Origin of the sequence: Streptomyces sp. NBC_01089 (assembly GCF_045162975.1) — a bacterium.
In the GTDB taxonomy this organism is placed as follows: domain Bacteria; phylum Actinomycetota; class Actinomycetes; order Streptomycetales; family Streptomycetaceae; genus Streptomyces.
In genome coordinates this window covers 7,489,544-7,601,273 of the sequence record NZ_CP108660.1, presented here as the reverse complement: position 1 = coordinate 7,601,273, position 111,730 = coordinate 7,489,544, and the positions used below count along the sequence as shown (strand labels likewise).

At 71.0% G+C, this 111,730-nt stretch carries 107 protein-coding genes and 1 riboswitch (2 of these 108 cut by a window edge); of the genes, 58 read left to right on the top strand and 49 right to left on the bottom strand.

The features are described 5' to 3' along the window. Window positions 1-1,264: the 3' portion of a choice-of-anchor P family protein gene (locus OG510_RS34205; protein ID WP_406141901.1), read on the top strand. The gene continues 722 nt to the left of window position 1, outside the view; the window shows 1,264 of its 1,986 coding nt (coding positions 723-1,986); the start codon falls outside the window, past its left edge; the stop codon is at window positions 1,262-1,264. A gap of 20 nt (window positions 1,265-1,284) precedes the next feature. Continuing rightward, window positions 1,285-1,614 carry a hypothetical protein gene (locus OG510_RS34200; protein WP_406141900.1) on the top strand — a complete coding sequence of 110 codons (330 nt, stop codon included), beginning with the start codon at window positions 1,285-1,287 and terminating at the stop codon, window positions 1,612-1,614. Window positions 1,615-1,715: 101 nt separating this feature from the next. On the opposite strand, the gene OG510_RS34195 is transcribed toward OG510_RS34200, so the two are convergent. The 4 genes from OG510_RS34195 to OG510_RS34180 all read right to left on the bottom strand — a co-directional run bounded on the left by OG510_RS34195 (window position 1,716) and on the right by OG510_RS34180 (window position 6,236). Next, the gene (locus OG510_RS34195) at window positions 1,716-3,080 is read right to left on the bottom strand and encodes an erythromycin esterase family protein (RefSeq protein WP_406141899.1); all 1,365 of its coding nucleotides are present in this window, start codon (window positions 3,078-3,080) and stop codon (window positions 1,716-1,718) included. Between the two features lie 126 nt (window positions 3,081-3,206). After that, the gene (locus tag OG510_RS34190) at window positions 3,207-4,262 is read right to left on the bottom strand and encodes a chitinase (protein ID WP_406141898.1); all 1,056 of its coding nucleotides are present in this window, start codon (window positions 4,260-4,262) and stop codon (window positions 3,207-3,209) included. A 161-nt stretch (window positions 4,263-4,423) separates the two neighbouring features. Next, window positions 4,424-5,548: a PP2C family protein-serine/threonine phosphatase gene (locus tag OG510_RS34185; RefSeq protein ID WP_406141897.1), complete on the bottom strand. Its 1,125-nt coding sequence runs from the start codon at window positions 5,546-5,548 to the stop codon at window positions 4,424-4,426. Between the two features lie 133 nt (window positions 5,549-5,681). After that, window positions 5,682-6,236 (bottom strand): YceI family protein, encoded by a 555-nt coding sequence (locus OG510_RS34180; protein ID WP_406141896.1) that lies wholly within the window; start codon window positions 6,234-6,236, stop codon window positions 5,682-5,684. A 209-nt stretch (window positions 6,237-6,445) separates the two neighbouring features. On the opposite strand from OG510_RS34180, the gene OG510_RS34175 reads away from it, so the two are divergent. Next, window positions 6,446-6,658, top strand: a complete 213-nt coding sequence (locus tag OG510_RS34175; RefSeq protein WP_203600189.1) for a hypothetical protein — start codon at window positions 6,446-6,448, stop codon at window positions 6,656-6,658. Between the two features lie 96 nt (window positions 6,659-6,754). Here the strand turns inward: OG510_RS34175 and OG510_RS34170 are convergent, their stop codons facing one another. Further along, the gene (locus OG510_RS34170) at window positions 6,755-7,447 is read right to left on the bottom strand and encodes a hypothetical protein (protein WP_406141895.1); all 693 of its coding nucleotides are present in this window, start codon (window positions 7,445-7,447) and stop codon (window positions 6,755-6,757) included. Window positions 7,448-7,750: 303 nt separating this feature from the next. On the opposite strand from OG510_RS34170, the gene OG510_RS34165 reads away from it, so the two are divergent. Both OG510_RS34165 and OG510_RS34160 read left to right on the top strand, forming a co-directional pair. After that, window positions 7,751-9,055, top strand: a complete 1,305-nt coding sequence (locus OG510_RS34165) for a mannosyltransferase family protein (protein ID WP_406141894.1) — start codon at window positions 7,751-7,753, stop codon at window positions 9,053-9,055. Window positions 9,056-9,157: 102 nt separating this feature from the next. Continuing rightward, on the top strand, window positions 9,158-9,865 hold the full coding sequence (locus tag OG510_RS34160; protein ID WP_406141893.1) for a DUF2470 domain-containing protein: 708 nt from the start codon (window positions 9,158-9,160) through the stop codon (window positions 9,863-9,865). Between the two features lie 28 nt (window positions 9,866-9,893). On the opposite strand, the gene OG510_RS34155 is transcribed toward OG510_RS34160, so the two are convergent. From OG510_RS34155 to OG510_RS34125, 7 genes are all read right to left on the bottom strand, one after another. After that, entirely contained in the window at window positions 9,894-10,532 is a 639-nt protein-coding gene (locus OG510_RS34155) for a DUF998 domain-containing protein (protein WP_406141892.1), read from the bottom strand. A 97-nt stretch (window positions 10,533-10,629) separates the two neighbouring features. Continuing rightward, window positions 10,630-12,354 carry a CocE/NonD family hydrolase gene (locus tag OG510_RS34150; protein ID WP_406141891.1) on the bottom strand — a complete coding sequence of 575 codons (1,725 nt, stop codon included), beginning with the start codon at window positions 12,352-12,354 and terminating at the stop codon, window positions 10,630-10,632. Continuing rightward, window positions 12,351-13,313 (bottom strand): MBL fold metallo-hydrolase, encoded by a 963-nt coding sequence (locus OG510_RS34145; protein ID WP_406141890.1) that lies wholly within the window; start codon window positions 13,311-13,313, stop codon window positions 12,351-12,353. Before OG510_RS34145 ends, OG510_RS34150 begins: the two co-directional genes overlap by 4 nt. A gap of 37 nt (window positions 13,314-13,350) precedes the next feature. Continuing rightward, window positions 13,351-14,274 carry an alpha/beta hydrolase gene (locus OG510_RS34140; RefSeq protein WP_406141889.1) on the bottom strand — a complete coding sequence of 308 codons (924 nt, stop codon included), beginning with the start codon at window positions 14,272-14,274 and terminating at the stop codon, window positions 13,351-13,353. Between the two features lie 4 nt (window positions 14,275-14,278). Continuing rightward, entirely contained in the window at window positions 14,279-15,394 is a 1,116-nt protein-coding gene (locus tag OG510_RS34135; protein WP_406141888.1) for an FAD-dependent oxidoreductase, read from the bottom strand. Window positions 15,395-15,453: 59 nt separating this feature from the next. Further along, on the bottom strand, window positions 15,454-16,410 hold the full coding sequence (locus tag OG510_RS34130; protein ID WP_406141887.1) for a phosphotriesterase: 957 nt from the start codon (window positions 16,408-16,410) through the stop codon (window positions 15,454-15,456). A 50-nt stretch (window positions 16,411-16,460) separates the two neighbouring features. Further along, entirely contained in the window at window positions 16,461-17,435 is a 975-nt protein-coding gene (locus OG510_RS34125) for a phosphotriesterase (protein WP_406141886.1), read from the bottom strand. Between the two features lie 213 nt (window positions 17,436-17,648). On the opposite strand from OG510_RS34125, the gene OG510_RS34120 reads away from it, so the two are divergent. The 4 genes from OG510_RS34120 to OG510_RS34105 are packed head-to-tail and all read left to right on the top strand — an operon-like array spanning window position 17,649 to window position 21,139. Continuing rightward, window positions 17,649-18,821 (top strand): cytochrome P450, encoded by a 1,173-nt coding sequence (locus OG510_RS34120; RefSeq protein ID WP_406141885.1) that lies wholly within the window; start codon window positions 17,649-17,651, stop codon window positions 18,819-18,821. After that, window positions 18,818-19,006: a ferredoxin gene (locus OG510_RS34115; RefSeq protein WP_406141884.1), complete on the top strand. Its 189-nt coding sequence runs from the start codon at window positions 18,818-18,820 to the stop codon at window positions 19,004-19,006. The genes OG510_RS34120 and OG510_RS34115 overlap by 4 nt, the downstream gene beginning before the upstream one ends. After that, window positions 19,003-20,205, top strand: a complete 1,203-nt coding sequence (locus tag OG510_RS34110; protein ID WP_406141883.1) for an NAD(P)/FAD-dependent oxidoreductase — start codon at window positions 19,003-19,005, stop codon at window positions 20,203-20,205. The genes OG510_RS34115 and OG510_RS34110 overlap by 4 nt, the downstream gene beginning before the upstream one ends. A gap of 10 nt (window positions 20,206-20,215) precedes the next feature. Then, window positions 20,216-21,139 carry a LysR family transcriptional regulator gene (locus OG510_RS34105; RefSeq protein WP_406141882.1) on the top strand — a complete coding sequence of 308 codons (924 nt, stop codon included), beginning with the start codon at window positions 20,216-20,218 and terminating at the stop codon, window positions 21,137-21,139. A 40-nt stretch (window positions 21,140-21,179) separates the two neighbouring features. Here OG510_RS34105 and OG510_RS34100 read toward each other — a convergent pair whose 3' ends face one another. From OG510_RS34100 to OG510_RS34080, 5 genes are all read right to left on the bottom strand, one after another. Next, a complete protein-coding gene (locus OG510_RS34100; RefSeq protein ID WP_406141881.1) occupies window positions 21,180-21,788 on the bottom strand; it encodes a TetR/AcrR family transcriptional regulator in 609 nt (202 codons plus the stop codon). A gap of 116 nt (window positions 21,789-21,904) precedes the next feature. Next, window positions 21,905-23,179: an FAD-dependent oxidoreductase gene (locus OG510_RS34095; protein ID WP_406141880.1), complete on the bottom strand. Its 1,275-nt coding sequence runs from the start codon at window positions 23,177-23,179 to the stop codon at window positions 21,905-21,907. A 132-nt stretch (window positions 23,180-23,311) separates the two neighbouring features. Further along, window positions 23,312-24,019 carry a maleylpyruvate isomerase family mycothiol-dependent enzyme gene (locus OG510_RS34090; RefSeq protein WP_406141879.1) on the bottom strand — a complete coding sequence of 236 codons (708 nt, stop codon included), beginning with the start codon at window positions 24,017-24,019 and terminating at the stop codon, window positions 23,312-23,314. Next, window positions 24,019-24,867: a fumarylacetoacetate hydrolase family protein gene (locus tag OG510_RS34085; protein WP_406141878.1), complete on the bottom strand. Its 849-nt coding sequence runs from the start codon at window positions 24,865-24,867 to the stop codon at window positions 24,019-24,021. The genes OG510_RS34090 and OG510_RS34085 overlap by 1 nt, the downstream gene beginning before the upstream one ends. Next, complete coding sequence (locus OG510_RS34080) at window positions 24,864-26,033, bottom strand: cupin domain-containing protein (RefSeq protein ID WP_406141877.1); 1,170 nt, start codon at window positions 26,031-26,033, stop codon at window positions 24,864-24,866. The genes OG510_RS34085 and OG510_RS34080 overlap by 4 nt, the downstream gene beginning before the upstream one ends. 139 nt (window positions 26,034-26,172) lie before the next feature. Between OG510_RS34080 and OG510_RS34075 the strand changes: the two genes are divergently transcribed. The 9 genes from OG510_RS34075 (at window position 26,173) to ligD (ending at window position 33,928) form a co-directional block, all read left to right on the top strand. Further along, window positions 26,173-26,949, top strand: a complete 777-nt coding sequence (locus OG510_RS34075; RefSeq protein ID WP_406141876.1) for an IclR family transcriptional regulator — start codon at window positions 26,173-26,175, stop codon at window positions 26,947-26,949. A 208-nt stretch (window positions 26,950-27,157) separates the two neighbouring features. Continuing rightward, window positions 27,158-28,738 carry an MFS transporter gene (locus tag OG510_RS34070; protein ID WP_406141875.1) on the top strand — a complete coding sequence of 527 codons (1,581 nt, stop codon included), beginning with the start codon at window positions 27,158-27,160 and terminating at the stop codon, window positions 28,736-28,738. A 50-nt stretch (window positions 28,739-28,788) separates the two neighbouring features. Further along, window positions 28,789-29,139 carry a DUF6479 family protein gene (locus OG510_RS34065; RefSeq protein ID WP_406141874.1) on the top strand — a complete coding sequence of 117 codons (351 nt, stop codon included), beginning with the start codon at window positions 28,789-28,791 and terminating at the stop codon, window positions 29,137-29,139. Window positions 29,140-29,363: 224 nt separating this feature from the next. After that, complete coding sequence (locus OG510_RS34060) at window positions 29,364-29,492, top strand: LPFR motif small protein (protein ID WP_406141873.1); 129 nt, start codon at window positions 29,364-29,366, stop codon at window positions 29,490-29,492. A 73-nt stretch (window positions 29,493-29,565) separates the two neighbouring features. After that, window positions 29,566-30,570: an acyl-CoA dehydrogenase gene (locus OG510_RS34055; RefSeq protein WP_406141872.1), complete on the top strand. Its 1,005-nt coding sequence runs from the start codon at window positions 29,566-29,568 to the stop codon at window positions 30,568-30,570. Next, window positions 30,567-31,331, top strand: a complete 765-nt coding sequence (locus OG510_RS34050) for a PIG-L deacetylase family protein (protein WP_406141871.1) — start codon at window positions 30,567-30,569, stop codon at window positions 31,329-31,331. Before OG510_RS34055 ends, OG510_RS34050 begins: the two co-directional genes overlap by 4 nt. Beyond that, the gene (locus OG510_RS34045; protein WP_406141870.1) at window positions 31,328-31,945 is read left to right on the top strand and encodes an SAM-dependent methyltransferase; all 618 of its coding nucleotides are present in this window, start codon (window positions 31,328-31,330) and stop codon (window positions 31,943-31,945) included. The genes OG510_RS34050 and OG510_RS34045 overlap by 4 nt, the downstream gene beginning before the upstream one ends. After that, the gene (locus tag OG510_RS34040; RefSeq protein ID WP_406141869.1) at window positions 31,942-32,718 is read left to right on the top strand and encodes a glycosyltransferase; all 777 of its coding nucleotides are present in this window, start codon (window positions 31,942-31,944) and stop codon (window positions 32,716-32,718) included. Before OG510_RS34045 ends, OG510_RS34040 begins: the two co-directional genes overlap by 4 nt. A 193-nt stretch (window positions 32,719-32,911) precedes the next feature. Continuing rightward, a complete protein-coding gene (gene ligD / locus OG510_RS34035) occupies window positions 32,912-33,928 on the top strand; it encodes a non-homologous end-joining DNA ligase (RefSeq protein WP_406141868.1) in 1,017 nt (338 codons plus the stop codon). 31 nt (window positions 33,929-33,959) lie between these two features. On the opposite strand, the gene OG510_RS34030 is transcribed toward ligD, so the two are convergent. The 7 genes from OG510_RS34030 to OG510_RS34000 form a co-directional block, all read right to left on the bottom strand. Further along, a complete protein-coding gene (locus OG510_RS34030; protein WP_406141867.1) occupies window positions 33,960-34,286 on the bottom strand; it encodes a plasmid stabilization protein in 327 nt (108 codons plus the stop codon). A gap of 164 nt (window positions 34,287-34,450) precedes the next feature. Next, window positions 34,451-35,239: a methyltransferase domain-containing protein gene (locus OG510_RS34025; RefSeq protein WP_406141866.1), complete on the bottom strand. Its 789-nt coding sequence runs from the start codon at window positions 35,237-35,239 to the stop codon at window positions 34,451-34,453. A 124-nt stretch (window positions 35,240-35,363) separates the two neighbouring features. After that, window positions 35,364-36,992 (bottom strand): ABC transporter ATP-binding protein, encoded by a 1,629-nt coding sequence (locus OG510_RS34020; RefSeq protein WP_406141865.1) that lies wholly within the window; start codon window positions 36,990-36,992, stop codon window positions 35,364-35,366. Beyond that, a complete protein-coding gene (locus OG510_RS34015; RefSeq protein WP_406141864.1) occupies window positions 36,992-37,933 on the bottom strand; it encodes an ABC transporter permease in 942 nt (313 codons plus the stop codon). Before OG510_RS34015 ends, OG510_RS34020 begins: the two co-directional genes overlap by 1 nt. Next, window positions 37,930-38,877 (bottom strand): ABC transporter permease, encoded by a 948-nt coding sequence (locus tag OG510_RS34010; RefSeq protein WP_406142697.1) that lies wholly within the window; start codon window positions 38,875-38,877, stop codon window positions 37,930-37,932. The genes OG510_RS34015 and OG510_RS34010 overlap by 4 nt, the downstream gene beginning before the upstream one ends. A gap of 2 nt (window positions 38,878-38,879) precedes the next feature. Beyond that, on the bottom strand, window positions 38,880-40,415 hold the full coding sequence (locus tag OG510_RS34005) for an ABC transporter substrate-binding protein (RefSeq protein WP_406141863.1): 1,536 nt from the start codon (window positions 40,413-40,415) through the stop codon (window positions 38,880-38,882). 135 nt (window positions 40,416-40,550) lie between these two features. Then, window positions 40,551-41,048 carry a potassium channel family protein gene (locus OG510_RS34000; RefSeq protein WP_406141862.1) on the bottom strand — a complete coding sequence of 166 codons (498 nt, stop codon included), beginning with the start codon at window positions 41,046-41,048 and terminating at the stop codon, window positions 40,551-40,553. 311 nt (window positions 41,049-41,359) lie between these two features. Between OG510_RS34000 and OG510_RS33995 the strand changes: the two genes are divergently transcribed. After that, complete coding sequence (locus OG510_RS33995; protein WP_406141861.1) at window positions 41,360-42,868, top strand: arabinofuranosidase catalytic domain-containing protein; 1,509 nt, start codon at window positions 41,360-41,362, stop codon at window positions 42,866-42,868. A gap of 84 nt (window positions 42,869-42,952) precedes the next feature. Here OG510_RS33995 and OG510_RS33990 read toward each other — a convergent pair whose 3' ends face one another. The 5 genes from OG510_RS33990 to OG510_RS33970 form a co-directional block, all read right to left on the bottom strand. Then, window positions 42,953-44,428: a glycoside hydrolase family 43 protein gene (locus OG510_RS33990; protein WP_406141860.1), complete on the bottom strand. Its 1,476-nt coding sequence runs from the start codon at window positions 44,426-44,428 to the stop codon at window positions 42,953-42,955. Window positions 44,429-44,695: 267 nt separating this feature from the next. Further along, window positions 44,696-45,346 (bottom strand): HAD family hydrolase, encoded by a 651-nt coding sequence (locus OG510_RS33985; RefSeq protein WP_406141859.1) that lies wholly within the window; start codon window positions 45,344-45,346, stop codon window positions 44,696-44,698. 38 nt (window positions 45,347-45,384) lie between these two features. Continuing rightward, a complete protein-coding gene (locus tag OG510_RS33980; RefSeq protein WP_406141858.1) occupies window positions 45,385-46,824 on the bottom strand; it encodes an amidase in 1,440 nt (479 codons plus the stop codon). A gap of 48 nt (window positions 46,825-46,872) precedes the next feature. Then, window positions 46,873-48,621: an MFS transporter gene (locus OG510_RS33975; protein WP_406142695.1), complete on the bottom strand. Its 1,749-nt coding sequence runs from the start codon at window positions 48,619-48,621 to the stop codon at window positions 46,873-46,875. Between the two features lie 256 nt (window positions 48,622-48,877). Beyond that, the gene (locus OG510_RS33970) at window positions 48,878-49,978 is read right to left on the bottom strand and encodes a saccharopine dehydrogenase NADP-binding domain-containing protein (RefSeq protein ID WP_406141857.1); all 1,101 of its coding nucleotides are present in this window, start codon (window positions 49,976-49,978) and stop codon (window positions 48,878-48,880) included. Window positions 49,979-50,124: 146 nt separating this feature from the next. On the opposite strand from OG510_RS33970, the gene OG510_RS33965 reads away from it, so the two are divergent. Beyond that, entirely contained in the window at window positions 50,125-50,712 is a 588-nt protein-coding gene (locus tag OG510_RS33965) for a TetR/AcrR family transcriptional regulator (protein ID WP_406141856.1), read from the top strand. Between the two features lie 101 nt (window positions 50,713-50,813). Beyond that, window positions 50,814-51,158, top strand: coding sequence for a hypothetical protein (locus OG510_RS33960; protein WP_406141855.1), 345 nt, complete (start codon window positions 50,814-50,816; stop codon window positions 51,156-51,158). Between the two features lie 158 nt (window positions 51,159-51,316). Here OG510_RS33960 and OG510_RS33955 read toward each other — a convergent pair whose 3' ends face one another. Together OG510_RS33955 and OG510_RS33950 are read right to left on the bottom strand one after the other, a co-directional pair. Then, window positions 51,317-52,519, bottom strand: a complete 1,203-nt coding sequence (locus tag OG510_RS33955) for a cytochrome P450 (RefSeq protein WP_406141854.1) — start codon at window positions 52,517-52,519, stop codon at window positions 51,317-51,319. Window positions 52,520-52,529: 10 nt separating this feature from the next. After that, a complete protein-coding gene (locus tag OG510_RS33950) occupies window positions 52,530-53,498 on the bottom strand; it encodes a GlxA family transcriptional regulator (RefSeq protein WP_406141853.1) in 969 nt (322 codons plus the stop codon). Between the two features lie 106 nt (window positions 53,499-53,604). Here OG510_RS33950 and OG510_RS33945 point away from each other — a divergent pair, with 106 nt between their 5' ends. From OG510_RS33945 to OG510_RS33930, 4 genes are all read left to right on the top strand, one after another. Next, window positions 53,605-54,294: an HD domain-containing protein gene (locus OG510_RS33945; RefSeq protein WP_406141852.1), complete on the top strand. Its 690-nt coding sequence runs from the start codon at window positions 53,605-53,607 to the stop codon at window positions 54,292-54,294. 49 nt (window positions 54,295-54,343) lie between these two features. Then, complete coding sequence (locus OG510_RS33940) at window positions 54,344-54,772, top strand: RidA family protein (protein WP_406141851.1); 429 nt, start codon at window positions 54,344-54,346, stop codon at window positions 54,770-54,772. A gap of 471 nt (window positions 54,773-55,243) precedes the next feature. After that, window positions 55,244-56,068 carry an SAM-dependent methyltransferase gene (locus OG510_RS33935; RefSeq protein ID WP_406141850.1) on the top strand — a complete coding sequence of 275 codons (825 nt, stop codon included), beginning with the start codon at window positions 55,244-55,246 and terminating at the stop codon, window positions 56,066-56,068. A gap of 782 nt (window positions 56,069-56,850) precedes the next feature. Next, a complete protein-coding gene (locus tag OG510_RS33930) occupies window positions 56,851-57,291 on the top strand; it encodes a hypothetical protein (RefSeq protein ID WP_406141849.1) in 441 nt (146 codons plus the stop codon). A 7-nt stretch (window positions 57,292-57,298) separates the two neighbouring features. Here OG510_RS33930 and OG510_RS33925 read toward each other — a convergent pair whose 3' ends face one another. After that, window positions 57,299-57,433 (bottom strand): hypothetical protein, encoded by a 135-nt coding sequence (locus OG510_RS33925; RefSeq protein WP_406141848.1) that lies wholly within the window; start codon window positions 57,431-57,433, stop codon window positions 57,299-57,301. Between the two features lie 300 nt (window positions 57,434-57,733). Between OG510_RS33925 and OG510_RS33920 the strand changes: the two genes are divergently transcribed. Further along, window positions 57,734-61,114 carry a GH92 family glycosyl hydrolase gene (locus tag OG510_RS33920; protein ID WP_406141847.1) on the top strand — a complete coding sequence of 1,127 codons (3,381 nt, stop codon included), beginning with the start codon at window positions 57,734-57,736 and terminating at the stop codon, window positions 61,112-61,114. 188 nt (window positions 61,115-61,302) lie between these two features. Here OG510_RS33920 and OG510_RS33915 read toward each other — a convergent pair whose 3' ends face one another. Beyond that, window positions 61,303-61,728, bottom strand: a complete 426-nt coding sequence (locus OG510_RS33915) for a secondary thiamine-phosphate synthase enzyme YjbQ (protein WP_406141846.1) — start codon at window positions 61,726-61,728, stop codon at window positions 61,303-61,305. A gap of 141 nt (window positions 61,729-61,869) precedes the next feature. Between OG510_RS33915 and OG510_RS33910 the strand changes: the two genes are divergently transcribed. Further along, on the top strand, window positions 61,870-63,006 hold the full coding sequence (locus tag OG510_RS33910) for an NAD(P)-binding domain-containing protein (RefSeq protein WP_406141845.1): 1,137 nt from the start codon (window positions 61,870-61,872) through the stop codon (window positions 63,004-63,006). Window positions 63,007-63,350: 344 nt separating this feature from the next. Here the strand turns inward: OG510_RS33910 and OG510_RS33905 are convergent, their stop codons facing one another. Further along, entirely contained in the window at window positions 63,351-65,189 is a 1,839-nt protein-coding gene (locus OG510_RS33905) for an ABC transporter ATP-binding protein (protein WP_406141844.1), read from the bottom strand. A gap of 159 nt (window positions 65,190-65,348) precedes the next feature. On the opposite strand from OG510_RS33905, the gene OG510_RS33900 reads away from it, so the two are divergent. The 3 genes from OG510_RS33900 (at window position 65,349) to OG510_RS33890 (ending at window position 69,678) form a co-directional block, all read left to right on the top strand. Beyond that, on the top strand, window positions 65,349-65,804 hold the full coding sequence (locus OG510_RS33900) for a MarR family winged helix-turn-helix transcriptional regulator (RefSeq protein ID WP_406141843.1): 456 nt from the start codon (window positions 65,349-65,351) through the stop codon (window positions 65,802-65,804). A gap of 128 nt (window positions 65,805-65,932) precedes the next feature. Further along, window positions 65,933-67,900, top strand: a complete 1,968-nt coding sequence (locus OG510_RS33895) for an ABC transporter transmembrane domain-containing protein (RefSeq protein ID WP_406141842.1) — start codon at window positions 65,933-65,935, stop codon at window positions 67,898-67,900. Then, the gene (locus OG510_RS33890; protein WP_406141841.1) at window positions 67,897-69,678 is read left to right on the top strand and encodes an ABC transporter ATP-binding protein; all 1,782 of its coding nucleotides are present in this window, start codon (window positions 67,897-67,899) and stop codon (window positions 69,676-69,678) included. Before OG510_RS33895 ends, OG510_RS33890 begins: the two co-directional genes overlap by 4 nt. 118 nt (window positions 69,679-69,796) lie before the next feature. Here the strand turns inward: OG510_RS33890 and OG510_RS33885 are convergent, their stop codons facing one another. Continuing rightward, window positions 69,797-70,591, bottom strand: coding sequence for a metal-dependent hydrolase (locus tag OG510_RS33885; RefSeq protein ID WP_406141840.1), 795 nt, complete (start codon window positions 70,589-70,591; stop codon window positions 69,797-69,799). A 132-nt stretch (window positions 70,592-70,723) separates the two neighbouring features. Here OG510_RS33885 and OG510_RS33880 point away from each other — a divergent pair, with 132 nt between their 5' ends. From OG510_RS33880 to OG510_RS33865, 4 genes are all read left to right on the top strand, one after another. Beyond that, window positions 70,724-73,246, top strand: coding sequence for a DEAD/DEAH box helicase (locus tag OG510_RS33880; protein ID WP_406141839.1), 2,523 nt, complete (start codon window positions 70,724-70,726; stop codon window positions 73,244-73,246). An 88-nt stretch (window positions 73,247-73,334) separates the two neighbouring features. Next, on the top strand, window positions 73,335-74,207 hold the full coding sequence (locus OG510_RS33875; protein WP_406141838.1) for an acyl-CoA thioesterase: 873 nt from the start codon (window positions 73,335-73,337) through the stop codon (window positions 74,205-74,207). Window positions 74,208-74,340: 133 nt separating this feature from the next. After that, complete coding sequence (locus OG510_RS33870) at window positions 74,341-75,489, top strand: D-alanyl-D-alanine carboxypeptidase family protein (RefSeq protein ID WP_406141837.1); 1,149 nt, start codon at window positions 74,341-74,343, stop codon at window positions 75,487-75,489. A 94-nt stretch (window positions 75,490-75,583) separates the two neighbouring features. Then, window positions 75,584-76,072 carry a glutathione peroxidase gene (locus OG510_RS33865; protein ID WP_406141836.1) on the top strand — a complete coding sequence of 163 codons (489 nt, stop codon included), beginning with the start codon at window positions 75,584-75,586 and terminating at the stop codon, window positions 76,070-76,072. A 118-nt stretch (window positions 76,073-76,190) separates the two neighbouring features. Here OG510_RS33865 and OG510_RS33860 read toward each other — a convergent pair whose 3' ends face one another. Beyond that, window positions 76,191-77,420, bottom strand: coding sequence for an acyl-CoA dehydrogenase family protein (locus tag OG510_RS33860; RefSeq protein ID WP_406141835.1), 1,230 nt, complete (start codon window positions 77,418-77,420; stop codon window positions 76,191-76,193). 243 nt (window positions 77,421-77,663) lie between these two features. Here OG510_RS33860 and OG510_RS33855 point away from each other — a divergent pair, with 243 nt between their 5' ends. Next, window positions 77,664-78,314: a TetR family transcriptional regulator gene (locus tag OG510_RS33855; RefSeq protein ID WP_164265140.1), complete on the top strand. Its 651-nt coding sequence runs from the start codon at window positions 77,664-77,666 to the stop codon at window positions 78,312-78,314. 358 nt (window positions 78,315-78,672) lie between these two features. Here the strand turns inward: OG510_RS33855 and OG510_RS33850 are convergent, their stop codons facing one another. After that, on the bottom strand, window positions 78,673-79,059 hold the full coding sequence (locus OG510_RS33850; protein WP_406141834.1) for a nuclear transport factor 2 family protein: 387 nt from the start codon (window positions 79,057-79,059) through the stop codon (window positions 78,673-78,675). A gap of 98 nt (window positions 79,060-79,157) precedes the next feature. On the opposite strand from OG510_RS33850, the gene OG510_RS33845 reads away from it, so the two are divergent. Then, window positions 79,158-79,736, top strand: coding sequence for a TetR/AcrR family transcriptional regulator (locus OG510_RS33845; RefSeq protein ID WP_406141833.1), 579 nt, complete (start codon window positions 79,158-79,160; stop codon window positions 79,734-79,736). Window positions 79,737-79,943: 207 nt separating this feature from the next. Here OG510_RS33845 and def read toward each other — a convergent pair whose 3' ends face one another. Next, the gene (gene def, locus OG510_RS33840) at window positions 79,944-80,483 is read right to left on the bottom strand and encodes a peptide deformylase (protein WP_406141832.1); all 540 of its coding nucleotides are present in this window, start codon (window positions 80,481-80,483) and stop codon (window positions 79,944-79,946) included. 115 nt (window positions 80,484-80,598) lie between these two features. Between def and OG510_RS33835 the strand changes: the two genes are divergently transcribed. From OG510_RS33835 to OG510_RS33815, 5 genes are all read left to right on the top strand, one after another. Continuing rightward, entirely contained in the window at window positions 80,599-81,837 is a 1,239-nt protein-coding gene (locus OG510_RS33835; RefSeq protein ID WP_266859407.1) for a MurT ligase domain-containing protein, read from the top strand. 17 nt (window positions 81,838-81,854) lie between these two features. Next, a complete protein-coding gene (locus tag OG510_RS33830) occupies window positions 81,855-82,583 on the top strand; it encodes a type 1 glutamine amidotransferase (protein ID WP_164265137.1) in 729 nt (242 codons plus the stop codon). A gap of 140 nt (window positions 82,584-82,723) precedes the next feature. After that, window positions 82,724-83,749, top strand: a complete 1,026-nt coding sequence (locus OG510_RS33825; RefSeq protein WP_164265136.1) for a 6-phosphofructokinase — start codon at window positions 82,724-82,726, stop codon at window positions 83,747-83,749. Window positions 83,750-83,854: 105 nt separating this feature from the next. Continuing rightward, window positions 83,855-84,823 (top strand): cytochrome c oxidase assembly protein, encoded by a 969-nt coding sequence (locus OG510_RS33820; RefSeq protein ID WP_406141831.1) that lies wholly within the window; start codon window positions 83,855-83,857, stop codon window positions 84,821-84,823. A 57-nt stretch (window positions 84,824-84,880) separates the two neighbouring features. Beyond that, window positions 84,881-85,042: a hypothetical protein gene (locus tag OG510_RS33815; protein WP_406141830.1), complete on the top strand. Its 162-nt coding sequence runs from the start codon at window positions 84,881-84,883 to the stop codon at window positions 85,040-85,042. Window positions 85,043-85,101: 59 nt separating this feature from the next. Here OG510_RS33815 and OG510_RS33810 read toward each other — a convergent pair whose 3' ends face one another. Beyond that, a complete protein-coding gene (locus tag OG510_RS33810; protein ID WP_406141829.1) occupies window positions 85,102-85,521 on the bottom strand; it encodes an SSI family serine proteinase inhibitor in 420 nt (139 codons plus the stop codon). 218 nt (window positions 85,522-85,739) lie between these two features. On the opposite strand from OG510_RS33810, the gene OG510_RS33805 reads away from it, so the two are divergent. Both OG510_RS33805 and OG510_RS33800 read left to right on the top strand, forming a co-directional pair. Beyond that, on the top strand, window positions 85,740-86,441 hold the full coding sequence (locus OG510_RS33805; RefSeq protein WP_406141828.1) for a lysophospholipid acyltransferase family protein: 702 nt from the start codon (window positions 85,740-85,742) through the stop codon (window positions 86,439-86,441). Window positions 86,442-86,506: 65 nt separating this feature from the next. Further along, window positions 86,507-87,544, top strand: coding sequence for an NAD-dependent epimerase/dehydratase family protein (locus OG510_RS33800; RefSeq protein ID WP_406141827.1), 1,038 nt, complete (start codon window positions 86,507-86,509; stop codon window positions 87,542-87,544). 25 nt (window positions 87,545-87,569) lie between these two features. Here OG510_RS33800 and OG510_RS33795 read toward each other — a convergent pair whose 3' ends face one another. Continuing rightward, window positions 87,570-89,081, bottom strand: coding sequence for an alpha/beta hydrolase (locus OG510_RS33795; protein WP_406142693.1), 1,512 nt, complete (start codon window positions 89,079-89,081; stop codon window positions 87,570-87,572). A gap of 693 nt (window positions 89,082-89,774) precedes the next feature. Then, a riboswitch (cyclic di-AMP (ydaO/yuaA leader) is annotated at window positions 89,775-89,992 on the top strand. Between the two features lie 3 nt (window positions 89,993-89,995). Here OG510_RS33795 and OG510_RS33790 point away from each other — a divergent pair. After that, window positions 89,996-90,469 carry a C40 family peptidase gene (locus OG510_RS33790; protein ID WP_406141826.1) on the top strand — a complete coding sequence of 158 codons (474 nt, stop codon included), beginning with the start codon at window positions 89,996-89,998 and terminating at the stop codon, window positions 90,467-90,469. 32 nt (window positions 90,470-90,501) lie between these two features. On the opposite strand, the gene OG510_RS33785 is transcribed toward OG510_RS33790, so the two are convergent. After that, window positions 90,502-90,933, bottom strand: coding sequence for an ATP-binding protein (locus tag OG510_RS33785; protein WP_164265131.1), 432 nt, complete (start codon window positions 90,931-90,933; stop codon window positions 90,502-90,504). Between the two features lie 233 nt (window positions 90,934-91,166). Here OG510_RS33785 and OG510_RS33780 point away from each other — a divergent pair, with 233 nt between their 5' ends. Together OG510_RS33780 and OG510_RS33775 are read left to right on the top strand one after the other, a co-directional pair. Next, a complete protein-coding gene (locus OG510_RS33780; protein WP_406141825.1) occupies window positions 91,167-92,024 on the top strand; it encodes a helix-turn-helix domain-containing protein in 858 nt (285 codons plus the stop codon). A gap of 9 nt (window positions 92,025-92,033) precedes the next feature. Beyond that, on the top strand, window positions 92,034-92,261 hold the full coding sequence (locus OG510_RS33775) for a DUF397 domain-containing protein (RefSeq protein ID WP_406141824.1): 228 nt from the start codon (window positions 92,034-92,036) through the stop codon (window positions 92,259-92,261). A gap of 38 nt (window positions 92,262-92,299) precedes the next feature. Here the strand turns inward: OG510_RS33775 and OG510_RS33770 are convergent, their stop codons facing one another. Next, window positions 92,300-93,457 (bottom strand): 8-amino-7-oxononanoate synthase, encoded by a 1,158-nt coding sequence (locus tag OG510_RS33770; protein ID WP_406141823.1) that lies wholly within the window; start codon window positions 93,455-93,457, stop codon window positions 92,300-92,302. Between the two features lie 143 nt (window positions 93,458-93,600). On the opposite strand from OG510_RS33770, the gene bioB reads away from it, so the two are divergent. The 4 genes from bioB to OG510_RS33750 all read left to right on the top strand — a co-directional run bounded on the left by bioB (window position 93,601) and on the right by OG510_RS33750 (window position 97,434). Then, the gene (gene bioB / locus OG510_RS33765) at window positions 93,601-94,662 is read left to right on the top strand and encodes a biotin synthase BioB (protein ID WP_164267857.1); all 1,062 of its coding nucleotides are present in this window, start codon (window positions 93,601-93,603) and stop codon (window positions 94,660-94,662) included. Next, a complete protein-coding gene (locus tag OG510_RS33760) occupies window positions 94,655-95,926 on the top strand; it encodes an adenosylmethionine--8-amino-7-oxononanoate transaminase (RefSeq protein WP_406141822.1) in 1,272 nt (423 codons plus the stop codon). Before bioB ends, OG510_RS33760 begins: the two co-directional genes overlap by 8 nt. A 1-nt stretch (window position 95,927) precedes the next feature. Further along, a complete protein-coding gene (bioD, locus tag OG510_RS33755; protein WP_406141821.1) occupies window positions 95,928-96,680 on the top strand; it encodes a dethiobiotin synthase in 753 nt (250 codons plus the stop codon). Window positions 96,681-96,750: 70 nt separating this feature from the next. Continuing rightward, entirely contained in the window at window positions 96,751-97,434 is a 684-nt protein-coding gene (locus OG510_RS33750; protein ID WP_406141820.1) for a class I SAM-dependent methyltransferase, read from the top strand. Window positions 97,435-97,582: 148 nt separating this feature from the next. Here the strand turns inward: OG510_RS33750 and OG510_RS33745 are convergent, their stop codons facing one another. Together OG510_RS33745 and OG510_RS33740 are read right to left on the bottom strand one after the other, a co-directional pair. Beyond that, window positions 97,583-97,954 (bottom strand): fic family toxin-antitoxin system, toxin component, encoded by a 372-nt coding sequence (locus OG510_RS33745; RefSeq protein ID WP_406141819.1) that lies wholly within the window; start codon window positions 97,952-97,954, stop codon window positions 97,583-97,585. Then, window positions 97,951-98,187 carry an antitoxin gene (locus OG510_RS33740; RefSeq protein WP_328375554.1) on the bottom strand — a complete coding sequence of 79 codons (237 nt, stop codon included), beginning with the start codon at window positions 98,185-98,187 and terminating at the stop codon, window positions 97,951-97,953. The genes OG510_RS33745 and OG510_RS33740 overlap by 4 nt, the downstream gene beginning before the upstream one ends. 91 nt (window positions 98,188-98,278) lie before the next feature. Between OG510_RS33740 and OG510_RS33735 the strand changes: the two genes are divergently transcribed. From OG510_RS33735 to OG510_RS33720, 4 genes are all read left to right on the top strand, one after another. After that, a complete protein-coding gene (locus OG510_RS33735; RefSeq protein ID WP_406141818.1) occupies window positions 98,279-98,698 on the top strand; it encodes a GNAT family N-acetyltransferase in 420 nt (139 codons plus the stop codon). Between the two features lie 200 nt (window positions 98,699-98,898). Beyond that, window positions 98,899-100,353: a hemolysin family protein gene (locus tag OG510_RS33730; RefSeq protein WP_406141817.1), complete on the top strand. Its 1,455-nt coding sequence runs from the start codon at window positions 98,899-98,901 to the stop codon at window positions 100,351-100,353. Then, on the top strand, window positions 100,350-101,387 hold the full coding sequence (locus OG510_RS33725) for a hemolysin family protein (protein WP_406141816.1): 1,038 nt from the start codon (window positions 100,350-100,352) through the stop codon (window positions 101,385-101,387). The genes OG510_RS33730 and OG510_RS33725 overlap by 4 nt, the downstream gene beginning before the upstream one ends. Before the next feature lie 58 nt (window positions 101,388-101,445). After that, the gene (locus tag OG510_RS33720) at window positions 101,446-102,369 is read left to right on the top strand and encodes an SGNH/GDSL hydrolase family protein (RefSeq protein ID WP_406141815.1); all 924 of its coding nucleotides are present in this window, start codon (window positions 101,446-101,448) and stop codon (window positions 102,367-102,369) included. Window positions 102,370-102,504: 135 nt separating this feature from the next. On the opposite strand, the gene OG510_RS33715 is transcribed toward OG510_RS33720, so the two are convergent. Further along, window positions 102,505-104,040: an ATP-dependent DNA ligase gene (locus OG510_RS33715; RefSeq protein ID WP_406141814.1), complete on the bottom strand. Its 1,536-nt coding sequence runs from the start codon at window positions 104,038-104,040 to the stop codon at window positions 102,505-102,507. Between the two features lie 239 nt (window positions 104,041-104,279). Next, window positions 104,280-104,906 (bottom strand): alpha-ketoglutarate-dependent dioxygenase AlkB, encoded by a 627-nt coding sequence (locus OG510_RS33710; RefSeq protein ID WP_406141813.1) that lies wholly within the window; start codon window positions 104,904-104,906, stop codon window positions 104,280-104,282. Window positions 104,907-105,023: 117 nt separating this feature from the next. On the opposite strand from OG510_RS33710, the gene purB reads away from it, so the two are divergent. Both purB and mug read left to right on the top strand, forming a co-directional pair. Then, window positions 105,024-106,457 (top strand): adenylosuccinate lyase, encoded by a 1,434-nt coding sequence (purB, locus tag OG510_RS33705; protein ID WP_406141812.1) that lies wholly within the window; start codon window positions 105,024-105,026, stop codon window positions 106,455-106,457. Window positions 106,458-106,476: 19 nt separating this feature from the next. Next, window positions 106,477-107,067, top strand: a complete 591-nt coding sequence (gene mug / locus OG510_RS33700) for a G/U mismatch-specific DNA glycosylase (RefSeq protein WP_406141811.1) — start codon at window positions 106,477-106,479, stop codon at window positions 107,065-107,067. A gap of 161 nt (window positions 107,068-107,228) precedes the next feature. Here mug and OG510_RS33695 read toward each other — a convergent pair whose 3' ends face one another. Then, on the bottom strand, window positions 107,229-107,663 hold the full coding sequence (locus OG510_RS33695) for a hypothetical protein (protein ID WP_406141810.1): 435 nt from the start codon (window positions 107,661-107,663) through the stop codon (window positions 107,229-107,231). Window positions 107,664-107,806: 143 nt separating this feature from the next. Between OG510_RS33695 and OG510_RS33690 the strand changes: the two genes are divergently transcribed. Beyond that, complete coding sequence (locus OG510_RS33690) at window positions 107,807-108,967, top strand: ROK family protein (RefSeq protein WP_406141808.1); 1,161 nt, start codon at window positions 107,807-107,809, stop codon at window positions 108,965-108,967. Between the two features lie 88 nt (window positions 108,968-109,055). Here OG510_RS33690 and OG510_RS33685 read toward each other — a convergent pair whose 3' ends face one another. Then, complete coding sequence (locus OG510_RS33685) at window positions 109,056-109,823, bottom strand: GntR family transcriptional regulator (RefSeq protein WP_406141806.1); 768 nt, start codon at window positions 109,821-109,823, stop codon at window positions 109,056-109,058. A gap of 269 nt (window positions 109,824-110,092) precedes the next feature. Continuing rightward, entirely contained in the window at window positions 110,093-110,977 is an 885-nt protein-coding gene (locus OG510_RS33680) for an RNA polymerase sigma-70 factor (RefSeq protein ID WP_406141805.1), read from the bottom strand. Window positions 110,978-111,183: 206 nt separating this feature from the next. Here OG510_RS33680 and OG510_RS33675 point away from each other — a divergent pair, with 206 nt between their 5' ends. Then, window positions 111,184-111,730 carry the 5' portion of an alpha/beta fold hydrolase gene (locus OG510_RS33675; protein ID WP_406141804.1) on the top strand. The gene runs 284 nt beyond the window's last position, so 547 of the gene's 831 nt are visible here — the first part of the coding sequence; its start codon is at window positions 111,184-111,186; its stop codon lies beyond the right edge, outside the window.

The following is a 111,730-nucleotide window of genomic DNA, read 5'->3' as shown; positions in this document are numbered from 1 at the left end:
CGGCCAACTGCACCAGCCCACCGGGTCGGTGACGGTCGCGGTGAGTTTCGCCGGAGACGACGGGTTCAAGGCATCGTCGGCCTCCTCCACGGTGGCGCCCACCTCACCCACGAAGCTGTCGTACACCGGCCCCACGCACGGCATCAACGGCAGCCCGCTGGAGCTGTCCGCCACGCTCGCCGACTACACGGGCAGCCCGGTCACCGGCCGGACCGTCCACTTCCGGATCGGCTCGGGCGACGCCGCCCAGTCCTGCGACGGCACGACGAGTACGAAGGGCGACGCCCACTGCACCGTCAACTCGCTCCGCCAGCCGTCCACTTCGGTCCCGGTCGCGGTGAGCTTCGCGGGCGACTCCGCGTACGAGGCGTCATCGGCGGCCGCCACGGTGGCGGTCCAGTCGCCGACGACACTCGAATACACCGGGCCCGCCCGTATCGCCAACGGCAAGGACGTCCGGCTCTCGGGCGAACTCGACGACTATCTGGGCGCCCCGGTCACCGGCAGGTCCGTGCACTTCGCCCTCGGTACGGGGTCCACCGCGCAGTCCTGCGACGCCACCACGGACAGCACGGGCACCGCCCGCTGCACCATCGGCGTGCAGGGCCAGCCGCTCGACGCGGCGGCGACCGTGCCGCTGCGGGCGTCGTTCGCCGGTGACGCCAACTACCTGAAGTCGAGCGCCGACGCCTCCCTGCTCCTCCAGTACTACACCGGCCGTGCCTTCGGCCTGTCGGCCCAGCTCGACCTGCCGCTCCTGCCGCCGGTCCACCTGCCCGCCCAGCCGGACACCGGCCAGGTGCGGACAGCGGACGCGACCAGCGTGACACCGCCCTGCACGGCCGCCGTGTCAGCGGTCGTCCTCGACGTCAAGGCGCTCTGCTCCGGCGTGCGGACCACGCTCGACCCGGGAACGGCCACCGCCACCACCCGGGTCGAATCGGCCTCGATCGGGCTCCCCGGAGTCCCCGTGATCGGCATCTCCGGGCTGAGCACCGAGGCGACCGCGCGCTGCGACGGCACGACGGGCAGCACCACGCTGACGGCGCTCACGATCGGCGGCGCGGCCGTCACCGTACCGACGGCGCCCAACAGCACGATCGGCCTGCCCGGCGGCAACCGGCTCGTGGTCAATGAGCAGACACCGGTCGCCGGGGCCGACCACGGACTCACGGTCAACGCCGTCCATCTCGTGGTCGCCGGGGGTCTCGGCGATATCGTCATCGGATCGAGCAGCAGCGCCGTCCACAACTGCGCCGAGTGAGAGCGGGAGGAAACGGGGCCATGGAGGCCGAGGAGACACGGGACGCCTACGTGCAGCGCTTCCGCGTCCTCGCGCACGGGGAAATCGCCGGACTCTTCGTGCCGGGAAGCGTCGCCGGCCTGACGGGCGGGCACCTGGAGCGCTTCGCGCTGGTGGAGAAGGGCGAGGAGGTACACGCCGAAACGGCCTTCTCCTACGGCGGCCTCCGCTTCCACTACGTCCGCCGGATCTGGCCCCCGGACTTCCCCCTGGAGATCAAGGTCTCGCTCTATGTCGAGCACTTGCGAGAACGCGTCCTGACCCGCCGCTACACAGCGGGAGCGGACGGCGGGACCACCGTCGACCTGTAGCGGAGCGGCGGGAGTTCACCACTCCGGCTCACACCGCTCCGGCTTCCACCCCTCCGGATCGAACCACTCCGGATCGAACCACTCCGGCGGATCCGGCCCCGTCACATCCCGGTGGGCCATGTCTCCTCCTCGCCGGTGCCGGGCGGCGCCCCGTGGAGCGGGGTGAGGGCCTGACTGCGGTCGAGGAAGACAAAGGCGTCGTAGCGTTCGCCGAGCACGGTGGGGACGTAGTTCCCCCGCCGTTCGGCATCCGGCCGGTAGGCCACTCCGATGGCGCGGTGGTCCCGCTCCTCGTCGAACCAGTCGGCCCCGGCGCGCAGTTCGTGGTGGACGCCCTCCGGGAAGACGAACAGGGCGGCGTCTCCGGGGAGTGCCCGGTGCAGCAGCTCCTCCACGCTGCCCGTACGCGCCGGAGGTACCCGGATCATGCCCGGGGGGTCCCCCCAGTGGCCGGCGGCGATCACCGTGCCGTCGTACGAGCCGAATCCGACCAGGACGACGCCTTCAGCGGCGTGCTCCTCGCGGACGAGCCGGCCGAGACTGACCAGTCCGGCCGCGGTCATGTCGGTGGCCCGTGCGTCGCCGACATGGGTGTTGTGCGCCCACACCACGGCCTTCGCATCGGGGCCGTGGTGTTCCATGAGCCGGTCGAGGGTGTCGGCCATGTGGTGGTCACGGATGTTCCAGGACTCGTTCCCCGCGTGCGGGCCGCCGCCCGCCATGGTCCGGTAGTAGCGTTCGGCGCCGGCCAGCACCTCGGCGTTCTGCCGTGCGTTGAACCGCGCGAAGCTGCCGCCGGGCGCCTCGGCCCCCTCCGTGAAGTGACGCATCCGCGTCAGCAGGGCGCGCACCTCCGGTTCGCACCCCGAGGGCGCGAACCGGGTGGCGCTCGCGTAGCACCGCGGGTCCTCGGCGTACGGCTCGAAGCAGCGGTGGGCGTCCAGCGCGCGCGGCAGCTCGGCCGGGGCGTGTGCGTCGAGGTAGCCGATGACCGCGTCCAGCGACTCCCACAGGGAGTAGACGTCGAGGCCGAAGAAGCCCACGGGTGAACTTCCCCGCGGCAGGCCGACGTTGTACGCGCGCAGCCACCGGGTGAAGCGGAGGACGTTGGTGTTGGCCCACATCCACGTCGGCCAGCGGGCGAACTCCATCAGTACGTCGAGCGGGTCGTCGGGGGCGTCAGGCGCCGCGGTGACCGAGCGGTGCACGGCCTGGCAGTCCGGCCAGTCGCCCTCCACCGCGACGAAGGAGAAGCCCTTCTCCTCGATGAGCCGGCGCGTCAGCGCCGCCCGCCACCGGTAGTAGTCGGTGCTGCCGTGGGACGCCTCCCCCAGCAGCACATACCGTGCGTCGCCGATCCGCTCCAGAAGCGGGTCGAAGGACTGGAGGCCGGTCAGGGGCCGTGCGCTCGCACGGACCGGGTCCGCCCGGGCCCGGGTCCTGGTGTCGGACAGCCTGGAGGCCATGGCCGTTCCCTTCCGCACAGACATCGTGCCGAGTACCACCCAGTCTGACGCCGCCCGGGACGCGGAGTCCAGCGCTCCGGACCCCGGGCAGGGCTCTGCGTACGGGCGGGCGGTCCCCGTCGGGCGTCAGCGGCCCTGGAGGGACTTGACGTTGTCGCCGAACGTCCAGTCCTTGGCGCCGTCCCAGTTGAGCGACCAGGTCATCAGCCCCTTGAGGCCGTCGCCGTAGGTGTTCCACGCCTGTGCGACCTGCGCGGTCGGCAGATAGCCGCCGCCCGCGCCGGGCTGGGCGGGCAGCCCGGGCACCTGCTTGTCGTAGGGGACCTTGACCGTGGTGCCCTGGACCGTGAGCCCCTTGTTCAGGCAGTCCGTCTGCGCGGTGAAGCCTTCGACCGTCCCGGCCTCGTACGAGTCGCCGGAGCAGCCGTACATGCTGCCGTTGTAGTACTGCATGTTCAGCCACCAGAGCCGGCCGTTGTCCGCGTACTTCTTCACGATGGGCAGATACGCGCCCCAGATCGAGCCGTAGGTGACGCTGCCGCCGGTGACGTATGCCGTCTCGGGGGCCATCGTCAGACCGAAGTTCGACGGCATCCGGGCGAGAATGCCGTCGATGATGCGGATGAGGTTGGACTGGGAGGCCGAGAGCTGGTTGATGTCGCCGCTGCCGCTCAGACCGGTCTCGATGTCGATGTCGATGCCGTCGAAGTTGTACTTCTGCAGGAGGGGCACCACGGTGTCGACGAAGCGGTCGGCGACCGCGGTGGAACTGAGGTCGATGCCCGCGGTCGCGCCGCCGATGGACATGAGCGTGGTGAGGCCGGAGGCTTTCGCCTGGCACATCTCGGCCGGGGTCGGGACCTTCACCGTCGAGTCCATCCCGTCCTCCCACAGGGCGGTGCCGTCCGAGCGGATGACCGGGAAGGCCGCGTTGATCACGTTGTAACCGTGGGCGGGGATACGGGAGTCGGTGATCGGGATCCAGCCGAGCGGCGGATGCACACCGTTGGCGGCCCCGTCCCAGTTCTCCCAGTACCCCTGGAGCACCTTGCCCGCGGGCTTCGACTTGACCGCGCAGGTGTCCGCGGCCTGCGCGGTGCCGGGCGCGGCGGCGACCAGCAGCTGAACGACGGCAGCCGTCGCGAGACCGGCTCCCAGAAGACGTGCCGTCCGACGGATCATGGCGTGTCCCTTCCTGGCCCGGCACACGGACGGGGCGTGCGGGTCACGCACCTGCCGCGAAGCCTGGGATGTCACGGACCTGTCAATTTAAAGTGGTCCAGACCTGCGGTCAATAGGTCTGGACCAAACCGTGTCAGCGGTACGGGCGGCAGCCCGGCAGCTCACCCCTCGGCCGGGAGCCGTTCGATGGCGACCATCGCCGCGTCGTCGCCCAGGCTGCCTCCGGCGTGGCGCAACAGGTCGGCGCAGAGGCGCTGGAGCAGCGCCTCGGGACCGCCGGTGCCCCAGGAGGCGATCCGGTCGGGCAGCGGATAGAACCGGCCCGCGGCGTCCCGGGCCTCGATGACCCCGTCGGTGTAGAGAAGCAGGACATCGCCCACGCCGAAGGTGAACGTCTCCGCGGCGAACACGCCGCCGATGAGCTGACCGAGTCCCAGGGGCGGGGCGGGCTCCCGCACCGCGAGCGTGTCCACCAGGCCCGCGCGCACGACCAGCGGCGGCGGGTGGCCCCGGCTCACCAGCCGGAGTTCCGGGCCCGCGTCCGGGATGTCCAGCACGGCCGCGGTGACGAAGGTTTCCCCGCTGTCCTCGCGGTCGCCCTCCGCGTCGAGCGGATCGCTCCGGTCGGAGGCGATACCGGCCTCCAGCTGGTCCACGGCTCGGGAGAGCTCCGGATCGCGGTGGGCCAGCGCCCGGAAGGCGCCGAGGACACCGGCGGCCTCGCCCATCGCGTCGAGCCCCTTGCCGCGTACATCACCGATGATCACGCGGGTGCCGGCCGCCGTGCGCGTGAGCGCGTACAGATCACCGCCGAGCTGCGCCTCCCGCTCAGCGGCCAGATAGACCGAGGCGATCCGCAGCGGCCCGGCCCGCTCGGGCAGCGGCCTCATCACCACGCGCTGCACCGCGCGGGCCACCCAGCGCAGATGCGTCATCTCGCGTTCGTGGCGCGCTCTCAGATACGCGAAGAAGGTGACGAAGACCGAGATCAGGAAGAGTGCGGCGAGCTGGTAGGTGTGGTTGAGGTCGGTGACGCTGGCCCGGGTGCCGGCCACGAACGCGTCGGCCGCGAGGGCGACCGCGCCGACGAACGCGGTGCTGCGGGGACCGGCGAACGACGCCGTCACGGCCGGCGCCGCCACCAGGAAGGGCCCGACATGCACGGCGGGCGGGGTCAGCAGGTCCACCACCGTCACCGCGGTGATCAGGGCGAACGGCACCACCATGAGCGCTTTCGGATGCCGTCGCGGCTCCTGGAGCGAGGACAGAAAGCGCAGCGAACTCATACCTCTGCCTACCTCACCGGGCCCGCGCCCGCGCTTCGGACGGACGGCGCACGCCCGGGACGGCCGGGGCCGGTGCGGCCCTGGAGCTGTGGCGGCCGGTGCTCGCCGGGGCCCGGACTCCCCCGGCCGCCGCTCAGCCCTGCTTGATCGCCGAGACGTCGAACTCCAGCACCACCCGGTCGCCGACGAGTACGCCGCCTCCTTCGAGTGCGGCGTTCCACGTCATGCCGTACTCCTTGCGGCTGATGGCGACCTCGCCCTCGAACCCCACCCGCTGGTTGCCGAAGGGGTCCTGGGCGGTGCCGGTGAACTCGAAGTCGATGCTGATCGGCTTGCTGGTGTCCTTGATCGTCAGGTCGCCGGACAGCCGGAAGCGGCTGTCGTCCAGCTGCTCGACCCCGGTCGACGTGAAGGTGATCCGCGGGTAGGCGGGGGCGTCGAGAAAGTCGTTGGTCCGCAGGTGGACGTCGCGCTGCTCATTGCCCGTGTCGATGCTCTCGGTCTTGATCGTGACCGCGACGCGTGACCTGGACGGGTCCGCACCGTCCAGCTGGAGCGTGCCGTCGAACTCGCCGAACGAGCCGCGGACCTTGGTGATCATCGCGTGCCTGGCCACGAACCCGATACGGGTGTGCGCCGGGTCGAGCGCGTAGGTACCGGTCAGGTCGGTGAGAGCGGGCATCGTCATGACGTACTCCAGGGGGTCGCGTGAGAAGGGCACCTCACGCTAGACAGACCGGACGGTACGGCGGCCGGGCCGCGCCCTCGTGCCCGCTCCGGTCACCCCGATGGGCCAAGGGGCGTGAAGCACCCGAATGCCCGCTTCCTGGCCCCTTCGACGGGCGTACGGCCCGGCCCCGGGGTGCCGGAATTGGCGGCCGGACGCACTCTGAGGTCATGGACAGCACACCGATAGTGGTGCATCCGCCCTCCGCGAGCGGAGGACGACGGGTGACGATCCAGGGAGAGATCGCGGGTCTGGCCCATGAGGACGCGGACGTCGTCGAGTTCCTGCGGCGGGCCGGCCTGCTGGACGCGGACACCCTGCTGGACGACGAGGCATGGGTGAAGTGGCGGGGCGGGCGCGCCCACCAGTACGCGGCGGCCTGACCCGGCGCCGCGCCGCGGGCCCGTACCGCTCAGCCGCGGACGCCGTACCGCTCGGCGCCCCGGCGCCGTACCGCCCATCCGCCGGCCGCGTCCCGCTCAGGGGAACAGCGGGCGCCAGGCGATCCGCCAGTGCGGCCCGACCCCGGGTGCGAACAGCTCGCCCGTCGGGGACGCGCGCCTGGCGTCCTCGGAGAGCAGAAAGGGCCTGGGGCAGTAGGACCGTCCGTCCTTGGGCTGACGGACCCGGGTCCGCTCCGTGTAGCCCGCCGAGTCCTCCGGGTGGACATAGACGGCGTCGTACGGCTCGCCCTCGCCCCGGTGGATGGCGGCTTCCTCCTCCCCGGTCGGGAGCGGCGCGCCGGCACCGCTGAGCGCCGCGCCGGCCAGCGCCTCGTACCCGTCCGCCAGGACGTTCGCGACCAGATCCAGCCCGTCGGGGCCGCCGTCCACCGCGTCCTGGGCCGCCCGGGCCGCGTCCTTGGCGGTGGCCGCGAACGCGTCGCGCCGGCCTGACGTGTTGTTGACGGCGGTCCCGAGGGCGAGTTGCGCCGTGTCCCGGGCGAGCAGGGCCGCCTGCCCCGCCGTGGTGCTGCTCGCGGCTTCCCCGGCGGCGTCCGCGGCCGTACGCCCGGTGCCGTCCCTGACCTGGACCTCTCCGTAGGCGGCGGCGCGGGCCGCGGCCCGTGCGGCCCGGGCGATATGGCGTGCCAGTGCCTGCTCAGCGGACTCGGCCCGGCGGACCTGACCGTCCGCGGAGCCGTCGGACTCGGTGGGGTGCGGGGTGCTCATCGGTGTTCCTCCGGCGTCTGCGGACTGACGGCAGACATTCGGAGCTGACGCGGTGGTGGATTGGCCACGCCCTGGAAAGCCCCAACGGGCGCTTCGCCGGGGCGCGCTGCCGGGGCATCAAGCACAGCCGCCGCCCTGACGCGAGTTCGGGGCACGGGGTTCCGTGACGATCATCACGTGTGTTTCCCGGTGTCAGGTGTCAGCCGGATGCCCGGCCCCGGGCGTATTCCAAGGAGAGCGAAAGACGCAGGAACCGCGGGTGACACCGGTCGTCCCGGTACACCCCCACACCAGGAGAGTCCCATGCCGTTCTTGCCGTCCGGGCTGCGTGAGCGCACACCCGGATCCGTACGGTCATCCGGAGCACCGGACCTGCGGCCGCACACAGCGGAGAGCGGAGCCGGGCGGGACAGAATCAGCGGGCAAGGAGCCGAGCCGGGGCCCAACCCGCGGGCGGCCGCACTCCGCGCGCTCCTGCTGCGGGTGAGCCCCGCCGACCGGCAGGTGCTGTGGCTGTATCTGACGACCCGCATGGGCGTCTGGACCACGGCGTACTGCGTCCGCTGGCTCTTCCCCGCCGACCACGACTCCCGTGACGCGGGCCCGCTGCTCGCGCCCTTCCAGCAGTGGGACTGGGACCACTATCTGCACATAGCCCGCGACGGTTACTTCCCCGGCCAGGGCGAACTCCTGCACCGCACCCTGGATCACCGGGAGGCGTTCCTGCCCGGTTTCCCGCTCGCCCTGCGGGCGGTGCACACCGTCGTCACGGACTGGACCGCGGCCGGTCTGCTGATCTCCTTCGTCGCCGGGGCCGTTGCCGTCCTGGCACTCTCCCGGATCACCCGGCTGCATCTGCCCGACCACGGGGCGGGCCGGCGCTCCGTGATGTTCCTGCTGCTCTCGCCGTGTGCGATATTCCTGGCCGCCGGCTACACGGAGGCGCTCTTCCTCGCCTTCGCCCTGCCCGCCTGGCTCGCCGCCCAGCGGCGCAACTGGCCGCTCGCGACCGCCCTGACCGCCCTGGCCACCGTGGTCCGGGTGAACGGCCTCTTCCTCGCAGCCGCCGTCGCACTGCACTTCCTACTGACCGCCCGGGCCGGCCGGCACTGGCGCCAACTCCCCTGGCTCGCCCTGCCCGCCGTGCCCGTGGTCCTCTACAGCGGCTACCTCCACGCCCACACCGGCGACTGGATGGCCTGGAAGCACGCCGAGGAGGAGGGCTGGAACCGCACGTTCCACACCCCCTGGGCCGCCTGGTCCAACACCTGGCACGCCGCGTTCACCCATGCCCAGACCACCGGTTACGCCGTCATGTTCCAGGCCGAACTCCTGGCCATGGTCGCCGGACTCGCCCTCCTCGTTCTGCTGGTCAGGCAGCGCCGCTGGGCCGAGGCCCTGTACATCGGCCTCACCCTGTGGGCACTGGGCACCTCGTACTGGTACGTGTCCATCCCCCGCTCCACCCTTCTGTGGTGGCCGCTGTGGATCACCCTGGCCGGGTGGAGCCTGCGCAGGCCGGGGTTCAAGACCCTCTGTCTCGGCCTCGCCGCTCCCGTGACGACCGCCGTCGCGCTGACCTTTCTGTCGGGCCGCTGGGCGGGGTGAACGGGCGCACGGCCGACTACCCGAACCGCGAACCATGAGTTAGGTTAGGCATGCCTAAGTAGATGCAGTGAGGTCTACCCGCCGCTCCTCTGGAGAACTTGGATGCGTCCTTTCAACTCCCGTGTCACGCACCCGACACCCGCCGAACGCGTGCTGTCGATCCTGACCGCAGCCCACTCCATGACGGTGGTGAGCGACGGCCACGACCCCATCGAGGTGCACCGCCTCGACGGTACGAGCGCGATGGGCCACATCCACCTGCACGCACCGCCCGAGGCCAGCCCCGGGCACCCGGGCACCCGCGTCCCGGTGCGGCTCGAACTCACCGACATCGCGCCCACGCCGGTACGGGACCGGATGCGCGCCCGTGTCACGGTGACGGGTCTGCTGCTGGCCGAGTACAGCACGGAGTCGACCGCGAGCACCTGCATGGAGTTCGGCCAGGCGGTCATCGACGACCACAACGGCCGGGCCTTCGTCACCCACGCCGAACTGCGCACGACGGACCCCGATCCGATCGCCACCCGAGAAGCGGCGATGCTGACCCACCTCGTGGACGGCCACGGCGAACTGATCCCCCTCCTCCTGCGCCTCGCGCAGCCACAGCCGCACAAGGGCATGGTGCGTGTCCTCCCGCTGGCGATGGACCGCTACGGCCTGACCCTGCGTCTGGAGTACCCGGGCAGCCACCGTGACGTACGTCTGCCGTTCCCGAAGCCCGTGGCCCGGATCGACCAGGCAGGCCCCCAGATCCACTCCCTGCTGTCCGCCGCGCGGCGCGCCTCGCACCGCAATCAGCTGCTCACCTGACGACGGGCCGGGGCCCGGTCGGCCCGGACTACGGCTGTTCCGGGCTGACCTGCCGCGACCAGCACGAGACCACGACCAGGAAGGGCCACAGCGCCTGGGCGAAGGTCAGGACACGCTCGGCGATTCCCGGCAGCCAGTGCAGCTGGAGTCCGACGAGGAACCAGACCGCGCAGACCCCCATCGCGGCGGTGGCCCCGATGGTCACGCCCTGCCGCAGGCCCCACGACGCACCCCCGTCATGGACCACGCCCGCGCGCAGCGCCCACGGCGCGTTCCCGCCGCGGTCGACGGCCAGTACCGGCCAGACGGCCAGCAGCCCGAACCCCACGGTCACCACGGCCCCGTGGCCGAACGATCCGCCCGTGGGAGGTGCGGGTACCAGTGTCAGCAGCATCGCGGAGATACCGCCCCCGGCGAGCGCGGCCCGGCCGAGGACCGTGGCGGTACGCAGCCCGACGGCCGTGGCGACATAACAGGCCCCGAGGACGAGCAGCATCCCCGTCATCACTCCGTACCCGGGCATGCCGTACGCGGCGAGGACACTGATCGTGCGGGTCCTGGGGTCGTAACCGGGCCCCTGCATCATCTCCGCGACGTTCCAGCCTCCGAGCAGCAGCACAGGGGCACACCCGGACGAGAGCAAGGCCCACCAGGGTACAAGTCGCATTGCATCACCATAAGATGCCCCACTCCGCGGTCGCCGGATCACACGCGGGAAGCGGCTTCAGGCGGAGCAGCGGGCCGGCTCGTACCGCCGGGTCACCTCACCCCGTGGCCTTCGTGAACGGCAGCACGAGCCGGGAGGGGTGCGCGGCGTCGCGGTAGATCTTGTGGGTGACCGGGCGCCCCACAGGCAGGTGGAAGGCGTCCGGCGGCAGCAGGGCGTTGTGCTCGTCGGCGAGCGGCTCCGCGTTGGAGAGCTCCATGACCAGCTTGTGCCCCGGCAGGAACGTCACCCCGAACGGGTAGACGCGCAGCACGTACTCCTCGATCCTCCCCGGCTCGACCGGCACCGCACGCGTGTGCGGGTGGTGGGGGTCGCCCTCCGTGGTGCGCTCCTCGTCGAGTTCGCGGTGCGATGCCTTGAGGTAGGCGGTGGTGATGAGCTGACGGCCGCCGTTCGGCGCCTCGTCCCAGATGCGCACGATGAAGTTCGTGTCGGGCTGGTCGATCTCCGCGAAGATGTGCGCCGCGCCCTGGCCGATCATCTCGGTGGGCCCGGTGAACGGGGCGGTGCTCCAGCTGAGGATCTCCACCTTGTCGGTCACCGTCAGCGGCGCCTGGTAGAAGCCGTCGGGTGCGGCGTGCTCGGCGCCCATCAGCTCGGGTTCACGGGAGAGCGTGCGGCGCGGGCGCAGATAGAGCGGCTTGTGTTCGACGTCCTTCGGCGGCCACTGGGCGCCGGTGACGGTCTCGCGTGACCCCTCGACGTGCACGGTGACGGCCAGCTCGTCCATGACCCCGTTGTCGACGCCCTTGAGCCAGTACTCGTACCAGCGGAACATCTTGTCGTGCTCCTCGACGAAGGGGCGCGACTGCATGGGCGGGTAGGGGCCGATGTCGAGCTTCTTCGGGCCTTTCAGCGCGTGGTAGAGCTCGATGGTGCCGTCCATCGTCCAGCCGCGGCCCTGGTCGATCTGGAGCCATACGGGGATGTCGATGCGGGGCGCCAGGGTGACCGGGTTGCGCTCCTCGTACCACTCGCCGTCGACCTCGTTCATCACGATGTCGAACCATGCCTCGTGGTTCTTCGGGTAGTTCAGGACGTGGAACAGGTTGGGCCAGGCGGCCACGTCCGGGTCCTTCAGGCGCTCGGCGACACGCTCCTGGATCTCCTGCGGGGAGCAGGTCTCCAGCATGCGGGACTTGACGCCGTCGGTGAAGGCCCAGCCGGAGTCGCCGCCGCGGCCCTCACGGGCGGCGCGCGGCATGAACCACATGACGCCGCCGTGGTACGTGGTCTCGTAGAAGTCGAAGTGGCCGCCGCTGACGAAGATCGCCTTGAGGCTCGGTGGCCGCTCGGCGGCCGCCAGGACCTGCATCGAGCCGAAGTACGAGATGCCGATCATGCCGACGTTCCCGTCGCACCACGGCTGCGCCGCGACCCACTCGATGAAGTCGTACGCGTCCTGGCCGAGCGGGACTCCACCGGCGTTGTAGTTGCCGATGTGCTCGCCCTCGGACGCACCGGACCCGCGCAGGTCACCGATGACGTGGACATAGTCCTCAGCGACGACGCGCGCGATGTCACCGGCCTCGATGCAGCCGTCCCACATCGGGCTGGGGCGGCGCTGCGGCGGTGTGGTGAGCGCGAGGGCCTGGAGTTCCTTGCCGTACGGGCTGAGCGCCACCAGCGCCGGACGCGGTCTGTCGTCCACGCCGCTGTAGGTGTCGGCCGCCAGCATGGCACCGTCACGCATCGGCACCCGGAAATCCTTGCCGACGGCGATCTTCCGGCCGCCCGCCTGGATCGTCTGGAAGTCAGTCATGAGTGCGAAGCTCCTGTACTACGAGGCTGGTTGTGCTGCGTGCGGTAGCCGTGCAGCGAGGTGAAGAACGGCGAAGGCTCCAGCGTGGGGTCGCCGGCGTAGCCGAGGTCATCGGCGGCGGGGGCGAACGGGGAGTACGGCGAGTCCGTCTCGCGCAGACCGGCCTCCAGACAGCCGCAGGCGGCCGCGGAGACACGGCCCTCGGCTTCGAGGCTCTGGGAGAGTGCCTCCTGGGCCTGCGCGGCGTCGAGTTCGACGCCGTACGGAGTGCCGTCGGCGCGGCGGTAGGGGTGGCCGAGATACAGGTGCTGCGGACGGAGTTCGTCACGCACGTACCGCAGACCGGCGCGGTAGGCGACCGGGTCCGTGTAGCCGGGGAAGCCGTTGGCGGCCCCGTGAACCTGTACGGCGTCGCCGACGAACACCGAGCGCCGGCCGTCGATGGCGTAGGCGACCGATCCGGGTGTGTGGCCGGGGATCGAGTGCACCGAGACGGTGACGTCGCCGCCGAGCGAGAGGGTCTCGCCGCCGCTGACGAGCAGGGTGGGCTCCATCTCACCGGAGATCACGGCGTTCGTGGCGGCCGTCACCTTCGCCTCGCCCTCGGGGTCGCCCAGGTACTGGCCACGCCCGGCGAGGTACTCGTCGACGTGGGCCCGCCGTGCGCGGAGCATCGGCGCGTCGGCCTCGTGGATCACCACCTGGGCGCGCCGGCCGGTGAGTTCCCACAGGGCGTGCGCCCCGCCGATGTGGTCGATGTGACCGTGGGTCAGCAGGATCCAGCGCACGTCCTCGATGCGCCGCCCGATCGCCTCCAGCGCGGGAGCCATCCCCTCGGCGGGCGACGAGGCGATCCCCGTGTCGACGACGGCCGGTTCGGGCGCGTCGATGTAGAAGCTGTAGAGACCGAACCGACCCCACGGCGAGACCAGGGGGTGGACGTTGACTGCGTGCGTCATGGCTCTCTTTCCGAACTCGTACGTGGGGTCGGCCGGGTCAGCGGCGGCTGAGGAAGTCGCGTGTCTCGGCGAAGACCTGGTGGTACTCGGGGATCCAGGAGAAGTGCTGGACGAAGCCGTGGCCCGCGCCCTCGTACCGGCGCACCGTCGCCTCCACGCCGGCCTCCCGGAGCCGGTGGCCGTAGAGCTCGCCCTCGTCGCGGAGCGGGTCGTGCTCGGCGGTGACGACGAGGGCCGGCGGCAGCCCGGTGAGGTCCGCCCGCTTGAGCGGCGAGACGAGCGGGTCCGCGGGATCGGCGCCGCTGTCGGTGTAGAAGGCGTTGAAGGGCTTCAGCCCCGCCGTCTCCATGCCGTAGCCCACGGCGTTCTCGCGCAGCGAGGCGTAGCGGGCGGTGTCGAAGTCCAGGTCGAGCGAGGGGTAGTAGAGGACTTGCTGCGTGATCCGGCCGAACCCGTCGTCGTGCGCCTTCGCCGCGACCGCTGCGACGAAGGTGCCGCCGGAGCTGTCGCCCGCGATGGCGAGGGTCGTACCGTCCCAGGACAGGCCGTTGTTCTTGTCGGCGGCCCAGCGCACCACCGCGTAGCAGTCGTCGAGACCGGCCGGGTAGGCGGCCTCGGGTGCCCGGCGGTAGCCGACGGATATGACCTTGAGGCCGGTCTCCTTCGCCAGCGAGCGTGCGACGTGGTCGTGGGTCTCCAGGCTGCCGAGGAAGAAGGCGCCGCCGTGGAAGTAGACCAGTACGCCGTGGCTTTCGGCCTCGGCCGGGGTGTAGATCCGTACCGGCACTTCGCCCGATGCGGTCCGCGCCGTCACGTCGTCGACCGCGTGCAGCGGGAGCCGCTCGTCGAGGGGCGGGACGTGTGCCTCCTCCCCCGCCCGCATGGCGACCGGGTCGAGCGGGCCGTCGGGCGGGGTCGGCAGACCGGCGATGAACGTGGCGATCTCGGGGTGCAGTGTCACGGTGTCAGTCCTTCGCAGCGGCGGCCGCGGGCTTCTGCCCGGGGAAGACCTCGTCGATCTCGTCCTCGGCCCAGCCCTGACGCGAGATCGCCTGCAGCTTGTCGGTCACGGGCTTGCGGGTGGCCTGGAACAGGGCCAGTGCCTCCGGCACGGATGCCGCTTCGCGCAGGGCGTCGGCGAGCGCCCCGGCGTCCTCGACAGCCGAGTTGGCGCCCTGGCCCTGGTGGTGCAGCATCGAGTGGGCCGCGTCCCCCAGGAGGACGACGGAGTCCGAGTGCCAGGTGCCGACCGGGTCGATGTCGTAGACGGCGCGGATGTTCACGGTGTCCATGTCGAGGTTGCGCGTGATGTCCACGAGGCGCTCGTCGAAGCCCTCCACCGTCGCCAGGAGGTCGTCCTTGGTGACCTGCGGCGTCCACGTGCCGTCCGGGCACAGGGCGGTGATGTCGAACGAGACCTGGTCGCGGTGGCGCAGCGGCAGCAGATAGATCTTCGTGCCCCTGCCGATGTACATCCGGAGGTCGTCGTCGACGACCATCCCGTAGGCATCGTCGACGGAGATGACCGCGCGGTAGGCGTGCTCGCCGGAGAACACCGGGCCCTTGTCGCTGAACAGCTGTCGGCGCACCACCGACTTGATGCCGTCGGCACCGATGACCAGGTCGGCCTCGGCGCTCTCGCCGCCGGCGAAGGTGAGGACGGCGCTGTCGCCCTTGTCCTGGACGCTCTCCAGCCTGTGACCGAGGTGCACCATGCCTTCGGGGAGCACACCCAGGAGCGCGTCGATGAAGTCGCCGCGGTGGATCAGGTGGGTGTGGGTCTGCTCGCCGGAGACCGGCCACGCCTCTTTCATGATCGGGCCGCCGGTGGGCGTGAGGATCCGGAAGCACTCGCTGGGCGAGCTCACGCCGGCGATCGCGTCGAAGATCCCCCACTCGCGGAACCGGTTCATGGTGGAGGGGCGCAGACCGATGCCGGCGCCCGCCTCCCGGATCCGGGCGGCCTGTTCGTAGACGTTGACGTCCGCGCCGAGCAGGCTCAGTGCCTTGGCCGCCGCCGCGCCGCCGTATCCCGCCCCGACGACGGCGATCTTCAGGTTCTTCAGGTCTGAGAGCTGCATGGTGGTTCTCTCTGCTTCTGGGGGGTCAGGGCTTCTGGGTGGTCAGGGCTTCTGGGTGGTCAGGGCTTCTGGATGGTCAGGAAGCCGGCCGGGTTGTCGACGAAGATCGTCTTGATCGCGGCCTCGTCGAGGCCGGCGGCGCGGAGGTCCGGGATGAGGTCCTCGAAGAGGTAGTTGACGGTGTGGCCCTTCACACCGGGCCAGCCCAGCGGGCTGCAGTTGGCGTCCGCGGAGGCGAGGACCCGCGTCAGCCGGCCTTCGCCGATGAACCGGAGGAAGTGGTCGAGCCGCTCCCTGCGCGGGCGGGCCCAGAAGGGCGGGTCGGGCAGCTCGGTCTCGTAGCCGAAGGTGTCGAAGCCGATACGGCCGCCCTGTTCGGCGATCCACACGTCGCGGGTCTTGTCGGCGTTCACACCGTCGTCCACATGCCCGAACAGGACGCGGTCGAGGGGCAGTCCCTCGTCGTTGAAGATCGCGATCGCGTTCTCGGCGTCGATCGCGAGGTGGGTCAGGAGCGGCACACCCGTGGTCAGTGAGGCGCGGGCGGCGGCGCGGTAGATGCGCTTGTCCAGGTCCGTCATCCGGCCGCCGCGGCTCACCCCGACCTTGATGACACCGGCGAGGCTGCCGGTGCCGCCGATGCCCACGGTGATCTCGTGGACGAACTGCCGGGTGAGGTAGTCCACGCTCGCGCGGGCGAAGTGCGGCAGTGCGGTGTCGCCGCCGACGAAGCCCGTGCAGGCGACGATGTGGACGCCGGTCTTGGCCGACAGCGACTTGTAGTAGTCGACGTCACGGCCGTTGCAGATCCCGGTCGCGTCGACGAAGGTGCCGCCGCCGTACTCGTGGAACCCGCGCAGCTTCGGGACGGTCTCCTCGTACCGCTGCTCGGGGTCCTTCCACCACTTGGTGTCCAGCTCGGAGCCGGGCATCCCGTAGCCGATGTGCTCGTGGATGGCCACGAACCCCAGCTCGTCGGCGGGGACCGGCCCCAGGACGGTGTTCACTCTCGACACAGCACTCACCTTCGGAGAAAGAGACTTGACGGTCGTTCGGGCGGGCGCTCTCAGCGCACCGACAGCAGGTCGCGCGCGTTGTCCACGAGAATCCGCCGCACGTCCTCGTCGCTGACGCCCTGTGCCGTCAGGAGCGGGACGAAGCCGGTCAGGACGTAGCTGTACGGCACGTCGTTGCCGGGGTGGCCCTTCGCGACCCCGGTCGCGCGGCTGGAGAGCAGGATCCGGTTGCCGAAACCGGCCTGTACGAGGTCGGCGACCAGGGCGGCGCGCCCGGCGTCGGTGAGGTGGTCCTCGTCCTCGACGCCCACGTGGTCGAGCGCGGCATAGGCGCCGCGGCGGGCGATCTCCAGGGGCGCGCCGACGGCGACGGCGTCCTTGCGGTCGAGTCCGCCGACGACGACGCGGTCGGCCGGCAGCTTCTCGTCGAGGACGACATCGAGGTCGTGGACAGCGTCGCTCCCGAAGCGGACGGAGACGGCGACGCCGGTGCCGAGGGCGGTCCTGGCCGCACCGCGGAAGAGGCTCTCGTCGGTCGCCGTCATGCCGTCCGCGGTCGCGGCGGTCGCCACCAGACCGGCGGCTCCCCTGCGCTCCACGCGGGGGACCACCATGCCTTCGGTGACCTCCTTGGTGAAGAGGTCGGCGAACTTCTCGGCCGGCCACGGGGCCGGCGGGTCGGTCTGCGGGGTGAGGAAGTAGCCGCCGAGCAGCTCCTCGGGCCCCTGGCCCGTCGAGGCGACGATGTGTACGCCGGTCGTACGGGAGAGGGCTTCGTACAGCCGGACGTCCCGGCCGTGGAACATGCCGGTGCTGTCGACGATCGTGCCGCCGCCGTGGGCGCGGAAGTCCGCCAGCTTCGCTGCGAGGGTCTCGAAGATCTCCGCGCGGTCGATGGTGATGTCGAAGGCGTGCTCCGCGCCCGGAACCACCGACAGCAGTGCCTCATGGACCGAGACGATGCCCAGCTCTTCGGCCGGCAGCGGGCCCAGCACGGTATTCACGGTGTTGCTCTTGACGCTCATGCCTGCCCTCACGTGTCCGGGTAGGGGTGCACCGCACCCTGGTGGCCGTGATCACGGTAGCCTTTCGCTTTACAGCATGTCAATGAAACGAACGCCGAGAGAAAACAATGGACGGCTAGTCCGTTCGTTCCCGTGGATCATGCATCATCTGCATGTGACGACATGTGAATCATTCACTTGCTGGATCCAAGAAACGGCCACTTCACTGGGGGCATGACCACCCCACCTGCCTCAGACGTCGACCTTTTCGCCGACGAGGTCGTGCTCGACCCGTACCCCGTCTACGCCGAACTGCGGGAACAGGGCCCCGTCGTCCACCTCCGCGGGAACGACGTCCACGCGCTGACGCGCTACGACGTCATCCGTGACGCGCTCGCGGACTGGGAGGCGTACTCCTCGACCTCCATCGGGTTCAACACCGCGGTCAACGAGGCGCTCAGCGGCACCTCGCTCGCCTCCGATCCACCGCTGCACACCCAACTGCGGGCCACACTCGCCGAGAACCTGTCGCCCCGGGCGCTGCGCGGTCTGAAGGGGCGCATCGAGACGAAGGCGGACGCTCTCGTCGCCGACCTCGTCGACCAGGGCACCTTCGACGCGATCGACGCCCTCGCCCGGGCCTTCCCGCTGGAGGTCGTCGCCGACCTCATCGGCTTCACCGGCCATGTGCGCGACAGCATGCTGCGCTGGGGGCAGGCCGCCATGCAGGTCATCGGCCCGATGAACCAGCGCACGGCCGAGAGCTTCCCGGTCGCGGGCGAGCTGTACGAGTGGTGCTCCCGGGTCAGGGCCGCCGATCTGGCCGAAGGGTCGGTGGGCCGCGGCATCTTCGACGCCGAGGCGCGGGGCGCCGTTCCGCCGGGCACGGCCGGGCAGATCATCCACCAGTACCTCGGTGCCGGTGTCGACACCACCGTGGCGGCGATCGGCAACACCGTCGCCCTCTTCGGCGCGCACCCCGACCAGCTCGACCTGGTACGCGAGGACCCGTCGCTGGTACCGGCGGCCTTCAACGAGGTGCTGCGCTTCTGGGCACCTGTCCACGCCTGGGGCCGCCGCGCCACCAGGGACATCGACATCGACGGTGCCGTCATCCCCGCGGGCGCGCAGATCGCGATCCTGTTCGGCGCCGGCAACCGCGACCCCCGGCACTACGAGAATCCGGACGACTTCCTGGTCGGGCGCAATCCGGTCGACCATCTGTCGTTCGGCTACGGCCCGCACGGCTGCGCCGGCCAGGGGCTCGCCCGGCTGGAGGCGCACGCCGTGATCGAGGCGCTGTCCCGGCGCGTGAAGCGCCTCGTGGTCGGGCCCGGCGTCCGTGTTCCCGGCAACATCACCCGGAGCATCGAGCAGCTCCCCGTCCTGGAAGTGATCCCCGCATGAAGATCGTTCTCGACCGCCCCCGCTGTGAGGGCCACGGCCTGTGCGAGGAGGCGGCCCCTCGGCTCATGCATCTCGACGACGAGGGCGAGCTGGTGCTCGACAGCGAGCAGGTCGGCGATGCCGACGCCGCCGCGGCCCACGCCGCTGTCCGGGTGTGCCCGGTCGCGGCGCTGAGGATCGTATGAGCACCCGGACGCTGGAGCGCGTCGTCGTTGTCGGCAACGGCATAGCCGGACTCACCGCGGCCGATACGCTCCGTGAGACCGGCTTCGACGGCGAACTCACCATCGTCGGCGACGAACCCCACCCGGCGTACAGCCGCCCGGCGCTGTCGAAGGCACTTCTGCTCGACGGCGGTGACACGGCGTCACACGAACTTCCGCCGGCCGGCCACGGAGCGACGGAACGTCTGGGTGTCCGGGCGACCGGGCTCCGCCCCGATCGCCGGCTCGTCACTCTCGACGACGGTACGGAACTGCCGTACGACGGCCTCGTCCTCGCCACCGGCTCCCGGGCCCGGCGGCTGTCCGCCCTTCCCGAGGAGCTGACCCTGCGCGGTCTCGATGACGCGCTGTCGCTGCGCACCCGGCTGGCGGGCCGGCCGTCGGTGGTCGTGGTCGGCGGAGGCCCGCTCGGAATGGAGATCGCGTCGGCGTGCCTGGCGGGCGGCTCCCGGGTCACCCTCGTCTCCCAGGGGGCGCCGCTGAGCGTGCAGCTCGGTCCGTATCTCGCCGGTGTCTTCGTCGGGGCCGCGCTCGAACTGGGCCTGACCATCGTGGAGACGGGGTCGGCGCGGCTCGAACGGTACGCGGAAGGCGCCCGGGTGGTCCTTGCCGACGGGGCGGTCCTCGATGCGGATGTCCTGGTCAGCGCCGTCGGGGACATCCCCAACACGGAGTGGCTCGCGGGCACCGGACTTCTCGCGGGTACGGGACTCGTACCGAAGGGCGCCGTCCCGGTCGACTCACGGGGGCTGGTCCGCCCCGATATCGCGGCCGTCGGGGACCTCGCGGCCTTCCCGGCCGCGGGCGGACTGCGCCGTGTTCCCCTGTGGAGCAGTGCGATCGAGCAGGCGAAGACCGCTGCCAGGGCGCTCGTCCACGGCGAGGACGCACCCCCGCTCCGGTTCCAGCCGTACTTCTGGACCGAGCAGTTCGGACTGAGCCTCAAGGCGGTCGGCGCTCTGCCGCCGGAGGGGGAACCGGTGTACGTGGACGGGGAACCCGGCGGCGGACCGGCGCTGATGCGCTGGGCGCCCGAGACCGGTGCAGGTGCTGGTTCTGATAGTGGTACCGGTGATGTTGCCGGCGCCGGTGCCGCGGTGGCGCTCAACTACCGGATCCCGGTCCCCCGGCTGCGTCGTATGACCCGGGCCGCTGCGTAAGGTCTGCTCCATGGGCGACGACGAAGAGGGCACCACGGGCCCTGGGCTGTACCGGCTGGCGTCGGTCAACCTCAACCTGCTGGTGCCTCTTCTCGCGCTCCTGGAGGAGCGCTCGGTGACCAGGGCGGCGGAACGGGTCGGCCTGTCGCAGCCCGCGATGAGCCACGCCCTCACCAGAATGCGGCGTCTGCTGGGCGACGACCTCGTCGTCCGGCAGGGTACGGGTGTCACGCTGACCCCGCGTGCGCTGGAGCTGATCGCGCCGCTGCGCAGTGCCCTGCAGCAGACGGCGCACATCATGGACTTCCCGCACTTCGACCCCGCGACGGACCGGCGCGTCATCACGATCGCCATGACGAACAGCACGGCGTTCGTCATCGGCCCCCTGCTGACGCGGCTCATCGCCGAGCGCGCTCCGCACGCCACACTGCGCGTGCGGACGATCACGGTGCCGACCGAGGCCACGTTCACCGACCAGGGCGTCGACGTCGTACTGATCTCGGAGGGGCACTTCTCGCCCTACCCGCGCGAGCGCCTGTACAACGACCGCTGTGTGGTGGTGGCCGCCCCGGACACCCCACCGGAGGCGAGCGCGCTCGAACTCCTCAGCACCCAGCCGCACATCGTGGTGGACACCGAACGGCGTGTCTTCCCCTACTCGGTCCTGGAGGACGAGGGGATCCCCTACCGCGTCGGCCAGTTGATCTCCGACTTCCTGCTGGTGCCGTTCCTGGTCGCACGCGCGGGCGGTGTGGCACTCCTGCGGTACCGGGTGGCCGCCGCCATGCGGACGCTCGCGGATGTCCGCATCGAGGAGTTCCCGTTCCCGCTTCCCGGGCTCGGGATCGACATGGTCTGGAACCCCAGGCTGGCCGACCAGTCCTTCATGGAGTGGCTGCGGGCGCTGCTGTTCGACGCCGCGACAAAGCTCTGACCAGGGCCTGGACCGGAAGCCGGGACCCGAACAGGCCGGGTCAGGTCAGCAGCCCCGCCCAGCTGGCACCCAGCTCGTCGAGCATCTGGTCCCGTGTGAGCTTCCAGTCGGTCCGGTCCCAGTTCTGGGCGACGAAGTCGAGCTGGGCCATCGCCAGAACGCCGCGGAAGTGGCGCTGATACGGCTCGAACCGCCCGGCCGTCGTCAGTCCGTCCTCGATGTCGCCGACGGCCTCCTCCATCCATCGCTCGACCAGGCCGGTGAGTTCCGGATCGACCACCGCCGCGTCGCGGCCGACCTTGATGATGGGGTGGATGGCCGGCCAGCTGTCGGCGGTCCGCCGCAGCCAGGCCGTGATCGCCTCCGGCGTCCCCTCGGCGATCGTGGCGACGAGGCCCTGCGCCGTGGAGCCGTGCTCGGGCGAACCGACGCGCTGCAGCGCCTCGTTGAGCTGCTCGTCGATGAGCGCCTTCATCAGTTCGCTGCGGGAGGGGAAGTAGGCGTAGAAGGTCACCCGCGTGGTGCCCGCCGCGGTCGCGATGTCATCGACCGTGGTGGCGGCGTACCCCTTCGTCTTGAACAGTTCAAGTCCCGACTCCAGCAGCAGACGACGGGTCATCCGCTTCTGTGCCTCACGAAGGTTCGCCATGGCCCGATTCTAACGCGCCCCTGTACACCGAGCACACACACCGGCTCCATACGGTACGCATAGTACTGATTCCGGACACACCGTAAAACGGCGGCGCTACGAGGACTGCGGAACCGCTACGAGGTCAGCGGAACCGTGGACAGCGGTATCGGGGTGAACATCGCGGGCTCCTCGTCCGGGAGCAGCGCGGTCGGCCCGTACACCCAGTCGGTGAAGCCGTAGTCGTGGGTGTCCCGCGCGCGCATGACCGCGTTGCGCCGCAGCCGCTTCTCGCCGTCCAGGTGCCAGAGGTCGCCCCAGGCACGGGCGGTGGACTGCACCCGGCGGCAGTGTTCGACGCGGACCGCTTCGTAGGAGGCGAGTACGGCGTCCCAGTCCAGGGCCGCGGCGTCCCCGGCGGACGACTGGCGGGCGACGTGCCGGGCGAGGACCCAGCCGTCCTCGATCGCCATGATCGCGCCCTGCGCCATGTACTGCAGCGGCGGATGGGCGGCGTCGCCGAGCAGCGCGATCCTGCCGTGCACCCAGGTCTCGACCGGGTCCCGGTCGAGCATCTGCCACCAGCGGTCCCGCCACATGAGCGGGATGCCCTTGCGTACGGTGTCGCAGGTGGCCGCGAAGGCCGCGTCCAGCTCGTCCGGGGTGCCCCAGTCGTCCTGCCCCGCCAGCGCCTTCGGCGACTCGAACACGGCGACCTGGTTGAACATGTCGCCGCCGCGCAGGGCGTACTGCACGAAGTGGCAGCGCGGCCCGACGTACACGGTGACGTCCTGCTCGGCGACGCCGTTGTCCCGCACCTTCTCGATGGGGACGGCCGCGCGGTAGGCGACGTAGTCGGAGCTGACCACGTCGTCGCCGACCAGTTCGCGGCGGGCCGCCGAGTGCAGGCCGTCGGCGGCGATGACCACCGGTGCCTCCTCGGCCGTGCCGTCCGCCAGGCGGACCCTGGCGCCGTTCCCGGTGTGCTCGTAGTCGGTGACGCTCCGGTCGGTCAGCAGCTCCACACCGGCCCGCCGGCAGGCGCGCAGGAAGATGCCGTGCAGGTCGCTGCGGTGGATCACCAGGTACGGGAATCCGTAGCGCCTTTCCACGTCCCGCAGGTCGAGCCGGGTCAGCTCCTCGGCGTCGATGGCGTCGCGCATCACCATGTGCTCCGGGAGCACGCCCAGCTCCTTGGCCTCGTCGAGGAGGCCGTACTCGTCGAGGATGCGGGTGCAGTTGGGCGCGATCTGGAGGCCGGCGCCGACCTCGCCGAACTCCGCGGCCCGTTCGAGGACGCGCACGCGCAGCCCCTCACGGGCGAGGGCGAACGCGGAGCTGAGGCCGCCGATGCCTCCTCCGACGATGAGCACGTCGGGTGTGTCGCCGGCGGGAGGGGGCGCAGGGGTCATGGTCCGTCTCTTTCTCACGTCACAGAAGTGGTGGGGCGCGCGGGGGCGTGGGGCGGGGTTCGCCGCCGGCCGGGGATGCCGGGACCGGCCGTCGTCAGCCGGACGGCCGGTCCCGGTCCTGCCCGGCGGCGGTCAGAGCCAGCGGGTCAGGGCGGGCGCGGGCCCGCCGCCGGGGGCTGTGAGGGCGTGTTCGCGCCCGGTGAGATACGCGGTGATGTCGTGCAGGGCGCCGGTGAGCACGGTCGGCTCGCCCTCGCCGGGAAGCTCCCAGCGGGCACCGGTCCCGGCCGCCTCCAGGCGCAGTGCAGGGCCGCCGTCCTTGGCGCGTTTGGCGGCGACGTCGTCGCAGAGCGCGGCGAGGAAGCCGGCGGGCAGGTCGGCGAAGGTCAGTCCGGTGCCGAGGTCGATCGCGTGGACGCACACCTCGCGCGAGCGCATCCAGGGCAGTTCGGTGGCGGGCACCGTGCGGCCCTGTGCCGTCACGACCGGGGACCGCCACTGCTCGTCGCCGAGCGCGGACATCGACGCGGCGAGCCCGGTCGCGGAACGCCGCAGCCACGCGGTCAGTTCACCGGCCTGCAGCACGGCGCCCCGCTCGATCCCGGCGGCGCGTTCCTCCGGGGACGCGTACATCGGGGTGCGCTCGCCGGTGGCGGCCCAGTGGACGAGGTTGCCCAGGGCGTCGGCGTTGGCGGCGATGTGCGCGACGAGGTGTTTACGGGTCCAGCCGGGCAGCGTGCTCGGCCGGCCGAGTCCGGCGTCGTGGAGGTCCGCCGCCCGGATGAACAGGCCGGTGCCGAGCCGCGCCCAGCGGCGGGCGTCGTCGAAGGTGCGGGGCATCAGGAGGTGCCCTCCTTGACGACGCGGTTCTCCAGGCGGCCGATGCCGTCGATCTCGGCGACGACGCTCTCGCCGACCTGGAGGTAGCGCCCCGGCTCGCGGGCGTGGCCGACGCCGCCCGGGGTGCCGGTGGCGATGATGTCGCCGGGGTTGAGCCGCACGACCGTCGAGACGTACTCCACCAGGTGCACCGGGTCGAAGAGCAGGTCGGCCGTGGTGTCGGACTGCATGACCTCACCGTCCACACTCAGCCGGACGTCGAGAGCGGGGCGTACCCCGCCGGGCAGTTCGTCGGGGGTGACCAGGAAGGGGCCGACCGGGGTGCTGGAGTCCCACATCTTGCCCTGCAGCCACTCACGGGTACGGAACTGCCAGTCCCGGCAGGTGATGTCGTTGAGGACGGTGAACCCGGCGATCGCCTGCTCGGCCTCCTCGCCCCGGGCGCGGCGCACCTGCTTGCCGACGACCACCGCGAGCTCCACCTCCCAGTCGAACTGGCCGGTCTCGTCCGGCCGGACGATGTCATCGCCTGCGCCGATCAGTGAGTCGGCGAACTTCGCGAACAGGGTGGGGTGTTCGGGCAGGTCGCGGCCCATCTCCTGGATGTGGTTGCGGTAGTTGAGCCCGACGCAGATCACCTTCGTGGGCCGGGGGACCACCGGCGCGTACGCGGCGCCGTCCACGGCGTACGTACCGGCGTTCGCGGCGGTGGCGGCCGCGGCGCGCCCGGCCCAGCCGTCCTGCCCGAGCAGGGTGCCCACGTCCGGGGCGCCGAGGTCGACCAGGGTGTCACCGTCGAGCCGGACGGCCCTGGTGGTGGTGCCGGTCCTGAGGGTGGCGAGCTTCATCGGGTGGTTCCTTCCACATGGGTGCGGTTGAGGCGGAGGGCTTCGAAGACCGGGGAGTCGCTGAAGCGGAACAGGTCGAGGGCGCCGGAGTCGGAGTCGGTGGCGCCGGCCTCGGAGCGCACGGAGAACGGCTGCCAGGACGGGACGACGAACAGGTCGCCGCGCGTCACGGACCAGGTCCTCTCGCCGACGGTGACGGTGCCGGAGCCGTCGAAGACCTGGTAGACCGACGAGCCGGTCTCGCGGACCGGCGCGGTCCCGGCGCCGCGCGCGACCCGGTGCATCTCGGCGCGGATGGTGGGCAGTACGTCGCCGCCGGTCGCCGGGTCGGTGAACCGTACGGCTGCGTGGCCCGGCTCCACGGCCCCGTCGAAGCCCTCCGCGGCCAGGGCGAGCTGGTCGCCGAGTGCCCGGTCGGTGTGCTCCCAGCGGTACGCGGTCAGGGGCGACCCGGGGGTGGGTGCGCCGGCCGCGACCGGGCGCAGACCGGGGTGCCCCCACAGACGTTCGGCGCGTGAGCGGTCCGGGGTGGTGCGCTCGGCGTCGCTGATCCCGTCCCGGCCGAACTCGAAGAACTGGGTCTCGTTGGCGTACTGGAACGGGATGTCGAGACCGTCGATCCAGGCCATCGGTTCGGCCGTGGCGTTGTGGTGGGCGTGCATGTTCCACCCGGCCTGCGGCAGGAAGTCGCCGCGCCGCATGGCCACCGGGTCGCCGCCGACGACCGTCCACACGCCTTCGCCCTCGACGACGAAGCGGAACGCGTGCTGTGTGTGGCGGTGTTCGGGGGCGTCCTCCCCCGGCATCAGGTACTGGATGGCGGCCCACAGCGTGGGCGTGGCGAACGGCCGCCCGCCCAGCGCGGGGTTGGCCAGCGCGATGGCGCGGCGCTCACCGCCGCGGCCGACGGGGACGATCTCGCCGGCCTGCGCCGCGAGCGCCCGCAGCTGTTCCCAGCGCCACACGTGCGGGACCGCGCGTGAGCGGGGGTGCGCCGGCATCAGATCACCGATCTCGGTCCACAGCGGGACGAGAAGTTCCTGTTCGAAGCCCCGGTACAGCTCTTCGAGCGCCGGGGTGACCTCGGGCTGCCCGGCTGCGGAAACGGCACGCAGCCGTACGGGGGAGCCCGTAGCGATGTCTTGAGCGTGGGAGGTCTGAGTCACGGGCTCAGCGTGCTCCGCGTGCGCAGACAAGACATGTAGATTCTGGAGAGCAGAACAGCGCAGATCGGTTCCGCCCACCTGGACGGGCCGGAACGGGAGCCACCGGACGCCGCGCCGGAAGGCCGCACCGGGAGGCACCGTGGACAAGCCGCTCAAGACACCGCCGCCGTATCCGATCGCGAGTGTCGACCACGCGCTCAGGGCGGCCACCCTGCTGCAGATGGAGGGCGGGGCGACCGTGTCGCAGATCGCCGGGCGGCTGGGGGTCGCCCGGTCCACCGCCCACCGGCTCCTGGCGATGCTCGTCTACCGGGACTTCGCCGTGCAGGACGAGAACCGTGTCTACCGGGCGGGCCCCGTACTCGAACTGGCGGCGCACTCGCAGTCGCAGGTGTCACAGCTGCGGTCCGCCGCGCTCCCCCATCTGCGTCGGCTGGTCGACCTCCTGGACGAGACCGCGAATCTCACCATCCGCACCGGGGACACGACCCGGTTCATCGCCAGCGTCGAGAGCGGCCAGGCGCTGCGGGTCGGCTCACGCGAGGGGATGGTGTTCCCGGCGCACCGCACCACCGCCGGCCTGCTCCTGCTGTCCCAGCTCGACGACGCCGGACTGGCGGAGGTCTACTCCGCCGCGCGCTATCGCGACCGCCCCGCGGACCGGCCGGACCTCGCGCAGCTGCGGAGCGAGCTGGAGCTCATCTGCCGTAACGGGTTCGCCGTGAACCAGGAGCGCTCCGAGCGGGGGCTCGTCGCCGTCGGGGTCCCGGTGCGCGACCGGGACGGTACGGCGCAGGCGGGGCTGTCGATCTCGATGCCCAGCGTGCGCTACGACCCGCACGCCCTCCGGTCGGTGATCAACGCTCTGGGCGTCGCGGCTCGCGCGCTGGAGGCGGACCTGGCGGCGGCGCGCTGACCCCGCCCGACCCTTACGTTATGAAAACTTAATTTAAGCAGCGAACATTTCCTTGACGTTACGTAAAGCGAGGTGCCATTCTCCACGGCACCACGCCTGACTCCGCTCGGTCTCCGCCCGGCCTCGTCCCGGCCCCATCACCGGCGAGAGACCGGTCGGCGTCCCACCCGGCGGCGGGGCACTTCACCTTCCCAGTCAGGGAGAAGCAATGACGCTCGACAACAGGACGGCGACGTCCCACGGCCCCACCGCGGGGGCGGCCCGCCGGCCGGGCTACGCGGGGACACTGGCGGCCACCTGCTCCGCGGTGTTCGTGGCGCAGGTGGCCAACGCACTGCCGGCCTCCCTGAACGGACTCCTCCAGGAGGACCTGCACACCCACGGCTCCCAACTCACCTGGATCACCGCGGCGTTCATGGTCGCTGTGGTCTGTTTCGAGTTCACCTTCGGGGTGCTCGGCGATCTGTTCGGCCGTAAGAAGCTGATCACGGCGGGGGCGGCCCTGGTCGCCGCCGGCAGTGTCGTGGCCGCGGTCGCGCCCAGCGTGCACGTCCTGTGGGCCGGTGCCGCGCTGAACGGCCTCGGCGCGGGAGCGATGTTCCCCGGCTCGCTCACCATGCTCGCGTCGGCCACCCGTAACGCCAGAGAACGGGCCCACGCCGTCGCGTTGTGGAGCGGGTGCCTCTCCGCGGGCGCGGCCCTGTCCCCGCTGCTCGGCGGGGTGTTCGCCAAGGTCGGCTCCTGGCGTGGCTCCTTCTGGGTGCTCGTCGCCCTCGCGGTGGTGAGCGTGGCACTCACCCTGGCGCTGACCTCGGAGTCCAGATCACCGGAGGGCCGGGAGCTCGACATACCGGGCCAGATCACCTTCGGTATCGGCCTCATCCTGGTGCTCTACGCGGCCGTCGAGGGCCCCGAGTCGGGCTGGACCGCCCTTCCCGTCATCCTGTCCTTCGGTATCGGCCTCTGCTTCCTCGTCGGCTTCGTGGTGGTCGAACTGGGCGCCGGGTCCCCCATCTTCGACGTGACGCTGTTCAGGAACCGGCCGTTCGCCGTGGCCTCCCTGGTCGCGGTCATCGGCATGCTCGCCTTCCTCGGCGCCTGCTTCGCGACGAGCATGTGGCTGGGGCCGGTGCAGCACCAGGACCCGCTGCGGGTCGCCGTGCCGTTCCTGCTGCTGCAGGGTCCCGCGTTCGTTCTGATCCCGGTCGTCTCCCGGCTGCTGCACCGGGTCGCCCCGACGTGGCTGCTGACGTCGGGCTTCGTCCTGATGAGCGTCGGCTGTCTGCTGTGCACCGGGCTCGACGCCACCGATCCGGGTCTGGGCGCCTTCGTCGTGCCCGACCTGCTGATCGGCGTCGGCTTCGCGCTGTGTGTGAGCTCGGTGACCGCCGTGGCGCTGGACAGCGTGCCCCCGCAGCTGGCGGGCATGGCGAGCGCCACGACCAATATGCTCCGCGACCTCGGTTTCGCCCTCGGCCCGGTCGTCGTCGGCGCGGTCGCCCTGAGCAAGGCCGGATCGGCGTTCTCGTCGCACCTGAACAGCGCGCACCTGCCCGCGGGCCCGTTGGCGGCCGCCCGCGGGATCGCCGCCGACGGCGGGCCGATCGCCGTCAACAGCCTGCCGCCGGGCACCCCGGGATCGGCTGCCCACAACCTGGCCCTCGACGCCCTGGGCAGCGGATTCAGCAACGCCTTCCTCGTCTGCGGCATCGCCGCCGCCGCGGCAGCGGCACTCACCGCCGTCGGCATGATCGGCGTCCGCCCGCACCGCTCCCCCGCGGCAGGGTGAGTCACCGGGTGAAGTGATAGAGAACCCTGGTGCGCGGGTACGTGAATTCAATGAACGCCTCGAAATATCAGCTCGCCGTCTCGGCCGACACCGCCCTGTTCATGCTCCTGGCCGGAATCATCGTGGTCGCCGTGCTTCTCGCCGCTTTCGCCTGGGGGCGCCGGATCCGCGCCCGGGAACTCCCACCACCCCGGCCGACCGAGCAGCCTCATCTGCCCGCGGAGGGCGCGGTCCACGAAGTGCGGGAGTACCGGGAGCCGGAGGAAATGCCCCACGACGGCTCGCGCCTGCTGCCGCACGAGCTCAAGGGCTCCAGCACCCACCGCAGCCCTTCGCAGAAGCCGCCGGAGGACGAAGACGGCGACGGCAGCAGTTTCGGCAGCGGCGGCCTCGGCAGCTGAGCCCCGTTCTCTCCTGACTGCCGGCCCGAGCCCAGTCAACTGGCTTCAGGCAGACGCCCAGCGGGATCCCGGACGACGCGAACGGCAAGCACGGTTTTGAACAGTTGCCGTCCGTCGGCTTCGTTCTGGATCCTCCCGGTCGAGGGGAACAGGCCACGTGAACGCATGTTCGGTAGAATTCAGATGCATTCGCTCCTCAAGTTGCGAAGAGGAAGGATTTGCCCATGCTGACAGCAATAGCAGATGTCCTGAGGTCTATCGGCGGGGCAATCGCCACCATCGTGGCCCTGCCTTTCAAGGCTGTGGCGCGACTGCTCGGCGGAGCCGCGGACAGCACTCACGGCCGTCACTGACACCCCGGACAGCGCGCCACTGAAGCGCGGCCCGGCCGGGCGGCCATCGGGCTTTCCGGAGAGGAGAGACACGATGACCGCTGACAGCGCCACCGCCCCGCGGCCACCAGGACCGGACGACCGGGCCCGCGCGATCTCCGCACGTCTGTTAGCTCTGATCGAGAAGGGCGCCCTGCAGCTACCGCCGCCCGGCGGCGGCCGTACCGCTGACCGTTTCCGGGCGCTGGCGGAGCTGGGCCGCGAGGACCTGACGCTGGCCCGGCTCGCCGAGGGCCATGTCGACGCGATCGCCATACTCGACGAAATCGAGGGATCGCGGCCCGACGAGGGTGAGCGCTGGGGTGTGTGGGCCGCCCAGCCTCCCGGGCCCGGCCTCACTGCCACCCCGAGCGGCGGCGGATGGCGCCTCGACGGCGTCAAGCCCTACTGCTCGGGCGCGCATACCTGCACCCGCGCCCTGGTGACCGCGGACAGCCCCGAGGGGCGCCGGCTGTTCGCGGTGGCAGTGTCCGATGACGGAGTGGCCCCCGTACCAGGGACCTGGCAGGCGGTCGGGATGGACGCCAGCGACTCCCCGGACGTCTCCTTCTCGCATGTGCCGGCCATCGCCGTCGGAGGGGTGGACGACTACACGAACAGGCCGGGCTTCCAGCACGGCGGTATCGGTGTCGCAGCATGCTGGCTGGGCGGAGCCCGCGCCGTGGCGGACACTCTGGTGGAGTCCACCGCCCGGCGTCCTCTCGACGCTCACGCCGCGGCGCACCTCGGCGCTGTGGACATGCTGATCACCTCGGCAGAGACCGTGGTGGAGAGGGCTGCCGCGGACATCGACGCGGATCCATGGGACACCTCCGGCTGCGCCCGGGTACGGAGTCTGCGGGTGCGCGCGTTCGTGGAAAAGGTCTGCACCGAGGTCCTTCACCACATCGGCCGTGCCACCGGTGCCGCTCCGCTGTGCCACGACCCACGGCATGCCAGGGCCGTCGCCGATCTCACCGTCTACATCCGCCAGCACCACGCGGAACGCAACCTCGCCGAGCTGGGGAATCTGCTCAGCCTGCACAAAGGGCAGCAGTGACCGGCGCACAGCAGACGGCGGCCACCGCCATCGACGCTCCCGGCACCCCTGAAACCCAGTGGGCCGGCTGGGACGGCCTGCTCCGCCTGCCCACTGCCGTACTCCCCCGCGGACCTGTGCTGGTCGTCGCGGCGCACCCCGACGACGAGGTGCTGGGGTTCGGCGGCGCGATGGCCACGCTCGCGGCCGGGGGCAGCGACGTACACCTGGTATCGGTCACGGAGGGCGAGGGCTCCCACCCGCGCAGCACGCTGGTCTCTCCCGCCGAACTCGTCGTGATGCGGGAGGCGGAGCTTGAGCGTGCGCTCGCCGACCTGGGCCTGCCCGGCCTTCGACCGCGACGCCTCCGTGTGCCCGACACCCGCGTCCACGCACACCAGGACAAGGTCCAGGCCCACATCACGGCGGCTCTGCGCGAAACCGGTGCCGTGCTGTGTGCGGCGCCCTGGACCGGTGACCTCCACAGCGACCACGAGGCAGCCGGGCAGGCGGCCCGGGCGGCCTGCCGAGCCGCCGGTGTGCCCGTGTGGCTCTACCCGGTATGGATGTGGCACTGGGCGCGCCCCGGTGACCGACGCGTCCCCTGGCAGGACGCCGCGCGCATCGCGCTGCCCTCACCGGCTTCCACCCGCAAACAACTGGCGATCCAGCGGTTCACCAGCCAGATCATGCCGCTGGGCGCGGAGGAGGGAGATGCGGCCGTCCTTCCCTCCGAGGAACTCGCCCATCACGTGCGGCCGTTCGAGGTGGTCTTCCGATGAGTACTCCTGCGAGCTATTTCGACCGCATGTACGCCGGATCCCCCGACCCCTGGAGCCTCACCGAGCGGTGGTACGAGCAGCGCAAGTACGCCCTCACACTCGCCTCGCTCCCGCGCCGCCGCTACCGCAGCGCCTTCGAACCCGGGTGTTCCGTGGGGGCTCTCACCGTGCAGCTGGCCGGTCGCTGCGACCGTCTGCTGGCCACCGACCGGGTGCCGTCCGCGGTCAGGGCTGCCGCGGATGCCGCCCGCGACCATCCGCAGGTGGACGTCAGGGAGCTGACCATTCCCGACGCATGGCCGCAGGTCACCTTCGACCTGATCGTCCTCTCCGAACTCCTCTACTACTTCGACGACCGGACTCTGCGGGACGTTCTGGCCCGCACGGTCGCCGGCCTCGAACCCGGAGGGACGCTCGTCACCGTGCACTGGAACCATCCGGTGGCCGAGCACCGGCTCACCGGTACGGACCTCGCGCCACTGCTCACCTCCGTAACGGGCCTCAGAACGCTCCTCGATGTGCGTGACCCGGACTTCACACTCCACGTCCTCACCAGGCAGTACCCGGACGGGTGGGCGGCGCCCAGCCCTGCGGCCGAAGAGGGATTGGTGTGAACGCCCGGCCCACCGCCTGCGCAGTGATCATCCCGGCCCACAACGAAGCCGCCACCCTGCCCGCGACCCTGCGGAGTCTCAGGGCGGCTGCTGCCCACCGGGCGATGCCCGGCATCCCGCTGCTGACCGTGGTGGCGGTGGATGCCTGCACCGATGACACGGCAGCTGTCGCACGGAGCATGGGCGCGCGGGTGGTGGAGTCGGCCCGGCGTAACGTCGGAATCGCGCGCGCCATGGCCGCCGAGGAAGCTCTCAGGCTGCTGCGGCCGTACGAGCAGGGGCTGTGGATCGCCACCACGGACGCCGACACCATCGTTCCCGTGGACTGGCTGGCCCATCAGCTGCATCACGCCGGGGAGGGGTGGGAGTGTCTGGTGGGCACCGTCCGGCTGGCTCCCCATCCCCTGCTGCACCCGGCCGTCGTGGCGAAGCACGATGCCCAGTACTTCGCCGGCCGGCCCGCCGGCCCTGTTCTCTGGACGCATCCGCACATCCACGGCGCCAACCTCGGTGTCACCGCGGGCGCCTACCGCGGCGCCGGGGGCTTCCCACCTCTTGCCCACAGTGAGGACCGGGCCCTCGTCACCGCACTGCAGCGGCAACACCGCCGGATCCTGCGTACGGACCGGTGCCCCGTCCTGACATCGAGCCGCCCGGACCACCGGGCCCCGCACGGACTGGGGGCCGCCCTCAATGTCCTCGCCCAGGCGCCCGGCAGCCGTACGGACAGCGGGGACTCACCCCGCGACGGGGCCACCGTCCCCGAGCCGTAGCCGTCGCACGTGCGGAGGATGCCCCGATGTCCCACAGTGGAGAGGAAACCGGCCGGCGTCCCGCAGGAGGCAGCAGGCGTGAGCGACAGCAACGGCAAACACCGCAGACGCTGTCCAGGTACCGGGCAAGGCACGGCTTCGATCGCCGGCGACAGCAACAGCCGGACGTCCGGCGATGCCCTGGGAACGCCGGATGAATGAGCTGCTCCGGGCCCTGCCCGAGGCCCAGCAGCGGCTGCTGACGGTCGCTCCTGACGCGCACGCATCGGCTGCCGAACCGATGCGTGCCGTCCGCACCGACCGCCGCGACTTCGGCCCCGGCTGGCTCTTCGAGCGCAAGCTCGACGGGATGCGGGCCCTGGCCACCCGCGACGCCGACCGCGTACGCCTGCTCTCCCGTACCGGCCGTACGGTGCAAGGTGGGTATCCGGAGATCGCCGAGGCGCTCGCCGGGCAGCCGTGCGACGGATTCACCCTCGACGGCGAGATCGTCGCCTTCGCCCACGGGCGTACCGACTTCGCCCGCCTCCAGCAGCGTATGCAGCTCACCGACCCGCGCCGCGCGCTGGCCAGCGGAGTCGCCGTCACCTACTACGTCTTCGACCTGCTCCGGCTGGACGGTGTCGACCTGACCCGGCTGCCGCTGCGCACCCGAAAGTCCCTGCTGCGGCGCGCTCTCGACTTCCGTCCGCCCGTGCGCTTCACCCCGCACCGCAACCAGGGCGGGCAGCAGCAGCTCGACGACGCCTGCGGCCGCGGCTGGGAGGGCCTCATCGCCAAGCGCGCCGACAGCCGCTACCAGCGCCGCCGCTCCCCGGACTGGCTCAAACTCAAGTGCGCCGGCGGTCAGGAACTGGTGATCGGCGGCTTCACCGAACCTGCCGGGTCACGCAGCGGATTCGGCGCGCTGCTCGTCGGCCACTACGAGAACGGCAGCCTCGTCTACGCGGGCAAGGTCGGCACCGGATTCGACCACAGGGTCCTGGCCCGGCTCCGTGCCGGGCTCGACGCGCTGGAGACCGCGGCGTCCCCGTTCGGCCAGCCGGTACGGGAACGGGGAGCCCACTGGGTCGAGCCCGTCCTCGTCGCGGAGATCGGCTTCACCGAATGGACCCGCGACGGAATGCTGCGCCATCCGCGCTTCCTGGGGCTCCGGCAGGACAAGGCAGCGGCGGATGTCGTACGGGAGCGGCCGCGGAAGACGCGGTGAGCCCGGGCTCCGCCGCCCTGCCGGTGCGGGCTCAGCGGCCGACGGCCTTGCGCAGCTGCTGCTTGTTCATCGAGGAGCGGCCTTCGACGTTCTTCCTCTTCGCCTCTTCGTAGAGCTGGTCCCTCGTCGGCCCCTGCGGGCCGCTGTGCGAGCGTTCGCCGCCGCGCTGGGAGGCGGACTTGGGGTCACGGACCGAGACCTTGCCCGCCGACTTGGCCTCACCGGACCGGGCACGCTCCTTGTTCACGGTGCGCGCCGCGATCTCCTTGGCGCGGCCCTCCGATGTGCCTCGTTCCTCGGCACCCTCCTTGATGTGCTCGTACTGGCGCTCGCGCTTACGGCTGGATCCTGCCGGCATGACATTCCTCCCTGGCGATGTGTGCTCTTCCTTTGCGCCTGCCCGGTGACCGGCACACCTCACACCCTCGGTCCGGGAACGTGCGGCGGCAATCGGGGAGCCGCCCGCGGGGCAATCGGGCGAAGCGCCATCGCCGCGGGCCGGCCCCACCATCGGCCGCAGGGTCAGCGCAGCCCCACCATCAGGGCGTCGCTCGGTGAGCACCACGCCTGCCTCGCCTCGGCGAAGCCCTGCGCGCGCAGGGTGTCCGCGTGCCACCCCGTGGACGTGGGCCGGTCGGTGGGCGCCTTCGCCGCGGCCGGATTCCTGGGGTCGCCGAGGCGTTCGAAGCGCAGCCGCGCGGCCTCCCTGAGCCCGGGGTCCTCCGCTGCCTCGCTCCACCACGCGGCCCAGTCGAGTGCACCGCCGGACCGCTCCCGCTCCTTGCGCGCGGTGTGGAACGCCTGCGCCGCCGCGTTGATGCGAGGCGCCGACTCATCCACCATGTGATCGGCGTTGAGGAACGCGCCGCCTTCGCGCAGCACCCCCGCGACATGCCCGTACAGCGCCCGGAGCGGCTCGGTGTCCAGCCAGTGCAGTGCGGTCGCCGTCAGCACGGCGTCGTAGGACCGGTGGGGCAGCGCGTCCGTCCACCGCGGGTCCGTGAGGTCGGCGGTCACGAATTCCACCCGCTCGTCCCCGGCGAAGTGGCCGCGGGCGATGGCCATCAGGACCGGGTCGAGGTCGACTCCGGTACTGCGTGCCCCCGGGAAGCGCTTCAGCACCCGGTCGGTGATGCTTCCCGTGCCGCAGGCGAGGTCCAGGACGACGGGCTCGGGACCCACCAGCGCCTCGATCATGTCGAGCATCACCCGGAACCGCTCCTCACGGTCCGGCATGTACCACTCCTGCTGACGGTCCCAACTGTCCTGCCACGCCTGCCAGTCCTGGCCCGCGGTCGTCGTCTGCGTCATGGGGTGCCTCTCTCCTTCGGTGGGTACGTGTGGCGCTTCGGTGGGTACGTGTGGCGCTCTTCGGTTGTACGTGCCGTCCACGGCGCCCGGGCGCACGCCCGCGGGCCTGCGCCGCGCGCCCGGCTCACAGGTCGTCCGCCACCACGGCGACCTGTCCGGCGCCCAGGCGCTCCGCCCGGACCAGCAGCCGCGCGGTCGTCGATCTCGGCGCGCCCACGACCTGTGCGGGCGGGCCTTCCTCCACGATCCGGCCGTTGTCGAGGACGACGAGCCGGTCGGCCACCTGGCGCAACAGTCCCAGATCATGGCCGATCCACAGGACGGCGGTCCCCTGCTCCTGCCGCAGCCGGGTCACCTCGTCCCGTACGAGACCGGTGGCCACCTCGTCGAGTGCGGCCGTGATCTCGTCGCACACCAGCACGTCAGGGGCCGCCAGCACCGCGCGGGCGAACGCGGCGCGCTGGAGCTCTCCCCCCGACAGCGACTCCGGCAGCCGTCCCGCCGTGCTCTCGGCGACCCCCAGCCGGGTCAGCAGATCCGCCGCCTCCGCCACGGCCCGGTCCGGCGACCGGCCACGGAGTCTGACGGCCGTACGCGCCACCTGCTCCAGCACGGAGCGGCGTTCGTCGAAGGAGCCCCGGACCTCCTGCCACACGTACTGCACCCGCCGCTTCTGCGGCCGGGTACGGCGGCGGAGTACCGGAAGCTCCGTACCGTCCAGGAGGATGCCACCGCCGCACCGCTCGTGGAGCCCGGCGATACAGCGCGCCAGGGTGGTCTTGCCGCTCCCCGAAGGCCCGGCCACCGCGACGCAGCCACCGCGCGGCAGGGACAGGGAGATGTCGTGCAGCACCACGCCACGGCCGCCGGGGCGCAGCCAGGCCGTCAGATTCCGTACGGAGAGAACCGGTTCCGGTTCGTCCGGTGACCGGTCCCCGGTGTCCGGTACGGAGTGCGCGGCGTCGGGAACGGAGTGGCCGGCGTGGGGAGCGGAGTGGACGGCGTCGGGAACGGCGCCTGCCGGCAACAGGGTTCCGGGGGTGCCCGCGCCGGTGACCCGGCCGTCCTCCAGCAGGACCACCCGGTCCGCCAGCGCACGCACCATGTCGTGGTCGTGGCTCAGCAGGAGGATCGCCATGCCTGAACGGGCGAGCGCGGCGAGTTCACGGGCCAGGCCCATCCGGGTCACGGTGTCGAGTCCGGTGCCGGGTTCGTCCAGGACGAGCGCCCGCGGGCCGCAGGCCAGCACCTGGGCGAGGGCGACGCGCTGCCGCTGACCGCCGGAGAACTGATGGGGGAAGCGCCGCAGCGCCGTCTCCGGGGGAAGCTGGGCCGCACGCAGCGCCTGCGCCGCCCGGTCCCTGGCGGCGGCCCTGCCGTCCGGTGAGCCGGGTCCCGGCCGGTGGTGCAGCCGGGTCAGTTCGGTCAGTACGGCGCCGGTCCTGCGGGCCGGGTTGAGCGCACTGCCCGGGTGCTGCGGCATGTAGGCGATGGTGCCGCCGCGCAGACCGGCCGCCTCCCGGGTGACACCGTGCTCGTCCACCACGGTGGTCCCGGCCACCCGGACCGCGCCGCTCAGCCGTACGCCGGGCGCCGTATCCCCGAGCAGGGCGAGCGCGGCGGTGGTCTTGCCGCTCCCGGACGGGCCGACGAGCGCCGTCACCCCACCCGCCGGCACGTCGAGGTCCACGCCCCGCAGGAGTGCTGACGTACCGGCCCACGCGGTCAGTCCGCGTACCTCGATCACGGACATCAGTACGCGGTCTCCTTCGGGCCGGTGGCCGTTGCCGGGCCGGTTCCCGAGGCCGTACCCGCCCCCGGGCCCAAGGCCGTCCCCGCCCCCGGGCCCGACGCCGTACCCGCAGCCCGGTCCGAGGTCGCGGGGCGCCTGAGCAGCCGGTCCGCCAAGAGGTTCAGCCCGACCGTGAACATCACGAGCATGGCCGCCGGCGCGCACACGGCCCAGGGCTGGAGGAGCAGCGCCTCCCGGCTCCCCGCGATCGTGACGGCCCAGTCGGGTGAGGTGGGCTCCATCCCGAGCCCGAGGAAGTTCGCGGCGGCGACGGTGAACACCGCCGTGGTGACACGGGTACCGACATCGGCCGCCGCCACCGGCAGGACCGCCCGTCCCACGTAGCCGAACAGGATCCGGGACCCGGACTCCCCCTGCATCCGCAGCGCTTCGGCCACCGGGCTGCTCGCCGCGTCGAGCGCCGCGGCCCGCACCAGCCGGGCCACGGCGGGCACGTTGATCGCGGCCACCGCCAGGGCGATGGCCGTGGCCTGACCGCGCCAGCCCACGCCGATGACGCTGATGATGAGCAGCGAGGGCACCGGGAGCAGCAACTCCACCGGCCTCAGCAGGAGTTCGTCGAGCCACCGGTGCCGGGTGACCGCCGCGGCCAGTCCGAGCGTGCCGCCCACGGCATAGGCGAGCCCGACCGCGCAGCAGGCCACGCCGAGTGCGCTGCGCCCGCCGCGCAGGAGCAGCCCGAGGACGTCCCGTCCCATTCCGTCGGTACCCAGCAGGTGACCGGCCCCGGCCGCGTACGGCGCGCCCCCCGCGGCCGGGGCGATCACCGGAGCCAGCACGGGCCCCACCACCGCGACCAGCACGGGAATCGCGAGGAGCAGGCCCGCACCCGCGGTGAGGAGGGAGCGGCGGCCACGTCCGGGACGCGGTGCGCGGGTCACCTGAGCACCTCCGTACGCGGGGCCAGCCGGTAGGACACCAGGTCGGCCGCGATGTTGAGCGCCATGGCCACGGCGGCCAGCAGCAGCGTGAGCGCCTGGACGGTCGGCACGTCCCGGCTCTGCACCGCGTCGATCAGCGCGGTCGCCGTACCGGGAATCGCGAAGACGGCCTCGACGATCAGGACGCCGCCCAGCAACTGGTCGCCGGTCCGCGCCAGTTCCTGGACGCCGGGCACGGCGGCGTTGGGAAGCACGTGCCGCAGGACGAGCCCGGCACGCGGCACGCCCAGCCGCCGCGCCTGGACGGTGTAGTCGGCGCGCAGCGCCGCTATGGTGCCCGCGCGTATCTGCCGGGACAGCAGACAGACCGTCCGCGCGAGGAGCACGGCCACGGGCAGCACGAGCAGCGCGGGCCTGGTCAGCAGATCCCCTGCGCCGACGTCCACCCAGGTGGAGGGGAGCAGGCCGAGCCGGAGGGAGAAGACGGCCACCAGGGAGAGCGCCAGCACGAAGTCCGGTACGGAGTTGAGCGCCACCATGACGGCGGAGAGCGCCTGGTCCGTCCGGCTGCCCTCCCTGAGCCCCATCAGCAGGCCGAGCAGCATGGCGAGCGGCACGAGAATCGCGGCCGTGACCAACGCCAGTACGGCGGTGGCGCCGAGGGAGCCGGTGATGATGTCGCTCACCGGGCCGCGGCTGACCAGCGAGGTGCCCAGGTCCCCGGAGAGCAGCGAACCGGCCCAGTCGGCGAAGCGTTCGATCGCCGGGCGGTCGAGCCCCAACTGGTCTCTCAGCTGGGCGACTTGCGCCATCCCGGCCTGTTCGTTGAACTCGACTTCCGCCGCGTCGCCGGGGAGCAGCGAGGTCAGCAGGAAGACCAGTACGGCCAGCATCCCCAGCTGGACGACGGCGAGCGAGACCCGTCGCAGGGTGTAACGCAGCACGGTCAGGCCAGCCACACTCTGTCGAACCGCGCCCAGTCGACCGTGTTGGGGGGCATGCCCTTGACCCCGTGCAGCCGGTTCGCCACGGCGTTCAGCCAGTCGGAGTGGCCCCAGAGCAGCAGGCCGCCCTTGTCCCGCACGGTGCGCAGCGCGGATCCGTACCGCGCCGTGCGCTTCTTCTCGTCGGTGATGGCCTGGGCCTGCGCGAAGTCCTGGTCGAAGTCCTTGTGGTGCCAGGCCGTGGCGTTCTGCGGTGAGCCGTCGAGCAGCCGCTCGCTGATGTAGGTGGGGATGGGCATCGCTCCGCAGCGGTGGCTGCCGACCATGCCGGTGCCGAGCAGGTCGGTGAAGTAGCTCTCGGGAGGCCCGGTGGTGACCTCGATCCGCAGACCGGCGTCGGCGGCCTGGCCGGCCAGGAGGTGCGCCGCGTCGACGAACCCGTCGGCGGCCGTCGATGTGTAGAGCGTGACGCGCTTGTTCAGGGCGCCGGAGCGGCGCAGCAGCCGACGGGCCTCGGCGACGTCCCGCTCGCGCTGCGGCACACCGGCGGGGTAGTACTCGTACCCCTTGCCGTACATGTCGTTGCCGAGGTCGCCCTGCCCGCCGAGTACGACGTCGACCAGGCGCTTCCGGTCGGCGAGGAGCTTGAGCGCCATCGCGGCGTCGGGGTCGTCGAAGGGCGGCCGGTCGGTCTTGAGCGCGAAGCCGACGGCACCGCTGCGTGGGGCGGAGACGATCCGTACCCGCGTGTTCGCCCGGATCAGCCGGGCGAAGGTGGGCGTCATCTCGTGCGCGTACTCCACCTCGCCCGCCTGTACGGCGTTGGACCGCGCTTCGGTGGCGGCGGAGAGGATGTGCAGTTCGTCGATGTAAGGGGCGCCGGCCCAGTGGTCGTCGAACCGGCGGGCGGTGAAGGAGCGGCCCGCGGTGAAGGAGCCGAAGCGGAAGGGGCCGGTGCCCACCGGGCGGGACGGGTCGCGGTATCCGTTCCGTACGACGGCGGTGCCGGTCATGGCCAGCAGCGACGGCAGTTCCGCGTTCGGCCGCTTCAGCGTGATCTCCACCGTGTGCTTGCCGACCGCTCTCGACCGCTTCAGGTCGATGACGGAGAGCGAGCCCTTCGCCAGATGGTCGGCGGCGCCGGGATCGAGAATGCGGGAGAGGCTGAAGAGTACGTCGTCGGGGTCCAGCGGGTGACCGTCGTGGAAGGTGGCCGCCCGCAGCGTGAACCGCCACACGGTGCCGTCGGCGTTCGGCTGCCAGCTGCGCGCCAGCCGGGGCACGGGACGCAGGGTCGCGTCGAGGTCCACGAGTTTGTCGAAAATCGCCTTGTGTCTGGCTATGTCCACGAACTGGCGCTGCGCGTGCGGGTCCAGCGTCTCCTTGGCCCCGGCGCCGGGAAACACGGCCCGCAGGGTGCCGCCCCGGCGCGGCGGGGCCGAGTCCGAACTCCCGCCCGGCCCGCAGGAGCTGAGCAGGACCGCTCCGGCGGCGCCGGCCAGTCCGAGAAACCCACGGCGGGTGCTGTCGACGGGCACGCTGTGACTCACCTCTTCATAAGACCCCTCTTGCCCTATTGCGTGAAAAATGCAGGTGCAAGCTGTATGCAAGTAGGTGACCATGTCGGCTGCGGACCTGTCAACGCGCTGCCGCGCGGGCGGGGCCGGACGGCCTCAGCGCGGTGCGGGCGGACCGCCGCCCTCCCGCAGCAGGCGCTCCAGCCGGTCGAACCGCTCATGCAGGGACCTGACTTCCTCCGAGGCGTCCTCCCGGCCCACGTGCTCGGCGCGCTTGAGTGTTCCGCCCAGTTCCCGCAGACCGCGGGCGGCTCCGCCGACGAACCAGGTGGCGAGGGCCGCCGTCACGATCCCGAACAGGGCGATCCCGACCAGCATCACCACACAGGCGATGACACGGCCCCACGCCGTCACCGGGTACATGTCGCCGTACCCGACGGTGGTCGCGGTCTCGATGGACCACCACACCCCCAGGGGGAAGGACGTGATGGTCGCGTGCGGTGCCGACGCCTCCGCACGCACCACCAGCCACGCCCCGCCCAGCAGCACCAGCGTGGTGACCGCGGCGGCCCACAGCGACGCCCGCACATGAAGCCGGCGCTGATGCGCGCTCAGCAGCCACCGCAGCAGGGTGGAGACGAAAACCGGCGGCATGGACGCACCTCGCTCGGGACGGCGGACATTTCGCCATGAACGTACTCGCGGTCACCCCCGGCTCCGGGAACAGTCCGCGGTGCGCGCGTCGCGCCGCGGCCCTCACCTCCACCCCCACGCGCACGCTCACGTCCCACGAAAGTCAACAGATTCTGACCAGTTCCAAGGTTGGAAGGAAAACCAAAGCAACAAATATTGACGCCGACGACCCGTGCGCGTAGCTTCCCGGCGAAGGTGTCGAGCGGCGTGGACTCCCGTGCCGCATCGGCAGGTTGAGCTCCACTCCCCCACCACTCCACTGGGAGCACACCATGCGCGAAGACAGATCCGTCGCCGCGAGAACCGTCCCCCACCTCATCGGGCGGCCACAACCGCTCCGTCTGCGCAGACTGCTGCTGTCGGCCCTGGCGGCCCTGGGCCTCGTCATCGGCGCCCTGGTCGGGCTTCCGGCGGCGTCGCAGGCGGCCGGCTCGCTGCCCTGCGACATCTACAGCGCGGCCGGCACCCCCTGCGTCGCGGCGCACAGCACGACACGCGCCCTGCTGTCCTCGTACAACGGCCCCCTCTACCAGGTCACCCGGGCATCGGACGGCGCCAGGACCGACATCGGCCTGCTCTCCCAGGGCGGTTACGCCGACGCCGCCGCGCAGGACACGTTCTGCGCGGACACCACATGCGCCATCACGAAGGTCTACGACCAGACCTCTCGCCACAACGACCTCGATCCGGGACCGGCTGGCACCGCGGGCGCGGCCGACCGCGGGGCCGACGCCGCCGAGCTCTCGGTCACGGCGGGCGGCCACAAGGTGTACGGCATCTGGATCTCACCCGGAGTCGGCTACCGCTCCAACGGTGCGGCGTCCGGCACCGCGGTCAACGGCCAGGCCGAGGGCGCCTACATGGTGGCCAGCGGGACACACGTCGGCTCCGACTGCTGCTTCGACTACGGCAACGCGGAGAGCACCCCGGCCGACACCGGAAACGGGCACATGGACGCCGTATCGATCGCCACCACGTGCTACTTCGCACCGTGCACCGGCTCGGGCCCCTGGGTCGAGGCCGACATGGAGAACGGCATGTTCCAGGGCGACAACGGCTCCAACACGGCCAACACCGGCAACAGCAGCACCTATGTCACCGCCATGCTGAAGAACAACGGACAGACGACCTACGCGTTGAAGGGAGGCGATTCGCAGACCGGCGGCCTCAGAACCCAGTGGGACGGCGCACTGCCGACGCGGAGCGGATACCGGCCCATGCAGCAGGAGGGCGGCATCATCCTCGGTACCGGAGGGGACAACAGCAACCGGAACATGGGCACGTTCTTCGAGGGTGTGATGGTCTCCGGCTATCCGACCGACGCGGCCGAGGACGCGGTCCAGGCGAACGTGGTCGCGGCCGGGTACTCGGGTCAGACCAATGTGCCCAACGGCCCGCAGGGCACGATCACCGGTCCCGGCGGCCAGTGTGTGGATGTCGCGGCGGACGACACCGGGGTCAACGGAGCGGCGGTGCAGCTCTGGAACTGCCAGTCCTACGCCGAGGACCAGTACTGGACCCACCACTCCAACGGATCCCTCAGCACCATCGGCCGTTGCCTGGACATCGACGGCAACGGCACGGCCAACGGCACCCAGGTCGAACTGTGGGACTGCAACGGGGTCGGCGGCCAGGTCTGGCAGCAGCGCTCCGACGGTTCGCTGTTCAACCCCCAGTCGGGCCGCTGCCTCGACTCCCCCGACGGTGCGACTGCCAACGGCACCCATCTGCGGATCTGGGACTGCAACGGCGCGGCCGCCCAGAAGTTCACCCTGAACTGAGGCCCGGCGCGCAGTGAGGGGTACGGGAACCGGCGGGTTCCCGTACCCCTCACCTGATTCAGCATCAACTGTTTTTTACAGCCGTCAGTTGACGTAGACCTCAGCCCGGTCCACGCTCACGTACGACGCCTGGGACTGGCCGTCGTGCTCACCCGTCACCCGGACCTGGAGCGTGTGCTTTCCGTAGGGCAGACGTGGGCTGAGGAACTGGAGCGTCTCCCCGGTGCGGATCGCACCGTAGTAGTCCAGCCGCTGTTCGGCGCCGCCGTCGATACTGAGCCCCGCGTAACCGTTCCCGGTGTCGCGGACGGACAGCAGGGCGATCCGGGTGCCGGTGAAGGTGTACGTGGCGGTGTTCCCGGCCGCGTCACTCCAGTGGTCGTCGTTCCAGAAGCACTGGGCGGCGCAGCCCGTGCCCGAGTTCCAGTCACCGGTGTAGGTGACGGTCCCGTCCCCGCTGGAGCGGCCGTCGTCGTTGATCCAGTAGGCACCGGGCCCCGGGTCACCCGACGGGAGATCCTGGGTGGCGCCCATCGCGAGCGGCCGGCCGAGGTCGGGGCTCCCGTCGGCGTTCCAGCCGATGCGCTGCGCGCGGGTGGTGCGGTCGCTGTAGGTGTTGGCCGAGGTGGTCTTGGCGTGGTACGCCATCCAGTCCTCGGTACCGTCGGGCGAGCGGAAGAAGGTGTGGTGGCCGGGGCCGAAGACGCCGTGGTCGTCGGCGCGGGAGAAGACCGGCCCCTGGTGCTGCGTCCAGTTGCCCGGTACCAGCGGGTCGGCGTCGGACGGCAGCGACATCATCCAGATCTGGTAGTCCGGTTTCCCGGTGTCGCAGGTGGAGTAGGTCATCCAGGTGCGCCCGTTGCGGTAGAGGAACTCCGGCCCCTCACGGACCTCGGGGCAGCCGCCCGCCCCGTCGATGGCGACCGCGTCGCCCGAGACGGTGTACGGATTCGACAGCGGCGCGAGGTTCAGGCCGTTGTGCTGGTACTGGTTGATGCCGCTGTAGGCCAGGTAGAGGCGGCCGTTGTGCTGGAGGATGCCGGGGTCGATGGCGAAGTCGGCCGCGTGGTTGGGCGGCGCCAGCTCCGCCTTGAAGTGGTAGGAGCCCGCCGGATCGTCGGCGTCGGACTCCGCGACGTAGATCCGGTGGTGGTCGTCGACGCCGTCGTCAGCGGTGTAGTAGAGGTACCAGCGGTCGCCGAAGCGGTAGAACTCGGGCGCGAAGATGCCCTGGTTCCGTGAGCTGTCGCTGTCGGTCCAGACGGTGATGGGATCGGCGGTGAGCAGCGTACTGAGGGACGGCGAGCGCCACATGCGGATGCTGTTGCCCTGCGTGGTGGTCAGGTAGTAATTCCCGTTCCAGTACGTCATGAACGGGTCGGGGCCGGTGTTGAGCGGGTTCCGGAACGTCCCCGCGGCGCTCACCTGTGGGACCGCTGCGGCGGCTCTGGCGGGCGGCAGGGCGTACGTTCCGGCGAGCATCAGCCCGAGCGCGGTCAGCACGCCGAGCAGACGCAGGATGCGCAGGGGACTTACGGTTCCGTGGGGCTGCGTGCGCATGAGGGACTCCTTCTATGCGGACCGCTTCGCGCGCCGGATCACCGGTTTGCATCGTTGTAATACCGATGCTGCGTCACCGTAGAGTGGAGCTGATACGGCGTCAAGGAGGCGTGGGCGCCGACCGCGAGTTCACAGACCACGACATCGCGGACCACGACATCGCGGACCATGAATGGGCGGACCACGAATGGGCGGACACGACCGGGACGTAGCCGGATACACCGCCGGGGCACCGCCGGAGGCACGGCCGGGGACACCGCCCCGGGCTCACGCCCCGGCGAGGAGATCCGGCAGCCGGCGCATGTCGTCGAAGACCACCGTGTCCGGTCCGTGCAGCCAGTCCGCGGGGGTGAGCCCGCCGCAGTAGCCGAAGACGCGCATACCGGCGGCGCGGGCGGCGCGCACACCGTAGCGGCTGTCCTCGACCACGGCGCAGACGTCGGGGGCGAACCCCATCCGCCGCGCGGCATGCAGGAAGAGGTCGGGCGCCGGCTTGCCGTTGGCCACGTCCGCCGCACTGTGGATCCGGCCTTCGAAGCGTGCGTACAGCCCGGTGAGACCCAGGGTGTGGCGGAGGCTGCCGTGGCCACTGCTGGAAGCCACACAGGTGGGCAGCCGGATCCGGTCCAGTGCCTCCACCACACCGTCCACAGCGGTGAGTTCGGCCTCCATCGCCTCGCGGTACAGCTGGAGCTGGCCGGCCTCCCAGCCCTCCGGAAGCCGGCGCCCGATGTGCCGTTCGACATCGGTGATCATGTCGGCATGCGAGCGGCCCATGAACCGTTCGACGATCTCGGCCTCGCTGAGCTCCCAGCCGAGCGCCGCCAGGCTCGACGCGTCCACCCGTACCGCGATGCGCTCGCTGTCCACGAGAACGCCGTCACAGTCGAATATCACGAGTTCAATCGGCTTGGTCACACCCGCATGCTACGGGGCGCGACCGAGCGGGTCGCGCCTCACACCGATGCCCGCAGGCGCGTGTACCGGTCCCGCCAGGGGCAGGCGTCCTCCAGCTGGGCGCTGAGCGCGATGAGTGTGGCCTCGTCGGCCGGACGGCCCACGAGGCTGACCCCCACGGGGATGCCCGCATCGGCGGTCCAGTACAGCGGAACGCTGACCGCGGGCTGGCCCGTCATGTTGTACGGGCCGGTGAACGCGCTGAACGCGGCCTGGCGGTAGAGGTTTTCGAGCGGGTCACCTGACTCGTCGAAGAACTCGACGGGCTGCGGCAGGGTCGCCAGGGTCGGGGTGAGGACGACGTCGTACTGGCTGGTCGCCTCGACCGCACGGCGTGCGGCCCGGTGCATTCCGTTGACCGCGGCGGCGAACTGCTCCCCGGAGACGCCCCTTCCGTACTCCCGCCACGCCCGCGTCACCGGCCTGAGCAGCGCCTCACGCTCGGCGTCCAGGGGGTGACCGAGCGACTGCACGCCCCAGGCGTTCACGAAGTGGCCGGTGAGCTCGGGGCCGAATGGCGTCGGGATGTCCTCCACGATGTGCCCGAGGCTCTCCAGCAGCCGTGCGGCGTGCTCCCAGGCGGCCAGGCATTCCGGGTCCACGGAGACACCCTCGGTGGCGGGCGTCGCGTACCGGCCGATGCGCAGCCGCCCGGGGGCGCGTTCGGCGTGGCCGAGGAACGTCTCGCCCGGCGGCAGCGGCGGCGCCCAGTGCGGGTCTCCCGGCTCGGGCCCGGCCAGCACATCGAGCAGGGCCGCCGCGTCACGCACCGAGCGGGCCAGCGGCCCCTGCACGGAGAGCCCCGTGGCCTCGACTCCCGCCGGGCCCGAACTCACCCGTCCCCGCGAGGGTTTGATGCCGAACAGCCCGCACACACTCGCCGGGATCCGGATGGAGCCACCGCCGTCACTGGCATGGGCGACGGGGACGAGCCCGAGCGCCACGGCGACCGCCGCGCCGCCGCTGGAGCCGCCGGCGGACAGTGCCGGGTTCCAGGGGTTACGGGCAGGGCCCACCAGGTCGTTGTCCGTGTAGCAGCAGCAGCCGAACTCGGGGGTGTTGGTCTTGCCGAGGCTGATCATGCCGGCGCGGCGCAGCCTGGTGACGCTGTGCGCGTCGGCCGACGGCACATGTGCCGCGAATGCCTTCGATCCGTACGTGGTCGGGACCCCGGCGGTGTCGACGAGGTCCTTCACCGCGGTCGGGACACCACTGAGGGCCGACGGCGCTTCATCGCCGGGGCGCCGGTCCTGCCAAGCGGCCGCGGCGGACAGCGCCGCATCGGGCGTCCGCGTGATGAAGGCGCCGAACCGTGAGTCGTACTCCTCGACACGTGCCAGATGATGCCGTACGAGATCCACCGGAGAGACCTCGCCCTTGCGGACGGCGGTGGCCTGCTCCAGTGCGGTCAGCGCGTGCAGTGCGGTGGGGACGGTCATACGCTCCTGCTTTCCCGGGACTTCGCTTCGATGGCTGCTCTGAGGTGACTAACCGATCCGACGGCTCTGCGGACCCTCGGGGCTCTGCGAACCCTCGGGGCTCGCCGAACCCTGGGGGCTCTGCCGCAGTGCGGCGACCTGACGGGCCACCGCCTCCTCATGATCCTTGAGATCCCGCCGGGCGTCACGGGGCCGCCACCGCCCGGTCATCACGAAGACGAACGGCAGGAACAGCACCTGACCGGCCAGACACACCCACCACCAGGTCTGCCACTTACCGGCGTTGTCGGCGCCGGCCCGTGCCACCTCGGGGCCGTGCTCGCGGAGGACCTTCAGCTGCGGCGCCGCCTTCCGGACGGTGTTCAGCCGGTCGGCCCCGACCTCCCGCTGTGCGCGGGCCGACAGCGACGGGGGCACCTTGCCGGGTGCGTACGCGTCGAGTTCGGCGAACAGTTTCGGGTGGGCACGCGTGATGGCCAGCGCGGGAGCCGCCTGGACCGATGCGTGCTCGACCTCCGCGCCGTGCTCGATCAGCGGTGTCACCGTGTTCACCACGAGGGGGACACAGGCTGCGGACAGCGCCACCGTGATCCGTACGATCCAGCCCCAGACCGCGAGCCCGGTCGCGGTGGCTGCCGGGTTGTGCCGCTCGACGGTCTCGGTGAAGCTCGCCATCCACGGGGAGTAGGCGATGCCGCTGGTCACACCGATGCCCGCGAGGATGAGGGCAAAGGTGTAGTAGCCGGTGTGCGGTTGGGTGGCGTGCAGGGTGAACACGAGGGTGAAGCCGATCGATCCGAGACCGCCCAGCAGCATGAACGGCTTCCGCACCCGCAGCCGGTCGGAGAGCAGTCCCGCCAGCACCAGGGCGATCGCGTTGGCACCCCAGTACCAGTCGAGCAGGGCGTTGGCGCGCTGCGCCGAGTAGCCGAAGGCCGTGGCGAAGTACACGACGAAGTTGCCGACGGCCGCGTAGTACAGGAGGAGATAGAGGCTGATGGCCACGGCGGAGCCGATGACGTCGAGGCGCATCATCTGACGCCACTGGCCGTGCAGCGCGGCGTCGGCGGCGATGCCCTTGGCGCGGGCCTCGATCAGTGCCCGGTCACGCACGCTCACCATGATCTGGTCGCGCAACGCCGGGGCGAGTTCCCGCAGGCCGAACAGGGCGACCACGAAGAGGACGAGGCCGCTGATACCGGCGAACCTGATCTCGTCCTGCCAGGTCGTGGCGGCCCCGTACGTACGGGAGGTGACCGCGGTGACCACCAGGCTGCCGACGATCGGCCCCATGGTCCAGTAGCCCATCGCCGATGCCCGGCCCAGCTGCGGCGAGAAGTCGCGGATGAGGGCCGGGGTGGCCACGAGGATCATGCCCTCGACGAAGGCCACGGCGCAGTAGCTGAGCAGATAGCTCGCCTTTCCCGGCGCGTTGGGCAGGACGAACGTGGTGAGCAGACCGACGACCAGGAGGCCGTAGACCACGATGTTGGCCCGGCCCCAGCGGTCGGCGAGCCCTGCGACGAGTGAGGCGAACGCGCCGACGGCGTTGGCCGCCACCGATATGTAGACGAAGTACAGGAACGTCATGTGGAGCTGGGCGATGATGGCGGTCGACACCGCGTACTGGACGTACAGCTGGTAGTAGAGAACGATCGTGACGAGCACGACGATCCCCAAGTACCAGTACCGGGCGCCGCGTTCGGGATAGTGCTCCAGCCGTGGCCGGGTCAGACGTCCGGGGCGCGTTCCGGCGGGCCGCGCCGTGTCCGGCTCCTGCGTCGGCGGTGGCGACATCGACACCGTGCCTCCTCGTGCTGGTCGACCGCACGCCACAGTGCGTGCTCGCCCCGCGCAGGCTAGTACCGACCAGTCGGTATGGAGAAGGGGTCGGAGGCAAGTTTGTGGCACGGGCACCGCGGACAGCACGGGCGTCGACAACGGCGCGGGCAGCCCGGCGGTGGCACGACCGGCATGACCGGTACGGGCGCGACCTGCACCTGCACCCGTTCCTGCACCTGTTCCTGCACCTGGCACGCCCGGCACGACGCCCTCAGTCGAGGACGAATTCGCCCCCGGCGGCGGTGGCGAGGCCGGGACCGAAGGCGGCCGCCGGAGTGAAGGCGCCGGGCCGGGCCTCACCGCGGGCCAGCCGGACGGCGGTCTCGGTGGCGACATCGGCGGTGTAGTCCATCCCGTCATCCGCGCGCAGCCAGCCCTCACGGCGGGTGCCGTCGGGCCAGGTGACGACCGCGTGCCCCCAGGAGTGCTGTCGGGGCCTGGGAGCCGCTTCGACGGGGACCCGGGCCAGCCGCCGGACCGCGAAACGCCGCAGGGCCGGGACCGACAACAGCGCGCCGAGTACGGGCAGGGCGGCCCGTACGACGGGCGAGGCCGGGGCCAGGGCGGAGGAGACGGTGACGGACGGGGCTCCGCTCGCCCGCTGGGCGGCGAGGAGTTCACCCGACGGCACGCCCGCCGACTGCACGGTCTGCCCGTCGGGCAGGGTGAGCCGCTGCGGGTTCGCGCCGAGCCGCACCCTGACCGGCCGGCCGTCCGCGTACTGGCGCCCGCCGGTGGTCAGTACATCGACGGTGCTCGCGGCGAAGGCGCCCATGACGCCGGCTTCGGTGGCCACGGAGGCCAGGGCGTCGACGTGCACCCGGGACGGGGCGGGCCGGCCTTCGCACAGTTTCGCGACGAGGGCCTCCGTCGCCAGGACGCCGAACCCCGCGCCGGTCACGAGCGTGCTGCCGGCGGCCGTCGCGTCAGCGTCCAGGGCGAGCAGCCGGGGAAGGGCGGACAGGTCGGCCGCCAGGTCCACATAGTGCCCGCCGGGCATACAGGCGCGGGCGATCAGCGCGGCCGTTCCGGCGTAGTCGCCGATGGTGTTGACGACGACGAGCGGCCGCTCCAGCACGATCTCGGCGGCGATACGTTCCGCCGTACCGGCGACGACGATCTTCCTGTCGCCGCCGGGGCCGAGATCCGCTCCGGCCCGGCGCAGACGTTCGCGGTCCCGCCCGACCAGCACGGGCGTGATCCCCCGCGCCGTGAGGCGCTCGGCGACCGCACGGCCGATCCGGCCGGTGGCACCCAGGATCCACACCTCATGCGTCCGTGCGTTCCGCGCCATCGGTACGTCCTGTGTCATTGGTACATCCTGCGTCATCGGGGCTCCTCTCCACCGCGACCGGCCACCCCCGCACCCGGCCCACTATCGATGTCTCACTGTGTCATCACTCGCCTCCCAGGCTAGCACCGACGACACAGTGAGACATCACTTGCTATCGTCGAGCCATGGCCAGATGGGACCCCGGAACAGAAGAGCGCCTCACCAAGGCCGCACTGGAGCTCTACAGGGAGCACGGGTACGACAGCGTGACCGTGACGCGGATCGCCGAACGCGCCGGGATCACCCGCCGCTCGTACTTCCGCTACTTCCCCGACAAGCGGGAAGTCCTGTTCGCGGGCTCCGAACGGCTGCCCGCCGCGGCTGCCGACGCGGTGCTCGCCGCCGACCGGTCCGCACCCCCGCTCACCGCGGCGCTCGACGGCATCGCCCGGGCCGGCGCACGGCTCACGTCGTACGTCGACGTCGGTCACGCGACCGAACGCCGCGCGGTGATCGACAGCAGCGCGGAGCTCCAGGAACGCGAGCGCACCAAGCTCGCATCGGTCGCCACCGCCGTCTCCGACGCGCTCGGGCGGCGCGGCGTGGATCCCGGCCGGGCGGATCTCGTGGCCCGGATCGCCACGGTCGCCTTCCGGAGCGCGTTCGCCCAATGGATCGACGCGCGGGGGGAGTTGGACTTCGCGTCCTGCTTCAGCACCGTCGTCACGACACTCCGGGAAACGGTGGTCGCGGACATCGAGTGCGGGGACTGACCGCCCCCTGGGCGACGAGGCGGTCCTGGCCCGCGCAGGGAACGACCTGCACGGATTCTGCGACCCCGACCGCCCCACCCCGCACCGGCTTCCTGCACGGCGTGCGTTCCATCAGCTGGCGGCGCTCGCCGACCCGGCGGTCCGTGGTGGTACTCGGTGAGAACGAGATCGCCGGCCGGCTGCCCGGAGTACGCGGGCTCCTGGCGGCCGAGACCAACTTCTGGTGGTGGCGCACCGGAGCCGACAACGGCGTACGCCTGAACCGCCCGGACCACCCAGCCTGGGACCACCTCACGGAGCGGGCCGTGTGCTGGCACTACCACGGTCTACTGGAGCCTCCGGAGGGGGCGACCGCACTGGTCCACACCGTCATGGAGCACCACGGCGCCCCCGAGCGCCGCCAGGTCCTCCTTGACGAGACCTGGCCTCCACCGCCGGCCGGCTGATTGTCACCACCATGGACCGGCACGAGGATGCCGGTCCATGGTCCGCCAGAGCCCCCGCGAGCCCCTGCGCAGCGCTGTGGGAGCTGAACCGACAAGGTGCGATCAATGACGTGCGGTCAGTGACGTGCGATCAGCGAGGTGCCATCAGTGACGTCTGATCAGTAGCGCACCGGCAGTTCGATCAGCCCGCGGGCGCGCATGGAGGGACGCCACCGGAGTTCGCCCGGAGCGGTGTCGAGGGCCAGGGCGGGGAAACGGTCGAGGAGCGCAGCGAGCGCGACCTCGGTCTCCATCCGGGCCAGCGGTGCGCCGAGGCAGTAGTGGATGCCGTGGCCGAGGGCGAGATGAGCGGTGGCGTCCCGGCCGATGTCGAGCAGGTCGGGCTCGGCGAAGCGACGCGGGTCCCGGTGCGCGGCCGCCAGGGACAACAGGACGGTCTCACCGGCCGGGACACCGACCCCGCCGATGGTGATGTCCTCGGTGGGGAAGCGCCGGATGGCCACCGGCACCGGACCGTCGTAGCGGGCCAACTCCTCCACCGCGCCGCCCAGTCGGCCGGGATCGGCGCGGAGCGCGCTCAGTTGGCCGGGGTGGGTGAGCAGGGCCAGGGCGGAGTTGCCGATCAGATGGACGGTGTTCTCGTACCCGGCGAACAGGATGACGAAGGCCAGGGACATCAGCTCGTCCTCGCTCAGCCGGTCCCCGTCGTCGCGTACGGCGGTCAGCGCGGAGAGCAGGTCGTCGGCGGGCGCGGCACGCTTGTCGGCGATCAGCTGGGTGAAGAAGGCCAGCATGCTGCGGATGGCTTCCTTCGCCCGGCTCGGCTGTGCCGGGTCCGGGGCGATCAGGGCGTCGGTCCAGGACCGGAAGTCCCGGCGGTCGTGCGGAGCCACGCCGAGCAGGTCACAGATCACGGCGATCGGCAGGGGCGCGGCGTACGAGGCGATCAGGTCGGCGTGACCGTGCGGCTCGATGGCGTCGAGCAGCGAGTCGGCGGTTTCCCTGATGGGTTCGCGCAGACGGGCGATGTGGCGCGGGGTGAACACCCGGGACACCAGGCGGCGGATGCGGGTGTGGTCCGGCGGGTCCATGTTCAGCAGGTTCGCGTCCAGCGCCGGCGGCAGCGCGAGCCCGTGGTAACCGCCGGGCTTCGCATGGCGTTTGTCGAGGGAGAGCCGGGGGTCGGCGAGTGCCTGGCGTACGTCGTCGTAGCGGGTGACCAGCCAGGCCGGAAGCCCGTCCGTTCCGGCGATGCGGTGAACCGGCCCTGCCTCGCGGAGCCGCGCGTACACCGAGTACGGATCCGCGACAAGCTCTGCGGGGTCAACGAAGGGCGGCTGGCTGGGCGTTGTGGTGGACATGGACTCCACCCTAGGCAGAACTCCGGTCAGGAATCCGGTCTTCCCGGCTCAGTGTGAAGGTGCGCCGGTAGGCGGTGGGGGTGGTACCCAGGGCGCGCCGGAAGTGCAGCCGCAGATTGGCGGCTGTGCCCAGCCCGCAGTCCCGCGCCACCCGGTCCACCGAGTGGGTGGTGGTCTCCAGCAGCTCCCGGGCCTTGCCGAGACGGGCGTCGAGCAGCCACCGCAACGGGGTCGCGCCTGTCTCCTTGGTGAACCTGCGCATGAAGGTGCGCTGCGAAAGGCCCGCGTGCCGGGCGAGTTCGCGGAGGGTGAGCGGCTCGTCGAGCCGGTGCAGGGCCCATCCCCGGGTGCCGGAGAGTGACGCCTCACCAGCCACCGCGACGGGAGCCGGCACGTACTGGGCCTGCCCGCCGTCGCGATGCGGGGCGGCGACCAGACCGCGGGCGATTCCATTGGCCACCGCCGCCCCCAGATCGCGGCGGACGAGATGCAGGCACAGGTCGATGCCGCAGCACACACCGGCCGACGTGAGCACCGCCCCCTCGTCGACGTAGAGCACGTCGCGATCGACGGTGACGGCAGGGAAGTCCCGTTCGAGATCATCGACGTGCTTCCAGTGGGTCGTGGCGTGCAGCCCGTCCAGCAGGCCCGCCGCGGCCAGCGCGAAGGCGCCCGTACAGATCGACACCACGCGCCGCCCCCGGTCACGGGCCTCGGCCAGCACACCGAGTACGGCCTCGGGCGGCCGCAGGAGCGGCTCGTATCCGGGCACGATCACGGTGTCGGCGTCCCGCACCCACTCCAGGTCCCCGGGCGCGTCCAACGTGAAGCCCGCGGTGGTGGCCACCTTCGGGCTGGGCGCGCAGACCGTCATCTCGTACGGAGTCTCCGGGCGGGCGTTGAAGATCTGCGCCGGGATCGCCAGATCGAGCGGGGTGACCCCGTCCAGGACCAGTACCGCGACTCGATGCACCGTCACGTCAACACTCCCATGCCACTCATGTCACCCTCATGTCACTATCCTATTCAACAGAGGCAATATTGCCACTCGCCAGGTCAGGGCAGCGACAGTCAAGCTCGAGAGCATGAACCAACCGATCCCGACCCCCCAGGCCCGCGAGCGGGCCGCCGGCCTGACGGTGCTGCCCGGCACACCGCTCGCCGACGCCGTCGTGCAGCTCATCCGGCCGGTGGAAACGCCGTCCGTCTTCAACCACAGCGTCCGCACCTACCTCTTCGCCCGGCTGGTGGCGTCCCGCCTCGCCCTCTCCGCAGGCCTCGACTACGACGACGACCTATTGTTCGCCGCGTGTGCCATGCACGATCTCGGGGTGGCGTCGGACAGCCCGCACAGTGAACGGTTCGAGGTCGAAGGCGCCGACCGGGCCGCCGAGTTCCTCATCGGGCGCGGAGTGCCGGCGGCGGACGCCGACGAGGTGTGGCAGGCCATCGCCCTGCATACGTCCCCCGGCATCGCGGAACGCCGCGGCACGCTGTGCACCCTCGTCCGCGAAGGGGTCGCGCTCGACTTCGGCGGCCCGCTCGGGGCCGACCACATCGACGCCGTCACCGACGAGCAGGCCGACTCCGTCCACGCCGCCTATCCACGGCTGGAAATGATCCGCTCACTCACCGACGCGATCGTCGCCCAAGCCGCGAAGAACCCGAAGAACGCACCCCGGTACGCGATTCCCGGTGAACTCCTCCGCGAACGCGACACGTTCGGCCAGACCCGGCTGGAGCTGGCCTGCCGCTCGTCCCGATGGGGTAACTGACTTCCCCGCTACGCCCCTGCCTGCCGATGAAACGAAAGGACTCATCCCAATGACCACCTACGCTGTCGAGGTCCCCGAGGACTCCGAAGTTTTCGGCCAGACGACCAGCGCCTTCGCGCGGTTCGGCCATGCCCCCGCGGTCCGTTCGCACGGCCATCTCTTCATCGCCGGACAGATCGGCCGCCGCCCCGACGGAACGGCAGGAGAAACCGCCGAGGAACAGACCGAGATCGCCCTCCGCCGCATCGAGGAAATCCTCCGCCTGGAGAACCTGGACCTCTCCGCCCTGGTCGACGTGACCAGCTACCACGTCGACATCCAGGAGCACATGCCTGGTTTCCTCAAGGCCAAGCAGCGCGTCATCCACGCCCCCTACCCGGCTTGGTCGATCATCGGCGTCAGCGGCTTGGCAAGCCCGGAACTCCTGGTCGAAATCCGCGCGACGGCCACGTATCCCGACGGGGCATCGTCCCGATAGGTGCGGCTTCTTCACTCCCGGCCGGCGTTCCGCCCCAAGGCAAGGAACGACAGCCGCACCTGCCGGTCGGGAGTGTCCCTGTTGTGGCATCCGCGAAGCTCCGTCAGGACAATCTCAGATTGTCGGGGTCGCGGGCTCCACATCGGGATTCCCGAAGCCGCACCCGCGCACAGCGACGCTCGCAGAACGCAGGTGCGGCGTGGGCTCCCGATGTCTCCATCAGTACGTTTCCCCTCGCCGAGGTTCTCGTCGAGGGCCGGTAGCACCCGGTCGTGGTGCTGCCCTCTCAGCCTCGCAGCACCGGACATCGGGAACCCCGCGGGTTGTTTCGCACACAGGACCCGCAGCGCCTCGGCTCACGCCTGAGGTAGCTGATCGCGCAGACGACTTGCGATCCTCGATCGAGGTGCAAATCGCTTATGTAGGCTGCGTGTTGACCTTGACGTGAGCTTGACTCCAAAAGGAGACCCCGTGGCCGAGCAGCCGACTCCTTCTGATGCTTCCCAGCATCGCGAGAGGATCAACACCACACAGCCGCACACGGCCCGGATCTGGAACTACTGGCTGGGCGGCAAGGACAATTACCCGGTCGACCAGGAAGCCGGTGACCAGATCCGCCGGCTGCACCCGGGCATCGGCGACTACGCTCAGGCGGATCGGCTGTTTCTCGGACGTGCGGTGCGGTACCTGGTCGCCGACCGCGGGATCCGGCAGTTCCTCGACATAGGTACCGGCCTACCGACGGCCGACAACACCCACGAGGTCGCCCAACGGCTGGCGCCGGAATCCCGCATCGTCTACGTCGACAACGACCCCCTGGTGCTCGCCCACGCCCGTGCCCTGCTCACCAGCACACCCGAGGGGAAGACCGACTACCTCGACGAAGACCTGCGCAACGTCGACGTCATCTTGGAACACGCGGCGAAGACGCTGGATCTCAGTGAGCCTGTCGCACTCGTCCTCCTGGGCGTGGTGATCTTCCTCGAGGACGACGTCGAGGCGTGCGGCATCGTCAGCCGCCTGATGGATGCGCTGCCGTCCGGAAGCCACCTGGTCCTCTCTCACACGATCAAGGATCCGGCCATGCCCGATGTGGACGCGGCAGCGGCGTTCTGGAACGAACACGGCACCCCGAAGCTCACCCAACGCACTCCTGGCCAGGTCACCCGGTTCTTCGAAGGGCTGGAACTCCTCGACCCCGGAGTGGTGTCGTGCAACCGCTGGCGTCCCGAGACGGGAGCCACCGGCATTCCGGACGAGGTAGCGATGTTCGGCGGAGTCGCACGTAAGCGTTAGGAGTCAGCCCGGGCCTTGACGGAGGTCTTCTCGTCGCTGGGTGAGAACATACTCGTCCTCGCCCAGCAGGGAACCCTCGAACGTGCGGACGTGGGGACGTGGGGACGTGGGGACGTGCGGGCATGCGGACGTGCGGACGTGGGGACGTGCGGGCATGCGGACATGCGGACATGCGGACGTGGAGATCCAGAACACACCAGGCCTTGGCACGGAAGCCCGGGACGCGGATGAAGATCCAGGGGGTACTCGCCATTCTTCGCCGGCGCGCAACCCGTGCTGCGGCCGATCGCCATCAACTTCCGCTGGAACCCGATACTCGCTTCCACCGGACCGGATCTCCATTCGTGGTTTCACCTTTCACATAAGGCCACAAAGAGAAAGGCGAAACCCCCACGCGAGCACGCTTGGTCAGCCCAGGAAGCTCAGCCGCACCTGCCGTTCGGGATTGTCCCTGTTGGTGTCCGCCAAAATCCGTTAAGGCAACCGCACGGGTAGCTGACGAACACCCCGCAGGTTGACCCAATTTCGTTCGGGACGACGAAGAGGCCGTGGGTTCAAAACCCGTCACCCCGACAGCCAAAACAGCCGGTCAGGCTCACCCTGCCACGGCCCAGGCGCGGGGCAGAGCCGCTGGATGAGGCCGGGCCGAGCCGGTCATGGCCCTGGGCCATGCCGACGGCTTGACCGATGACGCCACCAACGCCGACGGCGAGGCTCCGCCTCACCCGAGCCGCGCGCATCCTGGTGTGCGGGCCAGCGGCCGGGCAGGCTAGTTTGCTCGGATGAGTCTCCTTGATGATGTGGCAGAGCGCGACGGCTGGCGCTGCTGGGTGTGTGACGAACCGGTCGACCCCGACGAGTCGGTGAACGACCTGCGGGGGCCCAGCGTCGACAGCCGGACCGCCGACCGCAAAGCCAAGGTCGCCGAGCGGCTCGCGCATCGCGGATGCAACTCTCGCAAGGGGGCGGTCAAGGTGGTCATCGCCTGGCCGGACCGCCTGTACGTGGTCGAACCCGCGCCGCTGATCAGTGTTGCCGCGAGGCTGGAGCGCAAGGGGGGCCGCGAGATGGTGGGCCGTTGTCCGACCAGGGAAGACGCCCAAGAAGCGGCGGATTGGCTGGTGGACCGGTTCTCCCGACTCGTACCGGGGGTGGCTGTGACCGCCGACATCGAGGCGGGCGGTGGCCAGTTCCTCGTCATCCTGTCCACCGGCCGCCGCTGACCAGGAATCACCGGCGCACGCCCGCGAGTACGTAGTTGGTGTTGGAGTAACTCCAGGAGGTGCCAGGCCCGAAGGCGGGCCGGCGCCCCATGGCGATCCTCACCAGCAGCCCGGGCGTCCGAGCGTCGTCGCAGTCGTTCACGAAAACCCTTGGTGAACACCCGCTTCCCGAAGCCGCCGCCGTCCGAGGTGACGTTGCACGGAGACGAACGCCGGTCGTCGTAAGGGGCGGCGGCGGGAAGCAGCCCGGCAACGGTTGCCACCGCAGCCAAGTGACGGAGCAGTAACCCCTTGCAGGGGGTGGAGGAGACGATCTAGCGTCACGTCACGTGCAGTGCATGACAACGATGTCCACGAGCTGGAGCAGGGCGGGAGTGGTATGCAATCAACGCGATACGCACCGAACCGGAACGGGTCGAGGGCACGGCGCCTGAGAGGCCGGTTGGGGGCGGCTGCGCTCTGCATCGCCCTCGCCACCGCGGGATCCGCCACCGGGACCGTGGCGAGCGCGAACGCCGCCACGCAGTCGGCGGCGGCGGAAGCGACCGCCGCGACGCCGGGAGCGGGGAGCGATCTGACGAAGCTGGTCAATCCGTTCATCGGGACCGAGAACGAGGGGCTGACCTTCCCCGCCGCGGGCGCACCGTTCGGCCTGGCGCAGGAGAGTCCGTTGATGAAGACGGCCGATGGCACGGGGTGTGACAAGGAGTCGTCCGACACGGTCGTCGGGTTCAGTCAGACGACGATCAACGGATGCAGGTTCAATTACTTGCCGTTGATGCCCACTACCGGCGAGGTGAGTTCGACCGACCCGGCACAGTACGCGTCGACCTTCAGTCATGCGAACGAGACGACGGGACCTGACTATTACCAGACGAAGCTCGACAAGTACGGCGTGACCGCCGGGTTGACGGCGACCGCACGGACCGGGTGGCAGCAGTACAAGTTCCCGCGGACGATTCGGGCGAACGTGCTGTTCAACGCCGGTGCCGGCGTGACCGGTTCCGAGATCCGCGTCGTCGGCAGCCGGACGGTCGAAGGGTGGGTCGAGGATTCCAAGAAGACCTACTTCGTCGCGCAGCTCAGCCGCCCCTTCGCGTCGTACGGCACCTGGAAGGGCGCCGACCGGAGCCCGGGGTCCCGTGAATCGGCCGCCAAGGGGTCCAACGGAGCGTGGGTGACGTTCGATACGAGGAAGGACGATGCTCCCGTGGTCGCGAAGGTGGGGCTCTCCTTCACCGGACTCGCCGGCGCCCACAAGAACCTCTCGGCGGAGACGGGGAAGTTCGGATTCGACTTCGACGCCGTGCACCAGGCCTTGAACGGCGAGTGGAACACCATGCTGCACAAGGCCGCGATCGGTGGGGGTTCGCACGACCGGCAAGTTGCCTACTACACGGCGCTGTACCACTCCATGGTCGATCCGAACATCGTCGGTGACGTCGACGGCCGTTACGTCGGAGCCGACAAGAAGATCCACACCGCCAGGGATTACACCCCCTACAGCAACCTCTCGCTGTGGGACACGTACCGGACACAGAACAAGCTCATCGAGATGCTCGTTCCCAAGGTCGCGCACGACATCGACATGTCGATTCTTGCGATCGCGCGGGAGGGCGGCGCGCTTCCGCGCTGGTATCTGGAGGACCAGGAGGGCAACATCATGACCGGTGATCCGGTCACGCCGTTCCTGGTAGAGGGCTGGTCGAAGGGCCTGCTCACCGGAGCGGACGCCCAAGAGGCGTACAAGTACCTCCGGGCGAACGCGACCGAGGTGCCGCCCGCCGGTGTTCGTGAGAACGGGCGTGCCGGGGCCGCGTACTACGCGGAACGCGGGTACATCCCCTACGGCCTCAACGTGAAGCCGAACGCCGACTGCGGCGGGGGGACGAGCGGCAACTGCTGTCCGACCAAGTCGAACGACAACGACTGCTACTACGGCACGTCGGCCACGCTGGAGTACGCGGCGGCTGACGCGTCGTTGGCGCTGATGGCGAAGGGTCTTGGCCACGCGACCGACGCCACGATGTTCGCCAGGCGGGGCCAGGCGTACAAGAACGTCTTCGACACGCAGACCAGCCAGTTCCGACCCCGCACCGCGGCCGACGGCACCTGGCTGACCCCGTACGACCCCGTCACGAGCAACCACGCGTTGCACGAGCAGAACGCGAGCCAGTACCAGTGGATGGTGCCCCAGGACCCGGCGGGGCTCGTCAGCATGCTGGGCGGCAACGACGCGACGAACAGCCGGTTGAACGACTTCTTCGCCTACGACGCTCTCCTCACCGACCCGGCAGGGACCGCGCACACGGCCTGGGTAAGTGACCCGTACAACTACTACGACTCCACGAAGTACAACCCGAACAACGAGCCGAACCTCATCGCGCCGTACCTCTACGCGTGGACCGGGCGGCCCGGCAACACCGCGACCGTGGTCAGGGCGCAGGAAACCCTGTTCACGAACAGCCCCGGCGGTATCCCCGGCAACGATGACATGGGTGAGATGTCGTCCTGGTACGTGATGTCCTCGCTGGGGCTCTACCCCACGACCAGTGGCGGCAACTTCGACGTCATCACTACTCCGCAGTTCCCGAACGCCCGAGTGCGGATCGGCGACTACGGGCGGACACAGGGCGGAACTCTGACGATCTCCGCGCCCGGCACCAGCATGGCCAACCGTTATATCGCCTCGGCAACCGTGAACGGCAGGGCCTGGGACAAAGCATGGGTCGACCAGGCCGACATCGCCCACGGTGGGCGTGTCGATTACGCCCTGAGCACCGAGCCCACCGCGTGGGCGACAGCCGCGAAGGACGTCCCGCCGTCGATCGACACGACGCCGGATCCGCAGCACCGGCTCAGCGCTGACGTCGCGCCTGACCAGGTTGTCATGGAGCCTACGGCGGGTCGCGCCTCACGGCAGCAGGTCGACCTGACTCTGCTGGCCACGTCCTCGCACACCGCGCGGGTCGCCGTGACCGCGACGGCGCCGAAGGGCTGGTCGGTGTCTCCGTCCAGCGCGGTGGCGACTGCCGGCTCGGACGGGCTCCCCGCCCAGATGAACGACCGGTTGCGGATCACCACGCCGGCCGGAACCAAAGCGGGCACCTACAAGGTGTCGGTCACCGCGAAACTCCCCGGAGCCGCTCCGGTCAAGAAGACCGTCACCGTCGTGGTCCAGCCAGCCGGGGCCGGCTGCGCGGTCCGGACGGACACCTCGTGCGCCGTCGACCTGACCGCCGCCTACAACAACGACGGCGTCGCCACGCTCGCCGCGCCGGGCGAGGGAGACTTCGACGGCACGGGTACGAGCTTCGCCGCCGACCAACTGCCCGCGCCGGGGCCGGTCACCTTCGGCGGGACGACCTACCAGGCGCCCCCGACCTCCGGCAGCAGCAAGAACTTCGTCAAGTCCACCGGGCAGGCAATTGCCCTCCCCTCCGGCAACTACGACAGCCTCCACATCGTGGGCGCGTCCGACAACGGCAGTACGGGTGCCGCGTCGGCCACCGCCGTCGTCACCTACACCGACGGCAGTACCGCGACGGTTCCGCTCGAACTCACCGGCTGGACGAACAAGGCTCCGGACTTCGGCAACGCCGTCTCGTTGACGACCGCGTACCAGCTCAAGGCTGGAACCGGGAAGACCACGACCAAGGCGTCGCTCTACGAAACGACCGTCCCGCTGGAGTCCGGGAAGCAGGTCCGGTCCCTGTCCCTGGCAACACCGTCCGTGCCGGCATGGACCGCGCCCGGGTCCGGAGGACTCGACTGGCAACGCAACAGCGAGCTCGAGATCTACGCGATGACCCTGGAACACTGACAGTCGCAAGCGCACCTGCCCCACAGGTTCTCAGCGATGGGCGGGAGGCCCGGTGCTCACCAGCACCGGGCCTCCCGTCATCGGTACGCGGCGGGTACGGCTCCCACCTCTGATCGCGATCAGTAACCGTGACAGTCCGAAGGGCATTCGGTGCGGCCACACCTGCCCTCTACGGTGCGATCACAGCGTCACCCGCCGAGGAAGCTCAACCGGACCTGACGCTCCGGGTTGTCCACGTTCGTGTCCACCAGGCACACCGACTGCCACGTCCCCAGTTCCAGCCGTCCGCCGATCACCGGCAGTGTCGCGTGCGGGGCCACCAGGGCCGGGACCACGTGATCCCGGCCGTGGCCCCGGCTGCCGTGTCGGTGTTGCCAGCGGTCGTCCGCCGGCAGTAGTTCGTGCAGTGCGGCGATGAGGTCGTCGTCGCTGCCTGCGCCGGTCTCCAGGACCGCGATACCCGCGGTCGCGTGCGGTACGAAGATGTTCAGCAGGCCGTCGCGGCCCGCCGCCGCCTCGCGGAGGAAGTCCTCGCACTCCCCCGTCAGGTCGGTGACGGTCTCGCGGTCGCCGGTTCCGATGTGGACGGTGCGGGTGGTGAAGGTGTCTGGCATGCCTTCCATCCTCCCGCGTGCGGAGCGCGTGTGCCCGTCCGGTCGGGGCGGGGCCCGTCACACCCGTAGACCTCGGCGTCACCGCCCCCCTCACCGTCGCCGAGCGGGAAGATCCCGTGCGGCGGCGCTGTTGGATGAAACGTGAACGACTTTGGCGTACGTGCGGTGGACGTGGTGGTCATCGGCGCCGGGCAGGCGGGGCTGTCCGGCGCCTACCATCTGCGGCGTTCCGGGCTGGCCCCCGGCCGCGATTTCGTCGTACTGGACCATGCCCCGCGCCCGGGTGGCGCCTGGCAGTTCCGCTGGCCCTCGCTCACGTTCGGCAAGGTGCACGGCATGCACGCGCTGCCCGGCATGGAGCTGACCGGCGCCGACGGGGACCGCCCCTCGTCCGAGGTGGTGAGCGAGTACTTCACGGCGTACGAGGACGCCTTCGGGCTCCAGGTGCGCCGGCCCGTCGGGGTCACCGCGGTGCGCGAGGGCGGTGGCGGGCGGCTGCGCGTCGAGACCTCGCAGGGTGTGTGGGACGCGCGTGCGGTCATCTGCGCGACCGGCACCTGGGACCGGCCGTTCTGGCCGCGTTATCCGGGCCAGGAGACCTTCCGGGGGCGGCAGTTGCACACCTCGGGGTACCGCGGACCGCAGGAGTTCGCCGGGCAGCGGGTCGTCGTGGTCGGCGGCGGGGCCTCCGGTACGCAGCATCTGATGGAGATCGCCGACGTTGCCGCCGGGACGACCTGGGTGACGCGGCGCCCGCCTGTGTTCAGGGAGGGGCCGTTCGACGAGGAGCGCGGCCGGAGAGCGGTCGCGGAGGTCGAGGAGCGCGTACGGCGCGGGCTGCCGCCGCAGAGTGTCGTCTCGGTGACGGGGCTGCCGGTGACCGACGCCATCCGGGACGCGCGCGACCGGGGCATTCTCGACCGGCTTCCCATGTTCGACCGGATCACGCCGGACGGAGTCGCGTGGGACAGCGGGCGCACCGTACGGGCGGACAGCATCCTTTGGGCCACCGGGTTCCGGGCCGCCGTCGACCATCTGGCACCTCTGAGGCTCCGGGAGCCGGGCGGCGGCATCCGGCTCGACGGCACACGGGCGGTCCGTGACGAGCGGATCCATCTGATCGGTTACGGCCCCTCGGCCTCCACCATCGGCGCCAACCGCGCGGGCCGCGCGGCGGTCCGGGACATCCGGCGGCTGCTGGAACGCCCGGCAGATTCCGGCGCCCCCGCCCCTCTCGGTGTCTCTGCCGGTGTCTCTGCCGGTGTCTCTGCGGCCTGACGCGAGAGCTCCCGAACACACGAACAGGGGATCGGGTGTTCGCTGGAACGTGTGGTCGCACCGGATTCGCTTGCCTGATCACCTCCCGAAGCAAGATGCTTACGGAGCGCAAGCAACGGGCTGCAGACCGCTACTGGCGCAAGTCCCACTGATGAATTACGCACAAGGAGAACGCACCACCATGAACTTCCTCACCGACCTGCTTGCCGGCATCGTCCACTTCGTGGGTTGGCTCGTCTGACACTCGTTCCGACCGGCGCCGTCGCTTCCCGTCCCACGGGAGCGGCGGCGCTGTCGTGTGTCCCCCATCCCGCCCGCACGCACGCCCCCCCCGACCCCGAACCTCAGACAGTCGGGGTCAGTTCGCCGGTCGGGGTCAGTTCGCCGGTCGGGGTCAGTTCGCCGTCCCGGCGGACCAGCGCGGCGTACCGGCCGTCCAGGCCCAGCAGTTCGTCATGGGTCCCGCGCTCGGCGACCCGGCCACCGTCCAGCACCACGATCTGGTCGGCGTCCCTGACCGTGGAGAGGCGGTGCGCGATGGTGATCGTGGTGCGGCCCGCCGACAGGCCGTCGATGGCCTGCTGCACTGCATGCTCGGTGCGGGTGTCCAGAGCGCTGGTGGCCTCGTCCAGGATCAACACCGGCGGATCGCGCAGAATCGTACGGGCCAGGGCCAGCCGCTGTTTCTCGCCACCCGAGAAGCGGTATCCGCGCTCACCGACCAGGGTCTGGTACCCGTCGGGCAGCGAAGTGATGTGCTCGTGGATCTGAGCCGCCCTGGCCGCCTCTTCGAGCTGGGCGTCGGTGGCGTCCGGCTTGGCGAAGCGCAGATTGTCGGCGACCGACGCGTGGAAGAGATACGTCTCCTGCGAGACGACGCCCACGGCGCGCGCCAGTGTGGCGAAGTCGAGGTCGCGTACGTCGATTCCGTCCAGCGTGACCTGTCCGCCGGTCACGTCGTACAGCCGGGGCACCAGATAGCTGAGGGTGGACTTGCCCGAACCGGTGGGGCCGACGACCGCCAGACTGCCGCCCGCCGGCACCGAGATGTCGATGGCCTCCAGCGTGGGGCCGCTCTTCTCGTCGTAGCCGAAATCCACGTGCTGGAAGCGCACTTCGCCCCGCACCTTGTCCAGCCGCACCGGGTTTCCCGGCTCCGTGATGTCCACCGGCAGATCCAGATATTCGAAAATCCGCTGGAAGAGTGCGATCGACGTCTGCATGTCCACACCCGTCGACAGCAGACTGACCGCCGGGCGGAAGAGGCCCTGCTGGAGCGAGACGAACGCGACGAGCGTGCCGATGGAGACCTGCGGGCCGCCCTCCTGGAGCGCCAGACCCGCCGCCCAGTAGATGACGGCCGGCATCGCGGCCATCACGATGCCGATGGTCGACATCCGCCACCGCCCGGCCATGCTGGAGCGCACTTCGAGGTCCACGAGCCGTTCGGACTCCGTGGCGAAACTCCGGGTGAGCGATTCGGAGCGGCCCATGGTACGCCCGAGGAGGATGCCGCTGACCGAGAGTGACTCGGTGACCGTGGCGGCCATCACCGCCATCTGCTTCTGCCGCTCGGTGGTGATCCGCTTGCGCTCGCGGCCGACCCGGCGGCTGATCCAGACGAACACCGGGAGGAGCAGGAGCGAGACGATCGTCAGCCGCCAGTCGAGCGCGACCATGGCGACGACCGTGGCGATGACGGCCGTGAGGTTGGAGACCAGGGATGTCGCGGTGGAGGTGACCGTCGCCTGCATACCGCCGATGTCGTTGGCGATACGGGACTGGACCTCACCGGTACGCGTTCTGGTGAAGAAGGCGAGCGGCATCCGCTGGAGCTGGGCGTAGACCGCGGTGCGCAGATCGTGCATGACGCGCTGGCCGACCGTGGTCGAGATCAGGGTCTGGAGGACGCCGAAGACGCTGTTCACGACGGCTGTGGCGATCATGCCCAGCGCGAGCAGGCTCAGCAGACCGGTGCGGCCCTGCGGGATCGCGGTGTCGAGGATCGCGCGCAGCATGAACGGCGAGGCGACCGAGACCAGCGACGAGGCACAGACCAGCAGCCCGACGAGCGCCAGGCGCGCGCGGTAGGGGCGGAAGAGCCGGACGATACGCCGCACCTCGGCGGGCGGCTGCCCGGCCCCACGGGGCGGGGGCGTCCAATCGGGGCGTTCGGGTTTCATGAGCTCCTTCGGCGGTGACTCGACGGCTCGGCCGGGATCCGGCAGAGATTCCGGCAGAGATATGACAGAGATTCGGCAGAGAGGTTCAGCAATGTCTCATGGAGCATAATGCACTGTTACCTATGCTCACAATGCACATGGTCCTGATATTGTTCCCCCATGTCCTCACCCTCCGGTGTCCCCGACGCCGACGGCCTGCTGGCCGAACAGCTCCTCCGGCTGACGCGCAGGCTCCACCGGATCCACAAGCAGCATCTGGAGCCGGTCGGCATCACCCCCGCGCAGTCCCGCCTGCTGCGTACGGTCGCGCACTGCGGCGAGCCGCCGCGCATGGCCGACCTGGCCCAGCGGCTCGAAGTGGTGCCGCGCGCCGTGACCAGCCTGGTCGACGCCCTGGAGGAGAGCGGCAGCGTCCGCCGGGTGCCCGACCCGAGCAACCGCAGGGTGGTGCGGATCGAGCTGACGGACAGCGGCCGGGCCACTCTGCGCGCGCTGCGCGCCGCGCGCCGCCGGGCCGCGGAGGAGATCCTGGCCCCCCTCGCCGCCGACCAGCGCGAAGCGCTCGGCGACCTGCTGTCCACCCTGATGGACGGCACCCACGACCACCGCGCCTGACGGCCGGCCCCGGCCCGGCCCCTCCGCAGGCCCGCGTTCGGGGCCCCGGAGGGAAAATCGATTGCCCCGAAGCGTGGTGGAGCGCGAACCTTGCACGGTTTGAGCCCCTCATCGACTCCTGGGATCCCATGCAGATTCGCGATCTTCCCTATCCAGACCCAGGCGATCCCGACGTACGGTCAGGTCCCCGTTTCCTCTACTGGCTGGGCCGCAATCAGCTCGGCGGTCAGTGCAGGTCACTCGCCTGGGGGCTGCTGCACCAGTGCGGAATCGCCGGGCTGCCGCTGGCCGTCGGCTTCGCCGTCCAGGCCGTGGTGGACCGCTCAGGTGGCCGGCTCGCCCTCTCCGGCGGGCTGATCGCGCTGCTCGGCGCGGTGATCGCGGTGGGCGACACCATGCTGCACCGGACCGCTGTCACCAACTGGATCACCGCCGCGGCCCGGGTCCAGCAGCTGCTCGCCCGTAAGACCGCCGAGTTGGGCTCGGCGCTGACCCGGCGGGTCGCCGCGGGTGAGGTCGTCGCGGTGTCCACCGGGGACGTCGAGAAGATCGGCTGGTTCGTCGAGGCGCTCTCCCGTTTCCTCGCCGCGGCGACGGTCCTGGTCATCATCTGTGCCGGTCTGCTGCTGTATCTGCCCTCGCTCGGCATCGTGGTGGCGCTCGCCATGCCCGTACTGGCGCTGGCCGTCCTGCCGTTGCTGTCCACCGCCACCGCGCGGGCCGACGTCCAGCGGGAGAAGGCGGGCCGGGCCACCGAGCTGGCGGCCGACACCGTCGCGGGGCTGCGGGTGCTGCGCGGCATCGGCGGCGAGGAGCTCTTCCTCGGCCGGTACCGCGGCGCCTCCCAGGAAGTGCGCCGGGCCGCCGTGCGCAGCGCCCGTATGTGGGCGCTGATCTCGGGGATCCAGGTGCTGCTGCCGGGGCTGCTGCTGATCGGTGTGGTCTGCTACGGCGCCCGGCTGGCCGCCGACGGGCGGATCGAGGTCGGTCAGCTCGTGACCGTGTACAGCGCGGTGACGCTGCTGCTCTTCCCGCTGCGGCACTTCCAGGAGATCGCCATGGCGTACTCCTTCTCGCGGCCGTCGGCGAAACGCGCGGCGCGGGTACTGGCGCTGGAGCGCACCGCGTACGAGGAGGAGCCGGCCGGCCACCCGGCGTCCGGCACCGCAGCGTGCCCGGAGGTACCGGACGGCGATCTGTACGACCCGGTGACCGGACTGCTCGCGTCGGCCGGTGAGTTCACCGCCGTGGTGTGCGGCGACCCGGACGCCGCGGGCGCGCTGGCCGAACGGCTCGGCGGCCACGCGACCGCGCAGGACGCGGGGAAGCTGCCGTCGGTGCTGCTCGGCGGGGTCGCGCTCGACGATCTGCCGCTGGACACCGCCCGTACGGCCGTCCTCGTCCAGGACAAGGACCCGGTTCTGCTGTCCGGCACGCTGAGCGGGCTGCTCGACGTGCCGTCGTCCGGTCAGGTGCCGGCCGCGCAGGCGCTGGCCGCCGCACAGTGCGCGGACGTCCTGCAGTCGCTGGCCCAGGCCGCCGTCGAGCCGGGCGGCGATCCACTGCGGACCAGGATCACCGAACGCGGGCGGTCGCTCTCCGGCGGCCAGCGGCAACGGCTGGCGTTGGCCCGCTCGCTGGTGACCGATCCGGAGGTGCTGGTGCTCGACGAGCCGACGTCGGCCGTCGACTCGCACACCGAGGCGCGGGTCGCCCGGGGTGTGAAGGAGCTGCGCGCGGGGCGTACGACGGTGGTCTTCGCGTCGTCGCCGCTCCTGCTCGACCACGCCGACCGGGTGGTCTTCGTCCACGAGGGCGCTGTCGCGGCCACCGGCCCGCACCGTGAGCTGCTCCACGGCGACCAGCGGTACCGCGCGGTCGTCACCCGCCACCCCGATGAAGGGCCCGAAGGACACGAAGGGTCCGAAGGACCGGACGGCGCGGACCGGGCGCCCGCCGCAGGAACATCCGGCACGGCACCGACCGGCCCATCAGCCCAAACCACCCCGGCCGGCCCATCAGCCCCCACCGCCCCCACCGCCCACGCCACCCAGTCCGCCCCGCAGGCTTTCGCGGACATCGAGGAGTCAGCATGATCGGCGTCGCGCCACCGGCCTACGACCCGGCGGCACCCGAGACGGCGACCACCCTGCCGGTCGGCACGCCCACGACCGTACGGGCGTACGTACGCGAGCTGCTGGGCCGCCACCGGCGGGCGTTCGCCGTGCTCATCGGGGCCAACGCCATCGCGGTGGTCGCCTCGCTGGTCGGCCCCTATCTCCTGGGCGGTCTCGTCGAGGACCTCTCGAACGGCGAGCACGACCTCCATCTGGGCCGCGTCGCCGCGGTGTTCGCGGTCGCCCTGGCCGTCCAGACCATCTTCGTCCGGCTGATGGGGCTGCGCGGGGCGATGCTCGGCGAGGAGATGCTGGCCGACCTGCGCGAGGACTACCTCGTACGGTCGGTCGCGCTGCCGCCGGGCGTTCTGGAGCGTGCCGGGACCGGTGACCTCCTCTCGCGCATCACCACCGACATCGACCGGCTCGCCAACGCGATGCGCGAAGCGGTGCCGCAGCTGGCGATCGGCGTGGTGTGGGCGGGGCTGCTGATCGGCGCGCTGGCCGTGACCGCGCCGCCGCTGGCGCTCGCGGTGCTGGTGGCGCTGCCGGTGCTGCTGGTGGGGTGCCGCTGGTACTTCAAGCGGGCGCCGTCCGCCTACCGTTCGGAGGCCGCCGGATACGCGGCCGTCGCCGCGATGCTCGCCGAGACCGTGGACGCGGGGCGGACCATCGAGGCGCACCGCCTCGGTTCCCGCCGGGTGGCGCTCTCCGAACAGCGGGTCAAGGAGTGGACCGCGTGGGAGCGGTACACACTCTGGCTGCGGTCGGTCCTCTTCCCGGTCATCAACGTCACGTACGTGACCATCCTCGGCGCGGTGCTGATGCTCGGCGGGGTCTTCGTGCTCCAGGGCTGGATCAGCGTCGGCCAGCTCACCACGGGTGCGCTGCTCGCCCAGATGATGGTGGATCCGGTCGGGCTGATCCTGCGCTGGTACGACGAACTCCAGGTCGCCCAGGTGTCGTTGGCCCGTCTCGTCGGCGTACGGGAGATCGAACCGGACGCGGGTGACGGGGCGGTGAGCCCCGACGGGCGCGCGGTACGGGCGGACGCGGTGCGTTTCGGCTACCGCGAGGGCGTCGACGTACTGCACCGGGTCACGCTCGATGTCGCTCCCGGTACCAGGATGGCGCTGGTCGGGCCGTCCGGTGCGGGCAAGTCCACGCTGGGCCGGCTGCTCGCGGGGGTCTACGCCCCGCGCACGGGCGAGGTCACGCTGGGCGGCGCCGAGCTGTCCAGGATGCCCGCCGAGCGGGTGCGGCAACATGTCGCGCTGGTCAACCAGGAGCACCATGTCTTCGTGGGCTCGCTGCGGGACAATCTGCGGCTGGCCAGGGCGGGCGCGGACGACGCGGAGCTGTGGGCGGCGCTCGCCGCGGTCGACGCGGACGGCTGGGCCGCCGCGCTGGACGAGGCGCTGGACACCGAGGTCGGCTCCGGCGGCCTGGCCCTCACCCCGGCTCAGGCCCAGCAGATCGCGCTGGCCAGGCTGGTGCTCGCCGATCCGCACACGCTGGTGCTGGACGAGGCGACGTCCCTGCTCGACCCGCGGGCCGCCCGCCATCTGGAGCGTTCACTGGCGCGGGTGCTCGACGGGCGCACCGTCGTGGCGATCGCGCACCGGCTGCACACCGCGCACGACGCGGATGTGATCGCGGTGGTCGAGGAGGGCCGCATCAGCGAGCTGGGCAGCCATGACGAGCTGGTCGCGGCGGACGGAGTGTATGCGGCGCTGTGGCGGTCCTGGCACGGGTGAGCACAAGGGGCACGGGGCCCGGAGCCGCCTGGCCCGGGCCCCGTGCCCCCGCCCCAGCCCACCGACGACAGCCCACGCCACCGGCCGGGCCCCGGCCCACGCCCACGGGCCCCCAGTCTCAGATGAGGCCCAGCGCGAACACGCAGCTTACGCCGCCCGCCAGCATGAACACCGGCATCAGTACCTTGAGCTCCACCCAGCTGCCCGCCCGGAAGCGCATGAACTTGGGCGGGCCCACATGGCGCCAGTGCTTACGGCCGAGCGGTATCGGCCAGAAGATCGGGCAGCCCGAGACCGTGATGGCGTCGCCGATGTCGTGGATCAGGGCGCCCAGGACGATGGGCAGGCCGAGCCACATGTAGTTCTGGCCGGGGTCGGTGAAGAGCCAGTCCGAGCCATTGCCCGGCTCCGCCAGGATCTGGGCCAGGATCCACGCACCTGCGGCGCCCAGCAGCCACACCAGCACGGTGCTGCTGGACGGCCGTGAGGCCCGCCAGAGCAGCCCCTCGATGGCGAGCACCATATGGACGAAGAGAATGCCGAGGACCGCCCAGCGACCGCCGTAGATCGCCAGGGCTGAGGCTCCGGCGCCGAGCAGGACCGCCCATACGCCGGTGTGTGTGAGGGTGCGGTGGCCGCCGCCCTTGCGAGGGTCGCCCTTGCCCCGCGTCGCCCTGTACACGACGGCCGCCAGCGCGTCCACGAGCGCGCACAGCCCGTGGGACAGCGGGCCGAACGCGTTGGATATCGTCGCGGCCTTGTGATCGAGGTCGGGGGCCAGCGCCGCCCCGGCGCTGATCAGCGCTCCGACGACGAGGACCGGCCACGGCATCGGATGTCCGTACGCGGTCGCTGCCGCCCCCACCCCCAGCCAGGCTGCTGCTCCTGACAGCGAGTGTGCCGGTCCCATCATGGTGCGTTCCGCCCCGTTTTCCGTTGTACCGAAGCCCAGTTGAGGGCCGTCCGAGAGGGAAGCGTATCGCTCGTGATCTTCACTCGGGCAGCCGGTTCCCCCTTGAGAGGGGAAGGCAGGCAAGATGGAGGCGTGACCCTTATCGATCAGCTCCCCACGACCGCCGATCCCGACGCTCTCTTCGAGGCTTTCTCGTCGTGGGCGGAGGGTCAGGGCATCACGCTCTATCCGGCTCAGGAGGAGGCGCTGATCGAGGTGGTGTCCGGGGCCAACGTCATCCTCTCCACCCCCACCGGCTCCGGAAAGAGCCTGGTGGCGGCAGGTGCGCACTTCACCGCGCTGGCCCACGACAAGGTCACCTTCTACACCGCGCCGATCAAGGCCCTGGTCTCGGAGAAGTTCTTCGACCTGTGCAAGCTCTTCGGCACCGAGAACGTCGGGATGCTCACCGGCGACGCGTCGGTGAACGCGGACGCCCCGGTCATCTGCTGCACCGCGGAGGTGCTGGCCTCGATCGCGCTGCGCGACGGCAAGTACGCCGACATCGGCCAGGTCGTGATGGACGAGTTCCACTTCTACGCGGAGCCCGAGCGGGGCTGGGCCTGGCAGATCCCGATCCTGGAACTGCCGCAGGCGCAGTTCATCCTGATGTCCGCGACCCTCGGAGACGTCTCCCGGTTCGAGGAGGACCTGACCCGGCGCACCGGCCTGCCGACCTCGGTGGTCCGCTCGGCGAGCCGCCCGGTCCCGCTCTCGTACGAGTACCGGCGTACCCCGATCACCGAGACGCTCACCGAGCTGCTCGACACCAAGCAGGCGCCCGTCTACATCGTGCACTTCACCCAGGCAGCGGCGGTCGAACGCGCGCAGTCGCTGATGAGCATCAACATGTGCAGCCGGGAGGAGAAGGACCGGATCGCGGATCTCATCGGCAACTTCCGCTTCACCACCAAGTTCGGCCAGAACCTCTCGCGTTATGTGCGCCACGGCATCGGTGTCCACCACGCGGGCATGCTCCCCAAGTACCGCCGGCTGGTCGAGAAGCTGGCGCAGGCGGGCCTGTTGAAGGTCATCTGCGGTACGGACACCCTGGGCGTCGGCGTCAACGTGCCCATCCGCACCGTGCTGTTCACGGCGCTGACGAAGTACGACGGGACCCGGGTCCGCACCCTCCGCGCCCGGGAGTTCCACCAGATCGCGGGCCGCGCGGGCCGGGCCGGGTTCGACACGGCGGGCTTCGTCGTCGCGCAGGCCCCCGAGCACGTCGTCGAGAACGAGAAGGCGCTCGCCAAGGCGGGCGACGACCCGAAGAAGCGCCGCAAGGTGGTCCGCAAGAAGGCGCCTGAGGGCTTCATCGCCTGGAGCGACACCACCTTCGAGAAGCTGATCGCAGCCGACCCCGAGCCGCTGACCTCGCGTTTCCGGGTCAGCCACACCATGCTGCTCTCGGTGATCGCCCGGCCGGGCAACGCCTTCAAGGCGATGCGCCACCTCCTGGAGGACAACCACGAGCCGCGCAAGGCGCAGCTGCGGCACATCCGCCGCGCCATCGCGATCTACCGCTCGCTGCTGGACGGCGGTGTGGTGGAGCAGCTGGACACGCCGGACGCCGAGGGCCGCATCATCCGGCTCACCGTCGACCTCCAGCAGGACTTCGCGCTCAACCAGCCGCTGTCGACCTTCGCGCTCGCCGCGTTCGACCTGCTGGACGCCGAGTCCCCGTCGTACGCCCTGGACATGGTCTCGGTGGTCGAGTCGACGCTGGACGACCCCCGGCAGATCCTCGCCGCCCAGCAGAACAAGGCGCGCGGTGAGGCGATCGGCCAGATGAAGGCCGACGGGATGGAGTACGAGGAGCGCATGGAGCGGCTCCAGGAGGTCACGTACCCCAAGCCGCTCGAAGAGCTGCTCGTGCACGCGTACAACGTCTACCGCACGAGCCACCCGTGGGTCGGTGACCACCCGGTGTCGCCGAAGTCGGTCATCCGCGACATGTACGAACGGGCCATGACGTTCACCGAGTTCACGTCGCACTACGAGCTCGCCAGGACCGAGGGCATCGTGCTGCGCTACCTCGCGGGCGCGTACAAGGCGCTCGACCACACCATCCCGGACGATCTGAAGTCCGAGGACCTCCAGGACCTCATCGCCTGGCTGGGCGAGCTGGTCCGCCAGGTGGACTCCAGCCTGCTCGACGAGTGGGAGCAGCTGGCCAACCCCGAGGTGGAGACCGCGGAGCAGGCGGCCGAGCGGGCCGACCAGGTCAAGCCGGTCACCGCCAACTCGCGGGCCTTCCGGGTGCTCGTACGCAACGCCATGTTCCGCCGGGTGGAGCTGGCGGCGCTGGACAATGTGGCCGCTCTCGGCGAGCTGGACGGCGACGCGGGATGGGACGAGGACGCCTGGGGCGAGGCGATGGACGCCTACTGGGACGAGTACGACGACCTGGGCACGGGCCCGGACGCGCGCGGCCCCAAGCTGCTGATCATCGATGCGGACGAGGAGAACACCGCGCACGGGCTGTGGCGCGTGCGGCAGATCTTCGCCGATCCGAACGGCGACCACGACTGGGGCATCAGCGCGGAGGTGGATCTCGCGGCCTCCGACGAGGAGGGCCGCGCGGTCGTCCGTGTCACCGCCGTCGGCCAGCTGTGAGCCGGACGGCCACCGTGACCTGGCACGCCGCTGCGACCCGGCATTCCGCCGTGCGCCGGCCTGCCGCTGTGACCTGGGAGGACACCGTATGACCAACCCCACCGAGAAGCTGATCGACCTGCTGGACCTGGAGCAGATCGAGGTCGACATCTTCCGCGGCCGCAGCCCGCACGAGTCCCTGCAACGGGTCTTCGGCGGGCAGGTCGCCGGACAGGCCCTGGTGGCGGCGGGCCGTACCACCGACGGGGAGCGGCCTGTGCACTCGCTGCACGCCTACTTCCTGCGTCCGGGCAGGCCGGGGGTGCCGATCGTCTACCAGGTGGAGCGGGTCAGGGACGGCCGGTCCTTCACCACCCGGCGGGTGACCGCGGTCCAGCAGGGCCGCACCATCTTCAATCTGACGGCGTCCTTCCACCGGCCGGAGGAGGGCAGCTTCGAGCACCAGGTGCGGCCGGCGCGTGACATCCCGGACCCGGAGTCGCTGCCCACGGTCTCCGACGAGATCCGTGAGCATCTGGGCAAGCTGCCCGAGGCGCTGGAGCGGATGGCCCGCAGGCAGCCGTTCGAGATCCGTTACGTGGACCGGCTGCGCTGGACCCCCGACGAGATCAAGGGCGCCGATCCGCACAGCGCGGTGTGGATGCGCGCGGTCGGGCCGCTCGGCGACGACCAGCTGATCCACACCTGTGCGCTCACCTACGCCAGTGACATGACGCTGCTGGACGCGGTCCGTATCCCGGTCGAGCCGCTGTGGGGGCCGCGCGGTTTCGACATGGCGTCGCTCGACCACGCCATGTGGTTCCACCGCCCGTTCCGTACGGACGAGTGGTTCCTCTACGACCAGGAGTCGCCCATCGCGACGGGTGGGCGGGGGCTGGCCCGCGGCCAGATCTTCGACCGCGCGGGGAACCTGCTGGTCTCGGTCGTCCAGGAGGGGCTGTTCCGCAGGCTCGGGGAGTGATCCGGGGCGGCCGGGGCCGCGGGACCGGGCGGGTCCGGCAGTCGGGCTAAGCCACGGAGCGACCCTGTCCGATTTCTCATACCGTGTGATCATGTCACAAGCGATGTGGTGTTCTGTCAGGATCCGTGCGGCCGTGGCGGTTTCCCTGCCCGCACTGGTACTCGCCTCTCTCTCACCGGTGGCCCGGGCCGACAGCAGGCCGGGGCCCGAACCGGCCGCCGACAGCGGGCAGTCCGCGCTGTACCGCTCCGGCGTCCAGGTCGCCGCGGGAGCCCCCAAGCCCCCCGCGGCGACCGCCCTTTCGTGGATGGTCACCGATGTACGGACCGGCCGGGTGCTGGCGGCCAGGGACGCGCACCGGCCACTGCCGCCGGCCAGCACGCTCAAGACGCTTTTCGCGCTGACCGTGCTGCCGAAGTTCCCGCCGCAGGAGGTGCACAAGGCCGCGCTGACCGACCTCACCGGACTGCAGCCGGGCAGCAGCCTGGTCGGGATGAAGGAAGGCACCCGGTACACGGTCGCCGATCTGTGGCGCGGTGTGTTCCTGGCGTCGGGCAATGACGCGGTGCACACCCTGGCCATGATGAACGGCGGTGTACCGGCGACCATCAAGGACATGCAGGCGGCCGCCCGCCGGCTCGGCGCGCACGACACGGTCGTCAAGTCCGCCGACGGATACGACACCCCGGGGCAGCACTCATCCGCGTACGACCTGTCCCTGTTCGCCCGTGCGGGTCTGGCCAATGCGGAGTTCAAAAAGTTCGCGTCGACCAGGACGGCGGAGTTCCCCGCCTCGGGCGGACCCGACGCGTTCGGCATCCAGAACACCAACAGGCTGCTGGTGGGCTCGCACGGTGTCGCGCAGTACCCGGGCCTGCTCGGGGTGAAGAACGGATACACCACCGAAGCGGGCAACACCCTGGTGACCGCGGCCCAGCGGAACGGGCGCACCCTCCTGGTGACCGTCATGAACCCGCAGTCGGGGCAGCCGAACGACGCCTACACCGAGACCCGGTCCCTGCTGGACTGGGGGTTCTCCACCTCGCCCAAGGCAACGCCGGTGAGCGTGCTGCCCGGTGTCCGCCCTGCGCTCCCCTCGGCCCCGGCGGCCACCCCGGCGCCCGCCGTGCACACACCGCCGGTAGCGGCTTCGCAGACCTCGCGCATCACGGTGTCCGGGTGGACGGCGTTCGTCTTCGCCGGCGCGGTGGCCGCCGCCGCTCTGGCCGGCGCGCTGCTGATCGCACGGCGCCGGGCCCGTAAGCAGGGCGGTCCCGCCTGAGCCGCCGGGCGGCAGCGGGCCGCGGGGGGTGTCGGCCGGATGTCCGCGGGTCTCTGGAACAGTACGTACCACTGACCTACGACAGGAGCTGACGATGAGCCTGTACGACATCCCGCTGCGCACCCTGACCGGCGACGCCACATCCCTGGCCGACTACCGGGGCAAGGCGGTGCTGCTGGTGAACGTGGCGTCCAAGTGCGGTCTCACCCCGCAGTACGCCGGTCTCGAAAAGCTTCAGCAGCAGTACGGGGAGCGCGGCTTCGCCGTCATCGGCGTGCCCTGCAACCAGTTCGCCGGCCAGGAGCCGGGCAGCGCCGATGAGATCCGGACCTTCTGCTCGGCCACCTATGGGGTGACGTTCCCGATGCTGGAGAAGACCGACGTCAACGGTGCTGGGCGGCACCCGCTGTACGCGGAGCTCACCCAGGTGGCGGACGACGCGGGTGAGGCCGGGGACGTCCAGTGGAACTTCGAGAAGTTCCTGATCTCCCCGGCCGGCGAGGTCGTCTCCCGGATCCGTCCGCGTACCGAGCCGGAGGCGCCCGAGGTCGTGGCGGCCATCGAGGCGCAGCTCCCGGCCTGACCCCGCACCCGGTCCCGGATCGGCACACCACCAGAACCGGCACCGGCACCGGCCGGACAGCGCGACAGGCCCGCGGGGGTACGCCCTCCGCGGGCCTGTCGCGCTGCTGGGGGCCGGATCAGCGGATCGGCATGCCCGACAGGGTCCGGGCGATCACCAGGCGCTGGATCTCGCTGGTGCCCTCGAAGATCGTGTAGATGGCGGCGTCACGGTGCATCCGCTCGACCGGGTACTCACGGGTGTAGCCGTTGCCCCCGAGGATCTGGATGGCCTGGGCGGTGACCTTCTTGGCCGTCTCGCTCGCGTACAGCTTCGACATGGAGCCCTCGGCCGCGGTGAACGGCTTGTTGGCGGCCGCCATCCAGGAGGCGCGCCAGACGAGCAGCCGGGCCGCGTCGATCTGTGTCCGCATGTCGGCGAGCTGGAAGGCGACACCCTGGTTGTCGATGATCGGGCGGCCGAACTGGCTGCGGGTCTGCGCGTAGTCCAGGGCGACCTCGTACGCGGCGCGTGCGGTGCCCACCGCCATGGCGCCGACGGCGGGCCGGGATGCCTCGAAGGTGGCCATCGCCGCGTTCTTCACGCGCTCGCCGCCGCCCTGCTTCGCGCGCTCCCTGGCGCGGGCCAGCCGCTCGTCCAGCTTGTCCTTGCCGCCGAGCAGGCAGTGGCCGGGGATCCGGGCGTCCTCCAGGACGACCTCGGCGGTGTGGGAGGCCCGGATGCCGTGCTTCTTGAACTTCTGGCCCTGCGAGAGGCCCGGCGTCCCGGGCGGGACGATGAACGAGGCGTGCCCCTTGGAGCCGGCCTCGGGGTCGACGACGGCGACCACGACATGGACGTTGGCGATGCCGCCGTTGGTCGCCCAGGTCTTGGTGCCGTTGAGCACCCACTCGTCCTTGGCCTCGTCGTACACCGCGCGGGTGCGCATCGCCGCGACGTCGGAGCCCGCGTCGGGCTCGGACGAGCAGAAGGCGGCCACCTTCACGTCGTTCGCGTCGCCGTACATCTGCGGGATCCAGGTACCGATCTGCTCCTCGGTGCCGTTGGCGAGGACGCCGACGGCGGCCAGGCCGGTCCCGACGATCGACAGAGCGATGCCCGCGTCGCCCCAGAAGAGCTCCTCCATGGCCATCGGGATGCCAAGACCGGTCGGGTCGAAGAACTGCTGGGCGTAGAAGTCGAGCGAGTAGATGCCGACCTTGGCCGCCTCCTGGATCACCGGCCAGGGCGTCTCCTCACGCTCGTCCCACTCGGCGGCGGCCGGGCGGATGACGTCCGCGGCGAATCCGTGGATCCAGTCGCGGACCTGCTTCTGGTCATCGTTGAGTTCGAGCGTGAACTCGGCCATGTCCCCTCCAGCACTGCGTTCCATCGGCTTGTTACTTGCGGTAACCGCAGTCTGTTACTGGCAAGTAGCAGCTGTCAACCTCCGAGGTCGCTCCCGACGCGGGCCCCCGGCCAGGTGTTACGTTTCCGCGGGGGCCGGATCGGGTCGGCCGAGGCCGGATCGAGGCGGGGGCCGGAACAATCGGCGGACGCGGCACAGGTCCGCTTCACAGAGCCAGGATCGCAGGGCGGGGAAGAGGTATCCATGGGGACCACACAGGCCACACAGGTCTCACAGCAGCGCACGGCGCACAGCCGCCGCCGGGAACTGCTGGAGGCCGCAGACCGGGTCGTCCTGCGGGACGGCCCGAAGGCGTCCATGAACGCCATCGCAGCCGAGGCGGGGATCACCAAGCCCATCCTCTACCGGCACTTCGGCGACAAGGGCGGCCTCTACCGGGCGCTCGCCAAGCGCCACACGGACGCGCTGCTGAGCGCGCTGCGGGCCGCGCTGGACGCTCCGGCCGGGCGCCGGGAGCGCGTCGAGGCCACGCTGGACACCTATCTCGCGGCGATCGAGGCCAGGCCGCAGGTCTACCGCTTCCTGATGCATCCGGCCGACGAGGGCCAGCAGCCCGAGCAGACCTTCGACGTGGGCCTGCACTCGGCGCCGCTGCTGCGCAGGCTCGGCGAGGAACTGGCCAAGGTGATCGCCGAACGCGTCGACCTCGGGCCGGACAGCGAACAGCTGGCACGGGTCTGGGGCCATGGGATCGTCGGGATGATGCACGCGGCGGGCGACTGGTGGCTGGGGGAACGCCCGTGCTCCCGGGCGCAGTTGGTCAGCAGCCTCGCCGATCTCCTCTGGGGCAGGCTCTCGATGGCCGCCGACCGCGCGGGTGGACCGGGCTTCTGAACACCTGACTGGCCCGGACCGGACTTTACGGAAACGGTCTAAGGGCTGTCCCGCGATTCCTGGTGGATCAGCGCGCGGCGTCGGATGCGGTGCATCGCAAGGCGGAGGGACGTCCGCATACTGGATGTATGTGGACGTTCCGACAACGCGGCGAGGTGCCGTAGCTGTCGTCGCGCGCCCGCCGGGAATTGCGGGACAGCCCTTAGCTTGAGCTTTAACCTCAGACCGGCTTGCCCGCCCCGTCTCCGCGGTATCCGCCGCCGATCCCGCCCGCCTCAGGGCGGACGCCAAGAGAGCGGAGGCGTGGTCGCGATGGAGCGGGGAGCCGGTCGAAGGTCAGGACCCAAGCCGGGAGTCGTCAGACGAAGAACGCGTTCATCCCGGGCACGTCGGAGAGATAGGTCTCGATACTCGCGATCTTTCCGTCGCGGAGCCGGCAGACCGTGGCCAGGTATTCGTCCAGCACGGCGTCCTCCCGGTTCGCCGTGTTGTGCAGGGAGAGCGCCAGGTTCTCCCTGCTGACCAGGAGATGCAGCAGCTCGAAGTCGAGGCCGTACGAGGCGATCAGCTGAGCGCGCTCCACCACCGCGTCGGCGCCCTCGGCTGTGCCGGAGATGGTGTTGTCGCCGGGCAGGGTCCAGGTGGCGTCGTCGTGCAGCAGGGCCCGGATGCCGTCCCAGTCGCCCGAGACAAGGGCCTGGTGGAAGGTGCGCCCGAGGGCGAGGGGGGCTTCGTTGTTGGACATGGCATTCCCTTCACAACACTAAAGCGGCGATCTCCGCTTTAGTGTGACCGTAAGCCCCCTGCCCGCTAAGGCACAACTCTTTGCTTTAAGGTGGAGGGGTGAACGCTGACGCATCGACGAAACGGCCCGGCGGCCGCAGCACCCACGTCCGTGCTGCCGTGCACAGCGCCGCGGTCGCGCTGGTGGGCGAGTTCGGCGCCGACCAGGTGACCCTCCCCGCCGTGGCCCAGCGCGCGGGGGTCAACTCCAGCACCCTCTACCGGCGCTGGGGTACGCTCGCCGCACTCCTGGCCGACGTCGCCAAGCACCGCAGCGACGCTGGCGCGCCCCCGCTCGTCGGCGACCTGCGCACCGACCTGGAGAACCAGGCGCTCTGGACACTGACGGAGCTCTCCCGGCCCGGTGGCATCGCGTTCTTTCGCGCCGAGGTCGCGCCCGACGTCGACGAGCGCCACGACGGGCTACGTGAATGCCTGCGCAGGGTCAGCGAGCGCTTCCGCCCTGTCCTCGACGCGGCGCGGGAGCGCGGCGACGCGCCCCCGTCCCTGGAGCAGGTTCTGGATCGGATCGTTGCGCCGCTCTACTTCCGGGTGGTCTTCTCGATCCCCGGTACGGATGAGGCGTACGTCCGCGACCTTGTCGCGGAGCTGCCCGGGAAGCTTCAACCTGAGTTGTGAACTTCGCTCGGCTCCTCGCTCCAGCGGAACCCGCCCGGAGCCGCACACACCTCGGGCCCGGGAAGAAGAGGTTACGGAACACCTGCAGGACAGCCCCATGGTCACATGCCGTTTCAGGACCTCTCGTCATCTGCCTGATCCGGACGGAACCGGCGGCGGATACCGCGGAGACGGGGCGGGCAAGCCGGCCTGAGGTTAAAACTCAAGTTAGGGGATCAGTCCGGCCTTGCGGGCGGCCCGCAGCGCCTTCCCGCGGCGCCGGCCGGACAGCCGGTCCGTGTACATCAGGCCGTCGAGGTGGTCGCACTCGTGCTGGAGGCAGCGCGCGAAGAATCCGGTGCCGCTGACCGTGACCGGGTCGCCGGTCACGGTGAAGCCCTCCACGACCGTGTGGTCGAAGCGCGGCGTGCCGGCCTCGATACCGGGCAGCGAGAGGCAGCCCTCGGCGCCGCGCACGGAGACACCGTCCGCCCGCACCAGCCGGGGGTTGACCAGATGGCCGAGATGGCGCACGTCCTCGTCGTCCGGGCAGTCGTAGACGAACACCCGCAGTGCGACGCCGATCTGATTCGCCGCGAGGCCGACACCCCGTGCCGCGTACATCGTCGCGAACATGTCCTCGACGAGCCGGGCGAGCGACGCGTCGAAGTCCGCCACGGCCTCGCAGGGCGCGTGCAGCACGGGATCGCCGTACGGGCTCATCGTGCGGACGGCTCCGGAACTGCCGGGGATCGGACGGTTTCGCATGGCGGCAAGCGTACGTTCCCGCCGGAACGGCGCCGCCCCGGTGGTGCCGAGGTCGGGCGCACGGCCGGATCTCGATAGGCTGAGCCCCGCGCCGACGCAAGGAGGATCTAGGACGATGGACGGCAACACGGAGCCGCTGTCGCCGCGGGCCAAGCTGGCCGTGACGGCAGGCAAGGCCGCGGCAGCGGTATCGCGCGCCGCGGGGCGCGGCAGCGGATCGGTGATCGGCGGGAAGGTCGCGCTGCGGCTCGACCCCGACCTGCTCGGGCGCCTCGCCCAGCATCTGGACGTGATCCTGGTCTCGGCGACGAACGGCAAGACGACCACGACCCGGCTCATCGCCGAGGCGCTGCGGGCCGCGGGCCCGGTCGTGTCGAACGCCCTGGGCGCCAATATGCCGGCGGGCATCACCTCCGCGCTGGCCGGCGGTTCCGACGCGCGCTTCGGCGTGATCGAGGTCGACGAGAAGTACCTGGCCGGGGTCGCACGCGACACGACACCCAAGGCGATCGCCCTGCTGAACCTCTCCCGCGACCAGCTGGACCGGGCGGGCGAGACCCGCATGCTGGCCGAGCGGTGGCGCGAGGGACTGGCCGGGACGAAGGCCGTCGTCATCGCCAACGCCGACGACCCGCTGGTCGTGTGGGCGGCCTCGTCCTCCCCCACCGTGGTCTGGGTCGCGGCCGGCCAGGAGTGGAAGGACGACGCCTGGTCGTGCCCGTCCTGCGGCGGTGTGCTGCAGTGGCCGAACGACGAGTGGTTCTGCGCGGACTGCGGTTTCCGCCGCCCGGCGCCCAGTTGGGCGCTCTCCGGTGACTACGTCCTCGATCCGCACGGGTCGGCCTGGCCGATCCATCTCCAGCTGCCGGGCCGGGCGAACAAGGCGAACGCGACCACGTCCGCCGCCGTCGCTGCGACCTTCGGGGTGCCGCCGCAGGTGGCCCTGGAGCGGATGTACGGGGTCCAGGCGGTCGCCGGGCGCTACGACGTGGTGTCGTTCCTCAACCGCGAGGTGCGGCTGCTGCTCGCCAAGAACCCGGCGGGCTGGCTGGAGACGTTCTCGCTGATCGATCCGCCGCCCACGCCGGTGATTCTCGCCGTCAACGCCCGCGGCGCCGACGGCACGGACACCTCCTGGCTCTGGGACGTCGACTACACCCGGCTGGCGGGCCACCCGATCTTCGTCATCGGCGACCGCAAGCTGGACCTCGCGGTACGGCTCGAAGTGGCCGGTCTGCAGTTCCAGGTCTGCGAGACCGTGGACGAGGCGGTCCAGTACGCGCCGCCCGGCCGGATCGAACTGATCGCCAACTACACCGCGTTCCAGGACGTGCGCCGCCGCGTCGGCAACTGACCGCAGAGGAAACGATGATGAGCGACAACAGCCTGCGCCTGGTGTGGGTCTACCCGGACCTGCTGAGCACCTACGGCGACCAGGGCAACGCCCTGGTGGTGGAGCGCCGGGCCCGCCAGCGCGGCCTCGACGTGACCCGTATCGACGTACGCAGCGACCAGCCGGTGCCGACCTCCGGCGACATCTATCTGATCGGCGGCGGCGAGGACCGCCCGCAGCGGCTGGCCTCCGAGCGGCTGCGCAGGGACGGCGGTCTCAGCAGGGCGGCCTCCAACGGCGCGATCATCTTCTCGGTCTGCGCCGGTTACCAGATCCTCGGCCACGAGTTCATCAACGACCTCGGCGAGCGCGAACCGGGTCTGGGGCTCCTCGACGTGATCTCGACCCGCGGCGAGGGCGACCGCTGTGTGGGCGACGTGTACGGCGACATCGACCAGCGGCTCGGCCTGCCGCCGCTGACCGGCTTCGAGAACCACCAGGGCATCACCCACCTCGGGCCGACCGCCCGCCCGTTCGCCCGGGTCCAGCTCGGCCGGGGCAACGGGACGGGCGACGGCACCGAGGGCGCGTACAACGACACGGTCTTCGGTACGTACATGCACGGCCCGGTGCTGGCCCGTAACCCGCAGATCGCCGATCTGCTGCTCAAGCTGGCCCTGGACGTCAACGCGCTGCCTCCGACCGACGACCGCTGGTACGAGGCGCTGCGGACCGAGCGGATCGCCGCGGCAACACAGCCCGCATGAGGCCCGATACGTACATCTGAGCGGCGTCCAGCAGGCGGACGCCCGCTACGTCCAGGCCGCCCTCCGCCGGTAGGGTGACGGGATCCAGCCCGGACGACGTGGTCCGGTCACAAGCCCACGTTGCAAAGGTAAGTCGGGCAATGCGAATTGGTGTCCTCACCTCCGGCGGCGACTGCCCCGGCCTGAACGCCGTCATCCGCTCGGTCGTGCACCGCGCCGTCGTCGACCACGGCGACGAGGTCATCGGCTTCCACGACGGGTGGAAGGGCCTGCTCGAGTGCGACTACCGCAAGCTCGACCTCGACGCGGTGGGCGGCATCCTGGCTCGCGGCGGTACGATCCTCGGCTCGTCGCGGGTCCAGCCGGCGCATCTGCGCGACGGCGTGGAGCGCGCCCGCGGCCATGTCGCCGATCTGGGGCTCGACGCGATCATCCCGATCGGCGGCGAGGGCACGCTCAAGGCGGCGCACCTCCTCTCCGAGGCGGGGCTGCCGATCGTGGGCGTGCCGAAGACCATCGACAACGACATCGCGTCGACCGATGTCACCTTCGGTTTCGACACGGCCGTCGGGGTCGCGACCGACGCGCTCGACCGGCTGAAGACCACCGCCGAATCGCACCAGCGGGTACTGATCGTCGAGGTCATGGGCCGCCACACCGGGTGGATCGCGCTGCACTCGGGCATGGCGGCCGGCGCGCACGCCATCGTCGTGCCGGAGCGGCCCTTCGACATCGGTGAGCTGACCGAGCTGGTCGGCCGGCGTTTCTCGGCGGGCAAGAAGTTCGCGATCGTGGTCGTCGCCGAGGGCGCCAAGCCGCGCGAGGGCTCGATGAGCTTCGATGTGGGCGCCAAGGACATGTACGGCCATGAGCGGTTCGCCGGTGTCGCCAGGCAGCTCTCCATCGAACTGGAGGAGCGCCTCGGCAAGGAGGCCCGTCCGGTGATACTCGGTCATGTGCAGCGCGGCGGCACGCCCACCGCGTACGACCGTGTGCTTGCCACCCGGTTCGGCTGGCACGCGGTGGAGGCCGCGCACCGCGGCGCGTTCGGCATGCTGACCGCACTGCACGGCACGGAGATCACCATGGTGCCGCTCGCCCAGGCCGTGGAGACTCTCAAGACCGTGCCCCCGGAGCGGTACGCCGAAGCCGAGTGCGTGCTCTGAACTTCCCCATTCGCCCGATACAGTACGAACTGCCCCCGGCCGCAGCTGCGGCCGGGGGCAGTTCTACGCTGGTGCGGACATCGGGCACGAATCAGGAGTGAGCGGATGGACCACAGCGGGCACGGCATGCCCATGGGCGGCATGACCATGGATCTGCCGCCGTTCACGCTGGGACGGGGGCTGGGCTTCTCCGCGGACCCCTTCTTCCTGATCGGCTGTCTGGCGGGGCTCGCCCTGTACGGCTGGGGCGTGGTGCGGCTGCGCAGGCGCGGTGACAGCTGGCCGGTCCACCGGATCGCGCTCTTCGTCATCGGTGTGCTGACCGTCGGTCTGACGATGTGCACCAAGCTCAACGACTACGGCATGGTCATGTTCAGCGTGCACATGGTGCAGCACATGATCATCAGCATGCTCTCCCCCATCCTCCTGCTGCTGGGCGCTCCGGTGACGCTGGCCCTGCGCGCGCTGCCGGTCGCGGGCCGGGGGAACCGCAAGGGACCACGGGAGCTGCTGCTGATGCTGCTCCAGAGCCGCTACATGCGGATCATCACGCACCCGGCGTTCACCATCCCGCTGTTCATCGCCAGCCTCTACGGTCTGTACTTCACGCCGCTCTTCGACTTCCTGATGGGTTCGATGACCGGGCACATCGTGATGATGGTGCACTTCCTCTTCGTGGGTCTGGTCTTCTTCTGGCCGATCATGGGCGTCGACCCGGGACCGCACAGGCCCGGTTATGTCCAGCGGATGCTGGAGCTCTTCGCGGGCATGCCCTTCCACGCCTTCTTCGGTATCGCCCTGATGATGGCGACGGAACCGATGGTGCATGTGTACAAGAACCCGCCGGCCTCCCTCGGCATCGACGCCCTCGCCGACCAGGAGGCCGCCGGCGGTATCGCCTGGGCCTTCAGCGAGATCCCCTCGGTGCTGGTGCTGATCGCCCTGGTCTTCCAGTGGTACAGCTCCGAGCAGCGCGTGGCGCGGCGCTCGGACCGGGCCGAGGACCGCAACGGCGACAAGGAGCTGGCCGCCTACAACGCCTACCTGGCGTCACTCCAGGCACGCGGCCAGTAGCGGAGAAGGCACCCGCCGGGCGACGATGGCCCTCCACCCCCCGAGGAGGAGCGGCCCATGACCGGTTCTGTGAAAACGATGGGCGTCATCACCGTGGGAGCGCTGGTCGCGGTGACGGGATACTCGGCGGTGCTCGGCAGCAACGGCTGGCTGTGGTTCGGCTGGGTGGTGCTGGGCCTGGTGACCGTCGGCGTGATCGCGTCGCGCGGCAGTGGCTGACCCGCCCGCGCCGCGGTGACCGGGAGCGGCCGGAAGGACCCGGAAGCGGCCGGGAGCGGTCAGAAGCGGAAGACCGGGCCGGTCGCCGCGTCGAGCGAGCAGGCGTTGGCGAAGGTCCGGTCCCAGTGGGTGGGGCGCCCGCCCCACGTTCCGGCGACCGTGACCGTGACCGGATCGGACTGCCGGGTGCAGGCCCTGGGCCGGCCGTCGAGGCGGTCGAAGCTGCCGCCGGCCCTGTCGAGTGCCCGGCAGGCGTCCGTGGCGTCCGGGTGCGAGCCGTCGCTCCGCTCGGGCGCGCAGCGCAGCAGCACGCTGCGGTTCCGGTCGGGGTGCGAGGGCGACGCGACGGTGAGGACGAGTCCGGCCGGGCGGATGGGCGGCGCCCCGGCCCCTTGCGCGGGGGCTCCGGCCGCCTGTGCGGGCGCGGCCGCGGCGAAGGCGAGCAGGGCCGCCGCGGTGGACATCGTACGGGGGCACATCCGGGCCTCCTGGAACTCGGCACATGGGTGGGAGCCCAGAGCACCCGGCCACCCGGCCCGGGGGCAAGCCGCCATGCCGCCCGGTCACCCGTACGGGCGCGATTCCGGGTCCACGGACGGCCCCCCGGGGAGTCCGCGGGGCCCGGACGGGTTCCGTGGCAGGTGGTACGGCGGCTACTGTGCGTCGTCACGGGGGCGACGGGGAGGCGGGACCGCGATTGTTCTACTACATCCTGAAATACGCCGTTCTGGGACCGCTGCTGAGGCTGCTGTTCCGGCCGAGGATCGAAGGGCTCGAACACATCCCGGAGGACGGCGCCGCGATTGTCGCGGGCAACCATCTGTCCTTCTCGGACCACTTTCTGATGCCGGTCGTCCTCAGCCGGCGCATCACGTTCCTCGCGAAACAGGAGTACTTCACCGGGCCGGGCATCAAGGGGCGGCTGACGGCCGCCTTCTTCCGCAGTATCGGGCAGATCCCGGTGGACAGGTCGGGCCGCGAGGCGGGCAGGGCGGCGGTCCGCGAGGGGCTCGGTGTGCTCGGCAGGGGCGAGCTGCTCGGGATCTACCCGGAGGGCACCCGCTCGCACGACGGCAGGCTCTACAAGGGCAAGGTCGGAGTGGCCGTGATGGCCATCCAGGGCCGGGTGCCCGTGGTGCCGTGCGCCATGGTGGGCACCTTCGAGATCCAGCCGCCGGGCCAGCGGATGCCGAAGATCAGACGGGTGACGATCCGCTTCGGGAAGCCGCTGGACTTCAGCCGCTACGAGGGCCTGGAGAACGAGAAGGTGGCGCTGCGGGCCGTCACCGACGAGATCATGTACGCCGTCCTCGGGCTCTCCGGCCAGGAGTACGTCGACGCGTACGCCGCCGACGTGAAGGCCGCCCAGCCGAAGAAGATCCCCAGGAAACCGCGCTGACGCCGGATCGGCTGTGGGCAGAACCGTCTGGCCCCGAGCGGCGGGCCGACCGTAGCGTCGACGGCATGAGCAGCAGAGGAAGCGTCTTCGTACTCGGGGCCACCGGACAGATCGGCCGCGCCGCGGTGCGCGCGCTGGTCGCGGACGGATGGGAGGTGCGGGCCGCTTCGCGCGGGGCGGGCGGCGACGACGGCCTGCCGGACGGCGTGCGTACGGTGCGCGTCGACCGGGACGGTGAGGGCGAGCTGGCGGCGGCCCTGGGCGACGGCTGTGACGTACTGGTGGACATGGTCGCGTACGGAGCCGGCCACGCCCGGCAGCTGGTGGGCCTCGCGGACCGGATCGGCTCGGCGGTGGTGATCTCCAGCGGCGCGGTGTACGCGGACGCCGACGGGCGCAGTTTCGACACCCAGGACGAGCCGGACGGCTTTCCGCGTTTCCCGGTGCCGATCCCCGAGAGTCACCTCACGGTCGAGCCGGGCCCTGCCACGTACGGCACCCGCAAGGTGGCGCTGGAGCGGGAACTGCTCGCGGCCTCCGGGGCGCTGCCCGTGACCCTGGTGCGGGCCGGTGCGGTCCACGGTCCGTACAGCCGGGCCCCGCGTGAGCTGTACTTCGTCAAGCGTGCGCTCGACGGGCGGCCGGTGCGGATTCTGGCGCACGGCGGACGGAGCCGCTTCCATCCGGTGCATGTCTCGAACGTGGCCGAGCTGATCCGGCTGGCGGCGCTGCACCCGGGGGCGCGGGTGCTGAACGGCGGGGATCCCGAAGCGCCCACGGTCGCCGAAATCAGCAGGGCCGTCGACGAAGTCATGGGCGTACGGAGCCGGTTGGTGCTGATCGAGGGGGCCGCCGAGGTGGGCCGCACACCGTGGGGCGTCGATCACCCGGTGGTGTACGACATGTCGGCCGCCGAGCGGGAGCTGGGCTACCGCCCGGTGACCGGGTATGCCGAGTCGCTGCCCGCGACCGTGGAGTGGATCGCCGGCCGGCTCCGGAACCGTGACTGGCGCGACGCCTTTCCCGCGATGGCGAAGGTCTACGACCCGCATCTGGATCTCTTCGACTACGCGGCGGAAGACGCCTGGCTGGGGAACCGCTGACCGAGCGGTTCCCCGGCGTGGGCCGTTACGGCTTCGGGGTGGCGTGCGGGGCGCAGGTCACGTCGTGGCGGTCGGTGCTGCCGGTGAGCAGGTAGGTGTCGACCCTGCTGTTGATGCACGGGTTGACCAGTCCGGTCACGCCGTGCGATCCGGCGTCCTTCTCGACGATCAGGCGTGAGCCCTTGAAGCGCTGGTGCAGATCGACGGCGCCCGGGAAGGGGGTGGCCGCGTCCCGGGTCGACTGCACGATCAGCACCGGCGGGAGTCCCTTGCCGGTACGGACGTTCACCGGGGTCCGCTGCTTCGCGGGCCAGGTGGCGCACGGCAGGTTCATCCAGGCATTGGACCAGGTGAGGAATGGATTGTCCTTGTTGAGCCGGGTGTTGTCCCGGTCCCAGGTCCGCCAGTCCGTCGGCCACTTGGCGTCGGCGCACTCGACCGCCGTGTAGACGGCCGTACTGTTCTCCGCCGCGATGTTGCCCGCGGTGTCCGACAGGTCGGGCCCGGCAGCGTCGATCAGCGGCTGTGGGTCGCCGGCGAGGTACTGGCTCCACGCCTTGGCGACGGGCGCCCAGGAGGAGTCGTAGTACGGCGCGTTCTGGAAGAACCCGAGCAGTTCGGCGGGGCCCACGACTCCGCCGAGCGGATGCTTCTTCGCGGCGGCCCGCAGCTTCACCCACTGCTGCTCGACGGCGTCAGCGGTCTTCCCGATGTGGAAGCTGGCGTCGTTCGCGGCCACCCAGTTCTGCCAGTCGCGCCAGCGGCCCTGGAAGGCCACGTCCTGGTTGAGGTTGGCCTGGTACCAGATGTTCGACTGCTTCGGGTCGACCACGCTGTCCACGATCATCCGGCGGACATGTCCCGGGAAGAGCGTCCCGTACACCGCGCCGAGATAGGTGCCGTAGGACACACCCAGGTAGTTCAGCTTCTTCTCACCGAGCGCCGCCCTGATGACGTCGAGGTCGCGCGCGCTGTTCGGCGTGGTGAGATACGGCAGCAGCGCGCCACTGCGCTTCTCGCAGCCGGCCGCGTACCGCGCCGCGAGTCCGCGCTGCACCCGCTTGTCGGCCGTGCTGTCCGGAACCGGGTCGGCCTTGGGGGCGCTGACGTACTTCTGCGGGTCGATACAGGAGATCGGCGCCGAGTGGCCCACTCCGCGCGGGTCGAAGCCCACGAAGTCGTACGCCTTGGCGGTGTTGACCCACAGGGCGCTCTTGGTGGTGGTCCTGGTGGGGAAGCGCAGGCCCGAAGCGCCGGGCCCGCCGGGGTTGTAGACGAGCGAGCCCTGCCGCTCCGACTTCGTACCGGTGCTCACCGCACGGTCCACCGCGAGTTCGATCGTCCGGCCGTCCGGGTGCGCGTAGTCGACGGGCACGGTCACCCAGCCGCACTGGACGGGCTTCGCGAGCGCCCAGTCCGTGGGGCAGTCACGCCAGTCGATGCCCGCTTTCGCCGCCCGCGCGGCGGCAACGGCCGCTCCGTGCGCCTCCGTGACCGCGTGACCGCGGCCGTCGGCGGTGGCCGACGGTGCCGCCATGGCGCCCGCTATGAGAGTCGCCGCGGCCAGAGCGCCGGCCGAGCCGAGCACTGCGGTGCGTCTCACGTGGTACCTCCCCCTGTGCGAAGCGCCGTTCGTACGGCGCTCTCCAGTACGTACCGGGGATCCTTTCCTGTGAACGGTCCCTGACAACAGGGCGCATGGGCGTTCTTTGCCAACCCGAAATGCGGAGAGGTGGTCCCGGTGAGCGGTGCGGTACTGGCGGATATCCCCTCCCCCGCTCAACCCGGACAGCAGGCAGGGACTTTGACAGGGGCCCGGTGAAAACCTTTTGTCACGGGCCGAGTTGCCGCGGTCGGCCGGGCCGCGCCGCCCCCGTGACGGCGTCCGCACCGGGCCGCGCCGCGCGGGGAGCCGGCCCGGATCCACCTTTCGGGGGTCGCCGGTACACCGATGGGCGTCCCCCGGAAGGTGTAGACGGGTGACGGTCCGGCGGCCGCGCCGAGTTGCGCTTCGCTGCGGCCCGTCCGCCCGGGATCACCGCTGCGCCCCAGGTGAGGGCCTTGCGCGGGCGGCGTCCCCGACTCCGCCGCCCCTGGCGCCCACTCGAACAGGCCAGTGGCCCGAACCCTCACAAATCGGCGCGGTCAGCCGGAAATCCGCCGTGCCATGGGTGAGGATCCGGGAGACGACAAGCCCCCGCCACCACGGCGGGGCGGTCCGGGCGGACGCCGAGTCCTGCCGCCGTACCCGGATGTCTGGTCGACACGAGTGGATCGGCAGGAGTGGAGGACCCAGGCAGTCCGGGGCGACAGTGACGTCGCTCCTCGGGGTGAAGCCGCTTGGCGGGACGGCCGACTTGATCAGTCGGTCACCCTGCCCGGCGGCCGGGCAACTTCGCCGGCCCGAACCCGACAGGTCATCCTTCACAGGCGGTTTGCGAAGGGTTGCGCATGACTGCGCAGATTCATATCCCGTCTCTGATCACCCGGGCCGGAACGGCCTCGGCCCTCACCCTCGCCGCTGTCGCGGGGACTTCGCTGGCGCCGGGCGCGACCGTGGAGGCCCAGGCCGCCACCCACGCGGCCCGGGCCGTACAGATCGCGGCCTCCAAGAAGGGCTCGCCCTATCAGTGGGGGGCGACAGGGCCGTCGCGGTTCGACTGCTCGGGGCTGACGCTCTACTCGTTCAAGAAGGCGGGCAAGAAGCTGCCCCGCACCGCCCAGGCGCAGTACAACGGGGTGCGCCATATCTCGGCCTCCGGCCGGCACCCCGGTGACCTGGTCTTCTTCCACTACGGCCGGAGCGTCTACCACGTCGGCATCTACGCGGGGAACGGCAAGATCTGGCACTCCCCCAAGACCGGCGCCGTGGTCAGGCTGGAGAAGATCTGGGACCGCAGCGTCTGGTACGGCCGGGTGAACTGACGCCGGGGGCGGGCGGAGGAAGGCAGGCTCGGTCAGCCCTGGACCGTGGCGGTCCAGGGCAGGGCGATCCACACGGTCTTGCCGCCGTCCCGGGTCGGGGTGACCGACAGCCGGCCGCCGTTCTCGGCCGCGAGCCAGCGGATGATGACCATGCCGCGGCCGTTGTCCTGCTGCACGGCTGCCGGCAGCCGCTGCGGCCAGCGCGGATGGCTGTCCGTGACTCCGACGCACAGCCGCTCGTCCCGCTCCAGGACGGCCTGCACCGTGAAGGTGGGGGACGCGCCGAAGGTGTGCTGCACCGCGTTGGTCGCCAGCTCCGAGACGATCAGCCGGATGGTGTCCGCCAGCTCCGCGTCGGAGGGCAGCCCCCATCCGGTGAGCACACGGGCCACGAACGTGCGGGCGGCCGGGACCGAGGCCGGCTCGCTCGGCAGGGTGACGGATGCTTCCTGGTGGTCTGCCATGACGGCCTGTCCCTTTCCCACCGCTGCCGGCGCAGGTCTCGTGACGGTTGTGCTTCGAGACGGCCTCAGGTGGCGCTTCGTGCGAGCGTGACACTCATAGTGACCGCAGTACCGCCGATCCACAAAGATGTGCATATATCTGTCGCTCAAAGTGATGAACTCTGCGACGGGAGACCGTATTTGACGTCCGGACTGGCACGTTTGCAGAAACGGCCGACCGGAGGGAGAGAACGGTGCGGAGCAGCCCGGCGGTGCGCCGCGTCAAACTCGGCGCCGAGCTGCGCCGGCTGCGGGTCCTGGCGGGCCTGACCAGCGCGGCCGCGGCCCGGTTGGCGGGGTGGCACCAGTCCAAGGTGAGCAGGATCGAGACGGGACGCAGCGGGGTGCGGCCGGCTGATCTGGCCCTGCTGCTCGACGCGTACGGGGTGCGGGACGCCCGGCAGCGCGAGCTGCTCGACGCGCTGTGCGGTGCGGGGGCCGACGAGAGCGCCGACTGGTGGCACATCTACCGGGGGGTGCTGCCTGCCCAGTACCGCGACTTCATCAGGCTGGAGTCGCAGGCGTGCACGGCGCACACGTTCGAGATGTCGGTGGTGCCCGGTCTGCTGCAGACACCCGGCTACGCGAAAGCGGTCACCCGGGCCTCACTCGACGGGATACCGGCGGGGACCGTGGACTCCCTGGTCGATGTGCGGCTGGCGCGGCAGCGCGTGCTCGACGCGGATCCGCCGCTTGAGCTCAGCGCGGTCGTCGACGAGGCCGCTCTGCACCGCCGGATGGGCGGGCGCGGGGTGATGGCGGAGCAGTTACGGCATGTACGGGAGGTCGCCAAGCTGCCTCATGTGCGGTTGCAGGTCATACCGTTCACCGCCGGCGGGCACCGTGGACTCACCGGCTCTTTCACCATCTTCTCTTTTCCGAACATTGTTGATCTGGATGTGGTCGTTCTCGACCACTTGATGCATAGCCGTTATCTGGAACGGAAAGAAGACCTCAGGGCGTACAGCGCCGCGTTCCGCAGGATCCAGGCGCGCGCCCTTCCCCAGCAGGAATCGTTGGATCTCATCGCCGGGATCAGTGACGGCGGTTAGGGAGGCATCATGTCCGCTCACCCTGCGAACGTCCCTTCCAGTACTTCTCTGAGCAGCGCGCGGTGGCGGCGCAGCAGCCGCAGCACCGGAATGAACAACTGTGTCGAGACCGCGTTACTGGACGGCGGTGTGCTGGCCGTCCGTGACTCGAAGCGCGTGCGCCGCCCGGCGCTGCTCTTCGGAGCGGCCGCCTGGACCGGCTTCCTGGAGTCGGTGCACGAAGCGGGCGCCAGGTAGGCGTCGTCGGGTAACCGGCTCTGCTTATCGGGGACTTGTCATCCGGTGGGCGCGGTCCGCAGCACCGTGTCCACCGCCCGCTCGACCTGCTCGTCCGTCAGGTCGGCTCGTGCGGTGAGCCGCAGCCGTGAGATGCCGTCCGGTACCGACGGCGGGCGGAAGCAGCCGACCACCAGACCGGCTTCGCGGCAGTCGGCCGCCCAGCGCACCGCCTGGGCGGGCGAGGGAGCCAGGACGGAGACGACGGCGGCCTGCGGGCGCACCGCGCTGAGTCCGCCCGCGGTCAGCCGGGTGTGCAGGGTGTGCGCCACCGTCCTCGTACGCCCGGCGAGCAGCGGGTCGTCCCGCAGGAGCCGCAGACTCGCCAGGGCCGCGCCCGCCGCCGCGGGTGCCAGGCCGGTGTCGAAGATGAAGGTGCGGGCCTCGTTGACCAGATGACCGATGACCCGGGCGGGGCCGAGCACCGCACCGCCCTGGCTGCCGAGTGACTTCGAGAGGGTGACCGTGGCGACCACGTCGGGAGCGCCCGCGAGCCCCGCCGCGTGCACGGCGCCGCGTCCGCCGTCGCCGAGTACGCCCAGGCCGTGCGCGTCGTCGGTGATCAGGGCCGCCCCGTGGCGACGGCACACCGCGGCCAGTTCCGGCAGTGGCGCCGCGTCGCCGTCGACCGAGAAGACCGAGTCGGTGACCACGACGGCCCGGCCGCCGCCATGCGCGTCCAGCGCCTTCCCGACTGCCTCGGGATCGCTGTGCGGGACGACTTCGGTCGCCGCCCTGGAGAGCCGGCAGCCGTCCACGATCGAGGCGTGGTTGGCGGCGTCGGAGACGATCAGGGAGTCGCGGCCGGTCAGCGCGGTGAGCACGGCGAGGTTGGCCGCGTACCCGGAGGAGAAGACGAGCGCCGCCTCGAAACCGCTGAACCGCGCGAGCTCGCCCTCCAGTTCGGCGTGGAGTTCGGTGGATCCGGTGACCAGCCGGGATCCGGTGGCACCCGCACCCCAGCGGCGGGCCGCTTCGGCGGCGGCCGCGGTGACCGCGGCCCGGCGGCTCAGCCCCAGATAGTCGTTGCTCGCGAGGTCGAGCACGTCCTGGGCGGCGGCCCGCGGCCGGAGCGCGCGCACCAGCCCCGCGTCCGCCCGGCGCCGGGCCACCGCGTCGGTCCACTCGAAGGGCTCGCGGGGTGCGGCTGGAGTCATGATCGGTCCCTTTTTGTAGGCAGTTCACAGACCCTAGCCGGGGCGATGCGGGGTCAGGGTGTGGCAATACACACACCCCAGGTCAGCGGTGTTGTTCGGTTCCTCCTTGGCCGGAGGTGGTGCCGTAGGCCAGGATCAGCCCTATGGACCTGCTGAACACGCTGGTGGACAAGGGGCTGCGGCGCGAACTGCCGACCCGTGAAGAGGCGCTCGCCGTGCTGGCGACGACCGACGACGAACTGCTGGACGTGGTGGCGGCAGCCGGAAAGGTGCGCCGTCAGTGGTTCGGGCGGCGGGTGAAGCTCAACTATCTCGTCAATCTCAAATCGGGCCTGTGTCCCGAGGACTGCTCGTACTGCTCGCAGCGGCTGGGCTCCAAGGCGGAGATCCTCAAGTACACCTGGCTGAAGCCGGACGAGGCGTCGAAGGCGGCTGCGGCCGGAGTCGCCGGCGGGGCGAAGCGGGTCTGTCTGGTCGCCAGTGGCCGGGGCCCGACGGACCGCGATGTCGACCGGGTGTCGGAGACCATCGAGGCGATCAAGGGGCAGAACGAGGACATCGAGGTGTGCGCCTGCCTCGGGCTGCTCAAGGACGGTCAGGCGGAGCGGCTGCGGGCGGCCGGGGCCGACGCGTACAACCACAATCTGAATACGTCGGAGGCCACCTACGCCGACATCTGCACCACCCACGACTTCGCCGACCGGGTGGAGACGGTCCAGCACGCCCAGGCCGCCGGTCTTTCGGCGTGCTCGGGGCTGATCGCCGGGATGGGGGAGAGCGACGCCGACCTGGTCGACGTGGTCTTCGCGCTGCGCGGTCTCGACCCCGACTCGGTGCCGGTGAACTTCCTGATCCCGATGGAGGGCACCCCGCTGGCCGGGGACTGGCACCTGACCCCGCAGCGTTGTCTGCGCATCCTGGCGATGGTGCGGTTCGTCTGCCCGGACGCCGAGGTACGTCTCGCGGGCGGACGCGAGGTGCATCTGCGTTCGCTCCAGCCGCTCGCCCTGCACCTCGTCAACTCCATCTTCCTCGGCGACTATCTGACGAGTGAGGGCCAGGCGGGCCGGGCCGACCTGGACATGATCGCGGACGCCGGCTTCGTGGTGGAGGGCTCGGACACGACGACGCTGCCCGAACACCGTGAGGGCCTGGTGTCGGTACGCCGCAGGGGCGCGGGAACGGACCTCGCACCCAATGCCTGACACGGCCGATCTGCTCGAACTCGACCGGCGCCATGTCTGGCACCCGTACGGCCCGATGCCCGGCCGGCAGGAGCCGCTGCTCGTCGAGTCGGCGTCCGGTGTCCGGCTGCGCGTCGCGGGCGCGGGCGAGCTGGTGGACGGCATGTCGTCCTGGTGGTCGGCGATCCACGGCTACAACCACCCGGTGCTGAACGAGGCCGCGCGCGGCCAGCTGGACCGGATGAGCCATGTGATGTTCGGCGGGCTCACCCATGAGCCCGCCGTCCGGCTCGCGGCGAAGCTGGTGGAGATCACACCGGAGCCGCTCCAGCATGTGTTCCTGTCCGACTCCGGTTCGGTGTCGGTCGAGGTCGCCGTCAAGATGTGTCTGCAGTACTGGCGTTCCGTGGGCCGCCCCGAGAAGCAGCGGCTGCTGACCTGGCGGGGCGGCTACCACGGGGACACCTGGCAGCCCATGTCGGTGTGCGACCCCGAGGGCGGTATGCACGACCTGTGGTCGGGGGTGCTGCCCCGGCAGGTCTTCGCGGACGCGCCTCCGGCGGAGTACGAGCAGGGGTACGCCGACCGTCTCCATGAGCTGATCGGCCGCCATGCGCACGAGCTGGCGGCCGTGATCGTGGAGCCGGTGGTCCAGGGCGCGGGCGGGATGCGTTTCCACTCCCCCGCGTATCTGCGGGTGCTCCGCGAGGCGTGCGACGCGCACGGTGTGCTGCTGGTCTTCGACGAGATCGCCACCGGCTTCGGCCGTACGGGCAAGCTCTTCGCCGCGGACCACGCCGGGGTCGCACCGGATGTGATGTGTGTGGGCAAGGCTCTGACCGGCGGCTATCTGACGATGGCGGCGACGCTCTGCACCCCGCGGGTCGCCGATGGCATCGCGCGGGGCGAGGTGCCGGTGCTGGCCCACGGGCCGACGTTCATGGCCAATCCGCTGGCGGCGGCGGTCGCCTGTGCCTCGGTCGATCTGCTGCTCGGGCAGGACTGGGAGGCTGAGGTCAAACGTCTGGAGGCGGATCTGCTGGACGGTCTGTCGGAGGCCGCCGGGCTGCCGGGCGTCCGGGACGTCCGGGTCCTGGGGGCGATCGGCGTGGTCCAGCTGGACCACGAGGTGGACATGGCGGCGGCGACCCGGGCCGCGGTGGGCGAGGGCGTGTGGCTGCGGCCGTTCCGCGATCTCGTGTACACCATGCCGCCGTACATCACGGGAGACGAGGACATCGCCAGGATCTGCCGTGCGGTGTGCGCGGTGGCACGGGAGGCATGACATGACGATTCTGGTGGTGACGGGGACCGGCACGGAGATCGGCAAGACGGTGGTGACCGCCGCGCTGGCGGCCGCAGCGCGGGGCCGGTCCGTCGCGGTGCTGAAGCCCGCGCAGACCGGGCTGCTACCCGGCGAGCACGGCGACGTGGCCGAGGTGGCGCGGCTCGCCGGTGAGGTGACCGCTGTCGAACTGGCCCGGTTCCCCGACCCGTTGGCGCCCGCCACGGCCGCCAGGCGCGCCGGGCTCGCGCCGCTGCGCCCGCAGGAGGTGGCGGACGCGGCGCAGAAGCTGGCGACCGAGCACGATCTGGTGCTGGTCGAGGGCGCGGGCGGGCTGCTCGTACGGTTCGACGACGACGGCGGCACACTCGCGGACGCGGCTCAGCTGCTGGGGGCACCGGTCCTGGTGGTCACCCCGGCCACACTCGGCACGCTCAACGCGACGGCGCTGACGGCGGAGGCGCTGCGCGCCCGGCGGCTGGAGTGCGCGGGGGTCGTGATCGGCAGCTGGCCGGCCGAGCCAGGTCTCGACGCCCGGTGCAATCTGGTGGATCTGCCGGAGGCCGCGGGGGCGCCGCTGGCCGGGGCCGTACCGGAGGGCGCGGGCCTGCTGGAGCCCGCCGTCTTCCGTGACCGGGCGCCCGGCTGGCTGGCACCGCACATCGGCGGGACGTGGGCGGCCGCGCCGGACGTGCCGCGGCTCTCGGGGAATCCTCCACGTTCCCCGGAGTACGGCGGGCCATCGGGGGCATGAGCGGGGCGGGCGAGGGGACAGGCACAATCGCCGTGTCCCCCGCCTTCCCGTCCGCCGGAGGAGACCTACGATGCCGCTGCGCAGCAGCAAGATCCCACGCGACAGCGTGCACCACCCGCTCTTTGCCCGCTTCTACGCCCGGTTCAGCGTCAACGCCGACCGCAACGCGGGCGTGGCGGCCCACCGTGCCGAACTGCTCGCCGGCCTGTCCGGCCGGGTGATCGAGGTCGGCGCGGGCAACGGGCTGAACTTCGCCCACTACCCGGCAGCGGTCTCCGATGTGGTGGCCGTCGAACCGGAGCGCACGCTCAGGCAGTTGGCGGTCCGGTCCGCGATGGACGCCACTGTCCCGGTGGACGTGCTGCCGGGGACCGCGGAGGCGCTTCCCGTACCGGACGAGACCTTCGACGCGGCCGTGGCGTCGCTGGTGCTGTGCACCGTACGCGATCTGCCGCGGGCGCTCGCCGAGATCAGGCGTGTGCTGCGGCCGGGCGGTGAACTGCGGTTCTTCGAGCACGGGCTCGCCCCTGGACCTGTGCGGGCCACGGCACAGCGGGCCCTGGACCGTACGGTCTGGCCGCTGCTCTTCGGCGGCTGCCACACCGCGCGTGACACCCTGGCCGCGATCCGGGAGGCGGGTTTCGAACTCGGCACCTACCGGCGGCTGACCGTACCGGAGCGTGGGCTGTGGCTGCCTTCGTCGCCCTGTGTCCTGGGCCGGGCGCGGCGGCCGGGGGCATCGGCGGCCGCGTGAGGTGAAGCGGGGCCGAGGCCGGGCGAGGTCCCGGTCGGCCCGGGGTGGTCGGCTCAGGTGGTCGGCTGAGGTGGACGACTCAGGTGGCTGGCTCAGGTGGCTGGCTCAGGTGACCCGATCAGAAGGCCCGATCAGGCGCGGCCGGGGCTCACAGGCTCCACTGGCGCAGTTCGTCGGCGATCGTCCGGACATCCGCCTTGTCCTGCTTCACCAGCCGTGCCAGATCCCTGACCTGTTCGGGCGAGGTGACGACCTTCAGCCCGCAGGCGACGAGATAGCCGTAGGCGACGGCCGAGGCGAACATCGCGTTGGAGTGCTCCAACGCCGGTACGTGGAGCAGCAGTTGCAGCAGGGCGGCGGCACGGGCGTACGGGTCGCTGTAGACGGGGATGCCGAAGACCTCGGCCTCGTGCCGGCTGACGGCGGCCACCAGCGCGCCCCAGTCGATGACGGGCGGGTCACCGGGGGTCCGGTGCTCGGCGACCATCAGCAGCCAGGCCAGATCGATCTTGAGGTTCAACGGCTGCCTTTGCGACGCTTGCCTTCCACGGCGGACTCGTCCGCGAACACCGACGCGTACTGCTTCATGAAGTCGGCGGCCGCTTCGACGAAGGTGTGCCCCACCTCGCCGGCGTCCTGATTGACCAGCTCCTCGATATAGCGGTTCACGCTCACTCCCCGTTGGAGAGCACGCTGGCGTGCCGCTTCGGCGGTCGCTTCGTCCACGCGTACGTTCAGCTGAGTCTTGGCCACGTCACCACGCTAGCGCGCGGGTGCTAGCACCGGCAAGAGGCGGTCAGGGGGCAGGCCGCACGGACGACGGCCCATCTGATTGGCTCGTCCCATGAGCGATCTTGTCATCCGCTGCGCCACCCTGTCGGACGTCGACGCCGTCCTGCGGTTCTGGCGCATCGCGGCGGCAGGAACCAGTGTCAGTGACGACCACGACGGCGTGGCCCGCCTCGTCACCCGGGACCCCGAGGCCCTCCTCGTCGCGGAGCGCGACGGCCTGCTGGCCGGGACGGTGATAGCCGGCTTCGACGGATGGCGGTGCTCCCTCTACCGCCTGGCCGTCCACCCCGATCTCCGCCGGCGGGGCATCGCCGCCGCCCTGCTGGAGGCGGCGGAACAGCGTTTCACGGCCCTCGGCGGGCGGCGGGGCGACGCCATGGTCCTGGAGGACAACGAACGGGCCCACCGGACCTGGGCATCGGCTGGCTACCATCGCGAGGACCACTGGCGACGGTGGGTCAAGCCGCTGTAACCGCCGCAGCCACGACCGGCGCTTTGCCTTTCCTTTACGATGGCTGTCCGCCCTGCCACCGACCGAGCCGTACCACCGACAACTACGCCGACACCGACACCGACCGAAAGGTGTGAGCGTCCGCCCATGGGCGAGCCTCCCAGCAGCCGACATCGCGCAGTCCTCCGCTCCCTGGCTGATCATGGGACGGAGGTGAACCGATGACCGAAGTCCTTCTGCTCATCGTGGCGCTGCTGCTCTCGCTGGCCTGCTCGGCCTTCGTCGCGGCGGAGTTCTCGCTCACGACCGTCGAGCGCAGCGAACTCGAGGAGGCCGCCGAGCGGGGCGAGCGCGGCGCGGCGAGCGCGCTGCGTGCGGTGCGCGGGCTCACCTTCCAGCTGTCCGGCGCCCAGCTCGGCATCACCGTCACCAACCTGGTCATCGGGATGCTCGCCGAGCCGTCGATCGGGAAGCTGCTGCGCGGTCCCATCGAGTCGATGGGTCTGCCGTCCGGCGCGGCTTCGTCGGCTGGCCTGGTGATCGGCACGGCCGTGTCCACCGTTTTCCTGATGGTGGTCGGTGAGCTGGTCCCGAAGAACTGGGCGATCTCCTCCCCCCTGACCGTTGCCAAGATGGTGGCCACCCCGCAGCGCTGCTTCAGCGCGGTTTTCCGCCCGCTGATCAGCCATCTCAACAACACCGCCAACCGGCTGCTGCGCCGGCTCGGTATGGAGCCGACGGAGGAGCTGGCCTCGGCCCGTTCGCCGCAGGAGCTGGTCGCACTGGCCCGGCACTCGGCCAAGGCGGGCGCGCTGGAGGAGGACACCGCCGAGCGTTTCGTCCGTACGCTCAACCTGGCGGATCTCACCGCCGAGAACGTGATGACGCCCAGGGTCCAGGTGGTGGCGCTCGATGTGCAGGCCAGCGCAGAGGACGTCGCGAACGCCACCCGCGCCACCGGCCTGTCGCGCTTCCCGGTCTACCGGGGCAGCCTCGACCAGGTCGTGGGAGTCGCCGACATCAAGGACGTACTGGCGCTCCCGGCGGAGCGCAGGCCGCGTTTCCCGGTGTCCGAGCTGCTCCGCGAGCCCCTGCTCGTACCGGAGACGCTGACCGTGGACCGGCTGCTCGACCGGATGTACGGCAAGCGCACGATGTCCGTGGTGATCGACGAGTACGGCGGCACGGCCGGTGTCGTCACGCTGGAGGACATCGTCGAGGAGGTCGTCGGCGAGGTACGCGACGAGCACGACCCGCACGAGACGCCCGACCTGGCCGGTGCGGGCGAGGACGCCGACGGACGGCCGGTCTACTCGGTCGACGGGGCCGCGAGGACCGATCAGCTGGAGTCGATCGGCCTGCGGGTGGCCGAAGGCCCGTACGAGACCCTGGCGGGTTTCGTCGCCACCGAGCTGGGGCGTATCCCGGCCGAGGGCGACAGTTTCGAGGTGGGTGGCTGGCGGATCGATGTGGTGGACGCGAGCGGGCGCCGCGCCGCGCGGCTGCTGCTGCACGCACCGGAGGCGGCGGACGGCGACGACGACCCGGACGGCAAGGACGACAAGGACACCAAGCGCGGCAAGCCCGGCCGGACGGGCAGAACCGCCGAGTCCGCCGGGGATGCCGAGTCCACCGGGGACGCCGGAACCGACGATGAGGACGGGGACCTGCGATGACTGTGATCCAGCTGTTCATCGGGCTGCTGACGCTGGTCGTCAACGCCTTCTTCGTCGGCGGTGAGTTCGCGCTCATCTCCGTACGGCGCAGCCAGATCGAACCGGCGGCGGAGGAGGGCGACCGGCGGGCGCGGAGCGTGCTGTGGGGGCTGGAGCACCTGGCAGCCCTGATGGCCGCGGCGCAGCTCGGGATCACGCTCTGCACGCTGGTGCTCGGTGTGGTCGCCGAACCGGCCATCGCCCATCTGCTGGAGCCGGTCTTCCACACCGTCGGGATGCCCGGCGGGCTGATCCACCCGGTCTCCTTCATCATCAGCCTCACCGTGGCGACCTATCTGCACATGCTCTTCGGCGAGATGGTGCCGAAGAACATCGCCCTGGCCGGGCCGGTGCGGACGGCGCTGCTGCTCGGCCCTCCGCTGGTCACGCTGGCGCGTGCGCTGCGTCCGGTGATCTTCGCGATCAACTCCTTCGCCAACGCGCTGCTGAAACTGCTGCGGGTCGAGGCGAAGAGCGAGGTCGCGGCGACCTTCACGGACGACGAGCTGGCCCGCCTGGTGACCGACGCATCGGCGGCCGGTCTGCTGGACGACCGGGCGAGCGAGCGGCTGCACGACGCCCTGGAGCTGGGCCGCAGGCCCGTACGCGATGTGGTCGTGCCGCTGGAGCAGGTGGTGTACGCACGTCTGGGAACGACCCCGGAGAAGCTGGAACAGCTGTCGGTCGAATCCGGCTTCTCACGCTTCCCCGTGGTCGACGACAACCGGCGGATTCTCGGGTACCTCCACGTCAAGGACGCACTGGACGCGCTGCCCCGCGATCTGCCGTTCGCGGTCTCCGCGATGCGGGCCATCGCCCGGGTGCGCGCCGCCAGCCCGCTGGACGACGTACTGACGGCGATGCGCCGCAGCCGTACACATCTGGCGGCGGTGATGGGCGACGACGGCACCCTCGCCGGGCTGGTGACGATGGAGGACCTGCTGCGGGAGCTGGTCGGGCGCCCGGCGGCTCCGGCGGCCGGGACCGGCGACTGACCGGCCGCCGCGCTCGCCCCGGGGCAGCGGTGGCGCACCACGGTAGGATCGTCCGGCGATGAAATTGAATGCCTCCTACACCAGTCTGGTCGCGGTCGGCGACTCCTTCACCGAGGGAATGTCGGACGCCCTCCCGGACGGCTCGTACCGCGGCTGGGCCGACCTGCTCGCCGCGCGCCTGGCGGCACGGACTCCCGGCTTCCGCTACGCGAATCTCGCCGTACGCGGAAAGCTGATCGGCCAGATCGCCGACGAACAGGCCCGAGCCGCGGCTGAGCTCAGGCCCGATGTGGTGACGCTGGTGGGCGGGCTCAACGACACGCTGCGCCCCAAGTGCGACATGGGGATGGTGCGCGGCCGGCTGGAGGAGGCGGCGGGACGTCTGGCTCCCGCCTGTGGGCAGCTGGTCCTGATGCGCAGTCCTGGCCGGAACGGGCCGGTGATGGAACGCTTCCGCCCGCGCATGGAGGAGCTGTTCTCCTTCATCGACGACCTGGCCGCGCGGCACGGCGCGCTGGTCGTCGATCTCTACGGTGCCCCGGTGCTGGGAGACCAGCGGCTGTGGGACGTGGACCGGCTGCATCTGACGGCCGATGGGCACCGCCGGGTGGCCGAGGCGGTGTGGCAGACGCTGGGGCTGGCGGCCGAGGACGACTGGCGGGCGCCGCTGCCCCCGGCCACGGCGGCCCGCTGGGCGGCGCGACGCACCAGCGACCTGCGGTTCGCGCGCGAGCATCTGGTGCCGTGGATAGGACGGCGGCTGACGGGACGTTCGTCCGGTGACGGGCGCAGCGGCGCACAGTTCTGCGCCAGGAGCGGCAAGGCGTTCTGGATCACGCCCGCGGACGACGGCGCCCCGGGACCGGTGACCGGCTGGCGCCGGCTGGAGGCCGCGCCGGAGGTGCCGGGCCTGGCCGACGGGCCGGACGTGCCGGATGGGCGGGGCCTGCCGGATGCGCCGAGCCTGCCGGATGGGCCGTAGGCGCTGGGCCGTGGCGTGACGGGCAAGGCGTAACGGGCGTTGCGTGACGGGCAAGAGGTGACGGGCATGGCGCCGGCCTGTGAGTGCCGGCGGGCATCTGCGGTTCGGTACGCGTACGAACGGGCCGCCGCCGGGTCACAGCGTGTCCGGGGCGAGGGCGCGGACCGCGGCCACCGTGTCCGCCTCGGCGGGGCCCTTGTCCTCGCGGTAGCGCAGCACGCGTGCGAAGCGCAGGGCGAGTCCCGCCGGATAGCGGGGGCTGCGCTGCAGCCCGTCGAACGCCACCTCCACCACCAGCTCCGGCCGTACCCGTACGACATACCCGTCCCTGCTCACCTCGCGTGCCAGCAGTTCGCGGGTCTGCCAGACGAGCAGTTCATCGGTGAGGCCTTTGAAGGTCTTGCCCAGCATCACCCAGGGCTCCGGATCCCCGGCCTCTCCACGAGCGGCGAGATGGAGATTGCTGAGCACGCCCTGCCGCCTGCCGTGCCCCCACTCGGCCGCGGTCACCACCAGGTCGAGCGTGTGCCGTGGCTTCACCTTGATCCACCCGGCCCCGCGGCGCCCGGCCGCGTACGGCGCCGCGGGATCCTTCACCACCACGCCCTCCTGCCCCTGTGCGACCGCGTCCGCGAAGAACCGCTCGGCCTCGGCCGTCTCGCCGGTGACCGTACGCGGGACGCGCAGATCCACCGGCACCACCGCGTCGAGCGCCTCCCAGCGGGTGCGCGCGGGCAGGTCGATGAGGTCGGCGCCGTCGCGGTGCAGCAGGTCGAAGAAGTACACCCGCAGCGGCACTTCGGCCCGCAGCCGGACCGGGTCCTGACGCGACGCCGTACGGGCGGCCGTCACCTGGAACGGCAGCGGGCGCCCGTCCGGGCCCACCGCGATGGCCTCCCCGTCCAGGACGGCGGACCTCACCGGCAGTTCGGCCACCGCCTCGACCACTTCGGGCACCCATGAGGTGATGTCGTCCAGGCTGCGGGTGAAGACGGCCACGTCGGCACCGTTCCGGTGGACCTGCACCCGGATCCCGTCCAGCTTCCACTCGACAGCCGCGGGCCCGACCCGTTCCAGGGCCGCCGCCACATCGGGCTCGGCCGCCGCGAGCATCGGCCGCACCGGCCTGCCCAGTTCCAGGCCGAACGCCCGCAGTGCCTCCCGCCCGCCGGACAGCGCGGCGGCCGCCACGGCACGGGCGGACCCCCGGAACATCAGAGCCCGCCGGACATCGGCGGCCGACACCCCTGCGGCCTTCGCCACCGCGTCCGCGACCACGGAGTCGAGTGCACCCTGCCGCAGTTCGCCGACGAGTACGGCCGCGAGAAAGGACTGCTCCGAGGCGGTGGCCCGGGAGAACAGCCCCTGGAGCAGGGCGCTGCGCTCGTCCCGCGAGCCGGGGCCGTGTACGGCGGCCAGCTCGGCCAGGACGTCCTGTGTCTCCCGCACACCGAGCGACGGTTCAGCGGCGGGCTCCGGAAGGTCGCGCAGGGCCGCTGGCCCCACCCCGATCCGCATCCGCCGGGACTCACCGGAGAGCAGGGCCACCGCCGCCGGAAGGTCGTCGGGGCCCAGGCTTCGCAGGTACTCCGCCAGCAGGGCGGTCTTCGCGTTCCTGGCGGATTCCGAACCGACGGCGCGTGAGGTGGCGGCGAGTTCATGAAGCAGCATGGCGGGGCTCCGGGCCGGTGGAAGAAACTGGGCGGCGGTGCTCGGATCCGTACCCGTTTTCCACCGCGCCGTCCCGGGACGGACGGGTGCTGTGACCGGTGCTGCGATCTGGCCGGGGGGCCGGACGGGCACTGCGTCCAGTGCTGCCACTTGGCGGGGACGGACGGGCACTGCTCCCGGTGTTACGGCCTGGCCGGGACGGGACCCGCACCCCGCGGTGCTGTGCTGCGTATCCGGGCTCAGCGCACCCCGTGCGGACGGAACTGCACGCTGATGCGCGGCCCCACAGGGCGCGCCGTCTTGAGAATCGCGTGCTCCCAGGTGCGCTGACAGCTGCCGCCCATCACGATCAGGTCCCCGTGCCCCAGCGGCGTACGGACGGTGCTGCCGCCGCCGCGCGGCCGCAGTGTCAGGCTCCGGGGAGCGCCGAGCGAGAGGATCGCCACCATCGTGTCCTCCCTGCTGCCGCGGCCGATCGTGTCCCCGTGCCAGGCGACGCCGTCCCGCCCGTCACGGTAGAAGCACAGTCCGGCCGTGGTGAAGGGCTCTCCGAGCTCCTTCGCGTAGTGCGCTCCGAGTGCGTCACGGGCCTCGTCGAGCGTGGGGTGCGGCAAGGGGGCGGCCGCTTCGAAGAACGACAGCAGCCTCGGCACCTCCACCACCCGCTCGCACATGACGCGCTGCTCCGCGTGCCAGGGGACGTCCCGCGCCAGTACGTCGAAGAGCGCGTCCGCCCCGGTGAGCCACTGCGGCAGCACGTCGATCCAGGCTCCCTGCCCCAGGTGGCTGCGGCGCACCTCGGTCAGCGGGCGAAGGCCGGTCGCGTCGCCCTGGTCGAAGAGGGAACTCTGCAGGTGGACAGCCATACGACCCAGAGTACCCGAACACTTATTCGAACACGGTCTCCCGCTCCGAACGCCGTAGCAACCTACGAACGGAACCGGGGCACCGACCTGCAGAAACCGCCAGTAGAATCACTTCACGTGACTGCAAAGCCTCGCATCCCCAACGTCCTGGCCGGCCGCTACGCCTCCACGGAGCTCGCCGTCCTCTGGTCCCCCGAGCAGAAGGTCAGGCTGGAGCGCCGGCTCTGGCTCGCTGTGCTGCGGGCCCAGCAGGACCTGGGGATCGAGGTCCCTGCGACCGCGCTCGCCGACTACGAGCGGGTGCTCGACCAGGTCGACCTGGCGTCGATCGCCGAGCGCGAGAAGGTCACGCGGCACGATGTGAAGGCGCGGATCGAGGAGTTCAACGCCCTCGCGGGGCACGAGCAGATCCACAAGGGCATGACGTCCCGGGACCTCACCGAGAATGTCGAGCAGCTCCAGATCCGGCTCTCGCTCGAGCTGATGCGCGACCGTACCGTCGCGGTGCTCGCGCGCCTCGGCAGGCTGGCGGGCGAGCACGCCGAGCTGGTGATGGCCGGGCGTTCGCACAACGTGGCGGCGCAGGCGACCACCCTCGGCAAGCGCTTCGCGACGACCGCCGACGAGCTGCTTGTGGCGTACGGACGTCTCGACGACCTGCTGGGGCGTTACCCGCTGCGCGGCATCAAGGGCCCGGTCGGCACCGCCCAGGACATGCTGGACCTGCTGGGCGGGGACGAGTCGAAGCTGGCGGAGCTCGAGGAGCGGATCGCGGGGCACCTCGGCTTCGCGCACGCCTTCACCTCGGTCGGCCAGGTGTACCCGCGCTCGCTCGACTACGACGTGGTGACCGCGCTGGTCCAGCTGGCGGGTGCTCCCTCGTCCCTGGCCAAGACCATCCGGCTGATGGCCGGGCACGAGCTGGTCACCGAGGGCTTCAAGCCGGGACAGGTCGGCTCGTCCGCGATGCCGCACAAGATGAACACCCGCTCCTGCGAGCGTGTGAACGGCCTGATGGTGATCCTGCGCGGTTACGCCTCGATGACCGGCGAACTGGCCGGTGACCAGTGGAACGAGGGCGATGTGTCGTGCTCGGTCGTCCGCCGTGTCGCCCTGCCCGACGCGTTCTTCGCCTTCGACGGGCTGCTCGAGACGTTCCTGACCGTGCTGGACGAGTTCGGCGCGTTCCCGGCCGTCGTCGCCCGCGAACTCGACCGGTATCTGCCGTTCCTGGCCACCACCAAGGTGCTGATGGGTGCCGTACGGGCGGGCGTCGGCCGGGAAGTGGCGCACGAGGTCATCAAGGAGCACGCGGTCGCATCCGCCCTCGCCATGCGTGAACAGGGCGCCGAGCGCAACGAACTGCTCGACAAGCTCGCGGCCGACGACCGGATGCCGCTCGACCGGGCGCAGCTGGACGCGCTGATGGCCGACAAGCTGTCCTTCACCGGCGCCGCCGGCGGCCAGGTGGCCGCGGTGGTCTCCCGGATCGAGGAGATCTCCAAGCAGCACCCGGAGGCAGCCGCCTACGCCCCCGGCTCGATCCTCTGATCCGCCGGCCGGCGCACCGATGAAGCCCGAAGAGCTGGAGGCCGCCCGCGACCGCATCGTCCCCGATGTGGTCGCGGAGGGCCTGAACGTGCTGTTCTGCGGAATCAACCCCGGCCTGATGACGGCCGCGACCGGCCATCACTTCGCCCGGCCGGGCAACCGCTTCTGGCCGGTGCTTCACCTGTCGGGGTTCACACCCCGGAGGTTCGCCCCGTCGGAGCAGGACGATCTCCTGGCTCTCGGCCTCGGCATCACCAATGTGGTGGCACGGGCATCGGCCCGCGCCGACGAGCTGAGCGCCGATGAGTACCGCGAGGGCGGTCGCATCCTGACGGCCAAGGTGGAGAGGCTGAAGCCGCGTTGGCTCGCCGTCGTGGGAGTCACCGCCTACCGCACGGCGTTCCGTGAGCCCAAGGCCAGGATCGGACCGCAGACGCGGACGATCGGCTCCACCCGGATCTGGGCACTGCCCAACCCGAGCGGACTCAACGCCCACTGGACGGCGGCCACGATGGCCGAGGAGTACGGCAGGCTCCGCGAAGCCGCACAGACCGCACCCGGCCCGCACCCGCCCACGCGGCCCCCGTCGCCCCGGCCTCCGACTCCGTAGGCCACGACGGCGGGGAGGACAGGAACAGCAGGGATCTCGGGGCGAACAGGACTGACAGGGCTGACAGGGCTGATCAGGAATCGCGTCCCGGCGCCCGCACCGTGAACCGGTCCAAGAGCCGGTCCAAGAGCCGGCCCCCTTCCAGGCTGAACACCAAAGGGCTACGGCGGGTCCACGTCGGTGACCACCGCGACCAGCCGGTCTCCTCCCCGTACAGCACCGGTGGCGATCCACCGGCCCTCCGCCTTCCAGAGATGGAGGGCCGCCACGGTGGTACACAACTCGTCCCAGGGCTCGGGTATCTCCTCGCCCTCCATACGCCGGGCCAGCATGCTCCAGAGGCTGAACATCTGCGCCTCGCCCCACCGTGCGTCGAGCACGGCCACCAGGGCCTCGGACTCAGCCGCGAACTGGTCCTCCGCTTCCTCCACCGCCTCCGCCACGGGGTCGTCCGCGCCGCTCGGGGCGTCCCCGCTTATCAGCGTCGTGAGGTGGAAGCCAGGCCCGCACGGCCCGGTGTCCGACCATCCGCGCTGCACGGGGAACGCACGGGCCCGCAACCGGTCGATGGCGGCGACGTACTGAGCGGTGGTCATCCTCTCAGTAAACCTTCCCCCTCCGACAGTTGGTCGCCGGGCATACCCTCCCGACCCGCCACCGGCCGGGCAGGCACTCGCCGCCCGACCTGTCACCCGGTACCATCCGGCACACACGCACGAGCTGAGCTGGGAGGACGACGTTGGGGCAGCTGACCGGCGGGGATCCCTCGTTGCTGCGACGGATCAACTCCTCCGTGGTGCTGCACGCACTGCGCGGCGAGGTGTTCCCGACCCTGACGGATCTCACCCGTATCACCGGCCTGTCGCGGCCGACGGTCGAGGGCGTGATCGACGGTCTGATCACGGCCGGGCTCGTCGTCGAGGACTCTCCTGAGGCGGAGGGCGAGACCCGGCGGCAGGGGCGCCCCGCGCGGCGGTTCCGTTTCCGTGCGGAGGCGGGGCATCTGCTCGGCATCGAGATCGGACCGCACCGGGTCGCCGCCCTGGTCTCCGGCCTCGACGGGGAGATCATCGGCGCCGGTTCCCGCGAGGTGCCCGAGACCGCCCCCGCGGACGAGCGGCTGGAGCGGGTCCGGAGCACGGTGGCCGATGTCCTGCGCCGTGCCGGAGTCGCACGCAGCACCCTGCGCGCGGTCGGGGTCGGCAGCCCCGGAATCGTGGAGGCCGACGGTACGGTCCGGCTGGGAACCGCGCTTCCCGACTGGACGGGGCTTCCGCTGGGCGAGCGGCTGCGGCGGTCGTTCCGCTGCCCGGTCCTCGTCGAGAACGACGCCAACGCGGCAGCCGTGGCCGAGCACTGGAAGGGCGCGGCGACCGACTCCGACGACATCGTCTTCGTACTCGCCGGGCTGAGCCCCGGGGCGGGGTCACTGATCGGCGGGCGGCTGCACCGTGGTTTCGGCGGGGCAGCGGGCGAGATCGGCGCGCTGCACCTGCTGGGGCGCGGGGTCACTCCGGAGAAGCTGCTCTCCACGACCGACGAGCCGCTCCACCCGCTGGACGAGCACGCGGTCGCCGAGGTTTTCACGCATGCGAAGGAAGGCGACACCCGGGCCAAGGCCGCCGTCGAGCGGTTCATCCAGCGGCTGGTCCACGATGTGGCCGCCCTGGTGCTGGCGCTCGACCCGGAACTGGTCGTGATCGGCGGCTGGGCGGCCGGGCTTGACGGTGTACTGGAGCCGCTGCGGGGCGAGTTGGCGCGCTACTGTCTGCGCCCGCCCCGGGTCGCGCTGTCCGTGCTCGGCGAGGCAGCTGTGGCGACCGGTGCGCTGCGGCTGGCGCTCGACCATGTGGAGGAGGAGCTCTTCGCCGTGGAGGGCACGGTCACGGCCCGCCGCTGAGCGCACCGCCGGGCGCGGGACTTGGCCCGACATCAACCCCCCGCGTCATCCGCAGGCCCTGCATATCCCGTCAGGAAGCCGTGTCCCGTCAGGAAGCCTTCTTGCCGCCGGGCAGCTCGTCGCTTATCTCCACGTCGCCCGAGTCACCGAAGGTGAGCCTGCACGTGTCCGCCCGGTAGGTGGCCACCGACACCGCGATCGTCCTGCCACCCGCGATGTACCGCGTGGTGACGACGAGCACCGGAGCGCCGGGCAGCCGGTCGAGTTCCTTGGCGTCGTCCGCGCGGGCCGAACCGAGCTCCACCGCACGGTCCTGGCCCTCGAGGTTCAGATGCTGCAGCTCACGCAGCACGGCGCGCGCACGCGCCGGACCCGACGGGGCCTCTATGGCGGACAGTTCGGGCACGGAAGCCGCCGGCACGTACACCACCTCGGTGGCGACGGACTGGCCGTGCGACATCCGGATCCTGCGTACGGTGTGCACGGCGTCGTCGCTGTCCGCGTCGAGCAGCCTGGCCACTGCGGCCGGCGCCGCGGCGCTGCCGCACTCGACGGGCTGCCAGGCATCGTCGGACGCACCGGGCCAGGTCTGCTGAGAAGTCGACACATCGACACCGACTCGCGGCGGGGCGACCGTGGTGCCCACGCCCCGGCGGCGCTGCAGACGGCCTTCCAGTTCCAGCTGTTCCAGCGCCTGACGCAGCGTGGCGCGCGCGACGCCGAAACGGGCGGCCAGTTCGCGCTCGTTGGGGAGGATCTCCCCGACCGCGAATTCCGAGTCCAGCGCCTCCGTGAGCACGGTCTTGAGGTGCCAGTACTTCGGCTCCGGCACCGATTCCAGCTGCGTGGTCCCCACCCTGATCCTCCGCAATCGCCGTGTCCCCGGCGGCTTTTCTGTGCCCTTATTTATTAAAGGTTCCTGCACTAACTCTGCGAGAGTAGGGCGGCACCCGTTCTTGGTCAAGACCAATCCTCACGCGATAGCGGAGCGGAGCCGGTTCATGACGCAGAGCGTTCATGAGAAGTTATCGACCGGCGGCCGACCCCGGAGTACTCACAGCCCCCGGGCATCGGTCAGGGGGAAGGGCGAGGAGAGGGAAGGAGAGGAAGAGGAAGGGGAGCGCTCTACTCCGCTGACATCAGCTGGAGTTTGTCAGGGTTACGCACGATGTAGATCTCGGCGATCCGCCCGTCCTTGACCTCCGCCTGCACCACGGAGTCCACCGCGCCGCCCAGGAGCACCACGATCGCCGGTGCCCCGTTGAGCTCCCTGATCCGGAACTCGGCGCCCGCGGCTCCCCGCTCGGCGACTCCGGCCAGGAAGCGGCCCACCTTGTCCGCGCCCTCGATGACACGCAGCGGCGCCTGAGACTTGCCCCCGCTGTCCGCCACCAGGCGCACGCCTGGCGTGAGCAGCGCCAGCAGTTCGTCCAGGCTTCCGCCCGAGGCCGCCGCGAGGAACCGTTCGGTGAGATCACGGCGTTCGGCCGGATCGACGTCGTACCTCGGCTTGCGCTCCTCCACATGGCGCCTGGCCCGCCCGGCGAGCTGACGCACCGCCGCCTCGCCGCGTTCGAGCACCACGGCGATCTCCGCGTACGGGAAGCCGAAAGCCTCCCGCAGCACGAACACCGCACGCTCCAGCGGCGAGAGTGACTCCAGCACCACGAGGACGGCGAACGACACGGAGTCGGCGAGCACCGCCCGCTCCGCCGTGTCCGGCACGGCCGAGCCGAAGTCCGTGGCGAGCGGCTCCGGGAGCCACGGGCCCACATACGCCTCGCGCCGCGACTGCACATGCCGGAGCCGGTCGAGGGCGAGCCTGGTGGTGATACGCACGAGGAAGGCGCGCGGTTCGCGTACGTCCCCGCGGTCGGCCGCCGACCAGCGGAGCCATGCCTCCTGGACGACGTCCTCGGCATCGGCCACCCGGCCGAGCATGCGGTACGCCACACCGGTCAGCACGGAGCGGTGTTCTTCGAAGAGGTCGGTCGCGGTGTCGGTGGCCACGCGCCCATCCCAGCCGACCGGCCCCTCCGTGTCCAGAAAGAATCGCCGGAAGAATCCGGATCCACCGCGCGCCGGCCCCACCGTCGGGCGACCGCCATTTCGCGCCATCCCCTTGAAGTGCAAGCTACTCAAGGGTAATTGTTACTGACGCAACGTCTAAGTGCCGGTTCCTGCTCTCAGGGACCCCCACCCCAGGGAGCAGCAGCATGACCGCCCAGGTCTCCTTCACCATCGCCACCCCGACGGGACAGAAGCCGGTCACGGTCGCGTACGAGCGCACCGGATCGGGCGCCCCGCTCCTGCTGCTGCACGGCATCGGCCACCACCGGCAGGCGTGGGACCCGGTCGTGCACATCCTGGCCGCCGAACGCGAGGTGATCAGCGTGGACCTGCCCGGGTTCGGCGCATCGCCCGCACTGCCCGAAGGGGTGCCGTACGACCTCGGGTCGGTCGTTCCCGTACTCGGCGCGATGTGCGAGGCGCTGGGTGTCGAACGGCCCCATGTCGCGGGGAACTCACTCGGCGGCCTGCTCGCCCTTGAGCTGGGCAGCCGGAGCCTCGTGCGGTCGGTCACCGCGCTCTCACCGGCCGGGTTCTGGACGCAGGCCGAGCGGCGCTACGCGTTCTCGACACTGGCGGCGATGCGGCACGGCGCCCGGCTGCTGCCGCTCCCGGTGGTCGAGCGGCTGTCCCGCTCGGCGGCCGGGCGGGCGGCACTCACCGGCACCATCTACGCCCGGCCGGGCCGCCGTT

What these genes read in the sequence shown, in the direction of transcription:
- OG510_RS34200 (WP_406141900.1), top strand. Translation starts at nt 1,285, where the DNA reads ATGGAGGCCGAGGAGACACGGGACGCCTACGTGCAGCGCTTCCGCGTC.
- OG510_RS34195 (WP_406141899.1), bottom strand. Translation starts at nt 3,080, where the DNA reads ATGGCCTCCAGGCTGTCCGACACCAGGACCCGGGCCCGGGCGGACCCG.
- OG510_RS34190 (WP_406141898.1), bottom strand. Translation starts at nt 4,262, where the DNA reads ATGATCCGTCGGACGGCACGTCTTCTGGGAGCCGGTCTCGCGACGGCT.
- OG510_RS34185 (WP_406141897.1), bottom strand. Translation starts at nt 5,548, where the DNA reads ATGAGTTCGCTGCGCTTTCTGTCCTCGCTCCAGGAGCCGCGACGGCAT.
- OG510_RS34180 (WP_406141896.1), bottom strand. Translation starts at nt 6,236, where the DNA reads ATGACGATGCCCGCTCTCACCGACCTGACCGGTACCTACGCGCTCGAC.
- OG510_RS34175 (WP_203600189.1), top strand. Translation starts at nt 6,446, where the DNA reads ATGGACAGCACACCGATAGTGGTGCATCCGCCCTCCGCGAGCGGAGGA.
- OG510_RS34170 (WP_406141895.1), bottom strand. Translation starts at nt 7,447, where the DNA reads ATGAGCACCCCGCACCCCACCGAGTCCGACGGCTCCGCGGACGGTCAG.
- OG510_RS34165 (WP_406141894.1), top strand. Translation starts at nt 7,751, where the DNA reads ATGCCGTTCTTGCCGTCCGGGCTGCGTGAGCGCACACCCGGATCCGTA.
- OG510_RS34160 (WP_406141893.1), top strand. Translation starts at nt 9,158, where the DNA reads ATGCGTCCTTTCAACTCCCGTGTCACGCACCCGACACCCGCCGAACGC.
- OG510_RS34155 (WP_406141892.1), bottom strand. Translation starts at nt 10,532, where the DNA reads ATGCGACTTGTACCCTGGTGGGCCTTGCTCTCGTCCGGGTGTGCCCCT.
- OG510_RS34150 (WP_406141891.1), bottom strand. Translation starts at nt 12,354, where the DNA reads ATGACTGACTTCCAGACGATCCAGGCGGGCGGCCGGAAGATCGCCGTC.
- OG510_RS34145 (WP_406141890.1), bottom strand. Translation starts at nt 13,313, where the DNA reads ATGACGCACGCAGTCAACGTCCACCCCCTGGTCTCGCCGTGGGGTCGG.
- OG510_RS34135 (WP_406141888.1), bottom strand. Translation starts at nt 15,394, where the DNA reads ATGCAGCTCTCAGACCTGAAGAACCTGAAGATCGCCGTCGTCGGGGCG.
- OG510_RS34125 (WP_406141886.1), bottom strand. Translation starts at nt 17,435, where the DNA reads ATGAGCGTCAAGAGCAACACCGTGAATACCGTGCTGGGCCCGCTGCCG.
- OG510_RS34120 (WP_406141885.1), top strand. Translation starts at nt 17,649, where the DNA reads ATGACCACCCCACCTGCCTCAGACGTCGACCTTTTCGCCGACGAGGTC.
- OG510_RS34115 (WP_406141884.1), top strand. Translation starts at nt 18,818, where the DNA reads ATGAAGATCGTTCTCGACCGCCCCCGCTGTGAGGGCCACGGCCTGTGC.
- OG510_RS34110 (WP_406141883.1), top strand. Translation starts at nt 19,003, where the DNA reads ATGAGCACCCGGACGCTGGAGCGCGTCGTCGTTGTCGGCAACGGCATA.
- OG510_RS34105 (WP_406141882.1), top strand. Translation starts at nt 20,216, where the DNA reads ATGGGCGACGACGAAGAGGGCACCACGGGCCCTGGGCTGTACCGGCTG.
- OG510_RS34100 (WP_406141881.1), bottom strand. Translation starts at nt 21,788, where the DNA reads ATGGCGAACCTTCGTGAGGCACAGAAGCGGATGACCCGTCGTCTGCTG.
- OG510_RS34095 (WP_406141880.1), bottom strand. Translation starts at nt 23,179, where the DNA reads ATGACCCCTGCGCCCCCTCCCGCCGGCGACACACCCGACGTGCTCATC.
- OG510_RS34090 (WP_406141879.1), bottom strand. Translation starts at nt 24,019, where the DNA reads ATGCCCCGCACCTTCGACGACGCCCGCCGCTGGGCGCGGCTCGGCACC.
- OG510_RS34085 (WP_406141878.1), bottom strand. Translation starts at nt 24,867, where the DNA reads ATGAAGCTCGCCACCCTCAGGACCGGCACCACCACCAGGGCCGTCCGG.
- OG510_RS34070 (WP_406141875.1), top strand. Translation starts at nt 27,158, where the DNA reads ATGACGCTCGACAACAGGACGGCGACGTCCCACGGCCCCACCGCGGGG.
- OG510_RS34065 (WP_406141874.1), top strand. Translation starts at nt 28,789, where the DNA reads ATGAACGCCTCGAAATATCAGCTCGCCGTCTCGGCCGACACCGCCCTG.
- OG510_RS34060 (WP_406141873.1), top strand. Translation starts at nt 29,364, where the DNA reads ATGCTGACAGCAATAGCAGATGTCCTGAGGTCTATCGGCGGGGCAATC.
- OG510_RS34055 (WP_406141872.1), top strand. Translation starts at nt 29,566, where the DNA reads ATGACCGCTGACAGCGCCACCGCCCCGCGGCCACCAGGACCGGACGAC.
- OG510_RS34045 (WP_406141870.1), top strand. Translation starts at nt 31,328, where the DNA reads ATGAGTACTCCTGCGAGCTATTTCGACCGCATGTACGCCGGATCCCCC.
- ligD (WP_406141868.1), top strand. Translation starts at nt 32,912, where the DNA reads ATGAATGAGCTGCTCCGGGCCCTGCCCGAGGCCCAGCAGCGGCTGCTG.
- OG510_RS34030 (WP_406141867.1), bottom strand. Translation starts at nt 34,286, where the DNA reads ATGCCGGCAGGATCCAGCCGTAAGCGCGAGCGCCAGTACGAGCACATC.
- OG510_RS34025 (WP_406141866.1), bottom strand. Translation starts at nt 35,239, where the DNA reads ATGACGCAGACGACGACCGCGGGCCAGGACTGGCAGGCGTGGCAGGAC.
- OG510_RS34020 (WP_406141865.1), bottom strand. Translation starts at nt 36,992, where the DNA reads ATGTCCGTGATCGAGGTACGCGGACTGACCGCGTGGGCCGGTACGTCA.
- OG510_RS34000 (WP_406141862.1), bottom strand. Translation starts at nt 41,048, where the DNA reads ATGCCGCCGGTTTTCGTCTCCACCCTGCTGCGGTGGCTGCTGAGCGCG.
- OG510_RS33995 (WP_406141861.1), top strand. Translation starts at nt 41,360, where the DNA reads ATGCGCGAAGACAGATCCGTCGCCGCGAGAACCGTCCCCCACCTCATC.
- OG510_RS33990 (WP_406141860.1), bottom strand. Translation starts at nt 44,428, where the DNA reads ATGCGCACGCAGCCCCACGGAACCGTAAGTCCCCTGCGCATCCTGCGT.
- OG510_RS33980 (WP_406141858.1), bottom strand. Translation starts at nt 46,824, where the DNA reads ATGACCGTCCCCACCGCACTGCACGCGCTGACCGCACTGGAGCAGGCC.
- OG510_RS33975 (WP_406142695.1), bottom strand. Translation starts at nt 48,621, where the DNA reads ATGTCGCCACCGCCGACGCAGGAGCCGGACACGGCGCGGCCCGCCGGA.
- OG510_RS33970 (WP_406141857.1), bottom strand. Translation starts at nt 49,978, where the DNA reads ATGACACAGGACGTACCGATGGCGCGGAACGCACGGACGCATGAGGTG.
- OG510_RS33965 (WP_406141856.1), top strand. Translation starts at nt 50,125, where the DNA reads ATGGCCAGATGGGACCCCGGAACAGAAGAGCGCCTCACCAAGGCCGCA.
- OG510_RS33955 (WP_406141854.1), bottom strand. Translation starts at nt 52,519, where the DNA reads ATGTCCACCACAACGCCCAGCCAGCCGCCCTTCGTTGACCCCGCAGAG.
- OG510_RS33945 (WP_406141852.1), top strand. Translation starts at nt 53,605, where the DNA reads ATGAACCAACCGATCCCGACCCCCCAGGCCCGCGAGCGGGCCGCCGGC.
- OG510_RS33940 (WP_406141851.1), top strand. Translation starts at nt 54,344, where the DNA reads ATGACCACCTACGCTGTCGAGGTCCCCGAGGACTCCGAAGTTTTCGGC.
- OG510_RS33930 (WP_406141849.1), top strand. Translation starts at nt 56,851, where the DNA reads ATGAGTCTCCTTGATGATGTGGCAGAGCGCGACGGCTGGCGCTGCTGG.
- OG510_RS33915 (WP_406141846.1), bottom strand. Translation starts at nt 61,728, where the DNA reads ATGCCAGACACCTTCACCACCCGCACCGTCCACATCGGAACCGGCGAC.
- OG510_RS33905 (WP_406141844.1), bottom strand. Translation starts at nt 65,189, where the DNA reads ATGAAACCCGAACGCCCCGATTGGACGCCCCCGCCCCGTGGGGCCGGG.
- OG510_RS33900 (WP_406141843.1), top strand. Translation starts at nt 65,349, where the DNA reads ATGTCCTCACCCTCCGGTGTCCCCGACGCCGACGGCCTGCTGGCCGAA.
- OG510_RS33895 (WP_406141842.1), top strand. Translation starts at nt 65,933, where the DNA reads ATGCAGATTCGCGATCTTCCCTATCCAGACCCAGGCGATCCCGACGTA.
- OG510_RS33890 (WP_406141841.1), top strand. Translation starts at nt 67,897, where the DNA reads ATGATCGGCGTCGCGCCACCGGCCTACGACCCGGCGGCACCCGAGACG.
- OG510_RS33885 (WP_406141840.1), bottom strand. Translation starts at nt 70,591, where the DNA reads ATGATGGGACCGGCACACTCGCTGTCAGGAGCAGCAGCCTGGCTGGGG.
- OG510_RS33875 (WP_406141838.1), top strand. Translation starts at nt 73,335, where the DNA reads ATGACCAACCCCACCGAGAAGCTGATCGACCTGCTGGACCTGGAGCAG.
- OG510_RS33865 (WP_406141836.1), top strand. Translation starts at nt 75,584, where the DNA reads ATGAGCCTGTACGACATCCCGCTGCGCACCCTGACCGGCGACGCCACA.
- OG510_RS33860 (WP_406141835.1), bottom strand. Translation starts at nt 77,420, where the DNA reads ATGGCCGAGTTCACGCTCGAACTCAACGATGACCAGAAGCAGGTCCGC.
- OG510_RS33855 (WP_164265140.1), top strand. Translation starts at nt 77,664, where the DNA reads ATGGGGACCACACAGGCCACACAGGTCTCACAGCAGCGCACGGCGCAC.
- OG510_RS33850 (WP_406141834.1), bottom strand. Translation starts at nt 79,059, where the DNA reads ATGTCCAACAACGAAGCCCCCCTCGCCCTCGGGCGCACCTTCCACCAG.
- def (WP_406141832.1), bottom strand. Translation starts at nt 80,483, where the DNA reads ATGCGAAACCGTCCGATCCCCGGCAGTTCCGGAGCCGTCCGCACGATG.
- OG510_RS33835 (WP_266859407.1), top strand. Translation starts at nt 80,599, where the DNA reads ATGGACGGCAACACGGAGCCGCTGTCGCCGCGGGCCAAGCTGGCCGTG.
- OG510_RS33830 (WP_164265137.1), top strand. Translation starts at nt 81,855, where the DNA reads ATGAGCGACAACAGCCTGCGCCTGGTGTGGGTCTACCCGGACCTGCTG.
- OG510_RS33825 (WP_164265136.1), top strand. Translation starts at nt 82,724, where the DNA reads ATGCGAATTGGTGTCCTCACCTCCGGCGGCGACTGCCCCGGCCTGAAC.
- OG510_RS33820 (WP_406141831.1), top strand. Translation starts at nt 83,855, where the DNA reads ATGGACCACAGCGGGCACGGCATGCCCATGGGCGGCATGACCATGGAT.
- OG510_RS33815 (WP_406141830.1), top strand. Translation starts at nt 84,881, where the DNA reads ATGACCGGTTCTGTGAAAACGATGGGCGTCATCACCGTGGGAGCGCTG.
- OG510_RS33810 (WP_406141829.1), bottom strand. Translation starts at nt 85,521, where the DNA reads ATGTGCCCCCGTACGATGTCCACCGCGGCGGCCCTGCTCGCCTTCGCC.
- OG510_RS33800 (WP_406141827.1), top strand. Translation starts at nt 86,507, where the DNA reads ATGAGCAGCAGAGGAAGCGTCTTCGTACTCGGGGCCACCGGACAGATC.
- OG510_RS33795 (WP_406142693.1), bottom strand. Translation starts at nt 89,081, where the DNA reads ATGGCGGCACCGTCGGCCACCGCCGACGGCCGCGGTCACGCGGTCACG.
- OG510_RS33790 (WP_406141826.1), top strand. Translation starts at nt 89,996, where the DNA reads ATGACTGCGCAGATTCATATCCCGTCTCTGATCACCCGGGCCGGAACG.
- OG510_RS33785 (WP_164265131.1), bottom strand. Translation starts at nt 90,933, where the DNA reads ATGGCAGACCACCAGGAAGCATCCGTCACCCTGCCGAGCGAGCCGGCC.
- OG510_RS33775 (WP_406141824.1), top strand. Translation starts at nt 92,034, where the DNA reads ATGTCCGCTCACCCTGCGAACGTCCCTTCCAGTACTTCTCTGAGCAGC.
- OG510_RS33770 (WP_406141823.1), bottom strand. Translation starts at nt 93,457, where the DNA reads ATGACTCCAGCCGCACCCCGCGAGCCCTTCGAGTGGACCGACGCGGTG.
- bioB (WP_164267857.1), top strand. Translation starts at nt 93,601, where the DNA reads ATGGACCTGCTGAACACGCTGGTGGACAAGGGGCTGCGGCGCGAACTG.
- OG510_RS33760 (WP_406141822.1), top strand. Translation starts at nt 94,655, where the DNA reads ATGCCTGACACGGCCGATCTGCTCGAACTCGACCGGCGCCATGTCTGG.
- bioD (WP_406141821.1), top strand. Translation starts at nt 95,928, where the DNA reads ATGACGATTCTGGTGGTGACGGGGACCGGCACGGAGATCGGCAAGACG.
- OG510_RS33750 (WP_406141820.1), top strand. Translation starts at nt 96,751, where the DNA reads ATGCCGCTGCGCAGCAGCAAGATCCCACGCGACAGCGTGCACCACCCG.
- OG510_RS33735 (WP_406141818.1), top strand. Translation starts at nt 98,279, where the DNA reads ATGAGCGATCTTGTCATCCGCTGCGCCACCCTGTCGGACGTCGACGCC.
- OG510_RS33730 (WP_406141817.1), top strand. Translation starts at nt 98,899, where the DNA reads ATGACCGAAGTCCTTCTGCTCATCGTGGCGCTGCTGCTCTCGCTGGCC.
- OG510_RS33725 (WP_406141816.1), top strand. Translation starts at nt 100,350, where the DNA reads ATGACTGTGATCCAGCTGTTCATCGGGCTGCTGACGCTGGTCGTCAAC.
- OG510_RS33720 (WP_406141815.1), top strand. Translation starts at nt 101,446, where the DNA reads ATGAAATTGAATGCCTCCTACACCAGTCTGGTCGCGGTCGGCGACTCC.
- OG510_RS33715 (WP_406141814.1), bottom strand. Translation starts at nt 104,040, where the DNA reads ATGCTGCTTCATGAACTCGCCGCCACCTCACGCGCCGTCGGTTCGGAA.
- OG510_RS33710 (WP_406141813.1), bottom strand. Translation starts at nt 104,906, where the DNA reads ATGGCTGTCCACCTGCAGAGTTCCCTCTTCGACCAGGGCGACGCGACC.
- mug (WP_406141811.1), top strand. Translation starts at nt 106,477, where the DNA reads ATGAAGCCCGAAGAGCTGGAGGCCGCCCGCGACCGCATCGTCCCCGAT.
- OG510_RS33695 (WP_406141810.1), bottom strand. Translation starts at nt 107,663, where the DNA reads ATGACCACCGCTCAGTACGTCGCCGCCATCGACCGGTTGCGGGCCCGT.